Here is a 115,343-nt window from a genome sequence, read left to right as displayed (position 1 = left end):
TAGAAGACGCCTACGCTGTTCAGCGCGAATGGGTGAGCCTGAAAATTGCCGAGGGCCGCTTGCTGAAGGGCCATAAGATCGGTCTGACCTCCAAAGCGATGCAGGCCAGCTCGCAGATTAGCGAGCCGGACTACGGCGCGCTGCTGGACGATATGTTCTTCCACGATGGCAGCGACATCCCCGTCGATCGCTTTATCGTCCCGCGCATTGAAGTGGAGCTGGCCTTCGTGCTGGCAAAACCCCTGCGCGGCCCAAACTGCACGATCTTCGACGTCTACAACGCCACGGACTATGTGATCCCCGCCCTGGAACTGATCGACGCCCGCTGTCACAACGTTGATCCTGAAACCCAGCGCCCGCGCAAGGTATTCGACACCATCTCCGATAACGCCGCCAACGCGGGGGTGATCCTCGGCGGCCGCCCGATTAAGCCCGACGAACTGGATCTGCGCTGGATCTCCGCCCTGCTCTATCGCAACGGCGTCATCGAAGAGACCGGCGTCGCCGCGGGCGTGCTTAACCACCCGGCGAACGGGGTGGCGTGGCTGGCGAACAAGCTTGCGCCGTATGACGTTCAGCTTGAGCCCGGCCAGATCATCCTCGGCGGCTCCTTTACCCGCCCGGTTGCCGCCAGCCGGGGCGACACCTTCCACGTGGACTACGGCAACATGGGGTCCATCAGCTGCCGCTTTGTCTAGGAGACGACCATGCAAAACGCATTCAAAACGGCACTGAAAGCCGGAACACCGCAAATCGGTTTGTGGCTGGGACTGACCAGCAGCTACAGCGCGGAACTGCTGGCGGGCGCAGGCTTCGACTGGCTGCTGATCGACGGAGAGCACGCCCCGAACAGCGTGCAGACAGTCTTAACCCAGCTGCAGGCCATCGCCCCCTATGCCAGCCAGCCGGTGGTACGCCCGTCATGGAACGATCCGGTGCAGATCAAACAGCTGCTGGACGTGGGGGCACAAACGCTGCTGGTGCCGATGGTGCAGAACGCCGACGAAGCGCGTCTGGCGGTGAGCGCTACCCGCTATCCACCAGCGGGTATCCGTGGGGTCGGCAGCGCGCTGGCGCGGGCATCACGCTGGAACCGCATCCCGGATTACCTGCAACAGGCCAACGACGCCATGTGCGTGCTGGTGCAAATCGAAACTCGCGAGGCGCTGAAAAACCTGCCGCAGATCCTCGACGTGGAAGGCGTCGACGGCGTGTTTATTGGCCCGGCGGATCTCAGTGCCGATATGGGATTTGCCGGTAACCCACAACACCCCGAGGTGCAGGCCGCCATCGAACGGGCCATCACGCAAATCCGCGAGGCGGGGAAAGCCCCCGGCATTCTGATGGCGAACGAGGCGCTGGCAAAACGCTATCTCGAGCTCGGGGCGCTGTTCGTCGCGGTCGGGGTCGACACCACCCTACTCGCCCGCAGCGCCGAGGCGCTGGCCGCACGCTTTATCGATAAACCGGTTACGTCAGTAAATAACAATAAATCTGTCTACTAAAGGTAAGATCAGGAGCGCAGCATGACGACCTCTACCCTGCAAGATGAAAAAGCTGTTGAACATCGTGCCATTAACAAGCTGTTCCGTCGTTTGATCGTGTTTCTCTTTATTCTGTTTGTCTTTTCGTTCCTTGACCGCATCAACATCGGCTTTGCCGGGCTGACAATGGGCAAGGATCTGGGCCTGACCTCTACCATGTTTGGCCTGGCCGCCACGCTGTTTTACGTCACCTATGTCCTGTGCGGGATCCCGAGCAACATCATGCTGGCGAAGGTAGGTGCGCGCCGCTGGATCGCCAGCATCATGGTGGTGTGGGGCATCGCCTCCACCTGTACGATGTTCGCCACCAGCCCGGAAACGCTCTACGTTCTGCGCATGCTGGTGGGGATTGCCGAAGCCGGCTTCCTGCCGGGGATCCTGGTCTATCTCACCTGGTGGTTCCCGGCATACCATCGCGCCCGCGCCAACGCGCTGTTTATGATCGCCATGCCGGTCACCATGATGCTCGGCTCGATCCTCTCCGGCTATATTCTGGCGATGGACGGCTTGTGGAACCTGAAGGGCTGGCAGTGGCTGTTCCTGCTGGAGGGGCTGCCCTCCGTGGTGCTCGGGGTGGTGACCTGGTTTTATCTTAACGACACACCGGACCAGGCGAGCTGGCTGGACGAGGACGAAAAGCGGGCGCTGAAAACAATGATCGCCCGTGAGCAGGAGCTGGCCATTGCGCACCCTTCCACCCCGCGCTCGACGCTGCGCGAGGTGTTAACCCCGGCGGTGATGCTCTACACGCTGGCCTACTTCTGTCTGACCAACACCCTGAGCGCCATCAACATCTGGACGCCGCAGATCCTCCAGAGCTTCAACACTGGCAGCAGCAATATCGTGATCGGCCTGCTGGCGGCGATCCCCCAGTTCTGTACCATCCTCGGGATGATCTGGTGGAGCCGCCGCTCCGACAGGCTAAAAGAGCGAAAAAAGCACACCATCCTGCCGTACCTGTTCGCCGCGGCGGGCTGGATGCTGGCCTCCGCAACGGATCACGGCCTGATCCAGCTGCTTAGCATCATTATGGCCTCAACCGGATCCTTTACCGCTATGGCGATCTTCTGGACCACCCCGGATCGGGTCATTAGCCTGCAGTCCCGGGCGGTGGCGCTGGCGGTGATCAACGCCATCGGTAACGTCGGATCGGCCGTCAGTCCGCTGCTGATCGGCATTCTGCGCGACGCGACCGGCAGCTTTAGCTCAGGTTTGTGGTTTGTCGCCGGGCTGCTGGTGGTTGGCGCGCTGGTGCTGACCCGTATTCCGATGACGCAGCAGGATCAACAGAGGAACGACCATGTGCCAGAGCCCTATCGCCAACATTGATATCAGCAAAGAGTATGACGAAAGCCTGGGCACCGACGATGTGCACTATCAGTCGTTTTCTCGCATGGCGGCCTTCTTTGGCCGCGACATGCAGGCGCACCGGCACGACCAGTATTTTCAGATGCACTTTCTCGATACCGGACAGATTGAGCTGCAACTCGACGATCACCGCTACTCGGTGCAGGCCCCGCTGTTTGTCCTCACGCCGCCGTCGGTGCCACACGCGTTCATCACCGAATCGGACAGCGACGGCCACGTGCTGACGGTTCGCGAGGATCTGATCTGGCCGCTGCTGGAGGTGCTCTATCCCGGCACCCGGGAGGCGTTCGGCCTGCCGGGGATCTGCCTCTCGCTGGCCGATAAACCGGACGAGCTTTTGGCGCTAAAACACTACTGGCAGTTGATAAAGCGCGAATCCACCGCGCAGCTGCCCGGCCGCGAGCATACGCTGGTACTTTTAGCCCAGGCGGTCTTTACGTTGCTGCTGCGCAACGCGAAGCTCGACGACCATGCTTCAAGCGGCATGCGGGGCGAGCTAAAGCTGTTCCAGCGCTTTACCCAGCTGATTGACGCGCATTACCACCAGCACTGGACGGTGCCGGAATACGCCAGCGAGCTGCATCTCACCGAATCGCGCCTGACGGATATCTGCCGCCGCTTCGCCAACCGCCCGCCAAAACGGCTGATCTTTGACCGTCAGCTACGCGAGGCCAGACGGCTGCTGCTTTTTTCCGACAGCGCGGTGAACGAGGTGGCCTGGAAGCTCGGCTTTAAAGACCCGGCCTATTTTGCCCGCTTTTTCAACCGGTTAGTGGGGTGTTCACCGAGCGCGTATCGGGCGCAGAAAGTACCGGTGTCGCCTGTTCCCTCCGGTGGTTCTGGTACGGTACTTAAACCCTATTAATGCGTATTTACCAGGTTATCACACCCGGCTGCGGTTATCGCCATAACGCAGGCAACTTACGACTCAGCTAATTTAAAAAGGGCAAAACCTTTCCTTTAATCTGGCTATTTTATACTTTGCGAGCACTCTTCAAGAATGGCGAGGTTACAGGACGGGCGGCCTGTTCCCCTAAACCGCCCTCAATAAAATTGGGTTTTTATGCACCCTCAAACCTCATCCCAAATATCTACTCATAATTTGTAATTATATTCTGAAAAAACGAGCATCCATTTTAATTCTAAAAATGTGGGCATATAGTTCATATGCGACATGACTTTTTTACTTAAAAAACAGGAAAAATAAAGTGAATGAAAAATTAAATGAATCGGATATTAAAGAGGTCCGCTTATATGCTGTAACCGGTGCTAAAACCAAAAGCAATGGCTTTATTATTGGCACATCAAGCCTTACTAGTTACGGCAAAAATATCGTGCTTCAAAACGATATCGTTACTTATCCTGATGGTACTACAGCCTTCGTTATGTCAGACACTACTACGCGAATGACTACCGAAGTAAACGGAAAAATGCTGTTCGCTGCCGCTAGCGGTACGTTGATAAGCAATGGTGATGTCATCGCTGATGCTGGGCAAACTTCAATGGCCCTGGTCATCTTCGAAAATAATACAGCTATATGCTGCGTTATGGATGAAGGGAAATACGAAGCTGTAAAGGCTGAAGGAATTATTAGATGCGCGGTATGATAGCAAAACACACCATATGGACAGGTGATACCACCAGTCATGGTGGCACACTTCATGATGGTTGCGAGAACGACACCTATAACAATACTCACCGTGCTGTGCTGGTTGGCCATAAATTCTGGTGCCCACAATGTATGTGCTGGTCGAAATTCATTGAAGGTACCCCCCGCTACTCCATTCGCGGCAGGGCTCGAGTTCTGGAAGGCTATAGGGCCTCATGTGGTGCTTTCGCCATTCACCGCCTCGACATCCCTGTAACCTGCTACGATCTCCCCTCTAATGAGCATAGAGAGCATTTACTGTCCCAGAATGCAAAAAAATCTGCCCTGGCAAACCAGCAAATCAATGGCGAATACTCGCATCAATTCTCAATCCTCAATTCAGGACAAGAGCCGCTCAGATATGTCATTTTCAAACAGGATGGAATGCTTGAAATGGGTACGGCCATAAAGAATGATTACAGCGGCCCCGGTATTTATACAAAAGTGACGACTGGAAATAGTGAAAAAATTTTTGTGGCCATGCAAGCACCAAAGCCACTGCTGAAATAAAGGAATGATTTATGGCAATGCACATATCCGGTATTGAGAAGGATCTCTATTTTCTGATGGAGGATGCTAAAACCAGACCGAACGAAATGAACTCTCAAAGCGAGGTTGAATTACAGCCAATTCGTATAAGCGAGATTCCTAAGGTGATGCGAAAAATTGGCTGGAAAAAATCTGCTAAGATGATGGAACGTTGGCTTAATTCTCCAGGCTGGAAATGCCCTGACACCTGGAAGAAGGGAAGCGAATTACCACAGGGACTGTATATCCCCGATCAGCATTGTGACGACTCCATCATTACGATGACATGGTTAATGCAGTACCCGTCGGCGGTTAGCTCCATGCGTACGCTGATGGCAAAAGCATGCTCTCCGGCCGCAATGAAAATGACCGTACAGCGATTGAAAGCGCTTGGGTGGAATGGCTCTGGTACTTATACCTTTGGTCGACGGAATCTAATAGGCAGGCCATCAATGTCTGCACGAGAACTGGAACAAAAATATCAGAATAACTTTGAAGCTGTAGGCGGAAATTTCGTCACACATATGTTCGATACGCTGGACGACATATATGGCGCTCTCGGTACATATTCATTGAAGATTGCGGTTATCGGTACTGCATTCCAACATACCAATGGTAAGCATTATCTCGAAGCCGAGTGGGCAGGCATTTACGTCAAAGATTTTTATGATTTCAATAATAATGGAGCATGGGATCAGCCGTTAGGATACTGGACAAACGAAGGGATATTACGCCGGGCTGATTCGGCTGTTTCAACAATCGCCGGGCAAAAGATTTACATTAACAAACGGATACGCAAGGTATCAGTTGTCCATAATTCTGACTTCCTTAAATATCGTGAAGCCACTGGAAAAGGGGGCGACTTTGTGGTGTTTTCAGACGTAAATTGGGAAAAGATAAGCGGCACTTACGAAATTCCATGGGAAGCGTAATCACCCAATAATGGGGCCATTGATATCGTTGGCAATGTAAAACAGAAACGTAATACCCACCAGATAAAAGGCGATCAGGCAATAAATGAATCGCCTTTTGTTTGGCACATCCCTCAGAACAGTCCAGCAAAACGTACCGACATAAAAAATTATTGCAACTAAGGCCGCTACGGTTGTCGTGATATAACCCATTCCGCTCATTACTCCCGTGTATGGAAATACCACCAGACGTAAAACTGGCGGCATCAGCAGCCCAAAGGGAACGAATAACATTATCCGACCGGTAGCAAAACGTTTAAATCCGACTAACCTCTGCGCTAACTCGCAGATAATGATAGAGAGCAGACCACCAACCACCAGCGCAATCATATCTGGCAGTATTATTGTTATACGTTCCATCGTTATTCTCCTGCCATAATCCATAAAAAATAAGTGGTTAAAGTGCCGCCAGTTTATGCAAAACCCACCACGATCACAAATCTCACATCCACCCGAAAAGTACCCGCCGTTGTCCCAATCGTCCCTTCACGTACCCTCCCTCTCAGGCTTCAATTAAACAACAAAAACAAAACATAAATTTAACAATCATCTTCCGATACGAGGTCCCTATGAAGCCTGAAGATTTCCGCGCCGATGCCAAACGCCCGCTCACCGGCGAAGAGTATTTAAAAAGCCTGCAGGATGGCCGCGAGATTTATATCTACGGCGAACGCGTTAAAGACGTCACCACCCATCCGGCATTTCGTAACGCGGCGGCGTCCATCGCGCAGATGTACGACGCGCTGCACAAGCCAGAGATGCAGGACACCCTCTGCTGGGGCACCGATACTGGCAGCGGCGGTTACACCCACAAATTCTTCCGGGTGGCGAAAAGCGCCGATGACCTGCGCCAGCAGCGTGATGCTATCGCTGAGTGGTCCCGCCTGAGCTACGGCTGGATGGGCCGCACGCCTGACTACAAAGCGGCTTTCGGCTGCGCGCTGGGGGCTAACCCGGCGTTCTACGGCCAGTTCGAGCAGAACGCCCGTAACTGGTACACCCGCATTCAGGAGACCGGCCTGTACTTTAACCACGCCATCGTCAACCCGCCGATCGACCGCCATAAACCGGCGGACGAGGTCAAAGATGTCTACATCAAGCTGGAGAAAGAGACCGACGCGGGGATCATCGTTAGCGGCGCGAAAGTGGTGGCAACCAACTCGGCGCTGACCCACTACAACATGATCGGCTTTGGCTCCGCGCAGGTGATGGGCGAAAACCCGGACTTCGCGCTGATGTTCGTCGCGCCGATGGATGCCGAGGGCGTGAAGCTGATCTCCCGTGCCTCCTACGAGATGGTGGCCGGTGCCACCGGCTCACCGTATGACTATCCACTCTCCAGCCGCTTCGACGAGAACGATGCGATCCTGGTGATGGATCATGTGCTGATCCCGTGGGAGAACGTGCTGATCTACCGCGATTTCGATCGCTGCCGCCGCTGGACCATGGAGGGAGGATTTGCCCGCATGTACCCGCTGCAGGCCTGCGTACGTCTGGCGGTGAAGCTCGATTTCATCACCGCCCTGCTGAAAAAATCGCTGGAGTGTACCGGTACCCTGGAGTTTCGCGGCGTGCAGGCCGATCTTGGCGAAGTGGTGGCCTGGCGCAACATGTTCTGGGCATTGAGCGACTCCATGTGCTCGGAGGCGACCCCGTGGGTCAACGGTGCATACCTGCCGGACCACGCGGCGCTGCAGACCTACCGCGTGATGGCCCCAATGGCCTACGCCAAAATCAAAAATATTATTGAGCGCAACGTCACCAGCGGCCTGATCTACCTGCCGTCCAGCGCCCGGGATCTCAACAACCCGCAGATCGACCAGTATCTGGCCAAGTACGTGCGCGGCTCCAACGGTATGGATCATGTCGAGCGCATCAAGATCCTGAAACTGATGTGGGATGCCATCGGCAGCGAGTTCGGTGGCCGCCACGAGCTGTATGAGATCAACTACTCCGGCAGCCAGGATGAGATCCGCCTGCAGTGCCTGCGCCAGGCGCAAAGCTCCGGCAACATGGACAAAATGATGGCGATGGTCGACCGCTGCATGTCCGAGTACGACCAGCACGGCTGGACCGTGCCGCACCTGCACAACAACACCGATATCAACATGCTGGACAAGCTGCTGAAATAACGCAGCGGGAGGTTTCAATGCAATTAGATGAACAACGCCTGCGTTTTCGCGACGCGATGGCCAGCCTGTCGGCGGCGGTCAACATTGTCACCACTGAGGGTGAGGCGGGACGCTGTGGCATCACCGCGACGGCGGTCTGCTCGGTTACCGATACGCCACCGTCCGTGATGGTGTGCCTCAATGCCAACAGCGCCATGAACCCGGTCTTTCAGGGTAACGGCAAACTGTGCATTAACGTGCTAAACCATGAACAGGAGCTGATGGCCCGCCACTTCGCCGGGATGACTGGCATGGCGATGGAAGAGCGGTTCAGCCTCTCCTGCTGGCAGAAAGGGCTGCTGGGTCAGCCGCTACTAAAAGGGGCGCTGGCAAGCCTTGAAGGCGAAATCAGCCAGGTACAGACCATCGGTACCCATCTGGTCTATCTGGTGGCGATCAAAAATATTGTCCTGGCTGAAGAGGGCCACGGGCTCATCTACTTTAAACGCCGTTTCCACCCGGTCATGATGGCACTGGAAGCCGCGCTTTAACCCTCTCTGCGCTGGCATTCTTTGATGACCAGCGCAAAATTTCCTCTCTTTTCCTCTCCTGCACAAAAAGCATTAATGTTTATCGCAAATCACGCCGTTATATATATCCATAAGAGAAATTTTCATGTCATTGACACGGCTGACATATTTTGTCAGCAGCGTGGGCATAATTCACAGCAATGCTTTAGTTTACGGGAACTTTATTATGACAATTCCGAGCAGGAGTCGATCAGCGGAGAGGCTGGTCGATATTCTGATGGAGCTGCATTTACACGGTGTGGTTAGCCGACATGCCCTGATGCACAAATTTAATATTACCGAGCGGACAGTCTATCGGGACCTCAATGCGCTCTCCCCTATTGTTGAACATACCGGAGGCGGACAATACCGCTTAATCCACGCAGTACAGAACTCAGCCGGACAGGGGTTGCACCATACCATTGCTAACTTCCTGAATGCCGACAGCTTTTTCCCGGACAGAGGCACGGAGTTCTGGCAAAAACTGGAGTCACGCGTCGACGAGAGTTATATTCAAATCCTTAACAATGATGCCGAACATTCGGTCGAAAACGATATCCGTCGATATTTACCGTCGATTGAGAAATCGATTAAAAATCGTAATGTTTGCAAGATCGTTTATAAAGACAAAAATCGTACTGTTCATCCCTATAAACTGATTAACAAAAAGAACATCTGGTATTTGCAGGCGACTGAAAATGGCCGTTTGAAATCGTTTTCTTTAAGCCAGATTAAATGGCTCGATATTCAGAATGCCACTTTTACCCCTGAAGAACACGCGTTAGCGCTACTGGAAAAGAACCTTAGCCCGTGGGTATCAGAAGATACTTTCGAAGTGAAAATATTTATTAACAATACTATCTCGCACTACTTTCGCCGCCGCAATTTGCTGCCGCAGCAAGAGATTCTGGAAGATCACGCCCAGGGCACCACTATTCGCTGCATGGCGGCACACGAGAATCAGATCCTGCCGCTGATTTTCTACTGGCTGCCCAATATTCAGGTACTGGAGCCCGCGTGGCTTAAGCAAAAGATGGTCAAAACGCTGGAGAGCTACCTGACGCCCGAAACCTGACCCGCAGGCTGCGTGATCCTTATCACACTCTCTCCTTCTCACACGGCGAGCCTCAACCGCTCGCCCTCTTTTTTGACCGTTCATCGCCCCATTTAACCACTCACGCATTTACCGTCCTTTACGCGCGCGGGGATCTGGCACGATCGCCGTAGCATTACTCACTACATCTACAACATACCCTGACCCTTTTTTCAGCTAAAAAACCAGGTCTTATTATGGATACCAAAAAACTACTTAAGCACGTGCCCTGGGCGCTCCTCGGGATCCTCGGCGCTTTCTGTCTGGCAGTGGTTGCACTACGCCGGGGCGAGCACGTTAGCGCCCTGTGGATCGTGGTCGCCTCCGTCTCTGTCTATTTAGTGGCCTACCGCTACTACAGCTTATACATCGCGCAGAAGGTCATGAAGCTCGACCCTACGCGCGCTACCCCGGCGGTCATTAATAATGACGGCCTGAACTACGTGCCAACTAACCGCTACGTGCTGTTTGGCCACCACTTTGCCGCGATCGCCGGCGCGGGTCCGCTGGTCGGCCCGGTACTGGCCGCACAGATGGGGTACTTGCCGGGTACCCTCTGGCTGCTCGCCGGCGTAGTGCTGGCAGGCGCGGTGCAGGACTTTATGGTGCTGTTTATCTCCTCGCGCCGTAACGGCTCCTCGCTGGGTGAGATGATCAAAGAAGAGATGGGCCGCGTGCCGGGGACTATCGCCCTGTTCGGCTGCTTCCTGATTATGATCATCATCCTCGCGGTGCTGGCCCTGATCGTGGTGAAAGCGCTGGCTGAAAGTCCGTGGGGCGTCTTTACCGTCTGCTCTACCGTACCGATTGCGCTCTTTATGGGCATTTACATGCGCTTCCTGCGCCCTGGCCGCGTAGGCGAGGTGTCGGTGATTGGTATCGTGCTGCTGGTGGCCTCAATCTATTTTGGCGGCATCATCGCCCACGACCCTTACTGGGGCCCGGCACTGACCTTCAAAGACACCACCATCACCTTTGCGCTGATTGGCTATGCGTTCATCTCTGCTCTGCTACCGGTCTGGCTGATCCTGGCCCCGCGTGACTATCTGGCCACCTTCCTGAAAATCGGCGTTATCGTGGGCCTGGCGATCGGGATTGTGATCATCAACCCTGAGCTGAAAATGCCGGCGGTCACCCAGTACATCGATGGTACCGGTCCGCTGTGGAAGGGGGCGCTGTTCCCGTTCCTGTTTATCACCATCGCCTGTGGCGCCGTGTCTGGCTTCCACGCACTTATCGCTTCCGGCACCACGCCGAAGCTGATGGCTAACGAAACTGACGCGCGCTTTATCGGTTATGGCGCGATGCTGATGGAGTCCTTTGTGGCGATCATGGCGCTGGTTGCAGCCTCCATTATCGAACCGGGTCTCTACTTTGCGATGAACACCCCGCCAGCCGGTCTGGGCATCACCATGCCAAACCTGCATGAGATGGGCGGCGAAAATACCGCAATGATCATGGCGCAGCTGAGAGAGGCCAGCGCACATGCGGCGGCAACTGTCAGCTCCTGGGGCTTTGTGATCTCGCCTGAGCAGATCATGCAGACCGCGAAAGACATCGGCGAACCATCGGTACTGAACCGTGCAGGCGGCGCACCGACGCTGGCTGTGGGTATCGCCCACGTGTTCCACAAAGTGCTGCCGTGGGCGGACATGGGCTTCTGGTACCACTTCGGTATTCTGTTTGAAGCACTGTTTATCCTCACCGCGCTGGACGCGGGTACCCGTGCGGGCCGCTTTATGCTGCAGGATTTACTCGGTAACTTCGTGCCGTTCCTGAAGAAAACCGATTCCCTGGTGGCGGGCGTTCTGGGTACCGCGGGCTGCGTCGGTCTGTGGGGTTACCTGCTGTATCAGGGCGTGGTCGATCCGCTGGGCGGCGTGAAGAGCCTGTGGCCGCTGTTCGGTATCTCTAACCAGATGCTGGCGGCCGTGGCGCTGGTGCTTGGCACCGTGGTACTGGTGAAGATGAAGCGCACCAAATACATCTGGGTGACGGTAGTACCGGCCTGCTGGCTGTTGCTCTGCACGACCTGGGCGCTGGGCCTGAAGCTCTTCAGTTCCAACCCACAGCTGGAAGGCTTCTTCTTTATGGCTAACCAGTACAAAGAGAAGATTGCCGCTGGCGGCGCGGATCTGACCGCGCAGCAGATTGCCAACATGAACCATATCGTGGTGAACAACTACACCAACGCAGGGCTGAGTATTCTGTTCCTGGTGGTGGTGTATAGCATTATCTTCTACGGCATCAAAACCTGGATGAAAGTGCGTAATACCGACGGTCGTACGGATAAAGAGACCCCATACGTGCCGGTACCGGAAGGCGGCGTGAAGACCTCTTCACACCATTAAACCTTCCCCCTCACCCTAACCCTCTCCCTCAAGGGAGAGGGGACTGCCCGGCGCGCTCTTTTCTCCCTCGCCGGGCTTTTTTGTCTGGAAGGCATAATGTTTGGTAATTTAGGCGAAGCAAAAAAATACCTTGGTCAGGCGGCGAAAATGCTGATTGGCATTCCGGACTATGATAACTACGTTGAACATATGAAGACCAACCACCCGGATAAGCCGTACATGACCTACACCGAATTCTTCCGCGAGCGACAAGAAGCGCGCTACGGCGGAAGTGGAGAAGGCGGCGTTCGCTGCTGCTAAAGGAGAGACCATGACCCCGATTGCCGTTACCCTGCTCACCGGCTTTCTTGGCGCCGGTAAAACGACCCTGCTGCGCCACATCCTCAACGAACAGCACGGTTTCAAAATCGCCGTCATCGAAAACGAATTTGGTGAAGTGTCCGTTGACGATCAGCTGATTGGCGATCGCGCCACCCAGATCAAAACCCTCACCAACGGCTGCATCTGCTGCACCCGCTCTAACGAACTCGAAGACGCCCTGCTGGATCTACTCGATAGCCGCGACCGCGGGGAGATCGACTTCGACCGCCTGGTGATTGAGTGCACCGGCATGGCCGATCCCGGCCCGATTATCCAGACCTTCTTCTCGCATGAGATCCTCTGCCAGCGCTATCTGCTCGACGGGGTGATCGCTCTGGTGGATGCAGTGCATGCCAACGAGCAGATGAACCAGTTCACCATCGCCCAGTCGCAGGTAGGCTACGCGGACCGTATCCTGCTCACCAAAACCGACGTGGCAGGCGACAGCGAGAAACTGCGCGAGCGGTTGACGCGCATTAACTCACGCGCCCCGATTTACACCGTGACGCACGGCGATATTGACCTGGCACAACTGTTCAACACCAACGGCTTTATGCTGGAAGAGAACGTCACCTCAAAACCGCGCTTTCACTTTATGGGCGACAAGCAAAATGACGTCTCGTCGATTGTGGTAGAACTGGATTACCCGGTGGATATCAGCGAAGTCTCCCGGGTGATGGAGAACCTGCTGTTGTCGTTCGCGGACAAGCTGCTGCGCTATAAAGGCATGCTATGGATCGACGGGGAGCCGAACCGTCTGCTGTTCCAGGGCGTGCAGCGACTCTATAGCGCCGACTGGGACAGACCCTGGGGCGAAGAAGTGCCGCACAGCGTGATGGTATTTATTGGCATTGCGCTGCCGGAAGAGGAGATTCGGTCGGCATTTGCGGGGCTGCGTAAGTAAACACACTAGTGCCCTTCTCCCTTTGCAGAGGGGCACTAGCTTATACATTGAGCGTTCCACCTATCGCGATAGATAATATTGCCTTCCGTATACTTCCAGGTTATCGACTCATAACGTAATTCCAGCGTCTCCAGGTGCGTGCTGCTCAGACCATTAGGCGACAGGTACGGCGAAACCGTTATCAGCTTTACGTTATCCAGCGTGATAGTGAAATATTCAGCCTCAATGCCGGACTCCAGAATACGGTACATCCTGAAGATTGCTCTCTTCAACGTGCGCCCCTCACACACCGCGCGATAAAGGATCGGGGTTGTTTGGTCGAACTCTTTGACGACGATAATAGGGCTGTGAACCCGTGTACTGGTGAGCTTGCCCCAGTGGGGATCTACGGGAATGGTTACGCTGTGAGAGAATGACTTTAATTCAATGGAGCCTAAGCGCAGAGGCATTAAACAGCTACCGACAATAGGAGAGCCGTTTTCATCTTCTAGCCATAAGTGTGCGGGGGCAGACATATTATTTCCTTAGTAGAATTTTGAAGGTTAACGCTTTACCACTTTACATAACGTGCAAATATATAAATTATTAAAATCGCAAAGAGACCAATAGGCCAGAGTGGGCCCTCGCGAAAAAAATATATATATGACAATGCAAAGACGATCACACATAATTGTGGCGCATATAATGCAAACAGTTGTCGAGCTAACCAAAGTAGCATTCTTTTAATGTATATCATTGTCCTACCGAATCATCCTTACAATGATATCTGCAATTTCCTCGTCTGAAACCCAATGTGCTTTTAATGCGCCCGCACGCTGAAATAGAGGTTCAATCAAGAAATACATCATTTCTAACTCTTGCGTATATAATGTCGCGTAATAAGCAGGATAAGAGAATTCGAGTCTACGAGCGCTATCGGCGGCCTTTTGAACAATGCCATATAGACTCACCCCCACTGTAGCTATACCAGCTATACGTCCTACAAGGACACTCATTTCAAGTCGAAGACCCATGCCCACAGCGACGGAGGTTGCCGTAGCTAATGCGAACCCGACTCTGGAAAGAGAGCTAGCAGCAATATGAACATTCGCAGCCATCAACATCTTTTTGATTCTGTCTAATTGTTCAGCAGTTTTATTTTTAAATATTTCCTCAAAATATACTTTGAGCAATTCATAAACAACATCTTTTCGTTGCAAAAGATTAACTACTCCATATAAAAATCTCCGGTCTTCAGTTTGCTGTCTTTTACACACATCCTGATACTCATCCGTAAAGCATGAGGTGTAATATAATGCCCGCGTTGCACCGGCACCCATTGTTTCGATTTGATTCGTTACCGCCATCTTTACGCCTGCAACCGCATGATCAAGTTTCACTGCGAGAATCTTATTAGACTGCAAATAACTGATGACGTCGTTCCGGTAATACATGGACGCTCCTTGCCAATAATGACATCCTGCAAAAAGTGTATGTATTGCCTGTTTTCGAGTAAATGGATAAGGAGAGTTTCATTTGCGATCGCGATCAGAATTTAAAAAGACAATAAACCGGCTTATACAACCTAAGACTCACAAACGTTTTACACGCATTTTTTGGCCAAATGAAATCTGCGTCCAATATTCGCACTATCTATACGTAGAGATGACAAAATAGTGAGTTGATTTTAACCAAAGAAATGTAAACTTACGTTGTTATATATGACAAATGAAACACTTTATAGAAATTATTAGCGGCTTCATTAATACGTCCCGAATGACTATTCCTTCCCTGTTCAGGGTCCGTTTAGAAAAAAATTAAACCTGAACTAAACGGCGAAAGATTAACCATTGACGCCAGAACAAACCAACTTTTTACAAACATGAAAAGGTAAATCCATTAACAAAACCAGCATAAAACCTCGATCCCCATCACATTTGCAGTCATAAACATCGCTTGCTAAGGTGCCCTCAGATTAATTTGATGACGAGGAAAACCACATGAAAAAACTGAATATCTTTATTCTTGCCGCGATGACTGCGGTATCAGGTTCCGTACTGGCGATGGGCGGCAGCATTGAGCAGGGTAAAAACTACACCAACCTCAATCTGGAAATGGGTAAATCCTCGTCCGGCCTCTATGCCGAAAGCAACTGGCTGAAAAACACTGACGACGGCACCCAGACCGGCGGCGTAGGTGCAGGTTATAACCTGGAACTGGGTCCGGTCATGCTGAACGCAGGCGCAAAAGCGATCTACATCGGCCCGAAAAAAGGCGATAACGGCGTTGCGTTCCCGATTGGCGGTGGCGTAAACGTGGCGCTGACTGACAGCATCCACGTTTTCGGTGAAGGGTATGCCGCACCGGAAGGGCTGAACAACAGCGTGAAGAACTACGTTGAAGCCAACGGTGGCGTAAGCTGGACGCCAATCAAACCCGTTACGCTGAAAGTGGGCTATCGCCACGTGAGCGTTGACGGCAAAGATGGCCGCCCTGGCCACACCCTGATCGACGGTGCTTATGTCGGCGGCGGCGTGAGCTTCTAAAGCGCCCTAAAAACAAAAAAACCTGCCGGATGGCAGGTTTTTTTTGGCTGATGCCTTACCGGCGAATGACCACCAGCTTCTGGTTCACAAACTCTTTAATCCCCAGGTCCGACAGCTCGCGTCCGTAACCGGAACGCTTCACGCCACCAAACGGCAGCTCGGCTGCGGTATCGGTGAGCCAATTGATCCACACCATCCCGGTTTCGATACGCGAAGCCATCTTTTTAGCGCGCTCGGTGTCTTTGCTAAACACCGCTCCGCCCAGGCCGTAGTGGGAATCGTTGGCGAGGGCAACCGCCTCGTCGTCGTTTTTAACCACGTAAATCTGCGCCACCGGGCCGAAGAACTCTTCGAAGTACGCCGGGTTATCGCGGGTAATATTGGTCAGGATCGTCGGCTCGAAGAAACAGCCCTCGCGCGATACGGGCTTGCCGCCCAGATGCAGCGTCGCGCCATTTTTCACCGCCTCGTCCACCTGTTTGGTCAGGGTTTCCAGCGCGTCTTTGGACGACAGCGGCCCCAGAGTGGTGCTCTCGTCAAGCGGGTCGCCAACCTTCAGCTGTTTGAAAGCCTCGGTATATTTTTGCAGGAACTGCTCAGCGATGCCTTCGTGCAGGATAAAGCGTTTAGCAGCGGTACAGACCTGCCCGGCGTTAGCGATACGGGCGTTAACCCCGATTTTCACCGCCTTCTCCACATCCGCATCGTCCAGTACCACGAACACGTCATTACCGCCCAGTTCGAGGGTCGATTTTTTGATGTGCTTCGCCGCCTGAGCGGCCACCACGCTACCGGCCTTTTCCGAGCCCGTCAGCGCTGCGCCCTGCACGCGATCGTCGGCGATGATGTTCGCCACCTGATCTGAAGAGATAAAGAGGTTAGTCCATGCCCCTTCCGGCGCACCGGCTTCACGCACCAGGTGGGCAAAGGCTTCGGCACAGTGCGGCACTATGCTGGCATGTTTGGCAAGCACCGGGTTACCGGCCGCCAGGTTCGGCGCCAGCACGCGCATCAGCTGGTAGAACGGGAAATTCCACGGCTCCACGGCCATCACCACGCCAATCGGGTGATGCTCAACCCAGGCTTCGCCCATCTCGGAAGGGTATTTCACCGGTGCAAGAAATTGCTTCGCGTTATCAGCGTAGTAGCGGGCAATTTGCGCACAGAGCTTCACCTCGCCGCGACTCTGCTCAATGAGTTTACCCATCTCCGTACTGGCAATCTTCGCCAGCTCTTCGGTTCGCGCATCGATCAGATCCGCCAGTTTATGCAGCACCGGCAGACGTTTATCGATACTGCCTTTCGCCCACTCGGAGTGATAAAGCGCGTCCGCCGTCTTTAGCGCCGCTTCGATATCGGCATCGGTATGGGAGGGGTATTCCTTGATGAGCTTGTTGGTAGCAGGATTCACTGTTTGATAAGCCATTATTGCCTCCTTTTTTAACGCAGAGGCTTATAAGGGTAGTCAAAATGGCTGGGGTTGAAGGTAAAGTTCGGTATATTCGCAGCACTACATCGAGGTGGCGTGGGTTATTTTGGCCAGCATCGTGTCGCGTAAAACCGCGTTAAGCCGGGTGTGGTACCCTTTTCCGGGACGTTTTAACCACGCTCTGATCTGCGCATCGATACGCACCGAGGCCTGCGTGATTAACGGCCTCGCAAATCCCAAAGCGTGCTCGCAAAAATATCCGGCTGGCAACGCCAGAGAACAAGGGACAGCAGGACACCTCCCCCCTCCCATGCTATAACACCCCTCTACGCCCCCGCACAGGCACCCTTTATGACTCAGACTCGCCACGTCAATCAGACCTTCCTCCGCCGGCCCGGCGTTGAGCTGCGCAGCACCTGGCAGAGCACCCAGGCCTATAAAAGTCACATCCATGCGCAACTCTCCATTGGCGCCATCCTTGAAGGGCAGACCTGCTGCACGTGCGAGGGTGAAGCGTTGATCCTTCAGCCTGGCGATTTGATTGTCATCCCCGCCCATATGCCGCACAGTTGCAATCCGCTGGCGGGACAGCCTCGCAGCTACCACATGCTCTATCTTGATACCGACATCCAGCCGCGGCAGCAGGTGATCCGCAGCGACGCGCTGTTCAGCCTCTATCTCGAGATCGTCAATACGCTATCGCCCACGGCCATTACGCGCCTGCTAACAACCCTTGCCACACAGCCCACCGCCTGCGGATCCCTGCGCCCTACCAGCCTTGCGTTGCAAGACGCATTGCGCCACAGCCTGCACGCCCCGCCCTCGCTGGACGCCTTCGCCCGGCGCTTTTCGCTACGCAAAGAGACTTTAATCAGAACCTTTAAGCAGGATACCGGCCTGACGCCCGGCGCCTTTCTGAACGTTTCACGTATTGAGTTCGCCAAAGCGCGGCTGCGTGCCGGAGATGACATTGCCGACGTCAGCTACCAGAGCGGTTTTGCCGATCAGAGTCATTTCCATAAAACCTTTGTCCGCTATACCGCCGCCACGCCGCGCCAGTACGCGACGGGTCGATCAATATCTGACAATAATTAACTCGCGCCTCACTCCAGGATGACCTTAGTATTTATTGATGAGGTCATGATGGAACTGCTTAGCACACTTTTTCCCTCCGCGTTTCTCGCCCTGGCGCTGGCCCATTTCGTGGCGCTGTTAAGCCCGGGTCCTGATTTCTTTTTACTGATAGGGTTTGCCGCCCGCCACCGCCTGCGCGGTAGCGCCGGGTTATGCGTAGGCATCGCCGCAGGCAATGGGCTGTACATACTGCTGGTGATTTTGGGATCCCACGCGCTGCGTCAGTTCACGCTGCTCTTTACGCTGATTGAGCTACTGGGAGCGCTTTATCTGCTGTGGCTCGGCTGGCTGCTGGTGCGTAGCCCGGCGAGGCCACTCAGGTTATCCGGCACAGCGCAACGCTACCCCTCCTGGCGCAGGCAGCTCCTGCTGGGGCTGGGGTCGGCGTTGTTAAACCCGAAAAATGCCCTTTTCTATCTGGCACTCATGACCGCCCTGCTGGGGCCAGATGTCACCCTGGTGCAGCAGTCGGTGAGCGGTATCTGGATGGTCATGGTGGTGCTGACGTGGGATCTGGCCCTGGTCTCCTGTCTCGCCCTGCCTGCGGTACAAGCGCGTCTGTGCAACAACGTATGGAAAATCGAGCGTACGGCGGGCGCGATACTGCTGCTCTTCGGCGCCGGGATTATCGTCCGATTTTTGCATCTTCTTCCCGCTTCACTCTATCCTTAACCCTATGGAAAAATTAGCTGAACTCAAACGCGCCAAGCTGCTGGCGCTGTCGCTGCTGCTGATCGCCGCCGCGACCTTTATCGCCACCCTCTTTTTGCCGCAAACTTTCTGGGTGCGCGGCGTCAAAGCCATTGCTGAAGCGGCGATGGTGGGGGCGCTGGCAGACTGGTTTGCGGTCGTCGCCCTGTTTCGCCGGGTGCCCATTCCGTTTATTGCCCGCCATACGGCCATTATTCCGCGTAATAAGGACCGGATCGGCGACAATCTCGGGCAGTTCGTGCAGGAGAAGTTTCTCGATACCCAGTCGCTCATCACCCTCATTCGCCGTCACGAACCAGCCCTGTTGATTGGCAACTGGTTCAGCCAGCCGGATAACGCGCAGCGCGTGGGGCTGCATATCATGCAGGTGATGAGCGGTTTTCTGGAACTGACCGATGATGGGCGCATTCAGCGAATGCTCAAACGCGCCGTCCATAAGGCGCTCGATAAGGTCGATTTCAGCGAAACCAGCGCCGCCATGCTGGAGAGCATGACGAAGAATGGCCGCCACCAGGTGCTGCTGGATGCGGTGATCAACCGCCTGATCACCCTGTTACAGCGCGACAGCACGCGTGATTTTATCGCCGCGCAAATTGTCCACTGGCTGAAGACCGAACATCCGCGCAAAGCGATGGTTCTCCCTACCGAGTGGCTGGGAGATCAGAGCGCCGAAGTGGTCTCGAACGCGGTCAATGCCATTCTGGATGACGTTAGCCACGACCGCACCCACCAGATCCGCCAGGCCTTTGACCGGGCGGTGCTGAAGCTGGTTGAAAACCTGAAAAACGACCCGGAAACCGCCGCTAAAGCCGAGAACATCAAAACCTATCTTAAGAACGACGAGGCCTTTAACCGCTACCTGGGTGAGATGTGGGGCGACCTGCGTCAGTGGCTGAAGAGCGACATGCAGAGCGAGGACTCCCGGGTTAAACAGCGCATCGCCAACGCCGGACTGTGGTTTGGTGAGACCCTGGTTGCCGATAGCAACCTGCGCAACTCGCTCAATGAGCATCTGGAACAGGCCGCGCACCGCGTGGCGCCAGAGTTCGCCACCTTCCTTACCCGCCATATCAGCGACACGGTAAAAGGCTGGGATGCCAAAGACATGTCGCACCAGATTGAGTTAAACATCGGCAAAGATCTGCAGTTTATCCGCGTCAACGGCACCCTGGTGGGCGGGACCATTGGTCTTATCCTGTTCCTTCTCTCGCAAATACCGACGTTTATCCATTAAGCGCCCTGAGGATCAGCGCGTGCATACTGCTCACCGCGGCATTGGTGGATCGGTCGCACGTATGCAGCGCCATTCCCAGCTCTCCGGCGTCGGGCAGCAGGCCGCGGTCGGTCTGTAGCGCGTCATATCGTGGCGGGGAAACCGCGAAGTGAGGCGCAAAAAGCCGCCTTTTATCGCCGGCTGGCCTCAGAGCTGAGCCAGCAGATGGGCATTGCAGAAGCCGATGTGATGGTCGTGATACAGTTTACGGCCGCTGAAGACTGGAGCTTCAGCGGCGGCATATTGTATCAACCCTGAATCACATAGCGGGTGGGGGCGAAACAGTTCAGAACCCGGTGCACCAGAAAGACCAGCGTCAGGGTCACCACCAGCGCCACGGTCACCGAGACGATGCGGTAGAGGTCGCTGAAGACCAGATCGCTATCCGGGTGCATGTTCTGACCAAACATAATGCCGATGGTGGTGGTAATGGAGAAACCGACCCCCGCCCCCACCTTCTCCATCACGTGCAGCCGGGCGCCAAACGCCAGCCCGAGGGCAATCAGCGGCATCATCAACAGCATATGGCTGCTGTGATCGTACAGCACCAGCTGCACCACCAGAATGTACAGACACCCCATCACAACGCCGACCACGCGCCAGATGGAGCTCATCACCGCGCCGCGATAGTTCATCGGAAAGAGGATCAAGATACCCGCCATCAGCGCGGAGAGAGAGTCGCTAAGGTCACTGATCTGAAACACCACAAAAATCAGGGTCGCCACGGTGCCGGAAAGCAAAGACTCATGGCGCACTCGAGCGTCGTCTTTCTCGATCAACGGTGGCGGCTTGCGTGGCTCAACGTCCGGCAGCAGGTAGTTCATCAGCGCGCTCAGGCACACCGCCATCACGCTGGCCTCGATGTTGGAAAAGAGCAGCGTATGCCAGTCCGTGGTGGGATAGCTCATAAAGTTGAGCATCACGCTCTGGCACACCACGCCCATTGAGCCAAACAGGAACAGCGGCCCCTTACTCATAAAGCGAAATCGCATCACATACAGCGCAAAGACGACCGCAGTCATGATCAGCGGCCATTGTGATAGATAGCCAATAATCAGTACCATTTCGACGCAGTTTAGCGAGGCGCTGAAGATAAATTGTTTCGCAACGTGGCGATTAAAGACCGGCACCAGCGACAACAACATGATCGGGTAGACCACAAAAAAGACGCCATAGCTGGTGTTGTAAAAGCTCGACACGCTAAGGGCAATCACCCCCGCCAGCACGACGCGTAGCGTCTGGCGAAAATCATTGGCGGTGTAGACGATGTTGCCGTGCGGGGTAAAAACCCGCGCGAGGGTATTAATAGACATAGTGCAGCAAGCTTACCAGGTGAATCTGTACGCCAGAGAAGAAGCGCGCAAACGGCCCTTCGCTGTTATAAAGCTGTACGGTAGCACGCGCGCCGGTGGGCAGATGCTTTGGCAAGGCGTCGTCCAGCGCCACGTGAATACGCATACGTTGCGCGTCGCGTACCCAGCGGTTAGAGGTCTCCGGCGCGGAAAGCTCACCGTTAACTGCCTCCTGCCCCGCCAGAATACCGGCATCGCTGCTGGTTACGTGGGCGCGGAACACCTGCCCCGGAAAGGCATCGAACACCACTGCGGCATCGGTCCCCTGGTGGGTATGACGCAGGCTTTTCTCGCGAAAATCGGCCACGATATCGGTCTGGTTGTTGACCAGCGCCAGCGCCGCCGAGCCGGACGAGGCGTAATACCCCGGACTTAGCTGCAGGTTGCTGACGGTCCCGTCGTTTTCCGCGTAGACCTTCGTCCAGCCAAGGTTAAGCTCGGCCTCTTCCAGTGCGTTACGGTACTTTTGCAGCGTCACGTTGCGGGCCTCATCGCGTTCGCCGCGCTCAATGCGCAGCTGATGGAGGGTGGCTTCAAGATTGGCAACCGACTGCTCGCTGCTCTGCCAGGTGGTGCGCACTTTATCGAGATCCGACTGCGACACATTCTGCATGCTACTCAGCCGCTGATAACGATCGAAGGTCACCTTGTCGTTACGCGCAGTGAGCTGCGCCGTTTTCAGGCTGGCCTGGGCGGCGACAATTTGTGCATCCAGCTGCTGATTAGCAAGGCGGGCCTGCTCCAGCGCAATCTGCGCCGCTTCCACTTTATTGCGGAACGGCGTTGGGTCGAGTTCAAACAGCAGATCGCCTCTCTTCACCTGGCTGTTGTTGTGGACATGCACCGCCGCCACGTAGCCCGGGACGCGGGCAGAGACCGGCGTCACCACGCGCATCACGGTGGAGTCTGGCGTCAGCGGGATCCAGATATCCGCCACGATGAAATAGACAAACATCAGCAGGAAAGAGGCAATACTCACCCTTACCCAGCGGGCAAACTTTTGTTCAGGAGTCATTATTTTTCAGTCTTGTTATCTTCTTCGCGGATTGTCCGCAAATTGCAGGCGATTTGGTTCAGTGTGGCGCTGAAAATGTCGAGATGCTCTGGCGCAATGTTCTGTGACACGCGCGCCTGAAAGGTTTCGATCACCTGGCTGAGCGTGACCAGAACCGCTTTCCCCTCGGGTGTCAGCGTCAGTAGCCGGATGCGCTTGTCATAAGGCGATGTGACGCGCAGCAGATAACCCTGCTTCTCCAGCTGTGTGAGGGTGCGCATGAGCGGCGGCAGTTCAATGCCCTGTACCTCCGCCAGTTCGCTTACCGAGACGTTATCCCCCAGCTGTTTTAGCTGCATCATTACCGTCCAGCTTGACTGGGTTAACCCGGTCTCGAGAATGGCATCGTCAATCACTGCGCGCCATTGACGCACAATCATGGCCATGCGCATGCCCATAGGCCGACGGCAGAACAGATCTTCTTCACTCATGGGGGGAACCTCGCTTCACACCGCGCCACGATAATGGTTATCAGGGTAAGTATCAAGAAACGAGGTTGATAAGCGCAGGAATTGCGAACCGGTGATAGCGATTCAGGGAGTTACGGCGTCATAAGCCGTTGCCGGTGGTGTGCAATCTGTGCCGCAATAAAGTCGTAGGTTTGTGCGGCCTCATCGGGGGAGGCAAAAATGCGCTCAGGTATCACTACGCATTGATTACTTCTCAAATGGATGAAAATAAAGCCCCCTTTTCTATAGCTCTCCTTGATATTTTCCCAGTAGGTTTTGCCGCTCGCCACCCGGGTAATATGTTCGATGAAATAGCGGTTTAGCTTAACCTTATGCTGGGTTTCGTCATCTTCCTGCTCCTGCGGCTCACGGCTGGCCATGATTTTGTTAATGAGCAGTTCATAAATTTTCAGTAACAGGCCCCCGGTGCAGAAAAGGCCGAGAAGCACCATGCTGCTGTGTCTCATCCTTTCCATAAATGCTGTGTCTGGTGAGCGAGTTATACTGAGCGTGATAAGCAGAAGAAGCGTCAATAGCGCGGCGGCAGCCAGCAGCAGTATCGCCGCCCGCTTAATAAGAAAAATGCGGTCATAGGGCAAAATCAGTTCGTCTTTATGCGCGTTAATGAGCTGACTGGCGCGGGTCCGTTCTAAAACGGACAGCGAAAAAGAAAATGCCATTCTGCTTTTAATCATCTCTCCCCCTCTGCGTAATAACGATTTCCTACTGGCCTTAACTGCGCAAAGCCGGGGAGGATGATAGCACGCTGAAATGCAGGGGCGCGGGATAAACAGACGGGCATCTATCCTGCCCCTGGCGGGGGAAGCCCTTACCCCAAAATTGATTTCGGCTCCATATAGGCGCGTATTCCCCAGGTTCCCATCTCACGCCCTACGCCGGAGTGTTTAAACCCGCCGAAGGGGGCTTTGGGTTCATGGGTAAGGGTATTGACCAGCACCCGCCCCGCCTCTATCTGCTGCGCCACCGACCCGGCGCGTGCGCCGCCCAGCACCATCGCACTCAGGCCATAGTGCGTATCGTTGGCAATGGCGATCGCTTCAGCTTCATCGCGATAAGGAATAATGCAGAGCACCGGCCCGAAGATCTCCTCCTGGGCAATCGTCATCTGGTTATGAACGTCGCTAAACATCGTCGGACGCACAAACCAGCCCTCTTCTGTTCCTTCCGGGCGTCCTTCACCGCCCACCAGCACCCTTGCCCCCTCATCAATGCCTTTGCGGATATACCCCTGCACCCGCAGCCACTGCTTTTCGCTCACCATCGGGCCGATTTCGGTATCGGGATGGCGCGGATCGCCAGATTTTACCGCTGCGACCGCCTGCGCCAGCGCGCTTTCGATCTCCGCTTTACGCGACGCGGGCACCAGGATACGCGTACCCGCCACGCAGGCCTGCCCGCTGTTCATAAACCCGGCCTGCACCGCCAGGGGGATCGCCTGCGCCAGATCCGCATCCTCCAGAATCAACGTTGGCGATTTGCCTCCCAGCTCCAGCGTCACCCGTTTAAAGCTGTCGGCCGCATTACGCAGGATCGCTTTGCCGGTCTGCGTCGATCCGGTAAAGGAGATTTTTGCCACGTCCGGGTGGCGGCTTATCGTGTCACCTACCGTGTCGCCGCGTCCGGTGACGATATTAAATACCCCCGGCGGCAGGCCGGCCTCGTGCAGGGCTTCGGTGACAATCTGCGTTTGCCAGGCGCTCATCTCGCTCGGCTTGATCACCGCCGTACAGCCGGCGGCCAGCGCCGCCGCAAGCTTGCCGCAGATAAATCCGGCGTCGCTGTTCCAGGGGGTGATCAGCCCTGCCACGCCAAGCGGCATCAGCTGTACGGTGGCCGCCCCGGCGCGGGTGGTAAAATCAATCGACTCCAGCGCCTCGATGGCCTGGGCGATGACCTCCGCCGGGTAGCGCGCCATCCAGGCCGAGCGGGCGGCAGGGGCACCATACTCCTCGATCACCGCCTCCAGCAGCGCGTCCTGTCGGGCCGTCACAGCGGCGTGCATCCGCTGCAGAGCCGCAATCCGCGTCGCTTTAGGGGTGTTTGCCCACGCCGGAAACGCCGCTTTTGCCGCCGCAATGGCGCGTTCGGCATCCTGACGGTCCGCAAGCCGTACCTGCCCGAACACCCGGGCGGTGGCCGGGTTCCAGAGATCAAACCGTTCGCTGCCGTGCGGGGTCACAAACTCGCCGTTAATGTAGATCTGTTCGATGTTGCGCATAAAAACCTCCTCAGACGGTATAGAGCCAGTCTGGCACGACTACGTCGTTTCGATAATCCACGCTATGCTGCAAAGGTTATTTCGATTTTCAGGATAATGTATGCATCGTTCAGGACTGACAGAGCTGGAAGTGGTGATGGCGGTTGTCCGTCGCGGCAGTTTTCGCGCGGCGGCGCAAGAGCTGGGGATGTCCGCCACGGCGGTAAGCAATGCGGTGGCCGGGCTGGAGAGCCGCCTGCAGACCCGGCTCTTCAACCGCACGACCCGCAGCGTGGCGCTTACCGACGCCGGGCAGCGCTATGTGGCGCGCATTGGCCCGGCGTTACAGGAAATTCGCCAGGCCAGCGAGGAGATCCACAGCGATACCGGTGAACCCGCCGGTACGTTGCGCCTGAACGTGCCGAACAACGTGGGCGCGTTGTTTCTTGATGCCCTGCTGATTGACTATATGCAGCGCTACCCGAAAATGCGGGTCGAAACGGTAAGTGAAGCGCGAATGATCGACATCGTGGCCGAGGGTTACGATGCCGGCATCCGCCTGGCGGAGTCGGTTCCCCAGGACATGATCGCTATCCCCCTTACCGCCGATATTCGCCAGGTGGTGACCGCCACGCCGGACTATTTCGCCCGCCACGGCACCCCTGGGGTGCCGGACGATCTGCTGCGGCATCAGGGGATTGGTATGCGCATGGCCCACGGCGGGATCTATCGCTGGGAGTTGGCGCGGCGCGGAGAACAGCTCGCTCTCGCAGTGCCGGCACGCTTCGCCACCTCGGATCTGTTTGCCTCGATCCGGGCGGTAAAAGCAGGGCTGGGGGTGGGATTTTTACCGGAACTCTATATTCAGCAAGAGCTGAACCGCGGTGAGCTGATCACCGCGCTAAACGACTGGACGCAGCCTTTCGCCGGGCTGCGTCTCTACTATCCCGGTCATCGCCATATCCCGCCGGGATTGCGGGCGCTGGTGGCGATGATCCGCGAACGCGGGGTTACAGGTTAGCCTTTTTCAGGCCATAGGCCTCATCCAGCGCGCCGGGCACCATGCGGGAGGTGATGCCTAAGCGGTTCCAGGCATTGATGGCCACGATGGCGAAATTCAGTTCGGAAATCTCCACGTCAGAGAAGTGCTCCGCCACGCTGCGGTACAGCGCGTCGCTCACCCCGTGGGCGCTGATTTGGGTCAGCGCTTCGGTAAAGGCCAGCGCCGCTTTTTCGCGGGCGTTGAACAGCGGAGACTCACGCCAGGCGGCAAGGTGATAAAGGCGCAGCTCGCGCTCACCGGCGATTTTCGCCTCCTTCGAGTGCATATCCAGACAGAACGTACAGCCGTTCAGCTGTGAAACACGAATATCAATCAGATGCTTCAGGGCCGGGTCGAGCGAGGTTTTGCCCACCGCCATGCTCAGATCGGACAGGGCTTTACTGAGGGCAGGTGTGGCTGTGTGATGATTAACGCGAGTGCTCATTTTCTTTCCTCTTTTTGGGGCGGCATAGTCATTGCGATGAGGCAAATGTACGCCGTTTATGACATAGTCAAAAGATACAAAAACCGTTAAAAGAGGTAGGACATGAAGTCGGGATATCAGCAGATTTATACCCGCTACCGGGACAATATTACGCGCGGTATCCTGAAACCTGGCGATAAAGTTCCGGCTATCCGCGTACTGGCGGCAGAGCTGAAGGTGGCACGTAAAACCGTTGAAACCGCCTACGCCATTTTAGGCGGCGAAGGGTACCTGGTAAGCCAGGGGGCACGCGGTACGCGGGTGAATCCGGATCTGATCCTCCCCGCCAGCCCGTCCCCGTCGTCAGAGGCCGTAACCGGCACGCTGCCGGCCTCGCTTATTGCCCAGCGCGAACGGGCCGGTTTTTTACGCCCGGGTATCCCGTCGCTGGACAGCTTTCCCTATAAAAAGTGGTTGCTACTGGCAGGACAAGCGACCCGCGCCATGCGCCAGGAAGAGATGCTGAATCCGCCGGTGATGGGCTGGTATCCGCTGCGCCAGGCGATTGCCAGCTATCTGAATATCTCCCGGGGACTCTCCTGCAGCGCCGAACAGGTGCTGATCACCAGCGGCTACAGCGGCAGCCTGCGTCTGATCCTCGACACGCTTGCCAGCCGTAGCGATAAGGTGCTGTTTGAGGATCCGGGCTATTTTATGGGCCAACAGCTACTAAAGCGTATTGTGCCAAACCTGCATACCGTGCCGGTGGATCGCGCGGGCATAGATACCGATTATCTGCTGCGCCATCATGCGGATGCCCGCTTTGCTATCGTCACCCCCTCGCATCAGAGCCCGCTGGCGGTCACGCTGTCGCTGCCGCGCAAGCAGCAGTTACTCGACTGGGCGACCCGAAACGATGCCTGGATCATCGAAGATGACTACGACGGCGAGTTTCACTATACCCGCAAGGTGCTGCCCTCACTGAAGAGCCTTGATCGACACGATCGGGTGATCTTTATGGGCACGTTCAGCAAAACGGTGATGCCTTCGCTGCGTCTCGGTTACGTGGTGATGCCCACCAGTACGGTGCCTGCCTTTACCGACTGCGCGGATATTGTCGCCAGCGGTCAGCCGGTGCTGACGCAGAAGATCCTCACCGCATTTATTAATGATGGCCATTTCTTTCGCCATCTGAAAAAGATGCGCGCCCTGTATCAACAGCGGCGCGACTGGATGATCGCGGCGTTGCAGGAGGTGTATGGCGATCGCTTTTTCACCGAGCAAAACGACGGCGGGATGCACATCGTGGCGTTCCTCACCGCAGGCAATAACGACCGCGAGATCGCCCGCTGCTGGCAAGAGCAGCAGCTGCAGGTGAATGCGTTGTCGGAGTGGTATCGCGGCTCGGGCAAGCGCTACGGACTGGTCATGGGCTATAACAACGTGCGCTCCTGGGACGAGGCGGTGGCGTTAATTTCGCGGCCCAGGGCGCAAACACTCGAACTTTTAAAATAGCAACCCCCTGATTTCGCACCATTTTAAGGGGATATCAGGCCTGTACATCACGGCGAAGGACTTTATAATCAGCGCGCAAAATAAACATTATCAAGGATTAAAAATGAAACAACTTCTGGGATTTGACTACCTGCTCACACCGCGCGTACTGGTCTTCTTCTACTGGATCGTCATGCTGTTCATCCTGATCGGCGGGCTCTACTCCATGTTCACCGGCAGCCTGATTGCCGGCTTTTTCGGCATGCTGTTTAGCCTGATCGGCTGCCGCGTCACGTTTGAACTGATTATGGTCGCGTTCAAAAATAACGAATACCTGCGCCGCATTGCTGAAAATACCGGTAAACCTACCGCCGAGTAATGCTGTGACCCGCCGGATGAGATGTCACTTCATCCGGCCATCCTGCCCATAACGTCCCAAATCCGCCCGCGACAGACCAATATCCCGCAGATGTTCATCACTCAGCCGGTTCAGAATGCGCCGCGTCTGGTTAATGCGATACCAACGGACGAGCAACTTTCCCATCCAGATGAACAGGTAGAACGGTCTTTTGGCCCGATTTTCATAGAATTCCATATTGCGCTCCTCAGGTTGTCAGAGCCGTTATCATCACGGATTTCACACCCGGCAATACAGATTCAAAAATAACTTTTTTTTAACATACAGATCCGTTAAAACAGGATCTGAATGGCATTTTTTGCCCCGATCTGTACTGCTATTGAATTCTGTATGGTGATAACAAAGGATACAGCTATGACGCGCTATCAACACCTGGCCAACCTGCTGGCAGAACGCATTGAACAAGGGCTGTATCGCAGCGGCGAGCGCCTGCCCTCGGTGCGTGCGCTGAGCCAGGAGCATGGCGTCAGTATCAGCACCGTGCAGCAGGCCTACCAGATCCTGGAAAATCTGCAGTTGATTACCCCCCAGCCGCGCTCAGGCTATTTTGTTGCCCACCGTAAAGCGCAGCCCCCGGTTCCGGCCATGTCTCGTCCGGTGCAGCGCCCGGTAGAGGTGACCCACTGGGATGAGATACTGACCCTGATGGAGGGGCGCACCAAAACAGGTATCACGGCGTTTGGCGGCGGGCAGCCGGATCTGAGCCAGCCAACCCTCAAACCTCTGTGGAAAGAGCTCAGCCGGGTCGTTCAGCACAACGTCAACGAGATCCTCAGCTACGACGAGCTACCGGGGCGCCGGGAACTGCGCGAGCAGATCGCACGGCTGATGCTGGATGCCGGATCGGTCGTGACCGCCGACGATCTGATCATCACCAGCGGATGCCATAGCGCGCTCTCCCTGGCGCTGCTGACGATCTGCAAGCCTGGCGATATCGTGGCCCTTGAATCTCCCTCGTTCTACGGCACGATGCAGATGCTGCGGGGACTCGGTATCAAAGCCATCGAGATCCCCACCGATCCCGGGACCGGGATCAGCGTTGAAGCGCTGGAGCTGGCCCTGGAGCAGTGGCCGATCAAAGGGGTGATTGTGGTGCCCAACTGCAACAATCCGCTCGGTTTTATCATGCCGGAGGCCCGTAAACGCCAGCTGCTGGCGCTGGCCCAGCGCCACGATATTGTTATTTTTGAAGATGATATCTACGGCGAGCTGGCATACGAGTACCCGCGCCCCAGCTCGATTCACTCTCTCGACATTGATGGCCGGGTGCTGCTGTGCAACTCCTTTACCAAAACCGTGGCGCCAGGCTTGCGCGTGGGCTGGATTGCCCCCGGTCGCTATTACGATCGGGTGATGCACATGAAATATGCCGCGAGCGGCACCAATGTCCCCTCAAGCCAGCTGGCGCTGGCCGCCTTTATCCGCGAGGGGTACTACCATCGCCACGTGCGCCGGATGCGCCAGATTTATCAACAAAACATCGAGACCTACACCTGCTGGGTGCGGCAGTTTTTCCCGTGCGGGATCTGCGTCACCCGGCCGAAGGGGAGCTATATGCTGTGGGTAGAGCTGCCAGAACACGTGGATATGGTCTGCGTCGCCCGCGAGCTTAGCCGGTTTAATATTCAGATTGCGGCAGGGTCGCTCTTTTCGGCGTCGGGTAAGTACCGTAACTGCCTGCGCATCAATTGCGCCCTGCCGCCGAACGAGAAGCATCGCATGGCGGTCGAGCAGATGGGTGAGGCGGTGAATATGGCGATGGAGGAGTAAGCCCCATCCCTGGGGCTCAGATCGGTGCGTCAGGCGGTTAAAACTTCCAGGAGACGCTGCCCACAATGCTTCGCTCGGCGCCAAAGTAGCAATAAGAGAGCGAGTTACAGGCCGCCACGTAGTCTTCATCCGTCAGGTTATTGACGTTTAGCTGCGCGCTAAAGCCTTTTAACCCCAGCTTCGAGAAGTCGTAGCCCACCGCCATATCCACCAGCGTATACGAGGGTAAGGTATGGGTGTTCAGACGGTCGCTGGTGACGCCATTCACATAGCGCACGCCAGAGCCGAGGGTCAGGCCATCCAGCGGGCCGCTTTTCACGTCATAGCTCAGCCAGGTGCTGGCCATATTGCGTGGAGCGTAGACCGCGCGTTTGCCCTCCTCTTCCGGGCTGCTCTTCTTGTAGCGAATATCGGTGTAGGTATAAGCCGCCTGCAGGCGCAGGTTGTCGGTGATCTGCCCTACCGCTTCCAGTTCCACCCCTTCAGATTCGATCTCGCCGATGGAGCGGTACGGATCGGTTGGCTCCTCTTTGGTGGCGATATTTTTCTGATTGATGCGGAATACCGAGGCGCTGAACTGGCTGTTCATCCCCTCCGGCTCTACCTTCACACCCGCTTCCCACTGCTTGCCCTTCATCGGATCCAGCACGTTGCCGTTCTCGTCGGCAAAGCTGGTTGGGGTAAAGGCGGTGGAATAGCTAATGTACGGCGCAACACCGTTATCAAACAGGTACAGCAACGCCGCGCGGCTGCTGAAGTTGTTTTTATCCAGGTTGCTGCGGGTGTTGTTCAGCTTATCGATATTCGACACGCTCACCTGGTCGTAACGGCCCCCCAGGGTCAGGCGCCAGCGATCGAGGGAAATCTGATCCTGCAGGTAGTAGCCAGTCTGACGCAGCTTATGCTTCTCCTGGCTATACATGGAGATGTCAATCGGGCCCGCGCCATACATCGGATTAAAGGCGTCGATCGGCGGGAAGCTGCCATAGTAGCCGGTGGTATTGTTGCTGCGATCCTGATAGTCGAGACCAATCAATACGCGGTGGTTCAGCGCCCAGGTATCGAAGCTGCCGTCAACCTGGTTATCCAGGGTGATGGCGTTCATCTTCTCATCGGAGCCGGAGTAGCCGCGGTTCAGCTCGGTATCGTTCAGCCAGCCTGAGGCATAGACCTGATTCAGCTTCACTTTGGTGTGCAGATAACGCAGTTTCTGGCGCACTGTCCAGCCGTTATCAAACAGATGTTCAACGTTGTAGCCCACCATGTTCTCGCGGCGGTCGTACTTGTCGTAGTCGTCTTCACCCTCGAAGAAGGTGTTTGAGATGCGCTGGCCGGCGTGCGGCACCACGGTTCCGTCATAAGGCAGGCCGGAGTGGCTGCCCCCTTCCGGGTCGCGGTGCAGATAGGCCATCAGATCCAGGCGGGTATTATCGGTGATCCGCCAGGTCACGGACGGCATCAGCGCGTAACGCTCCTCTTTCAGCGGATCGAACTGGGAGTCGGCGTAGCGGGTCATTCCGCTCAGGCGCGCCGCCACGCGGTCGTTGTCGTCCAGGGGACCGGTGACGTCGAACATCGCCCCACGCTGGTTATTGTTCCCGGCGAAGAGTTTCACCTCCCCACCCGTATCGAAGGAGGGTTTGCGTGAAGTGAGGGCGACAATCCCGCCCGGCGATGAACGACCATACAGCACCGATGCCGGGCCGCGCACCACTTCGATATTTTCAAGGAACCAGGGATCGACCACCAGCGAGCTGTGGGAGTTGGTATCGCCCATCATCTTCAGCCCGTCAAGATAGACGTTATCCAGACTGCCGTCGGAGAAACCACGCAGCACGATGTAGTCGAAGCGGTTTGAGGCACCAATCTGGTTGCTGTACACCCCCGGCGTATAGCTCACCGCCTGACGGACGCTGGTGGCTCCCTGCTCTTCAAACTGTTCGCGGGTGACAATGGATACCGCCTGCGGGGTTTCGATATCCGGGGTCTCCAGTTTGGTAGCGCCGCTCTGCATTTGCGAGGTGACCACCACGGTATCGTTTTTCGGCGTCTCCTGAGCAAGTAAAGGGAAAGCAACGCTGCCGGTAACGCATCCCACCAGCAGGGCTAAGCGCGATATAGCGAACATGAAAATCTCCAAAGGCATTTCTAATTGTTAATAAGAATTATTACCTTTTTCATCTCGCAAACAGCTATGCGCGCTGCCAGGTTATGTATGCGCAATGACAAAACGCATGTAAAGCGTTTGCGATTGGGAGAAAAGCGGATTAACAGCCGCTGCGCACACTGCCGGGGCAGATGCCGTAACGACGGCGGAAAGCGGTGGCGAAATTGGTGGCGTGCTGATAGCCGGACATCCACGCCGCCTGCTGCACGCTATGCCCTTCCAGCAGATAGCGACGCGCCAGCGCCAGGCGGCAGTCGCGCAGGTAGTCGAAGACCGTGCAGCCATAGGTCTGGCGGAATTTGCTACGCAGGCTGCTGGGGCTCATTGCCGCCTGGTTAGCCAGGGCTGCGAGGGTATATTCCTGTTCGGGCGCCTGTTCAATGCGTCGGCGGACTTGCTCCAGTCGGGCCTGCTCCCCGTGCGTTGGGGCCTGGCCCACCCTTCCCTGCTGTTCCCGCAGGTGCAGGCCATGGCCCAGCAGTTGATACATCACCCCCTCCAGCAGCAGATGACGAGACAGGGAACTGCGTTCACGCTGCTGAGCATGCTGGATACCGGTCAGGACGAACTCGGGCACCTGCCAGACGAAGGCCGGTACGCTCAGCCGCGCCCACTGTTCCAGCAGCGAAGCCAGCAGGCTTTCGCGCAGGGCTTCATGGGGATAGACACCAAAAGAGAGCGTTTTGAGCGTAATATCAGCGTCGTGGCGGGCCGTCATCACCTGCTGTTCACTGAGCGTGGCGCTAAAGGCCATGCCGGGGCTCAGGCGAAAAATCTCATCGTTGAGACGCAGGGTCACGCACCCTTCCAGCACCACCAGGACATACAGCGGGCTGCTGTGGCGGGAGGTGGTTTCATAAGGTTGCAGTACGCGCACATCAGAGTGGGTAAGAGAGATACCGGACGGCAAGACCATCTCTTCCACGTTTCCATGCAGGACAGGGCTGGCGCTGGCGCTGACGTCGGTCAGAAGGGGGAAGTGGTAGTCAATGCCATAGCGCTCGCCAAAGACGTTAAAGTCGGCAACGGAAAATGTTTTTCCCCCTACCGGGCCTGGGCTCTTGAGCGTTGTTTTCGACATACCTGCGCCTGAAGGAAGATAATAAAGTAAAACAGTATCACTCCTTCAACGTAACGGCAATGCAGGCCGATTTTGACAGCTTATAAAATATATTAAGCCCCGGTAGTAAACCGGGGCTAAAATATCACACTGGCGTGCGAGGTATTAATTAAGCTTCTTGCCAGCCGGCAAAGACCGCTTTATGATCCTGGGTCAGGACGACTTTATTATCATCCACTTTTGCTACCCACTCCAGCGGAATGTAATGGTGTTTACCACCGGATTCCGGGTCGCTTTTTGCCAGTTTAATACGCTCGCCGTCGAGATGGTCCACTACGCCTACGTGGGTACCACAGCTGGCGACAACCTGTGCATGATCCTTGATTTCGCTCTTATTTACCATTCTGAATTCTCCTCATCATGTTTATGCGGGTTGTGTCACGCTAATAACTGTAGACCATAAAAACGGTATTAACAGCGCCATTAGCATCTCGAAACAATATTCCGCCTCAGCAAGATAAGAATTCCCTGATAAATATTTTAGGCAGGTGATTATGTCGCATAATTAATTACTCGCACACGACATGGAGACATATATGGTAATTGAGCAAAATCGTACCGAAATATCCCTGGCGCTTGGCGAAGCGGTAATCGATGTCGTACAAAAAAACCAGGAGATCTCCCGGGCTAACCTGGCGCGAGCCATGCGGAGAAAAGCGGAGCAGGAGAACGATGACGATCGCCTCCTGAGTTACTGGAAGGCGTGTCATATCCTTGTGTAACCTGAGCGGCGGCGCAATTTGCGCCGCCGGTGTTAAACGCCCGGTGGGGTTACTCGTCGAAGTACCAGTAACCCTGGTTAATCAACCCGGTCAGCTCGGCGATAAAGGCCGAGTTATGCAGCGCCTCTCCCAGCTCTTTTTTGCCGAACCCGGTATAGCGGCACAGGACATCAGCGGCTTTAGCATCGACGGTGTCCAGCTGTTCGCTGTTAATAAAGAAACGGCCGGCGATATTCAGTACGCGCAGCCCGCTGAGACGGGTGAGGGTCTCGCCCCCCTGCAGCGCATCCAGCACCTCTTCCGGGGTGTAAGGCGGCTCTGCGGCGGCAATGTCCAGCTCATGGCGTGGCGTGGAGATAAAGCTGCCAAACCACTGGGTAAAATCATCCGGCCGGCTAATCATCTCGATCATCATCTGGCGCAGGCGTTCCAGTTCATAGGCTTCAACCCGGCCCGGGTGCTCGCGGCAGGTCAGATCCGGATCGCTGTAGTGCTCCCCGCCCAGATCGTTCTCCAGGGCGTAATCGGCAAAGCTGCTGATCAGATCCCGACCGTTCGGCCCCCGGAAGCCTACCGAGTAGTTCAACGCCGTTTCATGGGTAAAACCGTCGTGCGGGAAGCCCGGCGGAATATAGAGGATATCGCCCGGGGCCAGATCTTCATCAATGATCGGCTCGAAGGGATCCACATGCAGCAGCGCCGGATGCGGACAGAACTGGCGCATCGGCAGTTTGTCGCCCACGCGCCAGCGGCGGCTGCCCATTCCCTGGATGATAAACACATCGTACTGATCGATATGCGGGCCCACGCCGCCGCCCGGCACCGAGAAGGAGATCATCAGGTCGTCCAGACGCCAGTCCGGCAATACGCGAAACGGTTGCACCAGCTCGGCGGCAGGCAGATGCCAGTGGTTAACCGCCTGCGCCAGCAGCGACCAGCCGGTTTCGCCTAAGCCATCAAAGTGTTCAAAAGGGCCATTACTGGCAGACCATTTTCCCTCTTTATGGCTCACCAGACGGCTGTCTACCTCCGGCTCCATGGCCAGCCCGGCCAGTTCATCCGGGGTAATCGGGTCGATAAAGTGGGGGAAAGCGTTCTTCAGAACGACGGGTTGTTTCTGCCAGTATTTTTCTAAAAATTCCGGCCAGTTCAGGTTGAGTTGGTAAGCCATGCGTCGCACCAGTGATAGACAAACGGGCCTGATTATAGGAAGAGGTGGCGGCTGGCTGCCTTGTCGTGGGTCAATGACGCACGAAACTCTGTGTCAGCCTTTTACATGACACATCCTGACAGCTTCACGCTTTATGGTTATCGCCCCCGTTTACCACGGCTTATATCGTTTAAAGATGCTTACGTTGTCAGGAGGTCTGAGATGAGTGATGTCACTGAAGTCGCCGTAACAGGTAGTGTGAAAACCACCATGCCAGTGTATGCCCGTCTGGGCACCCCCTCCGTCTATGCGCCGGTGGCCCTGGACCTCCCCGCTGGCAGCCGTATCGACGTGTGCGCTGCGGTCGTGGGCGATGCAGTTGAAGGGAACCCCCACTGGTACCGTATCGACGAGAATATCTTTGTCTGGACGGGCGCCTGTACGCGGCTCGATCCCTGTCCGGATTTCCCGGAAAGCACGAAAGTGAAGTGGATGGCGGTGGTGTTTGAGGTGCGCTAGTGCCTTATCATCCCGCTTTCGCCCCTTTGCTTAAAACGTCGTACACTTCCCGCATCTACCCGCTGCGTACCCGGATGACTTATTGCTATGGATAACACAATGAAAACAACACTGATTGCCCCTGCCCTGCTCGCCTGCCTGGTCACCGCCGCGCCCGCCAGCGCGCTGGAAATCTGGCACTCAAACACCGTCTGGGCAAATCAGGGGATGTGCAGCGCCACCTTTATGCTGGATAGCGGCATGGAGGAGACAGGCCCGCTGGAGATAGGCGTCGAGCTGGTCAATGCGAAGGGGGTGGTCATCGCGTCCGATACGCTGAATGTGGATGCCTTCGGCGATGCCGAAGCCACCCGCTATCAGACGACCTTTCTGGAAGGTGAAGCCGTGTGTGAAGATGACCTCACCGTACGCTTCACCTCCCTGGCGCGGGTTTCTGGCCAGCAGAAACAGCCGCTACCGCTGAGCGATCTGCAGATCCGCGATTTTAAGCCCTTTAGGCTTATCAATACGCAGGCGGATAAGCAGGGTTAATCCAGCTTCAGCTCATCAAAGTGGGTAATGATTTTACCCACTATGCCGTAATCGAGCGCTTCAGACGGCGACATCCAGAAGTTACGGTCGGTGTCCTTTTTCACCTTCTCCAGCGGCTGCCCGGTGGCATCGGCAATCAGCTTATTCACGCGCTCCAGCATGCGGATGATCTCCCGCGCTTCGATCTCGATATCCGTTGCCTGCCCACGTACTCCACCCAGCGGCTGGTGGATCATGAAGCGGGTATTGGGCAGGGTATAACGATGCTCTTTTTTAGCGGCGAGGAAGATGGTGATCCCTGCGCTGGCGACCCAGCCGGTGCCAATCACGTGCACTTCCGGGCGGATAAATTTAATGAAGTCGTGGATGGTATCTCCCGCCTCCACGTGGCCGCCCTGGCTGTTGATGTAGATCTTAATCGGATCGTTATTGATGCTTTGCAGCAGGATCAGCTGGCTCACCACTTTCTCGGCCAGCGCCTGGTTGATCTCCCCGGAGATCACGATCGAACGTGACGCCAACATCTTCTGCTGAATCAGCGCGCTGCTGCCGGTTTCGTTCTCTTTGGTCGTCTCATCATGATCTTTATTCTGTGCGTAATACATGGCTCTCTTCCTCGGCTTTTAGCGCTAAAAACTGAGTGTAGCCCGTTTCGTGTCGCATGGCATCAGGCGCTGACGATCCGCACCTCCTGCGCGGCAAACGCAGCGATGACGTCGCTATCCAGATCCGCCTCTACCACCAGCACGTCGATATCGCTGCACGTCGCCACCACAAAGCGCGCTACGCCCGGAACTTTATCGGTGGTGAGTGCCACCAGGGTCTGGTTGCTCTGGGCGATCACCGCTTTTTTAAACGCACAATCCGCAAAATCGAAGCCGGTCAGCCCCATCTCCGGATCCATGGCGCAGCCGCCGATAAAAGCCTGATCGAAGATCATGCCCTGGATTTGGCGCGTGGCGGTACTGTCCACCGTTCCGCCTGAGGCGCGCTGGATCTGCCCGCCGGTGATAATCACCTCGCACAGGGGGTGGCGCAGCAGTTCGGCGGCAATGGCCGGGGAGTTGGTCACCACGGTCAGGGCCAGATCGGCCGGAAGGGCTCTGGCCAGCGCCAGGTTGGTGGTGCCCGTATCCATAAAGAGGCAGCTTCCCGCCTTCACCAGCGTTGCCGCTTTCTGCGCGATCTGCTCTTTTTTGGCATGATTCTGCTGCTCGCGGCTGATAAACGTGCCTGCGTCGGCCAGCTGTAATACCGCGCCGCCGTAAACCTTTTTACAGATCCCCTCTTTGCTAAGCTCGTGTAAATCCCGGCGAATCGTGTGCTCAGAGACCTTCATTTGCTTCGCCAGCTCGGCGCATACCACCCTGCCCTGTTGTTGCAGGATCTGGCGGATCCGATCTTGTCGTTGTTCCGGAAAAGCTGCATAATCGAGCATAATTAGCCTTGTTAATTTTTTAAATCGAGCAATAGTGAGCATAATGTTGCATAGAGGCTCACCCTGTCAATCACTGGAGCGTCACCATGAAGCGCGATGATGATTACCGCCAACAAGTGCCCGCCACCAGGCCACACGATGGCTTCTTTTTTGAGCCTGCCGCCCCCGGTGCCCGCGCCGAAGAGCGTGTAGGGCGCGACGCGTCCGGCTCCCCCCTTTTACGTAGCGCCAGCCCGGCCCTCCCCCGACCCGATAAGGATGTTAAATGAGTTTGCAGACCACAGGCCCGGTTCACCGCCTCGCCACCCGGATCGTCTTTTTTATTGCCGGCTACGTCACCGCCACCTGGGCGGTGCTGGTGCCCTATGCCAAAGCCAATACCGGCGTTAACGAAGCCACCCTGGGTTCCCTGCTGCTCTGCCTGGGGATGGGGGCGCTGGTGGCGATGCCGCTTACCGGGATGCTCACCAGCCGTTACGGCTGCCGCAAGGTGATCGTGACCGCGCTGGCTATGGTGATTCTGACCACGCCGCTGCTGGCAATGATCACCAATCCGCCGCTGCTGGCCGCCGCGCTGCTGCTGTTTGGCGTGGGGGTGGGGGTAACCGACTGCGCGATGAACATTCAGGCCATTATCGTTGAGCGCGACGCGCCTGGCCCGGTGATGTCGGGCTTTCACGGGATGTACAGCGTGGGCGGTATCGCCGGCGCCGGTGCGATGACCCTGCTGCTGACGCTCGGGGCCAGCGCGCCGCTCGCCTGCCTGATCATTATTCTGAGCGTGGCGATTATGCTCGCTGCCAGCCTGAAAGGGTTATTACCCTGGGCTAACCCGGCCTCTGGCCCGGCCTTTGCGATACCGCGTGGCGTGGTGTTACTGATTGGCGTCGTCTGCTTCGCGGTCTTTCTCGCCGAGGGGACGGTGCTCGACTGGAGCGCGGTCTACCTGACGGAGGTGCGTCGTGTACCGGAGTCGCTGGGTGGGCTGGGCTTTACCTGCTTCGCGGTGGCGATGACCCTGCTGCGTTTAACCGGGGATAAGCTCATCGCCCGCATTGGCGCACCGCGTGCGGTGGTGGGCGGCGCCCTCGTCGCGGCCCTCGGCTTCGCGATAGTAACCCTCGTGCCGGTGTGGCAGCTGGCGCTGCTGGGCTACGTGCTGATTGGCGCAGGCTGCGCCAATATTGTGCCGGTGATGTTCTCGGCCGTGGGTCGCCAGAACCGGATGCCGCAGTCGGTGGCGGTGCCAGCCATTACCACCCTGGGTTATCTCGGCGTCCTGGCCGGGCCGGCGGTGATTGGCTATGTTGCCCACGCCACCTCGTTAACTCAGGCCTTTATGATCATTATGGCCCTGATGCTGGTCGTGGCAGGGCTTTCCCTGACGGTCACCTCAGGTCAACACGCGCAACGTGAGGGATAAGATGAAAATTGCACATGTCGCACTCTGGACCCGCAATCTGGAGGCCCAGGTCGCCTTCTGGCAGCAGGTATTTAACGGGCGCAGCAACGACCGCTATCTCAGTAAAAACCGGCCGGGATTTGCCTCGCACTTTATTACTCTGGCCGACGGCCCCACCGTTGAGCTGATGACGGTGCCGGATCTGCCGGAGGCTCCGCCGCATGCGGAGTTTATCGGCTGGGCGCATATTGCCCTGGACGTGGGCAGCAAAGCCGATGTGGATCGGATGGCGGCGCAGGCGCGTCTTAACGGGACCCTGCTCAGCCCTCCGCGAATGACCGGCGACGGATTTTATGAAGCGGTTATCGCCGACCCGGACGGCAACAGAATTGAGCTGGTGGGGGAGTAATTCCCCCCTTTTTTACACGCCAAAATTATCTCTTCCCCGACATTCATACGGTTATCATATTGTTAAATGATAATGATAATTAATGTGTTAAAATTAATGCGTTCATAAAACTGCCGCCTGACCAGCATCGATAAAGGCGCGGTTTTCACGCTGTACGAAATCCTCTCATCTTTATCAGGCTGAAACATTGGGGTTATTAATGGAACACATTGTCTACGTCGTCGATGATGATCATGCTGTCCGGCGGTCCGTGGTCGGGCTGCTGGAATCTGCCGGATTGAATGCGATTGCCTTCTCCTCGGCGGAATCTTTTCTGCAACACCCTTTCGAAGATCTCCCCTCCTGCGTGGTGCTGGATATGCAGATGCCCGCCATCAGCGGCTTTGAAGTGGCAGATGCCCTGAAGGCCAGCGGGCGCGAAATTCCGATTATTTATCTTACCGGCCATGGCACCATCCCGATGACCGTGAAGGCGATGAAAGGTGGGGCCTATGAGTTCCTCACCAAGCCGGTGGCATCGAACGACCTGCTGAATACGATTGGCGACGCGCTAAAGCTGGCGCAGGACAACGCGCTCCAACTGCGCGAGCAGTACTCCCTGAAGCAGCGCCATCTCTCCCTTACCCCGCGCGAGCAAGAGGTGCTGCAGCTGGCCATCAGCGGCTTGCTGAACAAGCAGATTGCCGCCGAGCTGGGGGTGAGCGAAATCACGGTCAAAGTCCACCGCCGCCGGGTGATGGATAAGATGCAGGCCCGCTCGCTGGCAGACCTGGTCAGGGCCGCAGAGCGCCTGACCATAAGCCTGCCGTCAGAGTAACGCCTCGCCGCTTGCCAAGGGCAGCGTAAAGGCAAACACGCTGCCGTGGGGATCGCGGTGACGGGCCGTCAGCTTGCCCCGGTGGCGTTCAATAATGCTGTAGCTGATGGTCAACCCCATCCCCATCCCCTGCGCTTTTGTAGACCAGAATGAGTCGAAAATGCGCTCCATCAGCGCCGGTTCAATACCGATCCCGCTGTCGGCAATTTCACATCTCACCAGCCCCTCCTCGGGGTTCGAGGTCGAGAGAACCAGAGTGCCCGGCCGCTCCGTGACGTCCGCCATCGCCTCCACGGCGTTCATCACCAGGTTCAATAACACCTGCTGGATCTGCACGCTATCGCCCATGATAAAGCTGTTTTCCGCCGCCAGTTCATAGCTGACGTTGATACGGCGCTGCTCCAGTTCGCTGCGCGACAGGGTGATGATATGGCGGATCGCATGGTGCAGATCGAGGCGGGCAAAGGTGGGATCTTGCCGGCGGGTAAGGGATTGCAGGCTGCGGATGATCTCCCCTGCCCGCTCCCCCTCGGAGATGATCTCCTCCAGCCCCATCCGCGCCTTATCCAGCCGGGCCGGATCGCGATTGAGCCAGCGCAGGCTCGCCCCGGCGTTAGAGACGATAGACATCAGCGGCTGGTTGATCTCATGCGCGATAGAGGAGGACAACTGACCGACGGTGGTGGCACGCGAGACGCGGGCTAAATCGGCCTGTGCCACGCGCATGGCGTCTTCGGCCATACGCTGGCTGGTGATATCGGTGATGATGCCGAAATATTCGTTCACCTCGCTCCCCACGCCCACCGGATCGCCAATCCCCAGAATGGTGCGGGTGGCGCCGTCGGCGCGAATAATTCGGAACTCGGCGCGCATGGTCAGGCCGTCGCGCACGCTCTCGGTGACCAGGGTACTGATGCGCGGATAGTCATCCTGATGAACAAAGGTCAGGAACTCCGCCATCGAGATCATCTTCTGCTTTTCAGGCAGGCCGAGGATGCGCGCATACTCTTCGGACATAAACATCAGATCCTGCTGCAGCTCCCAGCGCCAGCTTCCGGTGTGGCTAATCTGCTCGCCGAGCATGAGTGAGGTCTGGCTGGCGCGCAGCTCCTTCTCGACGCGGCGGCGCTGAATGTTCTCCTCCACCAGCTCGGCGTACAGGCGGGCGGTCTCCAGCGAGATAGCCGCATGCGCCCCCAGCAGGCTCACCACGCGGGAGTGTTCAACGGTAAAGACTTCCGGCATCAGGCGGTTTTCCAGGTACAACACCCCCACCAGCCGCGCCTGTTTAAACATCGGCACGCACATCACCGCCGCGCCAGAGGTGACCAGATAAGGATCCTGGCTAAAGGGGTGAAATGCTTCCGGCTTGCCGGTGTGGATCTCCTGGCCGGTGCGGATCACCGCCGCCAGCACCGTGAGTGGCATATCGGAGGCCGTCGGCACGTCTTTCATGATCCGCACCCGCACGCCGTCCGTCGAGGTGATAGCGCTGGCCTCGATCTCCGGAATGGTGTTCTCGCCCACGCGGATCAGCAAGCCGCGCTGGGCGCCAGCACGCTCCAGTAGAATGGTCATCAGGGTTTCGATCAGCCGTTCGAGGTTGATCTCCTCCGACAGCGCGCGCGACGCCTTGATCACGCTTTGCAGATCGCGGATCTCTTCATTGCGCGCAAAGGCCACCGTGTCCCAGGCGTTCGCCTGTCCGGAGGCGAGCAGATAGGGGAAATCCTGCTCCAGCTGACGCATTTTGGATTGCGCCCCGGCCCGACCCCAGGCCGTTAACGCGCCACGGAAGTGGGCGTCGGCGGCGGTAGGGTAACCGCAGGCGTGAGCAAATCGCCCTGCCAGCTCGTGGGCCATGGCGTTATACGGGCTGAAGCCCGCCTCGCGCGACAGGCGCACCGCCTTCTCATACTGCTCCAGGGCGATGCTGTTCATGCCATCAAGGCGTACGATCTCGGCGTAGATCAGCGCCTCTTTATCGGCAAAGGTGCCCGGATTGATGCGCGCCCAGAGGGCGATCTTGTCATAGTGAAGATGGATCTGGCGGCGAAGATCGGCCGAGAAGGTCTCCGGCGTCAGCTGCTGCGAGAGCGCCAGCGCGCTGTAGAGATGGTAATCCAGCAGGTGAATATGCCCCGGCGCAGACCAGGCAAACTGCCCGGCCTTTTCGAGGTTTTCCGCCGCCTGCGGGTATTCGCGACAGGCGAAATGGGCCATGCCCCGGTAGAGCCAGAACCAGAACAGCATGGTTGAGGTCTGTTCCGACGCCTGTCCCGGCGCGGCGGGCAGCAAAGATTCCGGCAAGACCTGCGCCGCGCTCCACTGCCCCTCCACCGGGGTGCGCAAATGTTCCACATAGTGGCGCTGAATCAGCAGGGTGGCCTCCACATCCTGGAAATGGGTTTTGCGCACGTAAGCGAGGCCACGCTCAATGCTGGTCAGCACGGCGTCGAGGTGATCGCCCCGGGTCAGGAAGTTGATCACCTGATGGCAGGCGGCAAAGCAGGCCATCGTCATGTCACCGTGGGTCACGGCAGAGGTAAAGCAGGCTTTGGCGCACTCAATGGTGTATGAGAGCGGCTGCGTCCAGACGCTGAGCTGGTCCAGCGCCAGCAGGGTTTTGGCTTCAAAGGCGTCGTAGCCGTGACGGTTGACCAGCTCCCGCGCCAGGGTGCCGTACTGGAACCCAAGGCGATACTCCGCATAACGTTGGCCAATCAGCACGCCAAACCAGGCCATCGCCGTGGTAGAGGCGCCGGTGATACCGCGATCCAGCGTGAGCGCCATCATCCGGCACAGTAAAAGAAAGTGCAGGCGCGGGTGGTTAAAGCTGGCGAACAGACTGGCGCTGTTGAGCAGGTTCATCACCGCGTCGGTTTCGTCGTCATCCCTGCGCGCCAGTCCGCGAAAATGGCGATCCGGATTGTCCCCCACGCGGCGGCACAGGCTATGCCAGGCCTCGTCGCACTCGGCGTCATCGGGATAGCGGCTAACGTGAATACCAAAGACCGCCAGCCAGCAGAGCGCCGCCTCCAGCGCCAGCCGGTTGTCGGACTGTCGCATATACACTTCCGCCAGCAGGTTGGCCGCCAGCGCTTTTTCCGTTAACCCGCCCGGGGCACCCAGAATGCGATCGCACAGCCTGCGGGTGATGTCGAGATTGCCCAGGGCAAACTCGCACCCGGCCTCTTCGAGATCCAGCGCCACATCACGCACGCTCCCGGCGTTGCCCAGCGCGCGGGCGGTCTGAATATAGCTCAGGGCCGATGGGTAATCGCCCGAGCGCCTGGCGCGGCGGGCAGCCAGCAGGCTCAGCTCACGGAACTTCTGCCGCTCGGGGGCGGGCTGAATGCAGTCCAGCGCCGCCGTGACGTGGTGGACGGCGCGGAACAGGATCTCGTTGCCTGCCGCCTGGCGTGCCGACTCCGCCAGCACGCAGGCGGTGGTCAGGTGCAGGCGGCTCTTCTCTTCGTTATCCAGCAGCGCAAACGCAGCCTCCTGGACCCGGTCGTGAATAAAGGCATAGTCCCCGTCGCTGAGGGCGATCAGCTGCGCGGTCACCGCCGGGTGCAGGGCATAGCGGATCTCCGCGACAGACATCCCCACTACGCGGCAGACCATCTCCAGCTCGCCGCTGCCGCCCAGGCAGGCGATACTCCCCAGCAGATGGCGGGTCTCTTCCGGCATCTCTTCCAACTGCTGTAACACCAGCGTGACCACGTTTTCGGTGTAGTGGCGGGCGCGGATGGCCTCAAGATCGTAGCACCACCGGTCCTGGTACTTATTGTGCGTCACCAGCCCGTCATCAACGATGCGGCGGAAAAACTCATGTACAAACAGCGGATTACCGCCAGTTTTTTCGTGAATCAGCCCCGCCAGATCGGCGGTACTGGCCGAGCGAGTATGGAAAATATCGGCCAGCCAGCGCGAGACCGCCTTCACCGACAGCGCCTCCGGGCGTAGCTCGACGGTGTTGCGCGATGCGCGCTGCAAATTGGCCAGCGACAGCTCATGCGCGCTGTCATCCCGATACGCCACCACCATCAGCATGGGGAGGGTGCTGCCGCTGGTCAGGAGGTCCTGCAGGATCTGCAGGCTGGCGGGATCTATCCAGTGGATATCATCCAGCAGCAGCACCAGTGGGCAGCCCTGGCTGGCAAAAGATTTCACCAGCGCCAGCACCATCTGGCTAAAGCGCGCCCGGGCATCGGTCGAGAAGGTATCGCTGGAGAAACGCGGTTTGTTATCCAGCAGCAGGCCCAGCTCCGGCACCAGGCCGACGGCTAAGGTTTCGTAGCCCTCCAGATCGCGCGACAGGCGAACTTTCCACTGGGCCACCTCCTCGGTGGACAAGCCCAGCAGATGCAGCGCCAGGGCGCGAAACGCCGAGGTGAGTGCCGCATAGGGTAGCGCGGGAGAAAACTGATCCACCTTGCCTACCGCCAGCAGCACGTTGCGGTGCTGAAGCGCCTTCAGCCCCGAGGCGATCAGCGACGATTTACCAATCCCCGACGGGCCGCTGATGGTCACCAGCCCGGCCAGGTTATCGCGGCACACCCGATCAAAGGCGTTAAGCAGCTCCGCCGCCTGGGGATGGGCATTGTAGAGGGTATCGGTCAGATAAAAGGCCGGGGAGCGATCCTGCAGGCCGGGGGTAAAGGCCGCGATATCCCCGTCGTCGCTCAGGGTCGCCTGGCAGCGGCGCAGATCGGCGATCAGCCCGTCCACGGTCTGATAGCGGTGCTCGGGTCTTTTCGCCAGCAACTTGAGGACGATAGCTGAGAGCATGGCCGGAATACCGGGCAAGACGGCCCCCGGCGCCCGGGGCTCAGAGGCGATGTGGTAGTGAGCCCACTTGCCCTGATCCTGGCCCCCCAGCTCAAAAGGCAGGCTGCCGGTCAGCAGTTCGTAAAGTACGACGCCGAGGCTATAGAGATCGCTGCGGCTATCCACCGCTCTGTGGGTGCGGGTGGTGTGCTCCGGTGACATATAGGCGGGGGTGCCGCCAGTCACCGACAGCCGCGTCTGGCTGAGATCGTCTGCGCCACCGGACGACAGGCCAAAGCCCCCCAGCCGACAGCGATGTTCGTCATCGATAAAAATATTGCCGGGCTTGATATCCCCGTGCACCAGGTTGCGCAGGTGCATCAGGCGCAGGGGGAGGCAGATGCGGATCGCCAGGTCGAGAAAGTGCTGCATACCGGCCATCGGCGTGCCGACCCTGCGGGTCAGCAGCACAAAGGCGAAGGGGGCGTAAACCAGGGCAAAGCGTCCGTGATATTGCGTGCTGGCCACCGGGCGCACGGCCCAGTCGTCGCTCAGGTACTCACGCAGGGCAAACTCATTGCGCAGCAGGCGCGTTGCGCTGGCCTCTTCCTCATCGCTGACGGCGGTCGCGATGATAAACGCGCCGCCGGAAGCAGGCAGGCGTGCGTTCAGCCAGCAGAGGCTACCCTCCTGTCCCAGCGGCGTAAAAATGACGTCTTCTTTAAGCACAAAAGCCTGCCCCTCAGAGAGATTCTCAGGGGCAGGCAGCGATGGGTTGTTCATCCACGTTCCTTATTTTTCTTCATTAATGGTTCTCGTGGGGGTGCGGTACAGGGTTTTCAGGTCTGCAGGGCGTGCGCGATGTGCGCCAGCAGAACATCAATGTTTATCGGTTTGGGCAGAAACGCCACGGCCCCTGAATGCATAGCGTAGCGCTGCATGTTGTCATCTGCATGACCAGAAATAAGAATGACAGGCGGCGGGACGGAGGCGATCAGCTGTAGCTTCTCTACCATTTCGATGCCGGTCATGCCCCGCAGCCGGATATCGGCAACCACCAGGGCGATCTCCGCCAGAATGGTAGGATGGCTGAGAAACCCCTCTGCGGAGTCAAAGGTCTCGGTGGCATACCCTTCAGACTGCAGCAGGTTGCTTAACCCACTGCGGACAGAGCGTTCATCATCAATGATAGCTATGCGCTGCGGCATGCTCGCTTTCCTCAAACTGGACGTGATTATCCCTCGCTACCGTCGCCGGGACGCGGAGGAGGCGCAGTGCCGCTAATTTTGGGTACACACTCATGACGAAACCACGTCAACGTCAACTGACGACTCAGCAGACGGCGGCCGATCGGGATCAGCTGTTCACCCACCAGCATGCCAAACAGCCCCATCAGCGCGACAACAGGGGGCGCCGGGGAGTGTACATCAATAGCGGCATAAATCACGCCTGCCAACATTCCACACAGCAGGGAAACAACCCAGGCTTTCATGACGAGGCTCCTGTTGAGAGGGTAACGGGCGCTTTTTGTGCCGTCTCATCGGCATGCAGAAAATGACGGGTCGCCTGCTCACCTGCCAGCATCCCCAGCAGGCCAATCAGCGCCAGCGCGGGCGGCGCGGGAGATCGCACTTTCAGCAGCGCGTAAAGCAGGCCGATAAGCACGCCTGCCGCGAGGGAAATTAACCCAGTACTCATGATGAACTCCAGAAAGGTCAGAAGCAGGCCGGATGAGGGCCCAGCCTGCCGCTGAAAACTTAGCGAACCGGAGCCGGTACTGGCGCCAGGGTTTCGTGCTCGCTCTTCTGGCGAGATGGCGCTTTGTGCACCATGGTGTAGGCGTAGTCCACACCCATGCCGTAGGCGCCGGAGTGCTCACGCACGATATCCATCACCGCGTTGTAGGTCTCTTTACGCGCCCAGTCACGCTGCCACTCCAGCATCACCTGCTGCCAGGTTACCGGGATCACGCCGGCCTGGATCATGCGCTGCATCGCGTAGTCGTGCGCCTCTTTAGAGGTGCCGCCAGACGCGTCCGCCACCATATAAATCTCGTAGTCACCTTCCAGCATGGCGCACAGAGCGAAGGTGTTGTTGCACACTTCGGTCCACAGACCGGATACCACCACCTTCTTCTTGCCGTTAGCTTTCAGGGCATCACGCACTTTCTGGTCATCCCAGGAGTTCATGGAGGTACGCTCAAGGATCTCTTTCCCCGGGAAGACGTCCAGCAGCTCCGGGAAGGTGTTACCCGAGAAGCTTTCGGTTTCAACGGTAGTGATGATGGTCGGGATGTTGAACACTTTAGCCGACTTAGCCAGCCCTACTACGTTGTTTTTCAGAACCTGACGATCAATAGACTGCACGCCAAACGCCATCTGCGGCTGCTGGTCGATGAAGATCATCTGGCAGTTATCCGGGGTTAACACTTCGAGTTTTGAGTTAGACATAATGGTATCCAGTGAGGTTTGCAGGTGAAATCCGTCGCGATGTGACGGGAAGCTGGCTGCATCCTATTCCTCCCTCTCGTCTGGCGTAATTATCTCTTGGTATAACTACCCTTTCGTATAGCTATACGCGGGTATAGTTATACTTTGGTATACCTATCCCATTGTATAACTGGTTTTTTTCAGTAACTGGTTCCAATAATCCTGATATTTCCTCTCTCAGTCAGGAGCCGTTATGACTTCCTCTGCTAAAGCAGATTTGATTCTGGTCAATGGTCAGTTTCATACCGTCGATCGTGAAAACCCCCTTGCCGAAGCGGTCGCTATCCGCGACGGTAAATTCCTTGAAGTGGGAACCGTTGCCGAGGTGATGCAGTACCACGACGACGCCACCAAAGTGGTCGATCTGAAGGGCCACACTGCTATTCCCGGCCTGAACGATTCTCACCTGCACCTGATTCGCGGTGGCCTGAACTATAACCTCGAGCTGCGCTGGGAGGGGGTACCCTCGCTGGCGGATGCCCTGCGAATGTTAAAAGAGCAGGCCCTGCGCACGCCGTCGCCTCAGTGGGTGCGCGTGGTGGGCGGCTGGAGCGAGTTCCAGTTTGCCGAGCGCCGGATGCCGACCCTGAACGAGATCAACGAGGCTGCGCCGGACACCCCGGTCTTTATCCTGCACCTGTACGACCGCGCCCTGCTCAACCGCGCGGCGCTGAAGGTGGTGGGCTACACCAAAGATACCCCGAATCCGCCGGGGGGTGAGATCCAGCGCGACGCCAACGGCAACCCGACCGGGATGCTGATTGCCCGTCCGAACGCCATGATTTTGTACGCCACGCTGGCCAAAGGGCCAAAGCTGCCGCTGGATCAGCAGGTGAACTCCACCCGCCAGTTTATGCGCGAGCTCAACCGTCTGGGGCTGACCAGCGCCATCGACGCGGGCGGCGGTTTCCAGAACTACCCGGAAGACTACGAGGTGATCGCCGAGCTGCACGAGAAAAAGCAGATGACGATCCGTATCGCCTACAACCTCTTTACCCAGCGTCCGGGCCACGAGCTGGAAGACTTTGAGAAATGGACCGATATGCTCAAGCCGGGCCAGGGCACCGACTTCTTCCGCCATAACGGCGCGGGGGAGATGCTGGTCTTCTCGGCGGCGGATTTCGAAGATTTCCTCGAACCGCGCCCGGATCTGGCCCCCGGCATGGAAGACGAGCTGGAGCGCGTGGTACGCCACCTGGTCGAACACCGCTGGCCGTTCCGCCTGCACGCCACCTACGACGAGTCTATCAGCCGCATGCTGGACGTCTTCGAGAAGGTGAACCGTGACATCCCGTTCGATGGCCTGCACTGGTTCTTTGACCACGCCGAGACGGTGACCCAGCGCAACATCGATCGTATCAAAGCGCTGGGCGGCGGCATCGCCGTGCAGCACCGTATGGCCTTCCAGGGTGAGTATTTTGCCGAGCGTTACGGCATGGAAGCGGTGCGCCACACCCCGCCGGTGACCCGCATGCTGGAGACCGGCGTACCGGTGGGCCTGGGCACCGACGCCACCCGCGTGGCGAGCTACAACCCGTGGACCGCGCTCTACTGGCTGGTCTCTGGCCGTACCGTTGGCGGCATGCAGATGTACGATCACAGCGCCCGCCTCGATCGCGACACCGCCCTGATGCTCTGGACCCAGGGCAGCGCATGGTTCTCGAACGAGCAGAACCAAAAAGGCCAGATCAAAGCAGGCCAGCTCGCCGACCTGGCAGTGCTGAGCAAAGACTTCTTCCGCGTCCCGGAAGAGGAGATCAAGGGCATTGAGTCGGTGCTGACGGTGGTGGATGGCAATATCGTCTATGCCGCAGGTAGCTTCGGCCCACTGGCTCCGCCGGCTATCCCGGTCTTGCCAGAGTGGTCACCGGTGGTGAAGGTGCCGGGTCACTACCGCTCCGCGCCGCCGCAGGCGGCCCGTGTAGGAATGAGCGCTGTGCACCACTGCAGCGGCCCGTGCGGCGTGCACAACCACGCCCATGATTTTGCCCGCACCGCAGAGATGCCGGTGGCCGACGATAACGCATTCTGGGGGGCGCTGGGCTGCAGCTGCTTCGCGTTTTAATCATGATCAATTCAAAAACTGACACCCTGCCCCGGTTAGACCTGGGGCTGTTCTTCTTGCGCATCACCGGCAGCCTGCTGTTGCTCTATGTTCACGGCCTGCCGAAAGTGTTGCACTTCAGCGAAGAGCTGACGCGTATTGAAGATCCCTTTGGCTTTGGGCCCTATTTCAGCCTGATCCCGGCGATCGCGGCAGAAGTGATCTGCCCGATCCTGATCCTGTTCGGCGTGGCGACGCGCCTGGCCTGCCTGCCGATTATCGCCGTGCTGCTGGTGGCGATGCTGGTGGTGCATCCGGGCTGGTCGATTGCCGAGGGGCAATTCGGCTGGCTGCTGCTGATCATCTTCACCACGCTGGCGATCACCGGCCCTGGCGGCTGGCGGCTCCGCCCGCGCGTGAGCGAGAGGTTCGCATGACGCAGGTGACCGACGCGCACATTGAGCATCCGCCTGCCCCGACGATCTCCACCTGGCAGCCGCTGCACCAGCGGGTCTTCCGCATGCTGTGGATCGCCACGGTGGTATCGAACGTCGGCTCATGGATGAGCGACGTGGGGGTCAACTGGAGCATGCTGACGCTGAGCGCCGATCCGCTGGATATCGCACTGGTGCAGGCGGCGAGTAGCCTGCCGATGTTCCTCTTCGCCCTCCCCTCCGGGGTGATGGCCGATATCGTCGACCGGCGTAAATACCTGCTCTTTTCGCAGCTGTGGGTGTTTATCGCGGCGGCGGGGCTGACGGTGCTGTCGTTTACCGGTCAGGTGACGCCGACCGTGCTGCTGGTGGCGGCGTTTCTGCTGAGCGTCGGCAGCGCCATGAGTTCACCGCCGTTCCAGGCGGTAGTACCGGATCTGGTGAGCAAGGCCGAGCTGGGCCCGGCCATTGCGCTTAACTCGCTGGGGGTGAACATCAGTCGTGCCATTGGTCCGGCGCTGGGGGGCTTTTTGCTCTCGCTGGCCGGGCCGTGGATGGTGTTTCTCCTCAACGCCCTGTCGGTGCTGGGGGTGGCCTGGGTACTGTGGCGCTGGAAGCCTGCCGCCAGCGTGCAGCGTCTGCCACCGGAGCACTTTTTCTCGGCGGTGCGCGCCGGGGTGCGCTATGTCCATGCCGCTCCGGTGCTGCGTAACGTACTGATCCGCACCGTGGCATTCTTCGTCTTTGCCAGCGCGGGCTGGGCGCTGCTGCCGCTGGTGGCACGCCGGGAGCTGGGCCTCGGCCCGGCGGGGTACGGCATTATGCTGGCCTGCATCGGGCTGGGGGCGATTGCCGGGGCGGTGCTGCTGCCGCGCCTGCGCCAGCGTCTGAACGCCGATCGGCTGATGGTGGCGGCAAGCCTGGTCTTCGCCCTCACCATGCTGGCGCTGGCCTTTGTACGCCACTTCTGGCTGCTGAACCTGTTTGAGTTTTTCACCGGCTTTGCGTGGATTGCGGTGCTCTCGACCCTGAACCTGGGGGCGCAGCGCAGCGCCGCCCGCTGGGTAAAAGCCCGGGCGCTGGCGGTCTATCTGACGGTGTTCTTCGGCTCGATGACCGCAGGCAGCGCCATCTGGGGACAGATTGCTTCGCACACCAACACCGCCACGTCACTCTGCGTGGCGACAATCGGCATGCTGCTGGCGAGCGCCACGGTACTGCGCTGGAAGCTGGAGAAAGATCCGAACCTGAACCTCGATACCAGCGGCCTGATTGCCGACGACGCGCGGGAGCGCATTCCCAACGAACGCGGCCCGGTGCTGGTCTCCTGTGAATACCAGATCGATCCTGAAGCGGTAAGCGATTTCCTGCAGGCGGTCCACGAGCTGCGCCGGGTGCGCCGCCGCGCGGGCGCCATGAGCTGGGCCGTGTATGAGGATATCGATCGACCGGGCCTCTATATCGAGACCTGGCTGCTGGGCTCCTGGGTTGAACACCTGCGCCTGCAGGAGCGCCACACCATGAACGACCACCTGCTGCAAAGCCGCGTACTGGCTTTCCATCAGGGCGATACCCCTCCGGCGACCCGCTACCTGGTGGCGCCGGTATAAAAAACACAACCACACGTGAGGATAAGACTATGGCGACGATTAAAGCGAAAGATGGCACGCAGATTTACTACAAGGACTGGGGCGCGGGTAAACCGATTCTGTTCAGCCACGGCTGGCCGCTGGATGCGGATATGTGGGACAGCCAGCTCAACTATCTGGCCGAGCGTGGCTATCGCGCCATCGCCTTCGACCGCCGCGGCTTTGGCCGTTCGGATCAGCCGTGGACAGGTTACGATTACGATACCTTTGCTTCGGATATCAACGACCTGATCACCGCGCTGGATCTGCGCGACGTGACGCTGGTGGGCTTCTCAATGGGCGGCGGCGACGTCAGCCGTTATATCGGCACTTACGGCACCGACCGCGTGGCCGGACTGGCGCTGCTGGGTGCCGTCACGCCGATCTTCGGTAAATCGGACTCTTACCCGCAGGGTGTGGATCAGTCAGTATTCGACGGTATTCGCGACGGACTGCGTAAAGATCGCGCCCAGTTTATCAGCGACTTCGCCACCCCGTTCTACGGCACTAACGCCGGGCAGACCGTCTCTCAGGGCGCCCTGACCCAGACGCTGAACATTGCGCTGCTGGCCTCCCTGAAAGGCACCATCGATTGCGTGACCGCTTTCGGCGAGACTGACTTCCGCGCCGATATGGCGAAGGTCGACGTGCCGACGCTGGTGATCCACGGCAGCAACGACCAGATCGTGCCGTTCGACACCACCGGTAAAGTGGCAGCAGAGCTGATTAGCAATGCCCAGCTGAAAGTGTACGACAACGCCCCGCACGGCTTTGCCCTGACCCATCAGGACCAGTTGAACGAAGATCTGCTGGCGTTTGTGCAGTCGCTGTAAGTGCTGACCGGGGGCTCAGGCTCCCCGGTTTCTTTTTTTTCCTGCCGCCCTCACACTTATCGCACCCGACGCCAGGTTTCCCGCCCCGCCCCCCTTACACTTAACGCTTTGAAAAGTTTCCCCGGAAGGTGACATGAACAGCACCGTCTTTGACGCATTCCGTTGTCTGAATCTGCTGGCGACGGGTAACCGTGCGTTTGGCATTCGCGAAATTGGCCGCGCGCTGGATCTGGATCCGGCAAAGATCTCCCGCCTGATGCAGACCCTGCTGGCGCTGGAGATGGTGCAGCAGGATGCCCGACGCAAGTACAGCCTGGGGATGGGCATCCACCGGCTTTCGGCGAATGCGATCCATAATTCTGCGTTTTACACCGCCGTGCTGGAGATGCTGGAGGAGACCGGCAGCCATTCGGTGTCGATTGTGGTGGGCGTGTTAAGCGGTAAAAACGTGGTCTATCTCATCCATACCCGCGGGGGAAAAAGCATTGCCCGCGCTATCGGAAACTATGAATCCTATCCGGTGCATGACTCGGTCATTGGCATCAAGCTGCTGTCGGCGATGAGTGATGAAGAGATTGTGGCGCGTCTTGGGGTGCATGACTATCAGCTGCTGAAACGCGACATCGAAGAGGCCCGGCGGCATCAGGTATTCGGTAAAACCTTCAATGAAACGGATTACCGGATGGCCTGCATTATTCCGGGTATGCAGGCCGCCATCGCCCTGTCCAACATTCAGGGCGATAAGCTGGATATCGACAAACTACGCCATTTTCTGATCTCCGCCGCGCGTAAAATCAGCGGCGCCTCACGGCCTGCTCTCTAGCCATCGCGCACAGCGCGCGGCCGTGGTGGTAACCGGCTGCCCCGGCCGGTAGAGCGCGCTGCCGATCCCCACGCTGTCGTAATAACGCAGGTAGGCGGCGGCATTGTCCATGTCCACGCCCCCTACCGCAGAAAAGCGCACCGGCAACGATAGCGGCCCCTTGATCATCTGCGGATAGTTTTCCGGCACGGCGCTGGCCGGGAAGATCTTCAGCACGTCGGCTCCCGCCTCGCAGGCGGTGAAGATCTCGCTGGGGGTCATCACCCCGGCGCATACAGCAAGTCCCTGGCGTTTGGCCGCACCAATCACCCGCAGATCGAGGTTCGGGGTGAGGATAAATTTCGCCCCGGCGGCGGCGCAGGTATTCACCTGCTCAGGGGTTAACACCGTGCCCGCCCCCACCGTGACCTCGTCGCCAAAGGCCTCGTCCAGCCGTTGCAGGCTGGTGACCCACTCCGGCGAATTGGTGGTGATTTCAATGGTGGAGATGCCGTGATCGCGCAGGCAGGCCACCTGCTCCACGCACTCCGCAGGGGTTATGCCGCGCAAAATGGCAATAATGCGCGCCTCAGCCATCATGACGGAATACCTCGTTCAGCCCGGCGATCAGCGTGGTTTCGGCCGCCAGCGTGGTACAGGGGAGCCCGGTCTGCTCACACGCCTGTTGGTAAAGGGACAGCAAAGCGGAACTCCCGATAAAGCAGACAGGCTCGGTGACCGGATGACCGCACAGGATCTCATGACCAATCAGCAGGCCGGAGAGCCAGCTGGCGGCGAAGGCCGGATCAAGCTCGCCCAGAATGTAACGCCCCCGGCAGCGGAATAGCTCGCTGGCCAGCTCCGCCTGCCCGGCCTCAATCGTCTGCGCCACGGCCACCCCCTCGCTGAAGGCGGTGGCGGAGGTTATCTGCGTCGGCAGCCCTTTGCCCACCACCGACTGGTTCAGGACCAGGTGATAGAGCTCGCCGGTCATCAGGGTACGCAGGCCCGTCACCTGCTGCTGCTGGCGGTTGAGGGTCATCCATTTGCTGTGGGTGCCCACGGCGGCAAAAGTGCTGGCATCCGTCAGGACAATGCCCCCGGCCAACTGCATCTCTTCGCCACGGCAGATTTCGTTCACCCGGGGATCGCTAATGCCGGGCCTCAGGGTGAGCGGATTGCTCAGGATGCCGGGTAACTCGCGCCCCTTGCCCAGCAGATCGCCAAAGCTGAGCGGCAACGTCATGTAGCCCGCATCGGCAATACCGATGTTACTGCCGATCATGCCGCACAGCAGCACCGGCAGATGCGGATCCCAGGCCTCCTCCAGCCGCTGTAATTGCTGGCGCAAAATCGCGGGCAGCGCGGCGCGCTCGCAGGTCGCCACGCCGCAGCTCGCCTGCACCGTGCGGATCACCTTGCCATCACGCACGCTGATGGCCCGAAAGTTGCTGGTACCCCAGTCGACGGCGATGTAGTTCATACCCGCGCTCCAAAGACGGCCAGCGGCAGCGCGTCGGTGAGATCCTGGAGCTCATCCCGGGTGACCGCATCCAGCCCTTTGGCCGGTTCACGTACCACGTCTGTGGCGAAGATCCCTGCCCGGTAGAGCACGGTTTTATGAATAGCCACGCCAATCCCCGGCTGCACGCCATAGCGCAGGAAAGGCAGATAGCGGTAGAAGAGCGACTGCGCTTCCCGTGGGTTGTGCTGCCAGGCCTGCAAAATCATATTGATGACCTCCGGGAATTCACAGGCGGGCATGGTGCCGATCACCCCGCGCCGCAGCTCTTCATAGAGAAAACCGGCGTTCAGGCCGCCGAACAGCCCGACGCTATCCCCCAGCGCCTGCTTCAGGGCGGTGATTTTCAGCGTGGTGGGCGGTTGCTCCACCTTGATGTACTTGATGGCGGCAAACGACTGGCAGAGCGTCACCAGCGTTGGCACCGGGATGTTCACCCCGGTCATCAGCGGCGCGTCCTGGATCATGATGTCGATGTCGCAGGCCTCACAAATATCCCGGTAGAAATGGACAATCTCCTCGGGACCGGGCTTGACGACGGCAGGCGGGTTAACCATTGCCACCTGCGCCCCCCAGCGCTGCACCCGCGTAATCTCTTCGATAGCGACCGCCGAAGCGGCGCCCCCGGCGGCGGCCACCAGCGGCAGATCGCCGGTGAGATTTTTCACGCAGGCGAACAGCGCCTCTTTTTCGTCCTGTGTCAGGGCGTAGCCCTCGGAGGCGTTGCCAAACAGCGCCAGCCCATCGATGCCCTGTTGCAGCAGGAATTTCACCAGCCGCTCCATCGAGGTGAAATCCACGTTGCCCTGCGCATCAAACGCGGTGGCCAGAATTGGTACGTTGCCTTTTAACATGTCGCCTCCCTGACGGCGGTTTCATTGATGTCGATACCCAGCCCCGGCCCCTGCGGTAGCTGATACGCCCCCTGCTGGCAGCGCAGCGGCGTGGTAAGCAGTTGGTTGGCAATCTCAAAGACGGGAGGTTGATACTCCAGCATGTAGAGATTGGGGATAGCGGCCGCGACGTGCAGCGAGGCGGCGATGCACGGCGCCAGGCCCACGCTGAGATGCGGGGCGACCTTCAGGTTCCAGGTCTCTGCCAGCGAGGCGATGTGCATCAGTTCGCTAATACCGGTGCGACCCACGTCCGGCTGGAGGATGTCGGCGGCGCGCTGCTCGATAAAGGGTTTGAACTGGTAGCGGGTACGCTCGGTTTCGCCCAGCGCAATCGCCACCGGGCTTTTGGCCCGCAGCTCCCGGTGTCCGGCTACGTCTTCCGGTAACAAGGGCGCCTCGAGAAAACCGACGCCCAATTCCCGCAGCGCCCCGGCCAGCTCGGCGGCCTCGGCCACGCTGTAGTTCCAGTGGGCATCGAGGAAGATCTGCGCCTCTGCACCCAGGGTTTCGCGGATCGCCCGCACATTGGCGATGTCTTCCCGCACGCCGTAGCCCAGCGCCAGCTTCACCGCGTTAAAGCCCTTCTCCTGCCAGCGTTTCGCCAGCGCGCAGCGCGCGGGCAGATCCGGCTCCGGCAGCCCCGACACGTAGCAGGGAATGGTGTCGCGGTACGCGCCGCCCAGCAGTTGCCAGACCGGCAGGCCGAGCAGCTTGCCTTTCAGATCCCAGAGCGCGATATCCACGGCGGCCAGGGCATCAATGTGGTAGCCGGTGATATGACCGCGATCGCGCATGGCATCGTACATGCGGGAGTTTAGGACCCCGCTTGCGAAGGGGGATTGCCCCTGCAGCAGCGGGGCAAAGAGCTGGGTGATCAGCTCGGCGATCACCTGCGGTACCACCGGCGCCAGCGCCTCGCCCCAGCCGACGCAGCCCTCTTCGGTGGTGATTTTGACCAGACAGGTCTCCATTTTGCGCGAGTAGACGCAGCGGTACTCCGGGCGATAGTAGTAATCGCTGGCGTGCCCCTCGGCGCTGCCCCCCAGATAGGCCTGCGCGGGGGTGATCTTCAGTGGAAAACATTCAACATTTTGGATCTTCATGACAACTCCGGGTGAGGTTAATCCAGCACTTTGCCGGCGGTCTCTTTCGCCAGCCACACGGCAATAAAGGAGATCAGCGCGGCGAACATCACATACCACGCGGGTGAGAGTGGATCGCCGGTTAACGAGATCAGGCTGGCAGAGGCCAGCGGCGTGACCCCGCCAAACACCGCCACGGTGAGGTTGTAGGCGATGGCGATGCTGCCGTAGCGAATGGCGGTGGGGAAGAGTTCGACCATTGCCGCGCCGCAGCCGCCGTTAAACATGGCGACAAAGACGCCCAGCATGCTCATGGCGGCAATGGAGGTGCCCACCGAGCCCTGGCTCATCACCAGCATCGCCGGCCAGGTGAGCAAAATAAAGCCGCCGCAGCCCAGTAACATCATCGGCCGCCGCCCCCAGAGATCCGACAGATAGCCAGTAATCGGCATACAGACCGCCACGCTAAGCAACCCCAGCGTGGTGATGAGGTAGGCGTCGGTTTTGCTGTAGTGCAAATGGGTGGAGAGATAGCCCGGCATGAAGGATTGCAGCACCCAGCTGCTGACCGCTTTCACCACCACGAAGCCGGTGCAGAAGAGCAAAGCGCGCGAGGAGGTCGAGAGCGATTTACGCAGGGGCGCTTTTTCCAGCTTGCCGGTGGCCTTGAGCTTATGAAACTCCGCCGAGTCGGCCATATTGCGGCGCATATAGAGCCCGCCTAACCCCAGCGGGGCGGCCAGCAGAAACGGAATGCGCCAGCCCCACTCGTTCATGGCCGTTTCGCCCAGGGTGTGGGTGAGGATCAGCACCAGCCCCGAGCCGCAGACAAAGGCCATAAAGCTGAAGTTTTCGCTCCAGCAGGTAAGCGTGGCGCGACGGTTGGGTTTGGCGCTCTCTGCCAGGTAGGTGATAACGCCGGAGCTTTCGCCCCCGGCGGCAAAGCCCTGCACCAGGCGGGTGAGCACCAGCAGCACCGGGGCGAGCATACCGACCTGATGCCAGGTGGGCAAAATCCCCATCACAAAGGTCGAGCATGAGGTAATGACGATCACCGTCACCAGCACCTTGCGCCGCCCGAGCCGGTCGCCCATCGAGCCAAAGAAGAGCCCGCCGAGCGGACGCATCAGAAAGCCGGAGCCAAAAACGGCGAAGGATTTCAGCAGAGCGATAACCGGATCGCCGCTGGCGAAGAAGTTGCTGGCGATAATCGCCGCCAGGGTGCCGTAAAGGCCGAAGTCGAACCACTCAATAAAATGCCCAATGCCCGCCGAGAGCATCATTTTGGTTCTGCTCTGGGCGGGTGCGTGCGGCCCGGCAGACGCGTAACCACCCGCGTATTCAGAATCGGTGTTAGCCATGTAACCTCCCGGTGTCAGGCAAGGTGTGTGTTGTGTTTGTTATGAATGGGCTGAGTGTAGAGAAAGCAGAGAGGCTGGCGAGCGGCGGGTGCGGGAGCGTGAAGAGCATCAAAGAAGGGGCGGAAAAAATGTTTCATATAGTGAAACAGGGAAAAAAGACGCCCGCAGGGCAGGCGTCGGGTGAGATCAGTTGGCCGGCGCTGGCGTCGCCAGTGGCCCCTTGTCGCTTAGGTTGCGGCGCTCCGCCAGCAGGCGGCAGATCTCCGCGTGCTTCTCTTCCGTAAAGGTGAAGCGCGACATGACCGCCAGGCGGATCAGCGAGCCGATGGCGGGCAGCAGACAGATGCCGAAGAACAGCCCGGTGAGCACGCTGTCGTTCTGGGCCTGCGCCTGCGGCACATAGCCGATGATGGTCAGGAACACGCCAATCAGCCCGCCCCCCACCGCTACCGACATCTTGCCGGTGAAGGTCTGCCCGGAAAAGGTGATGGCCGCGCAGCGCTTGTTGGTATGGTACTCGGCGTACTCGATGGTATCGGCAATCATCGACGAGGTGAGGATATTGCTCATCATCACAAACAGCGTGCTCAGGCCCAGCAGGATAAAGAGCAGCGCCGTGTGATGATAACCCGCAAACCACATCACTATGCGCACCGCGATATCCAGCCCGCAGAGGATCATAAACAGCTTCCGTTTCTGCATTTTGCGGGTCAGCATCGGGGCGACCAGGCACACCACCGCCGCCACGATCCCCATCACGCCTATCGCCATCTGCAGGCCGCCGTCGCCCATGTTGTAGATGAAGAAGTAGATGTAGATACCGTTGGCGACGTTATGAAACACGCAGAAGAAGAATGACAGCAGGATAATAAACAGCGGCTTATTCTGGCGCAGGTTATGGAAGGTGTCGCGCATCGTCACCTTTTCCGGGCTGGGCGGCACGCGCTCTTTAATCTGCATAAAGCCGTTCAGCATCAGCGGCAGCCCCACCAGCATCATCACCAGCGCCGCCATAAAGTAGCCTTTGTCATTGCTGTACTGGGCGAAGAAGGCCGTCAGCTTCGGGAAGAAGATATTGGCGCAGGCGATACCGGCGTTAACGCCCAGCATCGCCGCCGTGACCGCGCGGGTACGCTGACCGGAGTCGTTGGTCATCACCGACGACATCGACCAGAAGGGGATATCGGAGATGGCGTACAACGTTCCCCACAGGATGTAGGTCACCCCGGCGTAGAGGATTTTGGTGGTCATGTCCGCTTCGATTTTATAGAACGACAGCAGCGTGACGCCGGTGATCAACAGCGGGGCAAGGAGTAAAAAGTGACGAAACTTACCGAACCGGGTGTTAATGGTGTCCATGATGCTGGCAAACAGCGGATCGTGAACCGCATCCCACGCGCGGGCAATTAAGAAGATGGTACTGGCCGCCAGGGCCGAGATCCCCAGCACGTCGGTATAAAAGTAGTTAATAAATGAACCCACTAAACCAAAACTAAAACACTGACCTAAACCATAGCCAAAATAAGACCACAACTCGCGAGACGGTATTTTCATTGTCGTTGCCATAGTGCGTACCTTGCTGCCCGGCGCCGCAGCGCCGGGTCGTTATTTTTATGCCCGCGGCTGCGGGGCAATGTGACGGAGTTTTTGGATCAGGGCGATTTCCGTGCGGGAGAAGGGAATGCCGTTCTCTTCGAACACATCGTGGAACCACAGGCGGCAGTAGTCAGTGGAGCTGGTCATCACCACCGGCCACGGCAGCCAGGTCTGGGTCTTGCCGCGCACCAGCCCCCACTGATACGGGGCGACCTTCGCCATGTACATGAGCGGTAGCTGCTCTTCGATGGTGCCGCCCACGTGCCGGGCCAGCCATTCGGTGCAGAAGATCGGGCGACCCAGCGTCTGCAGCTGCTGGATAATGGCCGTCATGCGGGCGGTGTTCGTGTAGGCGTGATAGCTCACCACGTCTGACAGGGCCAGCGCGGTTTGATCCAGTGGGTGTTGATAGAAGGTCTCCCCCGCCTCTTCCGCCGGCAGACGCCAGGCACAGACGGTCAGCGGCTGGACGGGATCCTCTTCCCGCACCCACTGGAACGCCAGCTTCATCAACTCATGGGCGCAGGTTTCCAGTTTTTCGTCGTATAACACCTCTTCGGTGCCGGTGGCGAAGATGCCCCGGTTACCCGGCTCGTTGTAGAGATCCCACAGCAGCACGCGCTTATCGTCGCGGAACTGGCGAACAACATCACGGATATAGCGCTCAATCTGCGGCCAACAGTCGCGATCGCAGACTTTATCCCGGCCGGGGCTCGCCGCCGCCTGGCTGTTGTGCTTACCGGGCACCGGTGCTTTTTGCGGCCCCAGATAGGGTTCATCCCCCGAGAAGCCGCAGTCGTCCATTAGCGTGAGCATTGTACTAAAGCCACGACGATCCGCGATCGTCAGAAAACGGTCGATACGCGCCATCAGCCCGTCGCGATCGTGCTCCCAGACGATAAACGGCAGATTGATACGCAGCGTGTTATAGCCTGCCTCTCCTGCCCAGCCCAGCTCCCGGTCGATGGTCTCCGGGTCGAAGGTCTCTTCCTGCCAGATATCGGTCCAGTTCACCGCCGTAGAAGGGAGATAGTTAAACCCACACAGCCATCCCTGCTGCTGATACCACGCCTGCGCCTGTTCCTTGCTCCATTGCTGTTTCATCGCTGTTCCTCTTGCTGATAATATTTAGCTAATAAATATTAGTAGCAGCAAAAATGAGCAAATCGCGATGCGCAAAAAAGCGACGGCAATCACAAAGATCGTTGCGGCATCAGGAAGAAACGTGATCGACAGCGCTAAGGTGGGCAGGTAGGGTATGATGCGGTGTCGGGAGAGGGAGAGAACGGATGAAGCGGAAAAATAAAGTCACGATGAACGATATTGCGCGGGCGGCCGGGGTGTCGCAGGCGACGGTATCGCTGGTGCTTAACCAGTCTCGCAACATTAAGCTTAGCGACGAGACCCGCCAGCGGGTGATTGGCGTGGCGACCGAACTGGGTTACGACCGCCTGCCCGCCATCCATGCTCCGCGCAACCAGGAAGAGATTGCCCTGCTGGTTAGCTCCCTGCAGAGTTACGATCCCTTTATCGATGCCATCAGCCAGGCGCGGGAAGCGGCGTGGCGCAACGAAGCGCTGCTCACCGTGTATGACTACGGTGACGACGTGGAGCTGGCGCTGAACATTATCCGCCAGCTGGAGAAGCGCAACTGCGTGGGGGTGATCCTCGCCTCCCCGGTGACGACGCTGGTGGATATGGCGGCGTTTGAGGCGTGCTCGCGCATTCCGCTGGTGTTGCTGAACCAGCGCGACCCTGGCTCGCCGCTGCTGCCCTCGTTTATTCCGGATGACTATGCCAACGCTTTTCAGATCACCAAACACCTGATCGCCTGCGGCGCAACGCGCATTGCCCACATTACCGGTGAGAGCTGGATGGAGGCGTCGCGCCAGCGTCTGGCGGGGTATCAGGCAGCCTTACAGCAGGCCGGGTTAGCCTGTGATGAGCGCCTGGTGCGCCAGACCAACTGGCAGTTTAGCGAGTCGTTTACCGCTACCGCGTCGTTACTTGCGCAGGAAGAACGTCCGGACGCCATCTTCTGCGCCAGCGACTGGCTGGCGATTGGCTGTTATCAGGCCCTGGCTGGCGCCGGGGTGAAGATCCCGGACGATATCCTGCTGGCAGGCTACGACGATCAGAAGATTTCCGAGCAGATGTCCCCGCCCCTCACCAGCATCCAGCTGCCCTACAGCGAGCTGGGGCGACTGGCGGTGGAGTATTTGTGTAATCAGGAAGATGCCGCCACCCACGTGACGCTGGCAGGCAGGCTGAAGGTGCGTGCCTCCAGCTCGCGTTAGTTGTCGTCTGCGGTAAAGAACATGCCCGCATAGGGCTTCTCCCGACACGCCGCCAGCCGCGCGGCGAGATCGCCGACGTGCAGTTCCAGCTTGTGCCCGTCCGGGTCAAGAAAATAGAACGACGCCCCTTCGCTTTTGTTGTCTTTCCAGACGGTGACGTTGGCGGCGGTGAGCGTTTGTACCAGCGTGTCGAAGTGCTCTGGCGCTACGGAGAAGGCATAGTGGGTATAGTCGCTGTTCTGTGGCGGAACATACTGGCGCGCATCGTCGTAAGAGAGGCAGAGCCAGAGATCGCCGCAGGTGAGATACGCCCCGGTCTCCCATTCGGCATGCAGGCGCAGGCCGAGAAGATCGCGCCAGAAGGCGATGCTGGTGGGGAGATGGCTGACAGCGAGGGTGAGATGGTTTAGGGCGTGGAGCATGATTTTATTGGCCTGTGAGCGGTGAGAGAATATAAGAAATATATAACACATGGCACAGTGATTTATTAATTAAATATATAACCTCGTCAAAAAATAATTATTCTGAAAACTTTCTTAATGACGCTTATTACGTTTTATATTCAGGTGGATTTTATTTTTGTTACTGGGTAGATTTACAGGTGCTGTTATTTTCGCGATGCGGATATGCGCCAACATACCCGCACCGCTAATCACAATCACTATTAACAGGAATAGTAATCATGACTAAGCCAGATTGTATTGCAGATTGTTTTGATCCAGAAGTGTTTGATGCAGTGAGCCGCCATTTTACCGTGGGCTATGCGAGTCGTTACCCCGATCATCTTCACCTGCCGGCGCTGACGATAAAGGGCCATTGGCTTGAAGAGGCCGGGTTTGGTACCGGCACCAAAGTGGATGCGAAGGTAATGCAGGGCTGCATTGTACTGACGGCACGGGAAGAGATGTCGGAGTTCGAACTGGCGGTGCGCGAGGCGTGTAAGCTGTCGAAACGCAAGCAGAAGCAGGTGGTGGAGTTTATTGGGGTGATAGCGGGGAAAGGTCGCTGAGGCTCTGAATGCGGGTTGTGAATAAGGCGCTGATGGCGCCTTTTTTGTTTGTGAGATCTGGGTGGGTTGATTGAGAGCGGTTTTGCGAGCATCATCGCAATTATTTACTTTAATCCGTAACGCGATGGCTTCCAACAAAACACTTGAACAGGCAATTGCCGACATCATTATCTGGCGCAAGGGCGAACAGCGTGCGCCGCATAAACCCTTATTACTTCTCTATGTGTTGGCGCATTATCAGCAGGGACACGCACGATTATTTGATTACGGCACAGAAGTCCGCGACCAGCGGCATAATTTGTTAGAAGGTTTGGTTCGCAGCGTGAACAGTACCGCTCTGATATGCCGTTCTGGTGACACGAAGGCGATGGCTTTTGAGAACTGTGAAACGACTAGCTATGTTCAACGACCGGCAGTAAGCAACCGCCTGCGGGAGAGCTGTTCGATTTCAGCGTAGCTGGCGGCTTCGATGAAGAGCATTACGCGCTTTTGGCAAGTAATAAAAGGCTCATTGGCTCTCTTGCTCAAAGAATCCTTGAAGAACATTTTCCAGAAAATGTTCAGGAAGAGATAGCTGACGAGACGGGATTTGATATCCAGCAGACCCGTAAGGTTCGCGATCCCCTCTTTCGCCAGCAGGTACTACGCGCTTACGACTACCCATGTGCGGTTTCAAGCTTTAATCTAAGGCATGACAATCTGTCTGTAGGGCTTGAGGCGGCGCATATCAAATGGAGACAACATGGTGCGCCATGTGAAATTCCGAACGGGAAGATGTTATAAGCGACTCAACATAAGGCATTTGATATAGGTTCGATTGGGTTAAGTGAGGATATTCGGGTGCTCGTATCTGAGATAGTGTTTGGCGCAGATATTTTGAAAAGTTGTTATGTGATTTCTTAGGTAAGCCGATAATTCTGCCAAAAGTTCAAGGTAATTATTCGAAGGGAGGTCTAGTCTGATTGCCTAGACCAAGTCTGTAAATTAATGTTTTTGTACTCACGATTAACAATGCGTCATTATATTTTAATGCCCGGTGACAGCTAAAGGATAGCCTTAAAATTGGGCATTTAGAAAATTAGACAGGCCAGCCCGCATAATAAATCAGTTCGATAAATATTCTCATCAGCATGTTTTAGCCTTAAAAGTAGACTGTTATTTATACATCATACATAACAGTACTACTTATAACATGTAATACAAGCGCCGCCACCCTCTTCTAGATCATACATCGCGTCCATATCTAACGTGTCAATAATCATGCTTTCATCCACCATTGCGTGCTTACCTAATCGACGATTTCTCTCTCGCTGTTTTTTCTTCTCAAAACGAGCTTTTACCTTCTCGTGATTTTCTTTAATCTGCTTGACACGCTCCGGATCCTCCAGCGTTTCTAATGGTTCATTTGGTCCCATCCAGAAAAAAGTTTCGCCATTCGCACTTGTTTCCGCTCTTTTTTCATAAGACTTAGCTTCTTCAAAAGCCTCGGGATGCTCTTCACGTAGCCGTACCCATTCAATTTTCCTCTGGAAAAAGCAGAAGGTACAACCAGAACGAGAACGCCATTCGTAGTATTTCGGTAATCCAAGCCCAGCGCTATCTAGTATATCGAGTACACCCTGCTTTTTGATGCCGTCTTCAGCAAATGGCATTTTGATAGTGAGATATTTTTGATTCTCATTGGGGCGATAACCATCACGCCAAGGCTCATCAGCGCGAATTCCAACATAAGAAATAACTTCGTAGCCATCGTTGAGGAAAGGGCGAATCCACTTTTCAAATGGTTCAAGTTTCATACGGATGGTACACCACCGTTGCTGTCCTGCAGGGAGAAAATTATTGTGTTGTTCTAACCAATAATCAAACCCTTTTTTGTCGTTTATGTGCAGAATAGGTTTACCTAGAACGATTTCTAGTTGCTCTAAATACTCATAAACTTCAGGTAATTCTTTGCCCGTATCAGTAAAGAAATACTCAATGTCTAGCTCAGGATAGTTCCTAGCCATATACACCGAGAGAGCAGCACTATCCTTACCTCCTGATAGGCCAAGAACATGTTTCACCTTGCGTTCATCATTCATGAGTAATACCTATTTTATTTAACTTTTGCTTCAAGAGACTTTCTAAGCAATTGCTGTAAGACATTGATTTTAAGAAACTCATCAAGTTCAGAAAGGTGAGACTCGATAGTTTTCATTGTGTTTTGCAATTCATCCGTTTCAACAACTCGAATTTCTCGTTTGAATGAAGTCAGTTTACCATCATCACCTTCTAATACTAAGGACACTAATTTTGTCTTACCAGATCGAAATTTGGCTTTGTCATTATGCTGCGACTTTATAACACTCAAAAAATCTTGTGCATAGTCACTGATTTTGTTTGAAGCTGTTTGAAGAATTCCTTCGTTCCAGTTTTGTTTTCCGCGTCCAGTGACAATTTGAATCATACTCTCAAGCCACTCTAACAATCCTGTATCACTTTTAGCGAGCTCTCTAGCAAAAGCTTTCAAGCGCAAGTCACCTGAGTTTTGCTCTACGTAATGGCACATTTTCGCTAATTCTTCACCATGTTCCGGGAATATATTTTTTACCCTGGTTTTTATCGCAATTAACATTTGCTCATGCTTTTGTCTTAGAGTTTTAAAACAGTCTTCCAAGAGATCAATTTGGCTCATGAAGTCATGCGCACCAAAATTTATAAGTTCTTTTTGTAAATCTTTAACAAGTAAAGTATGTGGATCATTTGCTTGTAAAAAAAGATCTCGTACTCTCAAATACGTTTTATTACGTTTATCATTATCTGGCACAATATGGTGCGCATTTTTTACCCACTGCGGAAGATTATGTATTGTAGTTACTAATGGTGTCGCAACTGATAAAATGTCATTTGAAATATTACGGTTGGTTTCCGCTGCAGCGAATATAGCAAGTTTTTGCAACCACTCTTTTTCTTCAGGTGCTAATACAATATATTTCGCGGCAAGATCGCTTGGGTTCTTAATCAGTTTATGAACATAGTCACTATCCGGCTCTGCGATAAAGGCAAATTCTCCAGACATATCTTTTTCATAATATGCAATTTTTTCGCCCATCGATTTCAAAAAGGCGAGTATGAAGATCGGAATAACACCCTTAGTTAAACCAAAGGGTGCGCTACTCCATAATTCCGCGATTTCAGACAAACCGACTTCACAACCCTTGCGATCTTTCAATCGTTTTTCCGCTGCGGCAAACATGGCATTGAGATTTGTATCCAAATAATCTCTGAACCAATGCTGCCCTTTTTCATCTTCGGCCGAGTGAATGGATGTATTTTTTAAGCAGCTTATATACATGGATTTCTCAGGAGGAAACCCCTCAATACCTAAATCTTCACAGTCCTCTTTATCAAGCATGGCTTCGAGAAGTTTTTTTAAAGCAGAAACTGCGGTCCCCGACAATTTATTACGATTTACAAGCTCGTTCAGGATTTTAGGTGCTTGGAAAAATATGCTATCTGCGGCAAAGGTTGCTATTTCACTAATAGTCTCTTTGCCATAAGCAACTCCGTTGTGAAACCAAACTGCGTTGTTGAATGCATAAGTTAGAGCGGTTTCTAAAGCTGATTGAGCATTAAAAGTACGAGCACTATGTTCTTCACGAGCAACTTTGTCATGGGTAAGCGCCGCTCCAGTTATTTTATCACTCAAGATAAGATCTAAAGCATATTTTTCATTTGCAAGAGTAATAATTTCATTAGCATTTGGCGCACAAGCAAGCATTAGTGACTTGTTATTTCGCGTCACTTCCTTCAATCGCGATTCTGATTCTTCTTTTAGTAAAAGTAAGAAATTCGCGAATTCACCATTCTTTGACGTAAGTAGTGAATTGATGTCGATACTACTAAGTTGCATTGCTACCGATTGAGCGGCCCATCGTAAAGTACCATATTCGTGATAGTGGCCTTTAGCAATAACTTGGGAGCTGAAATTAATCCGGTCAATCGCTTCATGACTATTGTGAAGTTGGTCGAGTTTTTCTTCAACCAATCCAGCAATATCGAGATCAGACCCCTCAAATACAACCCAAGAGGATAGATATTTCCTATATACGATGCAGGAAGCTTCTTTTAATTGTTGCAGACACGCATTAAGTTGTTCTTGCTGTGTAATCTCAGTTGCGGTAAGCAATATCTTCTCAGCGCCGGTAAGGTTGGCTGATTTTCCAAATAGAGTAATCAAAGCTATGGTTTTAAGCAGCTTGATGCATTGCGGCGAGAAATCTTGTTTCAAGGCTTTTCTTATTGCATCAGCCGCTGTCGCCCAGCCATGACCATCTGGAGATCCCAAAATGGCATGTTCCATATTAGCTTCTAGATAATCCCAAAGATGACTAAGATCATATCGAGCGTTTTGGTCATTTGTGTGCTGTAAGAAGAGTTGAAAACTGAACTGTTCGTGAGAATTTAAAAAACTAAACGTACTGCGTTCGTTTTGACTAAATCTCCGCTTGGCAATAGGCCCTAGTAACAAAGCGGTTAATGGGTGAAGTGGAACACATTGCTCTAACCGGCTAAGTAACAGCTGTTTACGCTGTTGTTTATCTTCAAGTGCTGCAAGTACGCTTTTAACGAGCTCATCGCCATCGTTCTTCGGTAAAGTTGTTTTTATCGAACTACTAATTAATGCGACCGTTTCATCAGTTGATACATTATAAAGTATATCACTATAACGCCCTTGAATCTTACCCCATTCATCCTGTAACTTGGTGCCACGTTCTTTAGCATATTCACTGAATGCCTGATGTAACAATCCTAAAAAAATAACTGGCGTGTCAATCCTAGATAGCTCTTCTGCGATATCCTGAAATAAATGTAAATCACCACCATTTCGGTTAATGTACTCTAGGCTTTTGCCCATTTCATCTGCGATGATAAGTACACCATCAACGTATGGAGCAATGTCTTCAAACAGGCTTTTCCATAAGTTAAGGAGTTCACTGTCACTCTCGACGCTCACTTTGCTATATTTAACTAGGATGCTGGATTTGCATGTCTTTGGATGTTCTTCGAGTGCGTTAAGAGTTGCATGCCAAAAGGATTCTATTGGGCCTCTCACTCCACCTACGGAGCGTATTTGTAACCACCCTTTCTTGTAAGGTACACTTTCTTCTAATAGTAATTTTGACTCATCATTAATCGTATTGATGGCTTCATTACGAATATTAATATCAGCATGTAATAAACCTGCTAAAAGCAACGCAACCGTCGACTTACCCGAACCATAAGCACCAGTAAGTGTATAGGCGCTCTGTCCGGTTTGTTTGTATTGCCGGAAGAGCGTTTCTAGCGAAGCTTGTGCAGTTCCATGGTAAACCAAACCAGGAAAGAAATCGGCGCTCAAATCACTATCAATACGGGTAGAACGTTGATGACGTGTAGCGATAGAGTAAAATTTACTAAGAGTCACTCTTATTTTCCTTCTGGTTGATAGTAGTGCTTAAGGTACTGATTAGGTTCAATAATTTTTATATCTTCGAAACAGTGTTGTACTTGCCTTAAACCTTGGGTATCCGTCCAAGCAATTTTGCCGTCGGTTAATGTTTCAACTTGATCAAGCTTGTCACTAAGCCCAGCAGCAGATAAACGAAATACTCGACCAGGTGAACCTACGTCATTCAGTAATGCTTCAAAGGACAACGTATTTACCTTACTCCCTTGGTGTATTCTCTGCATGTAGTCAATGAGGGCATAGGTAAAGACCTCAACGGGCAGGGAAGGACGCCGAGAAAGTTCTGCTAGGTAACTCCTAGCATCTTCTTGCTTCAGCAAACCTAGCTCTGTGAAAGGTGAAGCAAAGCTATCCTCATTAATTTTTTTTGATTGCAATGACTTGTGTGCATACATCTGCAACAGACAGTCGATATCTTTATTTAGAGTTTCTTCAGTAAGCTCTTTTTCATGATTAATGAGTGCATCTTTTATCTCATTTGCTAAAAACTCTTTCTTTACTTTTATCCCATTGAAATAATTGAATAAAAATCGAGACGCATTCAATTCAGCATGTTTTGTATCAATGGATTGTAGTAGCCAATGTAATAGCCAAATCGTCCCGATCTTATCAAGGTATTCATCGTATGCTGCTTTACCGTTTTTATGAGTAAAAAGCTGTTCAGCAAGCGGTGTCAGTTGATAAATTTGTTCTTTATTATCGACGCATATCACTAAATTCAATGCACGAATCCAATGCCGGACAGAAAGTACCATGTTCTTTCCCATCCCCATTGATTGCATCTGTTTCTCTATATTCGATTTACTCGAAATGGACTCACCTTTTACAATTTCTTGAATTATTTTATAAATCCAGCCGTAACGGATAGGAAAAGTTTGATGTCCGGAGAATTTTAGTATCGTAGATTCGATGCTCAATGTAGTTACCTTGCTGCTGAATTGGAGATTTCATCCAAACGGAGACGACATTGTATCAGAAGGGCATTGCATCTAGAAGTTGATCGTACTCAGAAGTTTATCATACTACTTAAACAAACAAAACCAACATTAAGCACCAAAAAATCGGAGCATGGCAGCATATAACCTTAATAAAGCACGAGCTCAAATTATCAATGAAAAATTCATCAATGACCTGCCCAACTGCTGACAACATTAATCATAAGGTTGTTGTAACAGGCTTGATTCATGGGAAATGAGGACTATGCAAAGTGCAGAGCTTGATGTTGAATCCAGCGTGAAGGTAATCTCTAAAATGTCCTTGATTTCACGTGATTCGCCTAGCATATTGTAGCTTTCAAGATAATGTTCAGCTCATCGTACCACTTAACTAGCTGCCTTTTGTGACTGGAATCACGGCAGCCAGTGAAACACCAGGTTCACTAAACTTAAATGCCCGGACAAGATCATAGAATATCCGTAGATTTGATGATATAAATAGGGTATTTCGAAGCATATCAGTTACCTAGGAAAACATCGATGCAAAAGTCTCTCGATATTTTTAAAGCAGAACCTCAATCGGTCTTTGATGTCATCTGCAAACGTAAAACAACAGGCTTTTATATGCCTGCTTATCAGAGACCATATTCATGGGAAGAAAGTCATATTAGAGATTTGTTTTCTGATTGTGAAAACGTATTTAGAAATCTTCTTGACTCTCATGATGCAATTATTTTCCTCGGTTCTATACTCAGTGTAGATGATAGTATTGCCCAAACCATTTATCCTTTAGTAAAAAGAGATAAACCGGAAGAAATCAAACTTATCATCGATGGACAACAGCGCCTTTCGACTTTGATGTTGATCATACTCTGTATTAATGAAAGATTAAGAATACTTTTACCCAGTTTGAAAAAAGCAATTACTTCAGAACAAGATGAAGAAATAAAAGACGTACTTGATGAATTACGCCAAGTAGTTTCTCAGCTAGAGATCGACACTTCGAATACGGTTGTAGAGACAACTGCAGAACATGAAGTATACAAATATCTCCCTAAAATTATTCGTTCACAGGTCGATTGTTGGGGTAGAAGTGAGAAAAACGCTATATATGATAGTCCAATAGCTGAATTGTTGTATATCTATCAGCGTCACATTATGGATCAGCGTGATTATTCAGTGTTTAAGCCTCTAGACTTATCATTGATGAGCACTTCTGCAAAACGTGTAGTTAACAACATTAAAGAAATAAGAAAACAACTTGATTGTGTACAAAAAGGCTTTCAATTCCAATTTCCTGATAGCGAAACTGAAGAAAAAATTAACATCAGTGATTTAGTCGATGTTGAAACATTAGATATATGTTTAGATTTCCCTGTTGATAAAGATTTGGCATTGGTTTCTGAATCGTATCCTAAAGTTGCAGAAGTAATTTATATCGCCGTATTTGCGAAATTTTTGCTTCATCGTGTTTGCCTTACTTACGTTGAAGTTAACAATGAATCGTATGCATTCGATATGTTTGAAGCTTTGAATACTACGGGCGAACCACTCACAGCGATTGAAACATTTGTACCAAAAGCTATTGAATTTATAGGAAAACAGCGTAAAGAGGGGGTCCAGGAAGAAGAACTGGAAGCAGCAATGGATGTTCTCAAATCCATAACTGAGCGCTTCGAAAATATAATCGATAGTAAAGAAAAAAATCTTAAAACTAAAGCGTTAATACTGGCTTTTGTACGAGCTTTTGAAGGCAAAGTAAAAGTTACGAGCTTAAGAGATCAGCGAGATGCAATGCTTAAGAGTTATGAAAATTGTGACTTTGATCTCAAAGGTGTTTACTTAAGACAGCTAGCAACATCTGCCAACTTTTTATTCGACCATTGGCAAGCAGTAGTACCAAATGTAGGAAAATTAGTTGACTCTAACGTTTTAGATATTTCTAATTTATGTCTTCGATACCTTGTGGATATGAAGCATGATATTGTTCAAAGTCTATTGATACAATTTGTATTAATTGATGAGAAATTTGATGCAACAGGTACAGAATATTCTGACTTCGCAAAAGTACTTAAATCTGTAACAGCATTTAGTATACTTTGGCGAGCAATGAGTGGGGGAGCTGATGGTATTGATGCGGTTTACAAAAAATTACATGAACGTGGTGTGAGCTCTGATCAAAAAGGGCTCACATTAGGTCATTCTTCATTGACATCTGAGCAGTTTAATCCGGATATTATTAATCAATTTTTCAGAGCAGAACTTATAAATAAAATTATTACAAAAGGTTCTCCAAAAGATACAGTAGATGAAAAATGGCTTGATATCTGTTCAAAACAACAAATTCTAACCAAATCGAAGAGTATCAAAATGTTGCTCTTAGCTGGTTTGCATGGGGTTGAACTTAAAGGCGTTGATCATCAGATCTCAAATAAATTGAGTACTGACTTCCTAACAACCATGATGTGGGAATTAATTTCTGGGAAAAACGCTATCAAGAAGGTCTTCAATGGTGGTTCTACAGAAGGCTGGGGGGATGAGGAAATTGCAAACCCTGAAGTTTACAACAAGATTGGTAACGTATTAATTGATGTCAGAGACGGAGTTTCCAGCTCTAACCCACCATCTTGGTATAATCTAAAGCAACATTTACTTCAGGCCTTAGCTAACGATTCAATTAACGATATTGAAGATATCTTATCAACAGATTGTCATATTTCTGAGCATGCTAAACGTCATGCTTCAGTATTGATGCTAGAGAAAAAATTTGGTGATATAACGTTCGCCGATAAATGGGGTAAGCAGCAGATTGATGAACGCAGTTCATTACTCCTGAGCAACGCATGGCGCAATCTTACTAAATGGCTTGATTGGGAGTAACAATGCGGTTCTCAGACCTTAAACTCAAAGCTAAGTATGACTCAGATGAAGAAAGTATACTTGAATGTGTACATATCCCCTTGCTTGCTTGCGCAGATCGCTATGATAGGGCCGTGGGATACTTTTCGTCCGATGTATTAGTTTCTGCAGCGCAAGGTCTAGATAAGTTTATTCACTCAGAAGGTAAAATGCGCCTTATCATTGGAGATCCACTTTCTGATGATGAGTTTGAGGCGGTGATGGAGGGGGTATCAAACCCTGTTACAGCTCTATCACTCCAACTAGCAGATTTGTTGCTCGAAAGTACAGAACGAAACCTAAAACTGCTAACGTATTTAGTGGCTAAAGGACTACTTGAGATTAAATTCGCTTTCACGCATAAAGGTATGTTCCATAAAAAAATTGGGATCTTTTATCAACAAAATGAAACCGTTGTCTTCAGCGGCTCCGCGAATGAAACTATAGCTGGGTTATCAAAATATAATTCTGAGGAAGTTTCTCTATTTTTCAGCTGGCATGAAGCTTTTGCTGATTATGGACAAGTCGAAGTAGACAATTTCAATGCTCTTTGGAGTAACAACAAGAAGCGAGTCAAAGTTGTTGAAATTGATTCAGTTGCTTACCAAAGAGTCCGGGCTGGTGTTGATCTGGACGCTTTGAGTAAAGAATTATTTCCAGCATCCGCTGATCCCAAGACGAGCAAACCTTTCTTTTCGTACAGCTTCCCCAAATCAGAACAAGAGTTAACAAAACTAAATATAGAAGTGAAAACACCTCGCAAACCATTGATAGTGAAAAATAGAGCGTTTGAGTTATTTCCACATCAAGTCGAGGCGATAGAAAGCTGGCGAAAGGCAGATTATAATGGTCTATTTAAGTTAGCAACCGGTTCAGGTAAGACATTCACATCCATCTCTGCAATGGTTGAATTGTATGAAGAACGTAATAAGAATGATAATAAAACCTTTGTTATTATTAGTGTCCCTTACATAGAACTGGCTAATCAATGGGTAAAAGAGTTAGCTCCTTTTAACGTCGTCCCAATTCAATGTTACGAAAGCTCCAATAATTGGGCTGCTATATTGGATAAGAAAATATTACGCTTTCGAAGCGGAACTTTAGATTTTATCTGTGTTATTGCTGTTAACAAGACCTTATCAACGGAGTTATTTCAATCTAAGATAGCCAAAATACCATATGAGGATATGTTGTTAATCGGCGATGAATGTCACCACCTTGGTAGCCAAGGGTATTTCGATGCTTTACCCCCAGCTCGTTATCGAATAGGATTATCCGCCACGCCTTTTCGCACCGATGATGATGAGGTTGAAGGATCACCATTTCCGGATAAGATCAGACAGAATTTGCTTACATATTTTAAAGGCATCATAAGTGAGTACTCTTTGAGTGATGCTATTAAAGATGGAATACTCTCTCCTTATCGTTATGATATTGTTCCAGTTTATCTTGATATGGAAGAGCAAGAAGCGTATGAAGATTATTCAGCAAAGATTCAGAAGCTTATTCTAAAAGCCCAGTCAAAGAAATTAACAACTGATGAGCAGTCAATGTTGACGAATTTATGTGGTGGAAGATCAAGGTTACTAGCCACTTGCTCAGGTAAATTACCGGCATTACTCTATTATTTAAAAAATCATCCGACATTGTCGTTAACACATTCGTTAATCTATGTCGGAGAAGGTTATGCGCCAGGGGAAGGTACACCATATATTACTAAGGTCACTAATTGTCTACATGAACATGGCTGTAAAGTCTCAAAATTCACTTCCCAAGAGACATCGTCGGAGCGACGTATGATAATGGAAAGTTTTAAAGAGCAGCGCATTGATTCTTTAGTGGCCATGAAGGTATTAGATGAAGGGATCGATGTGCCGGTATGTCGAAGCGCTTTTATTTTGGCAAGCACGCGTAATCCTAGACAATATATCCAGAGGAGAGGTCGTGTTCTTCGGAAATCTCTGGATAAAAATGAAGCTTTAATTGTGGATTTTGTTGTTCTTCCATTACCGGGGGTAGTGAATCATATTAGTCAAAATCTACGCCGTGCGGAGTTGAACAGAATAGATGACTTCAAGTTAACAGCTATAAACCCCGAAGAGATTGATAAAAAAATCATCGAGTTAGGACTCTATTAATGAATCTTGATGCCTTTAAAGCTTTATTAAAGCAAGTTGATAAAGATACCCAGATCGCGCATCTGGATTACTCAAAGAAATCTGCTGTGCATAAAGCGGCATTGCAGGTTATGCAATTTGAGAAAGAGCTATACTATGGAGACTTAGTGCAAAACCGTCATCTTCAGAAGATCAAAGATATTATTGAAGCTAATGTGGAAGATATCATAAATGAAACTAATAAGACTTGAAATAAATAACTTTCGTCAATTTTATGGTAAGCAATCTATTGATTTTGCTGTGGATCCTGCACGCGGAGTTACGCTAATTCATGGTGAGAATAATGGTGGTAAAACAGCGTTACTTAACGCGCTTCGTTGGTGCCTTTATGAAGAAACCACAGAAAACTTACTTGACCCCAAAAATCTTCTCAATAAGCATGCAGAATCTCAAGGTAAGAATACGTTCGGTGTTTCTGTTCAGCTAGAACATGAAAATCGCTTACTTGACGTTAGAAGAATTCAAGATAAGAATAGTGCTAGCAGTAACCTACATGTTTATGAAATTATTGATGGTTGCTATGCAGAAAAAGCTGAAGAAAACCCGAATACGTTAATCAATACTTTTTTACCAAAAGAAATGTCTCAGTACTTTTTCTATCAAGGTGAAGGAACCGGTACTTTAAGTAGTCAAAATGATTTCTCTCACATCAAAGATGCTATCGAAAAAGTTTTAGGCCTAACGGTTGCTAAAACAACACTAAGACACTTGTCTGCCGTTAAGATAAGTTATCAAAAAGATCTCAAGCAATATGATACAAACAATGAAATTGATACCTTATTGACAAACAAAGATACTTTAGTTTCTAGTTTAGAACGTGACAAGATGCTACTGGAAAAAAAACAACGTGAGCTTGAGATTGCGGAGAAAGAATATGAAACTCAACTAGGTAAACTTGCTCGTTTCGATAAGACAACAATTGATGAACAACTTAAGCTTCGCAAACAGAAAACAGAGTTACTTAGTGACTACGCACGGCAGCATAAGCAGTTCCTGTCTGAAAAAATCTCAAAATCACCTGACTGGGCATTGAGGACATTTAGCCAAAAGCTTGCTTCGTTCGATGTTTCAGCAATTAATACTGAAGAGCTCAATAAGTCATTGCGTTATACCGTAGACAGGCAATTGTTACGTGAGATTGTACACAATAACGAATGTATTTGCGGCACTCATATTGAACAAGACAGCTCAGCGGCACGGCTTTTAGAGGAACTAGGTAAACATGCCGTTGACCCTGATCTTAAGCAACGTTGGGTGAGGGCGACCAAGCTACAACAAAGAATTAGCAGTCAGCAACTACCAAAAGCTAGTATGGAAAAATTATTAGCTGATATTGATGACTACGAAGTTGGTATGCAGGAACTCGAACACAGTATAAAAGAGTTAAGTTTTACCATAGTCGAGTCTGACATTGATGATATTAAGATTATCGAACGTGCCAAAGATTTGGCTAAATCTCAGTGTGACCAACTCAAAGGACAGATTCCTCAGTTAGAGCAGAATATCCGTAAAAAAGATATCGATATTAAAGAAATCGATCGCAGAGTGAGCAGTTTGTCATCAACTCAGCCCAAAGCCCAGAAAGTCCGCAACCTGATTCTAGCGACAGACAAGATAATCGAGTTATATGAGGAAGCAATGAATTCCTCGCAAAATGGAGTTGAGCAATTATTATTGAAAAAGATGCAATCATTGTTTAGTCAAGTTGCTTTTAATGGCTACACAGTTCAAAAGGACACCAACGGAAAATCAGGGAGCTTTACATGGGCAATTGTTGATAGTAAAGGCAAACGGGCAGCCGCTGGTAACGGATATCAAGCTATGCTTGCGATATCTTTTATCGTAGCACTGATTGAGTTCTCAAAAGTTCGTGCATATAACAAGCAGCATCTTCTTACCCCGGGCACTATTGCTCCATTTATTGCAGACTCTATTCTTGCCTTTATTGGTCCAGATAACGGTCGAGAGCTTGTTCGTTATATTGCGGAGAAAGTTGAGCAATCAATCTTTTTGTTTTCTCAAGCCCAGTGGACTGAAACGCATACTGACAAAGGAATAAGGCATAAAATAGGTAAGGAATATAATCTTGTTCAACATACAGTTCTTACAAAAGATGAATTTAAAGGCCAGTATCCGACACAACTTAAGGTGAACGGCGTTAATTATGAGGTTGTTCGTTTTGGTAGTGATTTTGACAAGGTAACTATCGAGGAGATTTCTACCCATGGCTGAAATTTTAGACTGGCGTAAGTTACAGGTTCACCGGGATTCTCGTTTCGAATCTTTAGAAGAGCGGTTTTGCTCGACAAAAGGAGCTAATAATGACTCCCGGATGTTTAGTACAGTTAAAGAACTAATGGTTTTTGCAGCGTTAGTGGGGTATCAACTGGATGAATATCAACCACTAAAGCCTAAAATCAAAACCACGCCAATCTTGCTGGATACTTATGCAACAACAGGACATGATGCTTATATCTATCTTCTTGCGTTAACCAAAACGTCGTCTCTAGACATTCTCAAAGATGAAAATTTAAGACAAGCAATTGATATTTTTGAAGGATATTGTAATAGTGGACTTAAAATCATTGATAACTGGATAATGAACAATATTGGTGAGCCACTAGTGACTAATATTATATTTAATCAAACATTAGAGTACTTAGTTGAAAATGAATAATTACTACGACTATGCTGCATCTACCCCAGTTTCTCAGCGAGTTCTAGAGGCGATGAGTCCTTGGGAGACAGAAAATTTCGCGAATGCTTCTTCTGCGCATCAAGCAGGAAGGCTGAGTTCTCAAGCAATCCAAAAAGCAAGAGAGCTAATTGCAGATAGTATAGGCTCACTTCCTAGTGAGATTATTTTTACCAGTGGCGCTAGTGAAGCTAACAACTTGGCTTTAAAAGGAGTAGCTTTCAAGCACCTTACTACCAAAGGCCACATTATTACCTCAGCTATAGAGCACAAATGTATTCTCAATACTTGTGCATTTCTGGAGTCGATCGGCTTTGAAGTAACTTATCTACACCCTGACAGTAGAGGCTACATATCGCCATCCTCCCTCGCTGCGGAGATAAGAAAAAATACTATTCTTATTTCAATCCATCATGTAAATAATGAACTAGGGACAATTCAGCCCATCAAGGACTTTGGTGCGATAGCTTTTGAGCACAACATTCCTTTTCACACTGATGCAGCACAGAGCTTCTGCAAATGCGATATTGATGTCGATGATATGGATATTGATATGCTTTCACTGTCTGGCCATAAAATTTATGGGCCTAAAGGGATCGGTGCACTTTATGTGCGTAATGCTAGAAATTCAGAACTTGTTCCCCTTATTCATGGGGGGGGACAAGAGTTTGGGCTACGTGGGGGCACATCGCCTACTCCCTTGATAGTTGGGCTTGCAGCTGCAGTGGAGTGCTACCCTACTCAAGCAAGTCCAATCGAAAAGCAGTTTCTAGATCTTATGGTGCATTATGATTTCTTAAGAAACGGTAGCGAGGCAGTTGTACCAACAATCTGGAGTGTAACATTTCCCTCCGACGAGGAGGTAAAACGTTTTACAAATGATTGTCCATGGTTCATATCTCAAGGTTCAGCGTGCAATGCTCTTTCTAATGTAGCTTCGCATGTATTAACCGCAATAGGGATGTCGGAACAAGTAGCGCGTCGCACTTACCGCATTAGTTTTCCGCCGTATAAGATTAGTGACGAATTAGCCTAAACCCAGTCACATGCTTTCCGGCAAGCGCTAACCGTTCCTCAAATATCTGTCTGCTCAAGATAACCTCGCCTGTGGCTTTTGTTCCCAAGAGCTTTGACAATCGCTTATCAAAGTTCTTCTGTTTTTCATACATTTCGTGGTTATTACTTAACAACAAATGCTTATTGAGCAGTGGTGGCCGGCGACTTTCATCAAGATAGTCAAAGAAGTCTATATTTTGATCAACCATTTTTATTTTGGTTCTCTCTACCAAATAAGGAACGGATTTGCTGAAATCATCGTAGCGTGTTAACGTGAGTTTACCAGAGTTAATATGTATTTTAACTAGCTCAACGGTTTCGTCTAATTCTCCATAAAGTTGCAATGCTGCACCGACATAAACACGTAATAAGAGTGGCAGCGCCTCAATGTAGTCCTTATGGAGAATTAACGAGTGCCCACTATTAAGAATACTTGCAGGCAATTGTTCGTGCGCCTTTATGCATTCTTTGCCAATCAACTGCGTATCTGCTATCGAAAAAAGTAATTCCTTCGCAAGATTATTCGCCGTTCGGTAATCATCAAATAAAGCGTTGATATCACGCTTTAGATTTTCAGGATGATGTGTATATGGTTTCCTTTTTTCAAATAACCCCATAGCAAAATATACTAGCAAATCTTCCTTGTGCGTTTTTTGTGCATTAGCAAATTCATTAGCACCATACATTTCCTGAAGCACGCCAAAGATTTTTTTGTGAGAACCAATCAAGTTTCTCACCTCTTCAGAACTCTTGAATTCATCGTTTGCCGGTATACGACCAAGCTCTAGACAAACATTCCAAAAATCATCAAAGACCTCCCTATTTTGTGTAATAACAAGTTTTGCTCGATCTTTACTCTCGATGGGTTGAGGAGAAGTGAGTTGTTGCCATTTAAAATGTCTTTGATACTTACTCTGAAGATAACGTTGTTCTTCTAACTTATCTTTAAACAAGTAAAAAATACCAGGCGCGACTGCAATAGCATCATCTTGCAATGAACGCTCTAAGTACTCTTTGAATTCTGATTGCGCATAATACTTTTGGAAGGTATTTCGAGAAGTAATTACGCCATCTTTATAAGGCCGAAACTGCTCGATATACGATTCGTTTGCTAACATGACTGATACGACAAGTATTTTTTCTGCTAGATCCCAAGCACTCAAGAGCGCTTCGAGGCGTTCATCTTGATCTTCGATAACATTAAGAACAAAACCTAAGTTCACAATATCAGACTTTACTTTGTCGTTATCAGGAGAAAATACAGGGTCCCAACCTAAAGCATCAAGACCATTTGCCTCAAGCTCCCTTAGGTCATCTCCTCTACCACACCCATAGTCAAAAATAGAAAATCGGCCATCTAGATAGCCTTGCTTAGCCAAAGTTTTCATCGGCCCTGATAGCTCATAGCGGACAATAGCCGTCTTGTAGCGATCGATGCCAAGTTCCGCAACGCCAGTTCTTGGAGGTGCACTATCTGCTTTTAGTAACCGCCCTTCCACTAACTGGTAACCTTTTTTCTGAATCAAATTTAGCCAAGAACGTTTGAATCCTATAGTGCGGGTGTTTTCGTACAAACCGGCCTTCTCCCCCTCTTCTGTCAATTTAGTGAAGTGTTCATAGTAGTCACTACCCGGCAAAATCATGGTTTCCTTTCGGTGCAAAATAGGTGGGTTATCAGAAGAACGATAGCAAGTTACTTTATGACTGAGTTTGCTCAGATCGATATTGAGACTTTGTTCCAAGGCAGGATACGAGTCGCTATAAAAATTTGGGTAGTTAAGTAATGATAAGCGAAATTCGTTCTTAAATAACTTGATTAGGTTCCATTGATCATCCGGTAAGTTCACTGCCCGGGCCACAGCTGGTATAAATTTTTGCAGTACAGATGGAAGCTCTTGCATGGCGTCTCTATGCAAATACACCGCATCAGGTAGGTGTTTTCCTATCTGAATCTTTTTGATAAGCTGCTTAAATGATTGATGATTCATCTTCAAGTGATATTTTCGGTATGCTGAGCTAGGTAAGTATTTATTTTAGCAGTATTGCTAAGTAGTTAAACAAAACCTGTCAAAAATTCCGTGTAACTACCCTCATTTCGTCAGTGGATTTCCAATCAGCTTGTTCCCCTATGTAATGACATCATCCCGGTGACCTTCCGACAGACATCGTCGTGATCTACAAAGTTTATCTACTAATGTTGGATGAGTCCAAATGACCCAGACGCAGAAGTTTTGAAATACATCCCTCTTATCAATAATCATGGCAAACCAATTAAGACTTTCTTCCTCTGGTATACCGAATCTTCATGATATGTACTCAACCTGCTCCCCGTGGATTACTACGCGATTTTGTGTTGGTTTACAGAGGAAGGAGGCTGGGCGTAATGGATATTTTTTATGCTGAAGGCCGACGTAAATACGTCCCGATGGATTCTGACAAGATTGCGGATGTTCGGGCATTGATGTTAGAAACGACCGAGTATGTACGTGAGGAGCTCCTAAAAATACATACTTATGCACTCACCCAAATGTACTATGCGCTACCGTATTTCAGGATCGATAAACTTTTTTGAACGAGGTATCGCTAAACTCGAGACGACATCAGTTTACTTCAAACAGTTAGTCGAGATAGGCATGCCCACAGATCAATACTCGTAGACTTTTCTAGCAGACGATTTGTTTACGCCCCTCCGACTTACGACCTGAACCTTAAGGTTCAGAGCGGCAAGCAGCTTAATGGGCTTACCTTGATGAGTCCCCACCGGATGGTTCTCAAACTCTAAAACCGTGGCTTGTTTCATGCACATACTATCTGTAGTTTCACGTTGGGTCAGCTTACATTGCTTGCGAACATTTCTCACTGCCTGAGCCAGAGTTTGGGATATGGTTACGTTCATTTTATCCCCACATGACACATATTTTCAGAATATACACTTTAGGAGATAACTATATGGTCATAAAAGGAGATATCATTCTAGGTCTTGCTAAACCCTATTTTCGTACCCATATATTTATGTATACACGAAAAAGACATTGTTAACGGCCCTGTTTAATATCATGATTAACTACCAAAATCGTAGTTAATAATAAAACAACTATATTTTCATCATCAATACTCAAGTAATCATTAATAAAAATATAAAAAAAATCTTATCAGTCTTCCATTTTCAGGCTTTGTTTAACTACTAAAATCATGCAACTTATCACTTCAACAATGAGATTCAGAGATAGCGATACGGCAAAAAGCTCTGCCGCTGTAAATAACTTATCCTTAGAAGGAATCAACTCATGATTGAGGTAATTTATAAGAGGTAAGTCATAATTTCGGAGGTACGGCAAAAAAATTGTTGCGCCTAAACAGATCACAAGTAATTTCAGATCAGCCTCTAAACATCCCAAGTAACTTGTAAAATCTGAGCGTTTTTGCCCCTTATTGATGACCGCCAGAATACCAAAAATTACAGAGATCCCTGCAGTAATCCCTCCAAGTATTGAGCCAATCACCCCTGCCGATGCCTGCTCAAGTAGGGTATAAACCTGCTTATCGGCTGACGATAACGCTAAGCATAATATGAATAGAGCTATAGCTTTAATCCAGACGCCTAGATTCTTCATTTTTGTATGTGTACCTATTTTGATGTAATGCTATGATTTCTTTAATATCACTCGGTGAGTAGCCATCTAACTGAATTTCTGAAATCTCGCCTTCGATAAGCAGTATCTTGGCCGTTTGATTACTGGATACAGTTGTAGGTTTTGATTTGAGTGTTTTTCGACCTTTAATTAACCAAGAACCACCACCATCTTTTACCCAATCAACAAAAACAGATGCCCAATGAGAACCTTTAAGCTTTAAATTACCATCTGTGTTTTCAAATGTTGTGGTTATAGCGTTTGCATTAGTATCTGCCTCAAGCTTTCGCAAATCGTCAGTTAAGGCCTGCTTGCTACTTCCGAAAATATTCGGAGTAACCAACGTAAAACTCACTTTATCAATAAACTGAAGTCTATGATATTCCGACCAAAAATCTTCCATTTCAAGGCAAAGTTCGATAAACACTCTTAGCCCTAATTGAGCCAAATAGTCGTTGTTGGCAAGATCTTCAAATGCCTTAGCAACTTGATGCGCATCCTTGAATACCGCTGTTTTCTTCTCGACCAATAACACTTGCTCTTCTCTATCCCAGATCCATACGATTGGTGGATAATTGTCTACATCGAACTCGCGAAAATCCTTATCATGTCCTTTAATTTTTTGCTGTTTTGATATGACCCCAGCCATGACGCCTTCAGAGGGTTTGATACTCAGCTTCAAGGTGTAGCTTGTTTTCTTATGCACAGAGGGTGTTGATGATGTCAGATTTAACTTTTGCGCGCTGGATACTATGGCATTTTCAAAATGTGCAATGTCTCTTTGAACAGATCCCTTTGAAAAAAGGTCAGGGTCGCGTGGTCTCATTAGCACACGTAAAGCGAAAAATTGCATAAGAAAACTCCTGTAAATTAATTGATTTTATTATTCCATAAAACCAACGACCTACAAGAGGTTAATTTTTTCCACAACTGTACAAATAAACAGTATCACTGACTGAGATAAAATTCAAACTTTGAATTTTATCTCAGTTTTTAGTATTGCCATCATAACGCAGGGCTGTCTAACGGAGCATTATCCCTCAATTAATCTCTACCTTATCCGCTACCTCCTCCCCCCACATCCATCTCATCCTACGTAGCCAGCGGTACCATCCCTGACTTTCAAATCGGCAAATCTCTTGGCTTCTCACCCCTCAACCTATGATTAGCCGAACCGAACCAGATAGCCAGCCCCACGAGATCTTACGTTCCTTGAATAATGAATTAATCAGCCTGACAACCTTTATAGGCCGCGCTTTCTCATCCAAAACATAGTCAGTACATAAATTTTCACCATCGACCTTCAGCGAGAAAGTCTTCCCGGCGGCTTCCCACCTTTGGGGTCTGCCTCATGGTCGTCAGAACGGAAACCTGCTTTTGTTGATAATTCCCATGCCGCCAGTCATTCCGAGTCATCTAGTATTCTAGCTTTCAGCTCCTCCCGTTGCCGATCATTGCGCTCCTGGAAGCCCATATGGTCGAGTATGCCTCCCGGCAACTTATCAAACTGTACGACACAACATGTTTGAACCGGTGTGTATCCAGATATTATCCGCCCACCACTGCATCATCTCCCTGCTCTCTTCCAAGTGGACGCCGCGAGCACACGCTTGCGCTCCTGATGGCTCATCTGGCGCTCTACAATGCCGTTTGACCACAGTCTCTTCTCTACTGCGCGCTATAGGCCATAGTGCGAAAACCGTGGCCGCAGACATCTTTCTGGGTGTCATAACCCATAACCCTTAGCGATTTGTTAATGGTGTTTTCACTCATTGGCTTGCGGTAGTTATGATCGCCGGGGAACACCAGTTTAGTTCCCGGTCGGCAGTGCTGCCTCACCTCGTGCAGCAGTTCGATGGCCTGATGTGATAGAGGGGCCAAGTGTGGAGATCGCATCTTCGTACCGCGCGCATAGTACTTAACGCCGGGGATCAGTTCGCGCTCGGCGGGAATGGTCCACACGGCGTTACGCAGGTCAATTTCATCCCGATGGGCAAAGCGCAGTTTGCATAAGCCGATAAATAGTAATAGCGCCGGGTGATGGCGAACTTTGGGCATGGCGACCTCGCCAGTTAAATCTGATGCGGGATTATGATCGATAATGCCGTTCTGGACGGCTTAGCGCATCACGCAGGCAGTGAGCTGCTGAAGCCGGGAAGCAACATCCAGTTTACCCGCTTTCTCCACCTCTTTGATGGGTACCAGCAGGTCTTTGACCTTCATTTTGGTGATGTCTCAGCTGCCGTTCGTGGGAAAGTCGTAAAGCTCGAAATAACGCAGCACCCGCCTTTGATCTTCCGCCGACCAGTTCACGTTACCGGTGACCTATTCGCGTGCCACAGACTCAAAGTATGTTCCGGCGTTTTAGCGAGGCGTTCAGCCTTTCGGTGTGCTCTCGGATCGATGCCGGTAATCAGCAGTAATTAGGCCTCTTCACGCATGCGTCTTGCCTGTGAAAGCGTCAAAAGCGAATAAGGGCCTAAAGCGAGCTTTTTCTCTTTGTTTACAGTGCCGTACTTGATGTACCAGCGTTTTGAACCGTTAAGGTTAAACAGCATTATACGGCTTGCCACAAGGCTTGGCGTGGCCTATAGCGCGATCTGTTAGTGCCATTCGGGGCCTCACTATTATCGAACTACGTTTAAGCCCCTAATTCGGCCCTAAATCGCGTGGATGTCAATGGATGAAAAATGACCAACAAGGAAAAACCATAAAATAAATATAGTTATTGCCAAAAAATGAATTATCTTTTATTTACAGACGGATATAGATGAACCTAGACGGAAATGGACACAAAAAAAGCCGCCCTTAAGCGACTTATCTTTGCATCTTTTGGTGCCGAAGGCCGGACTCGAACCGGCACGTATTTCTACGGTTGATTTTGAATCAACTGCGTCTACCGATTTCGCCACTTCGGCACTGAAGGGGATGCGGAAACGTTGTGGATTATACCTGTCACGCGCCGCCATGCAAGCGGCGGCGCGCTAAACCTGCGCTAAGTGTTGAAAAAACCAGCGTAACCGCTGTTAAAGGTCCGACACCGCATAGCGAATCAGCCCGGCGGCGTTCTTCTCTGGCAGCGTCAGCACGTTGTTCCACAGGTCCTGCACCAGCTCGCAGCTTACTTTCTCTTTGCCCACCGCCTTGTTCGGCGCCTGCAGCAGCTCGAAGTCCTGGCCGTATTTCTCTGCCAGCTTCTGCACAATCGGCACCACGTCGGTCTCGGCGCGTTTTACCTCTTCCGGGGTCACGGTGTGCTTGTTCGGGCCGAAGGCGGCACGCATCATGGTGGCATCCGCTTCCATGCGGCGCTGCATCAACTCTTTACTCAGCAGGCGCATCGGGTTCACGCCCCCTTTCACTTCCGGATAGAGGAAGCGGAAGCAGCTATCGTCGCTCACCTTCTGCATGGCGGCGGTCTGCTCCATATTGATCTTCATATACTCCACCACGTTGGCGTCCGGGGCGTTTTGCAGGCGCGCCATCTGCAGATGCAAAATCTGCGGCTGGATGGTGTCGATAATCTGCTGCTCGTTCTTGCCTGCTTTTTGCAGGGCAATCATCTCGTCCTGCACCTTTTTGCGGAACGCCGGGTCTTGCTCTTTAATCACCTGCCACACCGGCATGCTGCCCAGCGCGGTGTCGAGCTGCTGTTCCGTGGTGGGCTGCTGGTCGCGAAAGATCCAGCCCGCTACTACCATGCCCAGCACGACGGCTGCCGCAATACCTAACCCCTTTTTCATTATCCCTTGTCCTTATCAATTAAACCGGCACGCCGCTATGAAAGCGGAACTCGCTATCTGCAGACGTGATAAGCGTAGCCTCGACGTCGCCAAAGTGCTTAATGCGCGGGGTGATGTCTTCGTCACTCACCTGCTGCGCAAGGTGCAGATAGTCCTGATAATGGCGCGCCTCAGAGCGCAGCAAAGACAGGTAAAACTTCTGCAGGTCGTCGTCGAGGAAGGGGGCCAGCGCGGCGAAGCGCTCGCAGGAGCGCGCCTCGATATAGGCCCCACAGATCAATTTGTCGATCAACGTCAGCGGCTCGTGGGTGCGCACGGCTTTCAGCATCCCTTTGGCGTAGCGGCTGGCGGTGATTTTGACGTACGGGATGTTACGCGTGACCATCGCCTCGCGCACCTGCCAGAAATGGTGCAACTCTTCTTTAATTAACAACACCATGCTGTCGATAAGCGCCTGGCCCCAGGGGTCGTCGGTTTTGGGCATCACGCTTTTGCTTATCTGCTTATGCAGGGCGATAAAGTCGGGTTCCGGCCCGTCGCGAAAGGTGAAAGCTTCGTAGGGCTTAAGCCACGCCAGCAGCGCGTCGGCACCGCTTTCATCGGCGACGTATTTTCGCACTAATAACAGCGCGGTCTGGGCGGCCTTCAGTTCGCACACCATATGATCGGTAAGCAACAGCGGCAGGTTGGCCGGGTCGCGGGCTTTGTCTATCCACGCTTGCGGGGTGGGGCACGGGAGGAAGTCTAGAACGGGAGCAAGTATCTGCGGGTAATCCATGTTTGAACCTTGAAAGCGGCAGTGTGCACTGCCGCTAATACGCTATTAGTGACGCACGCCGTCGTCATCTTCGTCGACGTAGTCTTCGTCGTCGCCTTCTTCACCCTCTTCGCCGTTCGGATCTTCGAAGTAGGTGCCCCAGCCGTCGTACTCCACTTCAAAGCGCTCGGCCAGGTCCATCAGCTGTTCTACCTGCGCGTCGATCAGCTCAGCTTTCAGGGCGCCTTCGCTCAGGATATCGCAGCAGATGACGGTGTCGCCCTCTTCCACTTCCAGCTCTTCCGGCTCGGTCACTTCATAACCCAGACGGAACGCCTCCACCGCCAGCTTCTCCAGCGCTTCAAAATCATCCGCAGAGAAATGGTGCTCAATGGTGTACAGCGCATCCGGATCGCTGCCATCTTCCAGCAGCTCTTCAATAATCAGGCGCGTCTCTTCGCGTTGCTCTTCCAGTAGTTCCGGGTTTGCCATGGCTCAATCCTCTTTAAAGTGCGGCAGTACTTCTATTTTCACACACGGATGTGTTTGCCTCCACCTTTCGACGAAAGATTTGTGAAACAGGGTTGCAAATGAATATTCATATAGATAAATTGAATTTTAATTCAATAAGTGGCCTCTGCCATGTGAGGATAAAATGTCTGAACTGTTTAAAAAACACTTCCTGAAATTGCTCGACTTTACCCCTGCCCAGCTTACCGGGCTGCTCGCCCTGGCGGCGCAGCTGAAGTCCGACAAGAAAAAAGGGACTGAAGTACAAAAGCTTACTGGCAAAAACATCGCGCTCATCTTCGAAAAAGACTCAACCCGTACCCGATGCTCTTTCGAAGTTGCCGCTTTTGACCAGGGTGCTCGCGTCACTTATCTCGGCCCAAGCGGCAGCCAGATTGGGCATAAAGAGTCAATTAAAGATACCGCGCGGGTGCTGGGCCGCATGTACGACGGCATTCAGTATCGCGGTCATGGCCAGGAAGTGGTTGAAACCCTGGCGCAGTTTGCCGGCGTGCCGGTGTGGAATGGGCTGACCAATGAGTTCCATCCTACGCAGCTGCTGGCGGACCTGCTGACCATGCAGGAGCACCTGCCGGGCAAGGCGTTTAACGAGATGGTGCTGGTCTATACCGGCGATGCCCGTAATAACATGGGTAACTCGATGCTCGAAGCGGCAGCGCTTACCGGGCTGGATCTGCGCCTGGTCGCGCCACAAGCCTGCTGGCCGGAAGCAAGCCTGATAGCCGAGTGCAGCGCCCTGGCCGAGAAGAACGGCGGTAAGATCACCCTCACCGAAGATGTGGCAGCCGGTGTGAAAGGGGCCGACTTTATCTATACCGACGTCTGGGTGTCGATGGGCGAGCCGAAGGAGAAGTGGGCGGAGCGGATTGCCCTGCTGCGCGGTTATCAGGTGAATAGCCAGATGATGGCGCTGACCGGCAATCCGAACGTCAAGTTCCTGCACTGTCTGCCCGCTTTCCACGATGACCAGACCACCCTGGGCCAGCAGATGGCGAAGGAGTTTGATCTGCACGGCGGCATGGAAGTGACCGATGAGGTCTTTGAATCTCCGGCGAGCATCGTGTTTGACCAGGCGGAAAATCGCATGCACACCATTAAGGCGGTGATGGTCGCCACCCTCGGCAATTAATCTTTTTCGCGATAATAAAAAAAACGCCAGGATAATCCTGGCGTAATGCCTTTAGCCCACTCAACATCCTTATCTTTTTACAATCCGCGTTTTGCCATACGGGCAGGTAGTAAAAATACATTTCGCGGGGGCCACACAGGGCGCCTCCAGAGGCTCGCGATGGCCGGGACAGCTGGACATATTGTGCATGACTCGCCACAGGCTGTGCTGGTATTTGTCTATTTGCAGAATATTGATGTCGCATAACGCGTCATCGATAAACAGGCGGTTGGTTAATACTTTGACCTGATCGCCCGTTTTTATCAGCCGATCGCCACGATACCAGAGTATATATTTGTGATTATGTGGAGTGAGGATTTTGGCGAATAATGTTCCCGTGGCCGGGCTGGCGATCGAACCTAAACAAATCCATATCTTTGAAGACGTCATTAAAATACCTTTTAAACGAATCACGCAATTACACTGAAAAGCCCTACTGTAAGAAAGTGTAAAAGAAGAATGAAACGCTGAGTAATAGACGTTGCCTATCTATGCAATAAAACTGAATAAGTCCAAAGAATGACTTAAGTCAAATTTTTCAGCCTCTTTTTTTTCTCTTTCCGCGCATAACGCTCACACCCTTGCAAACCAGAGCATGAAAGCGCCATTAGATTGATTTTTCAGCGAAAAACAGGTACTTTTTTCGCCTGTTTCCAGCGCGAGTGATGCCTGATTATGCCTATTATTCAATCTGTTGAACGTGCCTTACAGATCCTCGACCTCTTTAACGAGCAGGCCACGGAGCTGAAGATCACTGACATCAGCAAACAGATGGGGCTGAGTAAAAGCACGCTTCACTCGCTGCTCAAAACCCTGCAACTGCATGGCTATATCGATCAGAACCCGGAGAACGGTAAATATCGCCCCGGCATGAAGCTGGTCGAGCGCGGTCATTTTGTAGTGAGCACCATCGACATCCGCCAGAAGGCGAAAAGCTGGCTGCAGGCGTTGTCCGATCGCACCGGGCAGACCACCCACCTGGGGATTCTGGACGGGTGCGAAGGGGTCTATATCGAGAAGATTGAAGGCAAACTCGCGGCCATCGCCTATTCGCGTATTGGCCGTCGCCTGCCGGTGCATGCCACCGCCATCGGGAAAGTGTTGATTGCCTGGCTCGGCGAGGCGGAGCTGAATGCCCTGCTGGAGGGGTACGACTACGCAACCTTTACCCCGGCGACCCTTGCCAGCCGCGAGGCGCTACTGGCGGCGCTGGCCGAAACCCGTGCGCAGGGTTACGCCCTGGACAGCGAAGAGAATGAACAGGGGGTGCGCTGCGTGTCGGTGCCGGTGCGCAACCATGAATCGCGAGTGATTGCCGCGCTAAGCCTCTCAACCCTCACCTCCAGGGTGGACGACGCGGAGCTGGCCCGCTTCCGCGAGCAACTGCAGGAGGCCGGGCAGCAGCTGTCACGTGCCCTCGGCTGCCCGGCCTGAGGCGTTACGCCTCTTCTGGCGTGTAGCTAAAATAGTCGAAATCAGCGTGGCAACCGTCACCGCTGATATCCTCGCAGTGCAGCCCGACAAAGGCCCCGGTAAAGAAGCCGCGCCCGCCAATATAGTCATCTGACAACTTCCACGCCTCGAAAGTGATGGGCACGCTGTGCCAGGTTTCACCGTCGAAGGAGTAGCTGTAGTGATACTCAAGACGATCAACCTCCACCCGCAGCCAGATGCTTTGTGCGTCGTCCGGCACCGGGATGGGCTGCTCATGCAGCGGCCAGAGCGGCTGGTTCTGATCGAGCTGAATGACTTTCAGGGTGCGCCCCTGCCCCTCCTCATAATCGACAAAGCAGTAGCTCCAGTTTTTGCTGTTGTAGTAGCAGGTGAGCCCGGCGCTCTGCTGGAAGTGGCGCGGCGAAAATTCCATGCGCGTCTCGGCCGTAAAGGTGAAATGCTGCCAGCGGCGTGCGACGGTAGATTGCACAAAGGTCGAGTTCAGGGAGTCGTTGCCGTACAGACGCAGCCAGCCCGCGCGGGCGCTCAGGGAGCCGAGCGAGGCATCGAACGGGATGCGCAGGGTCTGCAGTTCCGGGTCGAGGGTCGCGTGGTCAAAGTCATCCCGCCAGGTAGCGGACGCGGCCACGTTGCTCTCTGCCATCTGCGGCCCCGGCACGCTGAGCTGCGCGTGTTTCCCCCCTTCCACGTATGGCCAGCCGTCGCGCCATGCGATGCGGGCGATGCCCGTCTCGCGCCCCAGCGAGCAGTAGCCGCGCCCGCCGCTTGCCAGCAGCGGGATGCCCGGCCTGCGCTGCGGGCGACTGGTGAGATAGGCCATAAACCACTCTCCGGTGTGGGTCTGGAGCAGCGAGCCGTGGCCGCTCTTTTGCAGCGGATTCTCCGGCAGGTGCCAGCTGGTCATCATCGAGACCTCCGGGTGCAGTTCGTAGGGCCCCTCCAGCGTGCGGGAACGCAGCACCACCACCGCGTGCTCGTAGCTGGTGCCCCCCTCCGCCACCAGCAGATAGTACCAGCCCTCTTTACGATAAAGGTGCGCCCCCTCGGTGTAGCCCAGCGGCGTGCCGGTGAAGAGCGTTTTACGCTCCGGCGACAGGGTGTGGGTCTCGGGGAAGTACTCCTGCATCACGATGGTGTTATGCGGATTACTGTGGTGGCGCGGCCCCCAGGGGCGATAGAGGTAATATTTGCGTCCATCGTCGTCATGGAACAGGGACGGATCAAAGCCGCCGTTGCCCATCGGGATCGGCTCGCTCCACGGCCCCTCGACGGAGGGGGCGGTGACGAGGAAGTTGCGCCCGTTTTTCCAGGGTGAATCGACAATTTTAACGTCGGTGTAGAGCAGCCAGAACTGCCCGTCGGCGTAGCTCAGGCACGGCGCCCAGATCCCGCCGGAGTCCGGGTTACCTTTCATGTCCAGCAGCGACACGCGGTCCAGTGGGGTGCTCGCCAGCCGCCAGTTTTTCAAATCCCGGGAGTGGTAGATGCGCACGCCAGGGAACCACTCGAAGGTAGAGGTGGCGATGTAGTAATCCTCGCCCTGCCGGCAGAGCGACGGATCCGGGTTAAAGCCGGTAAGAATCGGGTTGGTAATGGTGTACATGGTGCCTCCTGCTTAATGCGATGCTGCGGTGGTGGCCGCCGGAAGATCGTCGCCTCTGGCCGCCCGGTGCTTGATCAGCTGCTGGCTGATATCCTCCACGCGCGCGTCCGTGAGCTTGTAAAAAGAGAGCATGATGAACATGCCCACGTAGAGAATGACCGGCACCACGCAGAACAGGATTTTGATGGTGGAGAGCACTTCCACCGGCTGCACGCTGCTGCTGGCGGAGTAGTTCACCCAGGCCAGTATCCAGCCTACCAGCGCGCCGCCAATGGCCAGGCCAATCTTCAGGGCGAAGAGATAGGTCGAGAACACCAGCCCATCCAGACGGCGGCCGCTGCGGCTCTCTTCGTAATCCACCACGTCAGAGGCCATCAGCCACTGCAGCGGCGTGGTGGTGTTAAAGACAAACAGGAACAGGATATTCAGGGCGAAGATCAGCGCGATATGCTCGGCTGGCGTGAAGAAAATCAGCAGGCTAATCAGGGAGTAGGCCACGATGATCCATTTGAAGGCTTTAACGCGATCGAAGCGGCCCAGCAGCCGGGATGAGCAGAGCGAGCCAAACATAGTGGCGATGCTGCCGTACAGCAGAAACTGGGTCGCCATCTCCGGATGGTCCATCACGTATTTCACGAAGTAGAGCGTGGCCCCGCCGCGCACCACGTTGGAACAGGTCGCCATCATTTTAAAGGCACACATAATGCGCCACTGGCTGTTGCCCAGCAGCAACTTAAGATCTTTCGAGACCGACGCCCCCGGCTGCACCTCAAAGGTGTAACGCTCTTTAGTGGTAAAGAAGCAGACGTAGAGCAGCACCACGCCGCAGAGCCCCAGCACGCACATGGCGCCGAAGTAGCCGAGCTGTTCGTCACCGCGGCCGATGATCCCCACCAGCGGCAGCGCGATACCGCTGATCGCCAGCGATCCCGCCGCCGCCAGGAAGAAGCGCCACGACTGCAGGGCATGGCGCTCTTTCGGATCGGCGGTAATCACCCCCGGCATGGCGCAATAGGGCACGTTAACGAAGGTGTAGACCAGCGTCAGCAGGATGTAGGTAACGCAGGCGTAGATGATTTTGCCATTGGCCGAAAACTCGGGCGTGTAGAAGGTGAGCATGCAGACCAGGCCAAAGGGGATCGCCCCCCACAGCAGAAACGGGCGGAACTGGCCGTGGCGCGTGCGGGTGCGGTCCACCAGCAGCCCCATCAGCGGGTCGGTCACGGCATCCAGCACGCGAGAGACTAAAAACAGCGTGCCCATTATTCCCGCCGAGAGGCCAAACACGTCGGTATAGAAATAGGCCAGCAGGAACATGGTGGCCTGCCAGACGAAACCACAGGCGGTGTCACCCAGCCCGTAGCCAATTTTATCTTTCATGGTTAACTGCATCTTTACCCCCAACGCAAAGTGGAACGGTACCGACGTCAGGGACCTGAGCCAGGGAAAAAGCGCCCCGGCGCATCGACAGGAATACACCCTTTGGTCATCTGATTAATTACAAACTCGTGTTAATAAAGTGTAATAAGGGGCTTATTTTTCCGGCAATGGTCATTTCTGGTTTATGAATTATGATATTTTGCTTTTGTGATTCCGGTCGTTATCAGCGCACCAGGTAGAATATTTTTATCTTATATTTTAGTAAGTTATTAAATTCTTCTTGCGTTAATCTAAATATATTTCAGACAGCAAAAAGCCGTCCGCGAATTTCTCTTCGCAGACAGCGTTTTTTATTTCAGAACCTAAAGTCCGAGCGCTTTTTTACCGGCGTTAATAACCTCGATAATTTTATCTGTGTCGTAAATACACCCTTTCCAGGTGCCACCGCTCACCGACTGCAGTGCCGCCCACAGGCGGGTATCGTCCGGCAGAAAATCGTGGGCGTGCAGTTCCGGATGCGGCGCGCGCAGGGCCAGCACCGCCGCCCCCTGCGCCGGGGTAAGGGGTTCGTCCAGCGTGCCGATAAAGTTCACGCTTCCGGTCAGGCGAAGGCGATCGACCTCGATGGCGATGATGTCGTTATCGCGCAGCTTGCCAATCGGCCCGCCCGCCAGCGCCTCGGGGGCCACGTGGCCGAAACAGGCCCCGGTTGAAACGCCCGAGAAGCGGGCATCGGTGATCAGCGAGACCGTCTTACCCCAGGAGACATGCTTCAGCGCCGAGGTGAGCTGGTAGGTCTCTTCCATCCCGGTCCCGGAAGGGCCGCCGCCTATCACCACCATGATGTCGCCCTCGGCAATCTCGCCGTTTTTAATCGCTTTAATGGCCCGCGCTTCCGAGACAAACACCCGCGCCCGTCCGGTATGGCGATAAACACCGTCTTCCCCGACCACAGAGGGATCGATGGCCGTGGCTTTGATTACCGAGCCATCCGGGGCGATGTTGCCCACCGGGAAAGCCACCGTAGAGGTGAGGCCGCGCGCTTTGGCACGCGCCGGGGGCAGGATCACGTCATCCGGATCCACGCCGTCTTCCTCACGCAGGCACTGGCGGAAGCGCGCCCGGCGCTCGGAGGCCTGCCACCAGTCAAGGTTTTCACCCACCGTCTGGCCGGTGACCGTCATCGCATCTTCATGCAGCAGGCCCAGCGCGCGCAGGTGGAGCATCACCTCCGGTACGCCCCCGGCAAGAAACGCTCGCACCGTGGGGTGATAATCGGGGCCGTTCGGCAGCACGCTCACCAGCCGCGGGACGTTACGGTTGATGCGCGTCCAGTGTTCCACATCCGGAATGGTGCAGCCCGCCGCGTGGGCGATAGCCGGAATGTGCAGCAGCAGGTTGGTGGAGCCGCCAAAGGCCGCGTGGATCACCATCGCGTTCTCGATAGCTTTATCCGTCAAAATGTCGCGGGTGGTGATGCCGCGGGTATCCAGCTCGCTCACCGCCCTGGCAGACTGGCGCGATATCTCCAGCCAGACGGCCTGGCCAGAGGGGGACAGCGCCGAATGGGGCAGCGCCAGCCCTAAGGCCTCGGCCACCACCTGCGAGGTGCCTGCGGTGCCAAGAAACTGACACCCGCCCCCCGGTGACGCGCATGCGCGGCAGCCCAGCTCGGCGGCCTCCTGCAGCGACAGCTCGTGGTTGGCATAGCGCGCGCCGATGGTCTGAACCTTACCGGCATCTTCCCCGTGCGTCGGCGGCAGCGTGGCCCCGCCCGGCACCAGAATGGTGGGCAGATCGTGCATAGAGGCCAGCGCAATCATGGTGGCGGGCAGCCCTTTATCACAGGTGGCGACGCCAATCACCGCCCGGCGCGTGGGCAGCGAGCGGATAAGTCGCCGAAAGACGATAGCGGCATCGTTACGGTATGGCAGGGAGTCGAACATGCCGTGGGTGCCCTGCGAGCGGCCATCGCAGGGGTCGCTGACAAAGGCGGCAAACGGAATGCCACCGTTACGGGTGATCTCTTTCGCCGCCGCCTGCATTTGCAGGCCGATCTCCCAGTGGCCGGTGTGGTAGCCCAGCGCCACCGGACGTCCGTCGCCCGCGCGGATCCCCCCCTGGGTGCCGATGATCAGCACCTCTTTGCCGGTCAGCTTGTTGGCATCCCACCCCATCCCGGCGTTTTGCGTCATGCCGAACAGGTTACCGCTGGGTGATTCCATCAGCATTTGCGGGGTAAGCGGTAGCGCCCCCTGCGGCCCGGCGGCGTGGGTTTTCACCGAGTAGAAGGCGTGATCCTGCGGCGTAAAAATCGTTTCAATCGACATCGTGACCGTCCGGCTCAGCAGAGTTTGAGCTGTTGTAGCAGCGATTTCAGCTGCGCTTTGCTCGCCTCATCCAGCGGCCCGGCAGGCGGCAGCACGTAAGTTGATACCGGGCGACCACAGAGGGAGATGGCCTCTTTGATCACGTTCACGAACGGCGTATCCAACTGATACATCTGCGGGATTTGCAGCATGGTCTGGTGGTACTGCGCCGCCCGGGCCAGATCGCCGTCGCGGAAGGCCTGCAGCAGGTTGACCGACACCTGCGGGGCAAAGTTACCGCTGGCCGAAATGGCGCCATCGCCCCCGAGCAGCAGGGTATTGAACAGATGGTCATCGTAGCCGCAGAGCACCACAAAGTGCGGATGGGCCGCCTTCACGGTAAGGATCATGCTGCGCAGATGGGCCACGGAGTCGATAGTGTCTTTGATCCCCACGATATTGCTGCGCGAGTCCACCAGGGTTTTCACCAGCGCCGGGGTGAGATCCTGCCCGGTCAGGGCCGGGAAGTTGTAGAGTATCACCGGCAGGGTGACGCTGTCCGCCACCTGCTGGAAGTAGCGAATCAGGTTGGCTTCTGACACTTTCCAGTAATAGGGATTGATGACCACAATCCCGTCCGCCCCTGCCTGCTGGGCATGCTGACTCAGCTCAAGGGTTTCGCGGGCGTTGGTGCCTCCGGTGCCAATCAGTACCGGTACGCGGCCGTTCACATGCGCAATGGCAAACTCGGCGATCGCTTTGCGCTCGTTGGTATTGAGCTGGGTAAACTCCCCGCCGCTGCCGAGGAAAAACAGGCCATCCACCCCGGCGTTGATCATGTCGTCGACCAGCGCGGCGGTGCCCGCTTTATCGAGCATGCCGTCCGGGGTGAAAAGGGTGGAGACAGGCGGAATAATTCCCGAAAACTGCGCGGTCTGCTGCATGGGATCTCCTTGCTTAATCGTTTTGTTCTACATTATAGAACAGCGTTCGTTTATTTAACGATCATACTATGACGCAGAAAAAGCGCAGGACAATGGGAGGAGATGAGGGAGTGCGGGAAATTTAAGCTGGATCACATTCTACAGGGTGCGGTCTGGTGCCCTCACCCTAACCCTCTCCCACAGGGAGAGGGAACTTTTACACCTTCTGCTTCGGGGTGAGGGAACTTTTAAACCCTCTCCCCAAAAGGGCGAGGAAGAAAAGGCGGCCCGGTACAATCCCCTCTCCCCTCTGGGGAGAGGGTTAGGGTGAGGGGTAAGAGAATTACCCCACCAGCATCTTCACAACCACCTTACGCACCTGCCCCGGCGCGCCCACCGCGCAAAGCGGCTTGTGCACTTCACCAGGGTAGAAGACCACAAAATCCCCTTCGTTCAGGACTACCGTCTTCTCTTGCTCCCCTTCCGGCAGGAAAGCGATATCTTTGTCCGCCAGCCAGTCGGTATCCGGCGTGCCGTTTGGCAGGGTGCTGAAGGTCATCCCCTCCTGGCCTTTCAGGACAATCTGGATATCCAGATAACGGGCATGATACTCCGCGCGGCGCTCAGCAAAGGGCTGGGTCATATCTTCCGAGACCAGGAAGAACAGACGGTTGCCGTCGATATCATGTTTACCGGTCGGGGTCGCCTCGGTAACGTGCGTTTTTACGTGCTCAATCGCCTGACGCAGTTCCGCAGGCAGCCAGCTCTGGAGGTTATGAATATTGCCAACGATCATGGTTGAATCCTCAATATAAAACACCGTTTCATTTTAAACTTTTATACGAGAAATTTGGCTGCCATACCACTACTTTTTGGCCGGGATTTGCCGCAGCGCATAACCATGCAATGCAAACCGTTTGCTTTGCTTAAAGCGTGAATTTATCGCTTGATCCCACCTTCAGGCTGCGTATAATGCCCCACAATTTGCCGGGAGGAAGCATGGTTCAGTGTGTACGACATAATGTCTTACCGCGTCTCAAAACAGACGCTGGCCTGCCGTTTTTCTTCCCGCAGCTATCCCTATTCCCAGAGCCCCTCATTTGAGGGGCTTTTTTTTGCCCGGCGTCAGGAGATAAACATGAATCCGCTTTATCAAAAACACATCATTTCCATAAACGACCTTAACCGCGAAGAGCTGGAGCTGGTGCTGGAAACCGCGGCAAAACTGAAAGCCAACCCGCAGCCGGAGCTGTTAAAGCACAAGGTCATCGCCAGCTGCTTCTTCGAGGCCTCCACCCGTACGCGCCTGTCGTTCGAGACCTCAATCCACCGCCTGGGTGCCAGCGTAGTGGGCTTCTCCGACAGCAGTAATACTTCGCTGGGCAAAAAGGGCGAAACCCTCGCCGATACCATCTCGGTCATTAGCACCTACGTGGACGCCATCGTTATGCGCCACCCGCAGGAGGGGGCCGCGCGCCTGGCAACCGAGTTTTCTGGCGGTATTCCGGTGCTGAACGCCGGTGACGGGGCTAACCAGCACCCCACCCAGACCCTGCTGGATCTCTTCACCATCCAGGAGACCCAGGGGCGGCTGGAAAATCTGAACATCGCCATGGTCGGCGACCTGAAGTATGGCCGCACCGTCCACTCTCTCACCCAGGCGCTGGCGAAGTTTACCGGCAACCGCTTCTACTTTATCGCCCCGGACGCGCTGGCGATGCCGCAGTACATTCTGGATATGCTCGACGAGAAAGGCATTAAGTGGAGCCTGCACGCCAGCATCGAAGAGGTAATGGGCGAAGTGGATATTCTCTATATGACCCGCGTGCAGAAAGAGCGCCTGGATCCCTCCGAATACGCCAACGTGAAAGCGCAATTCGTTCTGCGCGCCAGCGACCTGGAGGGCGCACGCGCCAACATGAAAGTGCTGCACCCGCTGCCGCGCATTGATGAGATCACCACCGACGTCGATAAAACGCCGCACGCCTGGTACTTCCAGCAGGCCGGCAACGGCATCTTTGCCCGCCAGGCGTTACTGGCACTGGTTCTGAATCGCGATTTAGCTCTGTAAGGGGAGACGACCATGACACACGATAACAAACTCCAGGTTGAAGCCATCAAGCGTGGCACCGTGATTGACCACATCCCCGCGCAGGTGGGCTTTAAGCTGCTGACCCTGTTCAAGCTGACCGAAACCGACCAGCGCATCACCATCGGTTTGAACCTGCCGTCCGGTGAGATGGGGCGTAAAGATTTGATTAAAATCGAGAACACCTTCCTCACCGACGAGCAGGTTAACCAGCTCTCGCTGTATGCGCCAGACGCCACAGTGAACCGTATCGACGACTACGAAGTGGTGGGCAAATCTCGTCCGAGCCTGCCAGAGCGTATCGAGAGCGTACTGGTCTGCCCGAACAGCAACTGCATTAGCCACGCGGAGCCGGTTAACTCCAGCTTTGCGGTAAAAAAACGCGCCAACGATATCGCGCTGAAGTGCAAATATTGCGAAAAAGAGTTTTCCCATACGGTGGTGCTGGCCGGTTAATCCGCAATGACGTGTATAATGGCCGGGAATCCGTTTTTATCACGCTGTTATTCAGGAGAAAACATGACCAAAGTACTCGCGACGGAAAATGCACCAGCCGCTATCGGCCCGTATGTTCAGGGCGTTGATCTGGGCAGCATGATCATCACCTCAGGCCAGATCCCGGTGAACCCGAAAAATGGCGAAGTGCCGGAAGACGTGGCCGCGCAGGCGCGCCAGTCGCTGGAAAACGTGAAAGCGATTGTTGAATCCGCAGGCCTGAAAGTGGGCGATATCGTGAAAACGACCGTTTTCGTTAAAGATCTCAACGATTTCGCTACCGTTAACGCCACCTATGAAGCCTTCTTCACCGAACACAATGCGACCTTCCCGGCGCGCTCTTGTGTAGAAGTGGCCCGTCTGCCGAAAGACGTGAAGATCGAGATCGAAGCGATCGCCGTACGCCGCTAACGCTTGTTTTTTAATATTAAGGCAGCCCAGGCTGCCTTTTTTTATTTCCCCGATACACAGCCGAAAATAGCCTTCAAGTTTTTTCACTATTATTTTTCGTCCCGCCATTCCATGACTTCATTTTTATTCCGCGCAACACTAACTGCGCCCAAAAGCATTACTCTCTTTTAATGGAATAATAAATGAAACTGTCTAAAATTGCGTTGGCACTTGCCACACTCACGGTTGCTTCATCGGCTTTAGCTCACGGTTATGTCCAGTCTCCGGCCAGTCGTGCTTATATGTGCAAACTGGGTCAGAACGTTGACTGTGGCACCGTACAATATGAACCGCAGAGCGTGGAACGCACCTCCGGCTTCCCGAACGGCGCCCTGCCGCCTGATGGTCAGCTCGCCAGTGCGGGCATCTCCCAGTACTCTCAGCTGGATCGCCAGAGCCTGAACGCCTGGACCAAAACCCCAATGACCGCCGGCGCGCATACCTTTACCTGGTATCACACCGCCCCGCATAAAACCACCAACTGGCGTTATTACATCACCAAACAAAACTGGGATCCAAATAAGCCACTGACCCGCGCGCAATTTGAATCCACGCCATTCTGTACCGTTAATGGAAATGGCCAGGCGCCAGCCGTTACCCAGAATATGAATTGTAATGTTCCGGAACGTACGGGTTACCAGGTTATTTACGCGGTATGGGAAATTGCCGATACCACAAATAGCTTCTATCAGGCTATCGACGTTGATTTCGGTAATGGCGGCAGCCAGACGCCGGACGAAACCCCGGCGGTCGTGTCTGAATGGGCAAAAATCCTCAACGGCCAAATTTCCGGTAATAACCTGAACGCTGGCGATAAAGTGATTGCCCGCTTCTTCGATGCCAACGGTGAAGTGGTCTCCATGCGCACCGAAATGACCATCTCCTCTGACGCTCAGGGCGATGCTAACCAGTGGTCTTACGACCTGGCGCAGAAAATCAACGCCGAGCAGAACGATGTCCGCGTGGGGATGAAAGATGAAGGCGGCGATGTGAACCCGGTTCACGGCGCAAACAGCGTGTACGTGAGAGAGGGCAGCGCCCTGCGATCCGTAGCCATCTCTTATGAAGAGCAGCAGGCTCAGGTGGACGAAAACATTGCCGTGAGCAATGTCCAGTACAGCAAAATCGTTAACGGCAACGCGACCGTCTCCTTCCACGTTAACACCCAGGGTGATGTGAATCTGGAAGCGCACGTGATGAACCATCAGGGCGCGGAGAAAGGCTATCTGAAGCAGGATATGAACAACGCCAATCAGGATGTCACCATGAACCTGACTAACGTGACGGCTGGCCACCACATGCTGAAATACTACGCGACCAATAAAGACGGCACCCTGTTTGCGCAGGACGTTGTCAACATGATGCTGGAAGAGGATTCAGCCAGCACCGATACCGGTACTGCGGGCCAGTATGACTACCGCTTCCCGGAAAACCTGAGCAGCTACACTGCGGGCACCGTTGTTCTGCAGCCGAAAAACGGCAAAACCTACCAGTGCAAACCGTTCCCATATAGCGGCTACTGCGTACAGTACAAGAAAGCGGCTAACCAGTATGAACCGGGTGTCGGTTCACACTGGCAGCAGGCCTGGGTGCTGAAAAAATAACACCCCTTCCCTCTCCCACCCGGGAGAGGGATTTTTTTACTGATTGCGCGTCGCGCGCAGCAGTTTTTCCAGCGGATAGACTACCGCGATCACCACCTCATCCTGAATCTGTGCCGCACCATCCAGTTCGCGCTGAATTGAGGCAATCTCGGCATCATCCAGCGTCCCTTGTCGCGCCACCAGATCGGTGAGCCGCAGGCCAATAGACGACAACTTATCCACCTCCTGAATCACCGGCTTCAGCGCTTTTAACTGATAGTTGCTTTCGCTGAGCGCCAGCGCATCGCTGGTGTTGTTCTGCCAGCGGGTAAAGACATGCCGCAGCGCGTCGGCGCTTTCGTTGTCTTCGGCATCGCTCACCAGACGTTCCGCCCACTTGTTCATCTGACGCACGGTATGACTTTCCGCACTCAGGGCATCCGCGTAGCGGTTCAGCGGCTCGAACTGATGGTAGTTGCCTGCCTGGAACTTCAGGTGCTGGCGCGTGTAATACTGCGCGGGCTCCAGCGCCTGGGCGAGAATTTGCAGCGCCACGGTATCGGTGTTATTTGCCAGGCGGATAAACTGCGTCTGCTGCTGGCTATGCTGCTGCAGGCCTGCAGAGACGGTGCTCCAGGTGTCCATCGCCTGCAGGCGGGTGTACATGTTGTCGATGTCCGTCACCTCTTTCGCCGACCATAGCCGCTCCGCCACCGCAAACGCCCGCGGCCAGAGCTTGATATCCAGCACCGGCGCGGCCACGTTCTCGGCCCACAACGCCACTTCGCCCCCCAGCAGGTTCGCCTGTTGCGCGGTATCCGGAACGGCGGGCATGATCCCCTTTGGCACCGCATCCAGGCGGGCACCGGTCACCGGATAGCGTACATTGCCCACGAGGAAGTAGCCGCTGAGTTTATCATCCGTGACGGTGATGACCGGGCGGGTTTCCCCCATCCAGGTATCTACCGTGAAGCTCACCTGATTGTCGGCGCGCCACTCAATGTCGTTTACCGCCCGACGAGATTTACCGTTGAAATCGATAAATCCGCGCCAGCCTTTCTCGCCGGTCACCAGCGTAAAGCTGCCCTCTACCGGCTTGCCTTTCAGACGCGGCATGCTAAATGACCAGCTCTGGGCGCTGTCGTTGTCGGTAATCACATCCACATTATTGAGCCCCTCGGGCACCACTTCGTTGCGGTAGTGATAAGCGGTGCTTTGTGGCTGATCGAGATAAAAACCGGTGGAGAGGATGCCCTTATACCCCTGCTTCGCCACTTCCCCCAGTGCGTCCTGCCCCTGCCAGGACTGGATCAGGATGCTTTTTGGCAGATCCGGGTGGAAGATTTCGTCCCAGCCCACCATCTGGCGCTGATTTTTCTCGAGTATGGTCTCCAGCTTGCGGTTGAAATATGCCTGCAGCGCGTGGCTGTCGGCCAGCTTGTTGTCGCGCATAAACTGCTGGATCCTGGCATTGGCTTTCCACTGGCTGTCGTCCACCTCATCCCCGCCGATGTGCAGATAAGGATCGGGGAAGATCGCCGCCAGTTCGCTGACCATCGCCGCCGCGAAGGTATAAGTCGCCTCATTGGTCGGATCGAGTACCGGCTTCAGCACGCCCCAGTGGCGCTCCATCTCATACGGGCCGGGGGCGCTCATCAGCTCAGGATAGGCCACCGCAATCGCCGAGGCGTGGCCTGGCATGTCTATTTCAGGCACCACGCGGATCCCCCGCGCCGCGGCGTACCTGACCACCTCACGCATCTGCTCCGGGGTATAGAACAGCCCGTCGCTGGCGAGCTGGGTCAGCTTTGGATAACGCTTCGAAGTAAAGCGCCAGCCCTGATCGTCGGTGAGGTGCCAGTGCAGCACGTTAAGTTTCGCCGCCGCCATGCCGTCAATCTGGCGTTTGATCGCCTCCAGCGGAATAAAGTGACGGGCAGAGTCGAGCAGCAGGCCACGCCAGGGGAAGCGCGGCGCATCTTTAATCGAGACCCACGGCAGCGCGGTGTTTTCCGGGCCGTTCTGAATCAGCTGCAACAGGGTTTCCATCGCCCGCAGCGCGCCGAAGCGGGTATTCGCGGTGATAGCCACGCCATTCGCGTTAACGGTCAGTTTGTAACTCTCATCGCTGTCCGGCTTTGGCAGCGCGTCCACCTTGCGGGCAACGGTAATGGTGATGGTCGGCTTATCCGGGTTGGCGGGCTGCGGCTGTAACGTCCAGCCGGTTTGCAGGGCAATGCGATCGCGCAGACGAGTCACGGCATCGCTGAGATCGTCCCCGCTGACCTTGACCGCGACCTGATTGGTCAGCACCAGCGCGCCCTGCGTAGCGGGATGCTCTACCTTTGCCGGCCAGGGCATCAGGGGAAGATCGCCCACCGGGGAGGCAAACGCAGACGCGCCGAGCATAAGCCCGGCGGTTAAGAGGCTGTACCGTAACATGAAAGTTCCTTATTTGACGGGCCAAAAAAAGTAAAACATTTTGTTAACATGCCCATTATTAGGGGTCAAGCTAACAGGATGACGTAGATCACAGCCTGTCTAATTTAGGAAAAAATAGGGGTCTGTTTGAGGAGTGCTTACCGCAATGCGCTGCGTGGAGAGAGTAAAATGGCAACCGGAGTTGCCATTTATTGTTAAAACGCTTACTGCCAGCCATAACGGCGGCTGTAGAACCCTTTCACCATCTGGGTCAACACCATGTACCCGGCCAGGATCGCCACCAGCCACGGGAAGTAGCTCAGCGGCAGCGCCTGTAGCTGCAGGTAACTCGCCAGCGGCGAGAACGGCAGCGCAATGCCCAGCAGCATCACCAGCCCGGTCATCAGGATCAGCGGCCAGGCCGCCCGGCTCTGGATAAACGGGATGCGCCGGGTACGGATCATATGCACAATCAGCGTCTGCGACAGCAGCCCGACCACAAACCAGCCGGACTGGAACAGCGTCTGCGCTTCCGGCACGTTGGCATGGAACACAAACCACATCAGGCAGAAGGTCAGGATGTCGAAGATGGAACTGATCGGGCCAAAGAAGAGCATAAAGCGTCCCAAATCCGCCGGATTCCAGCGCTGAGGTTTGCGGATCTGCTCTTCATCGACGTTATCGAACGGGATCGCGACCTGCGACACGTCATACATCAGGTTCTGAATCAGCAGGTGCAGCGGCAGCATCGGTAAAAACGGCAGGAAGGCGCTGGCAACCAGCACGCTAAAGACGTTACCGAAGTTGGAGCTTGCGGTCATCTTGATGTATTTCAGCATGTTGGCAAAGGTGCGGCGCCCCTCGATGACCCCCTCTTCCAGCACCATCAGGCTTTTTTCCAGCAGGATAATATCAGCCGCTTCCCGCGCGATATCGACCGCGCCGTCCACGGAGATACCGATGTCGGCCGCCCGTAGCGCCGGGGCGTCGTTAATACCATCCCCCATAAAGCCCACCACGTGCCCTTCGCGCTTCAGCAGGGTAACGATGCGCTCTTTGTGCATAGGCGTCAGGCGCGCAAACAGGGTGGTACGTTTGGCCAGCGCGGCCAGTTCATCATCTGAAAGCCGTTCGATATCGCTGCCTGTCACCACGTCGCCCGCGTCCAGCCCCACGTCGCGGCACACTTTGGCGGCCACCAGCTCGCTGTCGCCGGTGAGGATTTTTACCGTGATGCCGGAGGCTTTTAGCGCCTTCAGCGCCGGGGCGGTGGTCTCTTTCGGCGGATCGAGGAAGGCGATATAGCCTTCGAGGATCAGATCCGATTCATCGATACGCTGGTAATCCCCCTCGCGCGCAGGCAGCCGTTTTGTCGCCACCGCCACCACCCGCAGCCCCTGACGGTTCAGGGTATCGGTCACCCGGGCGATGCGGCGCAGCATGCTCTCATCCAGCGGCACTACGTTGCCGTTATGACGCACGTGGGTCGAGACCGCGAGGACCTCCTGCAACGCCCCTTTGCAGATAAGCGTATGCACATCCTCCTGCTCGCTGACCACCACCGACATACGGCGGCGTTCAAAGTCGAAGGGGATCTCGTCCACTTTTTGCCAGCGGGCAGAGAGCGTCCGCGCGGCGGTTTCGTCCACCCCTTCCAGCACCGCCACGTCGAGCAGGTTTTTCAGCCCGGTCTGGTAGTGGCTGTTCAGCCAGGCGCTGTGCAGCACGCGCTCGCTGCTTTTGCCGGAGATATCCGTGTGGTTCTCCAGCACGATTTTATCCTGCGTCAGGGTGCCGGTTTTGTCGGTGCAGAGGATATCCATGGCGCCAAAGTTCTGAATGGCGTCGAGGTGTTTAACAATCACTTTTTGCTTTGAAAGCTTCACCGCCCCGCGCGCCAGCGTGGAGGTGACAATCATCGGCAGCATCTCCGGGGTTAAGCCCACGGCCACTGACAGAGCAAACAGCGCCGCCTCCCACCAGTCGCCTTTGGTGTAGCCGTTGATCACCAGCACGATGGGGGTCATCACCAGCATAAAGCGGATCAGCAGCATGCTGACGCGGCCAATCCCCTGCTGGAAGGCATTGGGTTCACTCTGCTGCTCGCTGACGCGCCCGGCAAGCTGGCCGAACCAGGTATTGCCGCCGGTGGCGATCACCATCGCTTGCGCTGTACCGCTCACTACCGTGGTGCCCATAAAGCAGAGGGTATCGCACTCCAGCGGATGGGTTTGCTGCGGGTTGCGGCTGCGGGCAACCTTCTCTACCGGCAGCGATTCCCCGGTGAGCGAAGCCTGGGCCACGAACAGATCCCTTGCCTGCAACAGGCGTAAATCCGCCGGGATCATATCCCCGGCGGCCAGCTTCACAATATCCCCGGCCACCAGTTGATCGACGGGCAACTCACGCCACGCGTGTTCGCCTTTATCATTAATGACGCGCAACACCGTGGCGGTATTGCTGACCATCGCTTTCAGGGCATCGGCGGCTTTGGTCGAGCGCGCCTCCTGCACAAAGTTCAACAGCGTGGCGATGGCCACCATCAGGGCGATCACCCCGGCGGCAAAGAGATCTTCCGTGGCGTAGGAGATGACCCCCAGCAGCGTGAGCAGCAGATTGAACGGATTGCGGTAGCAGGACCAGAGGTGCCGCCACCAGGGGGCCGGCTGTTGCGCCGGAATTTGGTTGTCGCCATGGGCTTCGCGCACGGCGGCCACCTCGGCAGGATTCAGCCCTTCCGGATGGCTGCCAAAGGTGTGCCACAGCGTCTCTTCGTCCATCGCCGCCACGCGCAGGCAGTGGGCAGAAAGGCTATCTGGCAGGGTGGCATCGGCCAGCTGTTTGCCAGTCATCATCGGGTCGCGCTGTACCAGACGACGCGGCAGGTGGCGGCTCAGTTGGCTGAGCAGCAGTTGGGTTAAATTTTTGAACATAGTCAGTCCCCCGCACCCGCAACAGCGGGTGCAGAATATCCTTCAGACGTGACAAGGCCGCGCCTGAGAGGCGATCTGTTTTATGCAGGGACGTTTTTGGACGTCACTGCCTTACGCATCCGGTAAGGCAGTGAAAACAGGCTTACCGGCGTGAAGGGGCTCTCCGTCGGGGGAGAGGGGTGGGATCGGGATCCATAAAGCCTCCGGTAAGAAAAAAAGTAAGCCGACGCGCAGTATAGGGTTTTAACCATACCGTGAGTGACATTTCGGGCGGTATGATAATCGCCGGGGACTAAACCAAACGTAAACCAGACTTTGCCCATTGCGGATCCCCCTGCCCGAATTAGAACCTATTCCACAGGGCCGACTTATTACGGCCAGTCTGGAGACGCACAACGCGGCCCGGACCCAAACAGGCCATTAAACGAGCCCAATGGGGTAGACTGTTAGGCTTATTGATCACTTCATTGTCGTATTACAGGGAACAGAGCATGCAGAACCGCCTGACCATCAAAGACATCGCGCGCTTAAGCGGCGTGGGCAAATCGACCGTTTCACGCGTGCTGAATAACGAAAGCGGTGTCAGCCAGCGTACCCGTGAACGCGTCGAGGCGGTGATGGAACAGCATGGCTTCTCCCCTTCCCGTTCCGCGCGCGCCATGCGCGGACAGAGCGATAAAGTGGTGGCGATCATCGTCACGCGTCTCGACTCTCTCTCGGAAAACCTGGCGGTGCAGACCATGCTGCCGGCCTTTTATGAGCAGGGTTACGACCCCATCATGATGGAGAGTAAGTTTTCGCCACAGATGGTGGAAGAGCACCTCGGCATGCTGCAGCGCCGCAATATCGACGGCGTGGTGCTGTTTGGTTTTTCCGGCATAGAAGAGCAGATGCTCGCGCCGTGGCAATCCTCGCTGGTGCTGATGGCGCGCGATGCCGCCGGGTTTGCCTCGGTCTGCTATGACGACGAAGGGGCGATCCTGACGCTAATGCAGCGCCTGTATGAGGGCGGCCATCGCCACATTAGCTATCTGGGGGTGCCGCACAGCGATATCACCACCGGCCAGCGCCGGTATGACGCTTATCTCTCCTTCTGTAAAAAACGGGCGTTGCCTGCCGTGGCCTCGCTGCCGGGGCTGAGTATGAAGCAGGGCTATGACCAGGTGGCCGCCGTGCTTACGCCGCAAACCACCGCCCTGGTCTGCGCCACCGATACCCTGGCGCTGGGGGCGAGTAAGTACTTACAAGAGCAGCGCATCGATAACCTGCAGCTGGCCAGCGTGGGTAATACCCCCTTGATGAAGTTCCTGCACCCGGAGATCATCACCGTCGATCCCGGCTACGCCGAATCGGGTCGTCAGGCTGCTTTACAGCTGATCGAGCAGATCACCGGCCGCAGCGAAGCCCGACGAATTACCATTCCCGCCACCCTCTCCTGATCCCTTCCGTTACGGTTTATTGTGATCTTCGCCGGGTTTCGGGAACGTTCCCGTTTTCGTGCGTCTGCTTAAAGAGTAGCCTTGCGTCCAGTTCCTTCCCTACACCTGTGTCATGAGGCTTCATGATGAGTAAAGTAAAACAAGACGATATTGATCAGCTGATCGTACTGGTTGGTGGACGTGAAAACATCGCCACCGTCAGCCACTGTATTACCCGCCTGCGCTTCGTGCTGAACGATCCGGCCAAAGCCAACCCCAAGGCCATTGAAGAGTTGTCGATGGTGAAAGGGTGCTTCACCAATGCCGGGCAGTTCCAGGTCGTGATTGGTACCGAGGTGGGGGATTACTACAAAGCCCTGCTCGCCACGACCGGCCATGCGTCAGCGGATAAAGAGCAGGCCAAAAAAGCGGCGCGACAGAATATGAAGTGGCATGAACAGCTCATTTCACATTTCGCCGAAATCTTCTTCCCGCTGCTGCCTGCGTTAATCAGCGGCGGCTTGATTCTGGGCTTCCGCAACGTGATTGGCGATGTGCCGATGAGCGACGGCAAGACCCTGGTCCAGCTCTACCCGACGCTGCAAAGCATCAATGACTTCCTGTGGCTGATCGGCGAAGCCATCTTCTTCTATCTGCCGGTGGGCATCTGCTGGTCGGCGGTGCGCAAGATGGGGGGGACGCCCATTCTGGGGATCGTGCTGGGCATCACGCTGGTCTCTCCGCAGTTAATGAACGCTTACTTACTGGGTCAGCAGGTGCCGGAAGTCTGGAACTTCGGCCTGTTCACCATCGCTAAAGTGGGCTATCAGGCGCAGGTGATCCCGGCGCTGCTGGCTGGTCTGGCGCTGGGCATGATTGAAGCCCGTTTAAAACGCATGGTGCCCGATTACCTCTATCTGGTGGTGGTGCCGGTCACGTCGTTGATTCTGGCGGTCTTCCTCGCGCATGCCTTTATCGGCCCGTTTGGCCGGATGATCGGCGACGGCGTCGCCTGGGCGATGCGTCACCTGATGATCGGCAGCTTCGCCCCGGTGGGCGCCGCGCTGTTTGGCTTCTTGTATGCGCCGCTGGTTATTACCGGCGTGCACCAGACCACCCTCGCTATCGATATGCAGATGATTCAAAGCATGGGCGGTACCCCGATGTGGCCGCTGATTGCCCTGTCGAACATCGCACAGGCTTCGGCAGTGACCGGCATTATTCTGGTGAGCCGCAAACATAACGAACGCGAAATCTCGGTTCCGGCGGCCATCTCTGCCTATCTGGGAGTCACTGAACCGGCGATGTACGGCATCAACCTCAAGTACCGCTTCCCAATGCTGTGCGCCATGATCGGGTCAGGTCTGGCGGCGCTGCTGTGCGGCCTGAACGGCGTGATGGCGAACGGCATCGGCGTGGGCGGGCTGCCGGGTATCCTCTCCATTCAGCCAGACTTCTGGCAGGTGTTCGCGCTGGCGATGGCGGTGGCTATTATCGTGCCCATGGCGTTAACCACCGTGATGTATCAGCGCAAGTTCCGTCAAGGCACGCTGCAGATTATTTAACTCTTTTCGGGGCGCCCTTGCGCCCCTTCGCATTTGCAGGAACGTATTATGACTACCCTTCCCCACTGGTGGCAAAACGGCGTTATCTACCAGATCTATCCAAAAAGCTTCCAGGACACCACCGGCTCCGGCACCGGCGACCTGCGCGGGGTGACGCAGCGTCTCGACTATCTGCAAACGCTGGGCGTTGATGCCATCTGGCTCACCCCGTTTTATATCTCCCCGCAGGTGGATAACGGCTACGACGTGGCGAACTATACCGCCATCGACCCGACTTACGGCACGCTGGATGATTTTGATGAGCTGGTCGCCGGCGCCCACGCCCGCGGCATTCGCATCGTGCTGGATATGGTCTTCAATCACACCTCCACGCAGCACGCCTGGTTTCGCGAGTCGCTCAACAAAGCGAGTCCGTACCGACAGTTTTATATCTGGCGCGACGGCACCCCGGATCAGCTCCCCAATAACTGGCGCTCTAAATTTGGCGGCAATGCCTGGCGCTGGCATACGGAGAGCGAGCAGTACTACCTGCACCTGTTTGCCCCTGAGCAGGCCGATCTCAACTGGGAAAATCCGGCGGTGCGTAACGAGCTAAAAAAAGTCTGCGCGTTCTGGGCCGATCGCGGCGTGGACGGGCTGCGCCTCGACGTCATTAACCTGGTGTCGAAGGACCAGGCCTTCCCGGACGACGAGGTGGGCGATGGGCGTCGTTTCTATACCGACGGGCCGCGCATTCATGATTACTTGCAGGAGATGAGCCGCGACGTCTTTACGCCGCGTAACCTGATGACGGTGGGTGAGATGTCCTCCACCACGCTGGAGCACTGCCAGCAGTATGCCGCGCTGGACGGGCGCGAGCTGTCCATGACCTTTAATTTCCACCACCTGAAGGTGGATTATCCCAACGGCGAGAAGTGGACCCTGGCACAACCCGATTACGTGGCGCTCAAAGCTCTTTTCCGTCACTGGCAGCAGGGGATGCACAACCGGGCGTGGAATGCGCTGTTCTGGTGTAACCACGATCAGCCGCGCATCGTCTCCCGCTTTGGCGACGAGGGCGAGTATCGCGTCCCGGCGGCGAAGATGCTGGCGATGGTGCTGCACGGCATGCAGGGCACGCCATACATCTACCAGGGTGAAGAGATTGGGATGACCAACCCGCACTTTACCCGCATTACCGACTATCGCGACGTAGAGAGCCACAATATGTTTGCCGGGCTGCGCACCGCCGGACACGATGCGGACGCGCTGCTGGCGATTCTGGCGAGCAAATCCCGCGACAATAGCCGTACCCCGATGCAGTGGGATGCCAGCCTCAATGGGGGCTTTACCGGGGGCGAACCCTGGATTGCCCTGTGCGATAACACCCACGACATCAACGTGCAGGCGGCGCTTAACGATCCCGATTCGGTGTTTTATACCTACCAGCGGCTTATCGCCCTGCGCAAAGCGATGCCGGTGTTGACCTGGGGCGATTATCAGGACCTGCTGCCCGAGCATCCCTCCCTCTGGTGTTATCGCCGTCAGTGGCAGGGGCAAACATTGATGGTGGTCGCCAACCTGAGCCGGACATGCCAGTCCTGGCAGCCCGAGGCCGCAGAGGGGGAGTGGCAGACGGTGATAAGCAACTATAGCGAAACGGCCAGCCATCCTGCTGCCATGACGCTGCGCCCGTTTGAAGCAGTATGGTGGCTGCAGTCATAAACCAGAAGGCCGGGTGTAATAATTACCCCGGCTTATTATGCTGTTTTTGTTGAATATTTAATCAGCTTTATTCTCTGCATATTTACAATCGTCCTAACGCCCGCCATTTGTACGCTCGTCTTTTTGCTTTGTCCTGAATCAAATAAATCGCAAACATGTTTGATGCAAATCACTATATGTAGCACTTAAAATGCACGCCAACCCCACATCTTGTATTAAGCATCTATGCTTTCAACAACAAGATGACAAGAAATTGTGGATAACAACTGTGGGTAACGCGGGAAGTCGCTGGGCCCTGTGCCATTGCGCCCAGTGCATACTTCTCCACCTCTGTGGATAACCGGTAGTTATAAATAGATAAAATGGAGTGATCATGACACCGCATGTGATGAAACGTGATGGCTGTAAAGTGCCGTTCAAATCAGAGCGCATTCAGGAAGCTATTCTGCGTGCAGCTAAAGCAGCGGGAGTCGATGACGCAGATTATTGCGCCACCGTCGCAGACGTCGTTTGTAACCAGATGAACGGCCGCAGCCAGGTCGATATCAATGAGATTCAGACGGCGGTGGAAAACCAGCTGATGTCCGGCCCCTATAAGCAGCTGGCGCGCGCTTACATTGAGTATCGCCATGACCGTGATATCCAGCGCGAGAAGCGTGGCCGCCTGAACCAGGAGATCCGTGGCCTGGTGGAGCAGACCAACCCGGCCCTGCTGAACGAAAACGCCAACAAAGACAGCAAAGTGATCCCCACTCAGCGCGATCTGCTGGCCGGGATCGTGGCCAAACACTATGCCCGTCAGCACCTGCTGCCGCGTGACGTGGTGCAGGCGCATGAGCGCGGCGAGATCCACTATCACGATCTCGATTACTCTCCCTTCTTCCCGATGTTCAACTGCATGTTGATCGATCTGAAAGGGATGCTGACCCAGGGCTTCAAGATGGGCAATGCCGAGATTGAGCCGCCAAAATCCATCTCTACCGCCACCGCCGTCACCGCACAAATCATTGCCCAGGTGGCCAGCCATATTTACGGCGGTACCACCATCAACCGCATCGACGAAGTGCTGGCCCCGTTCGTAACGGCAAGCTTTGAGAAGCACCGCAAAGTCGCCCAGGAGTGGCAGATCCCGGATGCAGAGGGTTACGCGCACTCCCGCACCGAGAAAGAGTGCTACGACGCTTTCCAGTCGCTGGAATATGAGGTGAACACCCTGCACACCGCTAACGGTCAGACGCCGTTTGTCACCTTCGGATTTGGTCTCGGCACCAGCTGGGAGTCGCGCCTGATCCAGCAGTCGATTCTGCGCAACCGCATCTCGGGCCTTGGCAAGAACCGCAAAACGGCGGTGTTTCCGAAGCTGGTCTTCGCCATTCGCGACGGCCTGAACCATAAGTTTGGCGATCCCAACTACGATATCAAACAGCTGGCGCTGGAGTGCGCGAGTAAGCGCATGTACCCGGACATCCTCAACTACGACCAGGTCGTTAAGGTTACCGGCTCGTTCAAAACGCCAATGGGCTGCCGCAGCTTCCTTGGCGTGTACGAAGATGAAAACGGCGAGCAGATCCACGACGGGCGTAACAACCTGGGCGTGATTAGCCTTAATCTGCCGCGCATCGCGCTGGAGGCGAAGGGTAATGAAGCGACGTTCTGGTCGTTGCTGGAGAGCCGTTTGACCCTGGCGCGTAAGGCCCTGATGACCCGTATCGCCCGTCTGGAAGGGGTAAAAGCCCGCGTCGCCCCCATTCTCTATATGGAAGGGGCATGCGGCGTGCGCCTGAAAGCGGATGACGACGTCGCGGAGATCTTCAAAAACGGCCGTGCCTCTATTTCGCTGGGCTATATCGGCATTCACGAAACCATTAACGCGCTGTTTGGCGACAAGCACATGTATGACAGCGCGGCCCTGCGCGCCAAGGGGGTCGCGATTGTGCAGCGTCTGCGCGACGCGGTTGACCAGTGGAAAGACGAAACCGGCTACGGCTTTAGCCTCTACAGCACCCCAAGCGAAAACCTCTGCGATCGCTTCTGCCGCCTGGATACCGCGGAGTTTGGCGTGGTCGACGGCGTAACTGATAAAGGTTATTACACCAACAGCTTCCACCTTGACGTGGAGAAGAAGGTGAACCCGTACGACAAGATCGACTTCGAAGCGGCCTACCCGCCCATCGCCAACGGCGGCTTCATCTGCTACGGCGAGTACCCGAACATTCAGCACAACCTGAAGGCGCTGGAAGACGTGTGGGATTACAGCTATCAGCATGTGCCCTATTACGGCACTAACACGCCAATCGACGAGTGCTATGAGTGCGGCTTTACCGGTGAGTTTGAGTGCACCAGCAAAGGCTTCACCTGCCCGAAATGCGGTAACCACGATGCCGCCCGGGTGTCCGTCACCCGCCGTGTGTGTGGCTATCTTGGCAGCCCGGATGCGCGTCCGTTCAACGCCGGGAAGCAGGAAGAGGTGAAGCGCCGCGTGAAGCATTTGGGGAATGGGCAGCTCGGTTGAGTTTTTACCGGGTTCTCCCCCTCACCCTACCCCTCTCCCTCAAGGGAGAGGGAACCGATCGAGCACGTTGTTATGCCTGTCGCCGGTTTTCTCCCTCTCCCTGTGGGAGAGGGCCGGGGTGAGGGCATCAGGTTAAACCTATGAATTATCATCAGTACTACCCCGTCGACATCGTCAACGGCCCCGGCACCCGCTGCACGCTCTTTGTGGCAGGCTGCGTTCACGAATGCCCCGGCTGTTACAACAAAAGCACCTGGCGTCTGAACTCAGGCATGCCGTTTACGGCAGAGATGGAAGATCAGATCATCAAGGATCTGAACGACAAGCGCATTCACCGCCAGGGGATCTCCCTCTCCGGCGGTGACCCCCTTCACCCGCAGAATGTGCCGGAGATCCTGAAGCTGGTGAAGCGAATCCACCGCGATTGCAGCGGCAAAGACATCTGGGTCTGGACGGGCTATAAGCTGGATGAGCTGAACGACGCCCAGCGGGAAGTGGTGGATCTAATTAACGTGCTGGTGGACGGCAAATTTGTGCAGGATTTAAAAGACCCGGCGCTGATCTGGCGCGGCAGCAGCAATCAGGTCGTTCATAATCTGCGTTAAAAGCGGCTCAGGCACTCCACCGCCACCGTTTTAAATGCCGCAAAATCACCGCAGCCGCACAGCCGCGCCATCGCCCGCTCGCGTAAAAAGGTGACGAAAATATCGTAGATCGCCATCGCCTCTTCGTACTCGCTTTTGCTAATGGCCAGCAGGAAGATAACGTGCGCGGTTTCATCCCCCCACTGGATCCCCTGCGGGGCCAGCACCGTATAGACCACGGTCTTTTGCGCCAGCAGACCCAGCGAGTGCGGCAGCGCTATGCCATCGCCCAGCATGGTGCTGACGATGGCTTCACGTTCAATCACCGAGTCGAGAAATTCGCTGTTAACAAAGCCTTCTGACTGAAGCTGTTCACACAGCTGGCGGAACAGCGTCTGCTGGTCGATGGGCTGGTCAATAATGCGGAAATGAGCGGCGTCGAAATACTTCTCCAGCATCCACGGGCGGGTGCGGTCCACGAGCACCAGCTTGCCAATCTGCTCCAGTTGATAATCGGTCGGAAAGGGGGCGATCTGCACCACCGGCTTGGCTTTTTCGCTGATACGCGCGGTAGAGATAACAAAGTCTTCGGCGATGGCCTCACTCTGCTCGTACTCGCGCAGCGTCACGGTGCGGGTTACCTCCACCTGCGGGTATTTGCGCTGCAGCACCGCTTCGATCATTCGCACCATCGCGTTACCGGCATCGCATACCAGCAGCACCCGCGGCTGGCGCTGGTAGCCGATATTGTAGTGACGCTCCAGCCCCACGCCGATATGCAGCACCAGAAAACCAATTTCGTTTTCGCTGATGACATAGGGGGTATATTTGCCCCAGCTCGACACGGCGGCCAGAGTCATATCCCAGGCCATCGGGTAGTGCTGTTTGATGTTATCCAGCAGCGGGTTGGGGATCATGATCTGATAACGCACCCGGGTGATCATGGTCTTGATGTGCGTGAGCAGATCCGCATGCAGCTGGGCATCGCTGAGCAGGTTGTAGTTATAGTGGGTGTTGATATAACCCAGAATATAGTTAACCAGCGCTTCGTCGTCGTC

Annotated in this window: 105 protein-coding genes, 1 tRNA gene and 3 pseudogenes (2 of these 109 cut by a window edge); 56 read left to right on the top strand and 53 right to left on the bottom strand. The window is 54.5% G+C overall.

Features of this window, described 5'->3' with window-relative positions:
- The 7 genes from hpaH to B3B59_RS06515 all read left to right on the top strand — a co-directional run.
- Window positions 1-698: the 3' portion of a 2-oxo-hept-4-ene-1,7-dioate hydratase gene (hpaH, locus tag B3B59_RS06545; protein WP_286808459.1), read on the top strand. It extends 106 nt beyond the left edge of the window; the window shows 698 of its 804 coding nt (coding positions 107-804); its start codon lies off the left edge, out of view; the stop codon is at window positions 696-698.
- A 9-nt stretch (window positions 699-707) separates the two neighbouring features.
- The gene (gene hpaI / locus B3B59_RS06540) at window positions 708-1,505 is read left to right on the top strand and encodes a 4-hydroxy-2-oxoheptanedioate aldolase (RefSeq protein WP_286783766.1); all 798 of its coding nucleotides are present in this window, start codon (window positions 708-710) and stop codon (window positions 1,503-1,505) included.
- Window positions 1,506-1,526: 21 nt separating this feature from the next.
- The gene (hpaX, locus tag B3B59_RS06535; RefSeq protein WP_286808458.1) at window positions 1,527-2,873 is read left to right on the top strand and encodes a 4-hydroxyphenylacetate permease; all 1,347 of its coding nucleotides are present in this window, start codon (window positions 1,527-1,529) and stop codon (window positions 2,871-2,873) included.
- Complete coding sequence (gene hpaA, locus B3B59_RS06530) at window positions 2,845-3,777, top strand: 4-hydroxyphenylacetate catabolism regulatory protein HpaA (protein WP_286808456.1); 933 nt, start codon at window positions 2,845-2,847, stop codon at window positions 3,775-3,777. Before hpaX ends, hpaA begins: the two co-directional genes overlap by 29 nt.
- Window positions 3,778-4,120: 343 nt before the next feature.
- Entirely contained in the window at window positions 4,121-4,519 is a 399-nt protein-coding gene (locus tag B3B59_RS06525) for a hypothetical protein (protein ID WP_286808454.1), read from the top strand.
- Complete coding sequence (locus B3B59_RS06520; RefSeq protein WP_286808452.1) at window positions 4,507-5,070, top strand: PAAR domain-containing protein; 564 nt, start codon at window positions 4,507-4,509, stop codon at window positions 5,068-5,070. Before B3B59_RS06525 ends, B3B59_RS06520 begins: the two co-directional genes overlap by 13 nt.
- 11 nt (window positions 5,071-5,081) lie before the next feature.
- Window positions 5,082-6,020: a DUF6402 family protein gene (locus B3B59_RS06515; protein ID WP_286808450.1), complete on the top strand. Its 939-nt coding sequence runs from the start codon at window positions 5,082-5,084 to the stop codon at window positions 6,018-6,020.
- On the opposite strand, the gene B3B59_RS06510 is transcribed toward B3B59_RS06515, so the two are convergent.
- The gene (locus tag B3B59_RS06510; protein ID WP_286808448.1) at window positions 6,021-6,419 is read right to left on the bottom strand and encodes a hypothetical protein; all 399 of its coding nucleotides are present in this window, start codon (window positions 6,417-6,419) and stop codon (window positions 6,021-6,023) included.
- Window positions 6,420-6,628: 209 nt separating this feature from the next.
- Here B3B59_RS06510 and hpaB point away from each other — a divergent pair, with 209 nt between their 5' ends.
- From hpaB to yjiA, 6 genes are all read left to right on the top strand, one after another.
- A complete protein-coding gene (gene hpaB / locus B3B59_RS06505; RefSeq protein WP_212478255.1) occupies window positions 6,629-8,191 on the top strand; it encodes a 4-hydroxyphenylacetate 3-monooxygenase, oxygenase component in 1,563 nt (520 codons plus the stop codon).
- 17 nt (window positions 8,192-8,208) lie between these two features.
- Window positions 8,209-8,721 carry a 4-hydroxyphenylacetate 3-monooxygenase reductase subunit gene (locus B3B59_RS06500; RefSeq protein WP_040077316.1) on the top strand — a complete coding sequence of 171 codons (513 nt, stop codon included), beginning with the start codon at window positions 8,209-8,211 and terminating at the stop codon, window positions 8,719-8,721.
- Window positions 8,722-8,926: 205 nt separating this feature from the next.
- The gene (locus B3B59_RS06495) at window positions 8,927-9,814 is read left to right on the top strand and encodes a helix-turn-helix transcriptional regulator (RefSeq protein WP_286808445.1); all 888 of its coding nucleotides are present in this window, start codon (window positions 8,927-8,929) and stop codon (window positions 9,812-9,814) included.
- Window positions 9,815-10,029: 215 nt separating this feature from the next.
- Complete coding sequence (locus tag B3B59_RS06490; protein WP_207292930.1) at window positions 10,030-12,183, top strand: carbon starvation CstA family protein; 2,154 nt, start codon at window positions 10,030-10,032, stop codon at window positions 12,181-12,183.
- Between the two features lie 96 nt (window positions 12,184-12,279).
- Window positions 12,280-12,483 (top strand): YbdD/YjiX family protein, encoded by a 204-nt coding sequence (locus B3B59_RS06485; RefSeq protein WP_003856610.1) that lies wholly within the window; start codon window positions 12,280-12,282, stop codon window positions 12,481-12,483.
- A 10-nt stretch (window positions 12,484-12,493) separates the two neighbouring features.
- A complete protein-coding gene (gene yjiA, locus B3B59_RS06480; RefSeq protein WP_286808442.1) occupies window positions 12,494-13,447 on the top strand; it encodes a GTPase in 954 nt (317 codons plus the stop codon).
- A gap of 35 nt (window positions 13,448-13,482) precedes the next feature.
- Here the strand turns inward: yjiA and B3B59_RS06475 are convergent, their stop codons facing one another.
- On the bottom strand, window positions 13,483-13,962 hold the full coding sequence (locus B3B59_RS06475) for an Hcp family type VI secretion system effector (RefSeq protein ID WP_263617326.1): 480 nt from the start codon (window positions 13,960-13,962) through the stop codon (window positions 13,483-13,485).
- Between the two features lie 225 nt (window positions 13,963-14,187).
- Window positions 14,188-14,880 (bottom strand): hypothetical protein, encoded by a 693-nt coding sequence (locus B3B59_RS06470; RefSeq protein ID WP_286783771.1) that lies wholly within the window; start codon window positions 14,878-14,880, stop codon window positions 14,188-14,190.
- Window positions 14,881-15,426: 546 nt separating this feature from the next.
- Here B3B59_RS06470 and B3B59_RS06465 point away from each other — a divergent pair.
- Window positions 15,427-15,972 (top strand): YfaZ family outer membrane protein, encoded by a 546-nt coding sequence (locus B3B59_RS06465; RefSeq protein WP_286808440.1) that lies wholly within the window; start codon window positions 15,427-15,429, stop codon window positions 15,970-15,972.
- Between the two features lie 55 nt (window positions 15,973-16,027).
- On the opposite strand, the gene B3B59_RS06460 is transcribed toward B3B59_RS06465, so the two are convergent.
- Window positions 16,028-17,398 carry an NAD-dependent succinate-semialdehyde dehydrogenase gene (locus B3B59_RS06460; protein ID WP_040077323.1) on the bottom strand — a complete coding sequence of 457 codons (1,371 nt, stop codon included), beginning with the start codon at window positions 17,396-17,398 and terminating at the stop codon, window positions 16,028-16,030.
- 84 nt (window positions 17,399-17,482) lie between these two features.
- Window positions 17,483-17,635 (bottom strand): annotated as a pseudogene (locus B3B59_RS06455) (BrnA antitoxin family protein); the annotation flags it as partial.
- Window positions 17,636-17,752: 117 nt separating this feature from the next.
- Here B3B59_RS06455 and B3B59_RS06450 point away from each other — a divergent pair.
- From B3B59_RS06450 to B3B59_RS06435, 4 genes are all read left to right on the top strand, one after another.
- Window positions 17,753-18,496: a helix-turn-helix transcriptional regulator gene (locus B3B59_RS06450; protein WP_286808439.1), complete on the top strand. Its 744-nt coding sequence runs from the start codon at window positions 17,753-17,755 to the stop codon at window positions 18,494-18,496.
- Window positions 18,497-18,541: 45 nt separating this feature from the next.
- Window positions 18,542-19,207, top strand: coding sequence for a LysE family translocator (locus tag B3B59_RS06445; protein ID WP_233801860.1), 666 nt, complete (start codon window positions 18,542-18,544; stop codon window positions 19,205-19,207).
- A gap of 4 nt (window positions 19,208-19,211) precedes the next feature.
- Window positions 19,212-20,480 (top strand): DUF445 domain-containing protein, encoded by a 1,269-nt coding sequence (locus B3B59_RS06440; protein WP_040077327.1) that lies wholly within the window; start codon window positions 19,212-19,214, stop codon window positions 20,478-20,480.
- 129 nt (window positions 20,481-20,609) lie between these two features.
- A complete protein-coding gene (locus tag B3B59_RS06435) occupies window positions 20,610-20,777 on the top strand; it encodes a tautomerase family protein (protein ID WP_242637298.1) in 168 nt (55 codons plus the stop codon).
- On the opposite strand, the gene B3B59_RS06430 is transcribed toward B3B59_RS06435, so the two are convergent.
- From B3B59_RS06430 to B3B59_RS06410, 5 genes are all read right to left on the bottom strand, one after another.
- A complete protein-coding gene (locus tag B3B59_RS06430) occupies window positions 20,768-21,832 on the bottom strand; it encodes a DUF2955 domain-containing protein (RefSeq protein WP_040077328.1) in 1,065 nt (354 codons plus the stop codon). The two genes, B3B59_RS06435 and B3B59_RS06430, sit on opposite strands and share 10 nt — an antisense overlap.
- Complete coding sequence (locus B3B59_RS06425) at window positions 21,822-22,889, bottom strand: HlyD family secretion protein (RefSeq protein ID WP_154298918.1); 1,068 nt, start codon at window positions 22,887-22,889, stop codon at window positions 21,822-21,824. Before B3B59_RS06425 ends, B3B59_RS06430 begins: the two co-directional genes overlap by 11 nt.
- Window positions 22,886-23,356 (bottom strand): MarR family winged helix-turn-helix transcriptional regulator, encoded by a 471-nt coding sequence (locus tag B3B59_RS06420; RefSeq protein WP_040077330.1) that lies wholly within the window; start codon window positions 23,354-23,356, stop codon window positions 22,886-22,888. Before B3B59_RS06420 ends, B3B59_RS06425 begins: the two co-directional genes overlap by 4 nt.
- Before the next feature lie 110 nt (window positions 23,357-23,466).
- A complete protein-coding gene (locus tag B3B59_RS06415; protein WP_286808438.1) occupies window positions 23,467-24,069 on the bottom strand; it encodes a YcxB family protein in 603 nt (200 codons plus the stop codon).
- 134 nt (window positions 24,070-24,203) lie between these two features.
- Window positions 24,204-25,613: an aldehyde dehydrogenase family protein gene (locus tag B3B59_RS06410; RefSeq protein ID WP_286808437.1), complete on the bottom strand. Its 1,410-nt coding sequence runs from the start codon at window positions 25,611-25,613 to the stop codon at window positions 24,204-24,206.
- A 100-nt stretch (window positions 25,614-25,713) separates the two neighbouring features.
- Between B3B59_RS06410 and B3B59_RS06405 the strand changes: the two genes are divergently transcribed.
- Complete coding sequence (locus B3B59_RS06405; protein ID WP_286783779.1) at window positions 25,714-26,613, top strand: LysR family transcriptional regulator; 900 nt, start codon at window positions 25,714-25,716, stop codon at window positions 26,611-26,613.
- Here B3B59_RS06405 and B3B59_RS06400 read toward each other — a convergent pair.
- A complete protein-coding gene (locus B3B59_RS06400; protein ID WP_286808436.1) occupies window positions 26,603-27,079 on the bottom strand; it encodes a carboxymuconolactone decarboxylase family protein in 477 nt (158 codons plus the stop codon). The genes B3B59_RS06405 and B3B59_RS06400 overlap by 11 nt on opposite strands.
- Before the next feature lie 102 nt (window positions 27,080-27,181).
- Here B3B59_RS06400 and B3B59_RS06395 point away from each other — a divergent pair, with 102 nt between their 5' ends.
- Together B3B59_RS06395 and B3B59_RS06390 are read left to right on the top strand one after the other, a co-directional pair.
- Window positions 27,182-28,573, top strand: a complete 1,392-nt coding sequence (locus B3B59_RS06395) for a PLP-dependent aminotransferase family protein (RefSeq protein ID WP_286808435.1) — start codon at window positions 27,182-27,184, stop codon at window positions 28,571-28,573.
- A 103-nt stretch (window positions 28,574-28,676) separates the two neighbouring features.
- The gene (locus tag B3B59_RS06390) at window positions 28,677-28,931 is read left to right on the top strand and encodes a DUF4282 domain-containing protein (RefSeq protein WP_040078604.1); all 255 of its coding nucleotides are present in this window, start codon (window positions 28,677-28,679) and stop codon (window positions 28,929-28,931) included.
- Window positions 28,932-28,955: 24 nt separating this feature from the next.
- Here the strand turns inward: B3B59_RS06390 and B3B59_RS06385 are convergent, their stop codons facing one another.
- A complete protein-coding gene (locus B3B59_RS06385; protein WP_040077337.1) occupies window positions 28,956-29,147 on the bottom strand; it encodes a DUF1127 domain-containing protein in 192 nt (63 codons plus the stop codon).
- Window positions 29,148-29,324: 177 nt separating this feature from the next.
- On the opposite strand from B3B59_RS06385, the gene B3B59_RS06380 reads away from it, so the two are divergent.
- Window positions 29,325-30,740, top strand: a complete 1,416-nt coding sequence (locus tag B3B59_RS06380) for a PLP-dependent aminotransferase family protein (RefSeq protein ID WP_040077338.1) — start codon at window positions 29,325-29,327, stop codon at window positions 30,738-30,740.
- Between the two features lie 37 nt (window positions 30,741-30,777).
- Here the strand turns inward: B3B59_RS06380 and foxA are convergent, their stop codons facing one another.
- From foxA to B3B59_RS06365, 3 genes are all read right to left on the bottom strand, one after another.
- Window positions 30,778-32,886 carry a ferrioxamine B receptor FoxA gene (foxA, locus tag B3B59_RS06375; protein WP_286808434.1) on the bottom strand — a complete coding sequence of 703 codons (2,109 nt, stop codon included), beginning with the start codon at window positions 32,884-32,886 and terminating at the stop codon, window positions 30,778-30,780.
- Between the two features lie 121 nt (window positions 32,887-33,007).
- Window positions 33,008-33,988, bottom strand: a complete 981-nt coding sequence (locus B3B59_RS06370) for an AraC family transcriptional regulator (protein WP_046886480.1) — start codon at window positions 33,986-33,988, stop codon at window positions 33,008-33,010.
- A gap of 148 nt (window positions 33,989-34,136) precedes the next feature.
- Window positions 34,137-34,370 (bottom strand): DUF2171 domain-containing protein, encoded by a 234-nt coding sequence (locus B3B59_RS06365; protein ID WP_040077340.1) that lies wholly within the window; start codon window positions 34,368-34,370, stop codon window positions 34,137-34,139.
- 193 nt (window positions 34,371-34,563) lie between these two features.
- On the opposite strand from B3B59_RS06365, the gene B3B59_RS06360 reads away from it, so the two are divergent.
- Window positions 34,564-34,749: a 6,7-dimethyl-8-ribityllumazine synthase subunit gene (locus B3B59_RS06360; RefSeq protein WP_040077342.1), complete on the top strand. Its 186-nt coding sequence runs from the start codon at window positions 34,564-34,566 to the stop codon at window positions 34,747-34,749.
- Between the two features lie 49 nt (window positions 34,750-34,798).
- Here the strand turns inward: B3B59_RS06360 and B3B59_RS06355 are convergent, their stop codons facing one another.
- Window positions 34,799-35,920 carry a cupin domain-containing protein gene (locus B3B59_RS06355; RefSeq protein ID WP_286808433.1) on the bottom strand — a complete coding sequence of 374 codons (1,122 nt, stop codon included), beginning with the start codon at window positions 35,918-35,920 and terminating at the stop codon, window positions 34,799-34,801.
- Between the two features lie 201 nt (window positions 35,921-36,121).
- Here B3B59_RS06355 and B3B59_RS06350 point away from each other — a divergent pair, with 201 nt between their 5' ends.
- Window positions 36,122-36,418, top strand: coding sequence for an SH3 domain-containing protein (locus tag B3B59_RS06350; protein ID WP_212478274.1), 297 nt, complete (start codon window positions 36,122-36,124; stop codon window positions 36,416-36,418).
- Window positions 36,419-36,517: 99 nt separating this feature from the next.
- Window positions 36,518-36,949 (top strand): IrmA family protein, encoded by a 432-nt coding sequence (locus B3B59_RS06345; RefSeq protein WP_233801828.1) that lies wholly within the window; start codon window positions 36,518-36,520, stop codon window positions 36,947-36,949.
- Here B3B59_RS06345 and B3B59_RS06340 read toward each other — a convergent pair.
- Both B3B59_RS06340 and B3B59_RS06335 read right to left on the bottom strand, forming a co-directional pair.
- Window positions 36,946-37,554, bottom strand: a complete 609-nt coding sequence (locus tag B3B59_RS06340) for an ATP-dependent Clp protease proteolytic subunit (protein ID WP_040077345.1) — start codon at window positions 37,552-37,554, stop codon at window positions 36,946-36,948. The two genes, B3B59_RS06345 and B3B59_RS06340, sit on opposite strands and share 4 nt — an antisense overlap.
- Before the next feature lie 62 nt (window positions 37,555-37,616).
- A complete protein-coding gene (locus tag B3B59_RS06335; RefSeq protein ID WP_286808432.1) occupies window positions 37,617-38,387 on the bottom strand; it encodes a DeoR/GlpR family DNA-binding transcription regulator in 771 nt (256 codons plus the stop codon).
- Window positions 38,388-38,473: 86 nt separating this feature from the next.
- Here B3B59_RS06335 and B3B59_RS06330 point away from each other — a divergent pair, with 86 nt between their 5' ends.
- From B3B59_RS06330 to B3B59_RS06315, 4 genes are all read left to right on the top strand, one after another.
- On the top strand, window positions 38,474-38,656 hold the full coding sequence (locus B3B59_RS06330) for a hypothetical protein (RefSeq protein WP_286808431.1): 183 nt from the start codon (window positions 38,474-38,476) through the stop codon (window positions 38,654-38,656).
- On the top strand, window positions 38,653-39,810 hold the full coding sequence (locus tag B3B59_RS06325; protein WP_286808429.1) for an MFS transporter: 1,158 nt from the start codon (window positions 38,653-38,655) through the stop codon (window positions 39,808-39,810). The genes B3B59_RS06330 and B3B59_RS06325 overlap by 4 nt, the downstream gene beginning before the upstream one ends.
- 1 nt (window position 39,811) lies before the next feature.
- Window positions 39,812-40,198, top strand: a complete 387-nt coding sequence (locus B3B59_RS06320; RefSeq protein WP_286808428.1) for a VOC family protein — start codon at window positions 39,812-39,814, stop codon at window positions 40,196-40,198.
- 199 nt (window positions 40,199-40,397) lie between these two features.
- Window positions 40,398-41,015 (top strand): response regulator transcription factor, encoded by a 618-nt coding sequence (locus B3B59_RS06315; RefSeq protein WP_207292901.1) that lies wholly within the window; start codon window positions 40,398-40,400, stop codon window positions 41,013-41,015.
- Here the strand turns inward: B3B59_RS06315 and B3B59_RS06310 are convergent.
- Genes B3B59_RS06310 through B3B59_RS06290 form a run of 5 tightly spaced genes read right to left on the bottom strand, consistent with a single transcriptional unit; the run spans window position 41,007 to window position 48,238 of the window.
- Complete coding sequence (locus B3B59_RS06310) at window positions 41,007-46,571, bottom strand: trifunctional serine/threonine-protein kinase/ATP-binding protein/sensor histidine kinase (RefSeq protein ID WP_286808426.1); 5,565 nt, start codon at window positions 46,569-46,571, stop codon at window positions 41,007-41,009. The two genes, B3B59_RS06315 and B3B59_RS06310, sit on opposite strands and share 9 nt — an antisense overlap.
- Before the next feature lie 56 nt (window positions 46,572-46,627).
- Window positions 46,628-46,996 (bottom strand): response regulator transcription factor, encoded by a 369-nt coding sequence (locus B3B59_RS06305; RefSeq protein ID WP_046886471.1) that lies wholly within the window; start codon window positions 46,994-46,996, stop codon window positions 46,628-46,630.
- Window positions 46,997-47,022: 26 nt separating this feature from the next.
- A complete protein-coding gene (locus B3B59_RS06300) occupies window positions 47,023-47,280 on the bottom strand; it encodes a DUF1427 family protein (RefSeq protein WP_046886470.1) in 258 nt (85 codons plus the stop codon).
- A complete protein-coding gene (locus tag B3B59_RS06295) occupies window positions 47,277-47,486 on the bottom strand; it encodes a DUF1427 family protein (protein WP_046886469.1) in 210 nt (69 codons plus the stop codon). The genes B3B59_RS06300 and B3B59_RS06295 overlap by 4 nt, the downstream gene beginning before the upstream one ends.
- Window positions 47,487-47,545: 59 nt before the next feature.
- Window positions 47,546-48,238 (bottom strand): hydrolase, encoded by a 693-nt coding sequence (locus tag B3B59_RS06290; RefSeq protein WP_046886468.1) that lies wholly within the window; start codon window positions 48,236-48,238, stop codon window positions 47,546-47,548.
- A 232-nt stretch (window positions 48,239-48,470) separates the two neighbouring features.
- Between B3B59_RS06290 and B3B59_RS06285 the strand changes: the two genes are divergently transcribed.
- The 5 genes from B3B59_RS06285 (at window position 48,471) to B3B59_RS06265 (ending at window position 54,039) form a co-directional block, all read left to right on the top strand.
- The gene (locus tag B3B59_RS06285) at window positions 48,471-50,342 is read left to right on the top strand and encodes an amidohydrolase (RefSeq protein ID WP_286808423.1); all 1,872 of its coding nucleotides are present in this window, start codon (window positions 48,471-48,473) and stop codon (window positions 50,340-50,342) included.
- 2 nt (window positions 50,343-50,344) lie between these two features.
- Complete coding sequence (locus tag B3B59_RS06280; RefSeq protein ID WP_286808422.1) at window positions 50,345-50,758, top strand: DoxX family protein; 414 nt, start codon at window positions 50,345-50,347, stop codon at window positions 50,756-50,758.
- Window positions 50,755-52,365 carry an MFS transporter gene (locus B3B59_RS06275; protein ID WP_046886466.1) on the top strand — a complete coding sequence of 537 codons (1,611 nt, stop codon included), beginning with the start codon at window positions 50,755-50,757 and terminating at the stop codon, window positions 52,363-52,365. Before B3B59_RS06280 ends, B3B59_RS06275 begins: the two co-directional genes overlap by 4 nt.
- 29 nt (window positions 52,366-52,394) lie before the next feature.
- Window positions 52,395-53,216, top strand: coding sequence for an alpha/beta fold hydrolase (locus tag B3B59_RS06270; protein ID WP_040077361.1), 822 nt, complete (start codon window positions 52,395-52,397; stop codon window positions 53,214-53,216).
- A gap of 133 nt (window positions 53,217-53,349) precedes the next feature.
- Window positions 53,350-54,039: a helix-turn-helix domain-containing protein gene (locus tag B3B59_RS06265; protein WP_212478291.1), complete on the top strand. Its 690-nt coding sequence runs from the start codon at window positions 53,350-53,352 to the stop codon at window positions 54,037-54,039.
- Here the strand turns inward: B3B59_RS06265 and B3B59_RS06260 are convergent.
- The 7 genes from B3B59_RS06260 to B3B59_RS06230 all read right to left on the bottom strand — a co-directional run bounded on the left by B3B59_RS06260 (window position 54,022) and on the right by B3B59_RS06230 (window position 61,579).
- Entirely contained in the window at window positions 54,022-54,618 is a 597-nt protein-coding gene (locus B3B59_RS06260; RefSeq protein ID WP_286808421.1) for a 2-dehydro-3-deoxyphosphogluconate aldolase, read from the bottom strand. The genes B3B59_RS06265 and B3B59_RS06260 overlap by 18 nt on opposite strands.
- Window positions 54,608-55,501: a 2-dehydro-3-deoxygalactonokinase gene (locus B3B59_RS06255; protein WP_286808419.1), complete on the bottom strand. Its 894-nt coding sequence runs from the start codon at window positions 55,499-55,501 to the stop codon at window positions 54,608-54,610. Before B3B59_RS06255 ends, B3B59_RS06260 begins: the two co-directional genes overlap by 11 nt.
- Window positions 55,498-56,394 (bottom strand): dihydrodipicolinate synthase family protein, encoded by an 897-nt coding sequence (locus B3B59_RS06250; RefSeq protein WP_286808417.1) that lies wholly within the window; start codon window positions 56,392-56,394, stop codon window positions 55,498-55,500. Before B3B59_RS06250 ends, B3B59_RS06255 begins: the two co-directional genes overlap by 4 nt.
- Entirely contained in the window at window positions 56,388-57,539 is a 1,152-nt protein-coding gene (locus B3B59_RS06245; RefSeq protein ID WP_046886459.1) for a mandelate racemase/muconate lactonizing enzyme family protein, read from the bottom strand. Before B3B59_RS06245 ends, B3B59_RS06250 begins: the two co-directional genes overlap by 7 nt.
- Window positions 57,540-57,556: 17 nt before the next feature.
- Window positions 57,557-58,798, bottom strand: coding sequence for an MFS transporter (locus B3B59_RS06240; protein WP_040078607.1), 1,242 nt, complete (start codon window positions 58,796-58,798; stop codon window positions 57,557-57,559).
- 267 nt (window positions 58,799-59,065) lie between these two features.
- The gene (locus tag B3B59_RS06235) at window positions 59,066-60,445 is read right to left on the bottom strand and encodes an MFS transporter (RefSeq protein WP_286808415.1); all 1,380 of its coding nucleotides are present in this window, start codon (window positions 60,443-60,445) and stop codon (window positions 59,066-59,068) included.
- Between the two features lie 45 nt (window positions 60,446-60,490).
- Window positions 60,491-61,579 carry a cellulase family glycosylhydrolase gene (locus tag B3B59_RS06230; RefSeq protein ID WP_286808413.1) on the bottom strand — a complete coding sequence of 363 codons (1,089 nt, stop codon included), beginning with the start codon at window positions 61,577-61,579 and terminating at the stop codon, window positions 60,491-60,493.
- Between the two features lie 185 nt (window positions 61,580-61,764).
- On the opposite strand from B3B59_RS06230, the gene B3B59_RS06225 reads away from it, so the two are divergent.
- Window positions 61,765-62,772 carry a LacI family DNA-binding transcriptional regulator gene (locus B3B59_RS06225; protein WP_040077371.1) on the top strand — a complete coding sequence of 336 codons (1,008 nt, stop codon included), beginning with the start codon at window positions 61,765-61,767 and terminating at the stop codon, window positions 62,770-62,772.
- On the opposite strand, the gene B3B59_RS06220 is transcribed toward B3B59_RS06225, so the two are convergent.
- Complete coding sequence (locus tag B3B59_RS06220) at window positions 62,769-63,194, bottom strand: FosA family fosfomycin resistance glutathione transferase (RefSeq protein ID WP_286808410.1); 426 nt, start codon at window positions 63,192-63,194, stop codon at window positions 62,769-62,771. The genes B3B59_RS06225 and B3B59_RS06220 overlap by 4 nt on opposite strands.
- Before the next feature lie 260 nt (window positions 63,195-63,454).
- Between B3B59_RS06220 and symE the strand changes: the two genes are divergently transcribed.
- Entirely contained in the window at window positions 63,455-63,781 is a 327-nt protein-coding gene (gene symE, locus B3B59_RS06215; RefSeq protein WP_286808408.1) for an endoribonuclease SymE, read from the top strand.
- Between the two features lie 124 nt (window positions 63,782-63,905).
- Window positions 63,906-64,743, top strand: a pseudogene (locus B3B59_RS06210) (phosphorothioated DNA-binding restriction endonuclease).
- Between the two features lie 219 nt (window positions 64,744-64,962).
- Here B3B59_RS06210 and B3B59_RS06205 read toward each other — a convergent pair.
- Genes B3B59_RS06205 through B3B59_RS06195 form a run of 3 tightly spaced genes read right to left on the bottom strand, consistent with a single transcriptional unit; the run spans window position 64,963 to window position 70,186 of the window.
- A complete protein-coding gene (locus B3B59_RS06205) occupies window positions 64,963-65,862 on the bottom strand; it encodes a phosphoadenosine phosphosulfate reductase family protein (RefSeq protein WP_286808406.1) in 900 nt (299 codons plus the stop codon).
- A gap of 14 nt (window positions 65,863-65,876) precedes the next feature.
- The gene (locus B3B59_RS06200; protein ID WP_286808404.1) at window positions 65,877-69,227 is read right to left on the bottom strand and encodes a hypothetical protein; all 3,351 of its coding nucleotides are present in this window, start codon (window positions 69,225-69,227) and stop codon (window positions 65,877-65,879) included.
- Window positions 69,228-69,229: 2 nt separating this feature from the next.
- Window positions 69,230-70,186, bottom strand: a complete 957-nt coding sequence (locus tag B3B59_RS06195; protein ID WP_286808402.1) for a DUF4007 family protein — start codon at window positions 70,184-70,186, stop codon at window positions 69,230-69,232.
- 558 nt (window positions 70,187-70,744) lie between these two features.
- On the opposite strand from B3B59_RS06195, the gene B3B59_RS06190 reads away from it, so the two are divergent.
- From B3B59_RS06190 to B3B59_RS06165, 6 genes are read left to right on the top strand one after another with little or no spacing between them, the layout of a single operon-like run.
- Entirely contained in the window at window positions 70,745-73,084 is a 2,340-nt protein-coding gene (locus B3B59_RS06190) for a DUF262 domain-containing protein (RefSeq protein ID WP_286808401.1), read from the top strand.
- 2 nt (window positions 73,085-73,086) lie between these two features.
- Window positions 73,087-75,240, top strand: coding sequence for a DEAD/DEAH box helicase family protein (locus tag B3B59_RS06185; protein WP_286808400.1), 2,154 nt, complete (start codon window positions 73,087-73,089; stop codon window positions 75,238-75,240).
- The gene (locus B3B59_RS06180; RefSeq protein WP_286808399.1) at window positions 75,240-75,470 is read left to right on the top strand and encodes a CxC ATPase DNA modification system associated small protein; all 231 of its coding nucleotides are present in this window, start codon (window positions 75,240-75,242) and stop codon (window positions 75,468-75,470) included. Before B3B59_RS06185 ends, B3B59_RS06180 begins: the two co-directional genes overlap by 1 nt.
- Window positions 75,451-77,511 (top strand): AAA family ATPase, encoded by a 2,061-nt coding sequence (locus B3B59_RS06175; protein ID WP_286808397.1) that lies wholly within the window; start codon window positions 75,451-75,453, stop codon window positions 77,509-77,511. Before B3B59_RS06180 ends, B3B59_RS06175 begins: the two co-directional genes overlap by 20 nt.
- Complete coding sequence (locus tag B3B59_RS06170; RefSeq protein WP_286808395.1) at window positions 77,504-77,956, top strand: hypothetical protein; 453 nt, start codon at window positions 77,504-77,506, stop codon at window positions 77,954-77,956. Before B3B59_RS06175 ends, B3B59_RS06170 begins: the two co-directional genes overlap by 8 nt.
- Complete coding sequence (locus tag B3B59_RS06165; protein WP_286808393.1) at window positions 77,949-79,010, top strand: cysteine desulfurase family protein; 1,062 nt, start codon at window positions 77,949-77,951, stop codon at window positions 79,008-79,010. Before B3B59_RS06170 ends, B3B59_RS06165 begins: the two co-directional genes overlap by 8 nt.
- Here the strand turns inward: B3B59_RS06165 and B3B59_RS06160 are convergent.
- From B3B59_RS06160 to rraB, 9 genes are all read right to left on the bottom strand, one after another.
- A complete protein-coding gene (locus B3B59_RS06160; protein WP_286808576.1) occupies window positions 78,991-81,018 on the bottom strand; it encodes a DNA phosphorothioation-associated putative methyltransferase in 2,028 nt (675 codons plus the stop codon). The two genes, B3B59_RS06165 and B3B59_RS06160, sit on opposite strands and share 20 nt — an antisense overlap.
- Before the next feature lie 1,164 nt (window positions 81,019-82,182).
- Complete coding sequence (locus tag B3B59_RS06155; RefSeq protein WP_286808391.1) at window positions 82,183-82,644, bottom strand: hypothetical protein; 462 nt, start codon at window positions 82,642-82,644, stop codon at window positions 82,183-82,185.
- Window positions 82,619-83,515, bottom strand: coding sequence for a hypothetical protein (locus B3B59_RS06150; protein ID WP_286808390.1), 897 nt, complete (start codon window positions 83,513-83,515; stop codon window positions 82,619-82,621). Before B3B59_RS06150 ends, B3B59_RS06155 begins: the two co-directional genes overlap by 26 nt.
- Before the next feature lie 815 nt (window positions 83,516-84,330).
- Window positions 84,331-84,720 (bottom strand): tyrosine-type recombinase/integrase, encoded by a 390-nt coding sequence (locus tag B3B59_RS20425; protein WP_349676941.1) that lies wholly within the window; start codon window positions 84,718-84,720, stop codon window positions 84,331-84,333.
- Window positions 84,721-85,085: 365 nt separating this feature from the next.
- Window positions 85,086-85,220 (bottom strand): Arm DNA-binding domain-containing protein, encoded by a 135-nt coding sequence (locus B3B59_RS20420; RefSeq protein ID WP_349676944.1) that lies wholly within the window; start codon window positions 85,218-85,220, stop codon window positions 85,086-85,088.
- Between the two features lie 275 nt (window positions 85,221-85,495).
- Window positions 85,496-85,580 (bottom strand) — tRNA-Leu (locus B3B59_RS06140).
- A 108-nt stretch (window positions 85,581-85,688) separates the two neighbouring features.
- Window positions 85,689-86,405, bottom strand: coding sequence for a hypothetical protein (locus tag B3B59_RS06135; RefSeq protein WP_046886439.1), 717 nt, complete (start codon window positions 86,403-86,405; stop codon window positions 85,689-85,691).
- A 19-nt stretch (window positions 86,406-86,424) separates the two neighbouring features.
- A complete protein-coding gene (gene miaE, locus B3B59_RS06130) occupies window positions 86,425-87,183 on the bottom strand; it encodes a tRNA isopentenyl-2-thiomethyl-A-37 hydroxylase MiaE (RefSeq protein WP_286808389.1) in 759 nt (252 codons plus the stop codon).
- A 45-nt stretch (window positions 87,184-87,228) separates the two neighbouring features.
- Window positions 87,229-87,654 carry a ribonuclease E inhibitor RraB gene (gene rraB, locus B3B59_RS06125; RefSeq protein WP_040077411.1) on the bottom strand — a complete coding sequence of 142 codons (426 nt, stop codon included), beginning with the start codon at window positions 87,652-87,654 and terminating at the stop codon, window positions 87,229-87,231.
- 98 nt (window positions 87,655-87,752) lie between these two features.
- On the opposite strand from rraB, the gene argL reads away from it, so the two are divergent.
- Both argL and argF read left to right on the top strand, forming a co-directional pair.
- On the top strand, window positions 87,753-87,848 hold the full coding sequence (gene argL, locus B3B59_RS20475; RefSeq protein ID WP_233803539.1) for a putative translational regulatory protein ArgL: 96 nt from the start codon (window positions 87,753-87,755) through the stop codon (window positions 87,846-87,848).
- The gene (argF, locus tag B3B59_RS06120; RefSeq protein WP_286808388.1) at window positions 87,818-88,822 is read left to right on the top strand and encodes an ornithine carbamoyltransferase; all 1,005 of its coding nucleotides are present in this window, start codon (window positions 87,818-87,820) and stop codon (window positions 88,820-88,822) included. The genes argL and argF overlap by 31 nt, the downstream gene beginning before the upstream one ends.
- A 69-nt stretch (window positions 88,823-88,891) precedes the next feature.
- Here the strand turns inward: argF and B3B59_RS06115 are convergent, their stop codons facing one another.
- On the bottom strand, window positions 88,892-89,251 hold the full coding sequence (locus B3B59_RS06115; RefSeq protein WP_040077413.1) for a hypothetical protein: 360 nt from the start codon (window positions 89,249-89,251) through the stop codon (window positions 88,892-88,894).
- A gap of 285 nt (window positions 89,252-89,536) precedes the next feature.
- Here B3B59_RS06115 and B3B59_RS06110 point away from each other — a divergent pair, with 285 nt between their 5' ends.
- Complete coding sequence (locus tag B3B59_RS06110; protein WP_286808387.1) at window positions 89,537-90,295, top strand: IclR family transcriptional regulator; 759 nt, start codon at window positions 89,537-89,539, stop codon at window positions 90,293-90,295.
- Between the two features lie 4 nt (window positions 90,296-90,299).
- On the opposite strand, the gene B3B59_RS06105 is transcribed toward B3B59_RS06110, so the two are convergent.
- The 6 genes and pseudogenes from B3B59_RS06105 to B3B59_RS06080 form a co-directional block, all read right to left on the bottom strand.
- Window positions 90,300-91,919 carry a glycoside hydrolase family 43 protein gene (locus tag B3B59_RS06105; RefSeq protein ID WP_286808386.1) on the bottom strand — a complete coding sequence of 540 codons (1,620 nt, stop codon included), beginning with the start codon at window positions 91,917-91,919 and terminating at the stop codon, window positions 90,300-90,302.
- Between the two features lie 12 nt (window positions 91,920-91,931).
- Entirely contained in the window at window positions 91,932-93,311 is a 1,380-nt protein-coding gene (locus tag B3B59_RS06100; RefSeq protein WP_286808385.1) for an MFS transporter, read from the bottom strand.
- Between the two features lie 350 nt (window positions 93,312-93,661).
- A complete protein-coding gene (locus tag B3B59_RS06095) occupies window positions 93,662-95,629 on the bottom strand; it encodes a YjhG/YagF family D-xylonate dehydratase (protein ID WP_286808383.1) in 1,968 nt (655 codons plus the stop codon).
- Between the two features lie 14 nt (window positions 95,630-95,643).
- The gene (locus B3B59_RS06090; protein ID WP_286808382.1) at window positions 95,644-96,552 is read right to left on the bottom strand and encodes a dihydrodipicolinate synthase family protein; all 909 of its coding nucleotides are present in this window, start codon (window positions 96,550-96,552) and stop codon (window positions 95,644-95,646) included.
- 322 nt (window positions 96,553-96,874) lie between these two features.
- Complete coding sequence (locus B3B59_RS06085) at window positions 96,875-97,327, bottom strand: YhcH/YjgK/YiaL family protein (protein WP_040077420.1); 453 nt, start codon at window positions 97,325-97,327, stop codon at window positions 96,875-96,877.
- 146 nt (window positions 97,328-97,473) lie between these two features.
- Window positions 97,474-97,551: pseudogene (locus B3B59_RS06080) on the bottom strand (hypothetical protein); the annotation flags it as partial.
- Here B3B59_RS06080 and pyrL point away from each other — a divergent pair.
- The 5 genes from pyrL to gbpA all read left to right on the top strand — a co-directional run bounded on the left by pyrL (window position 97,531) and on the right by gbpA (window position 101,169).
- Window positions 97,531-97,635 (top strand): pyr operon leader peptide, encoded by a 105-nt coding sequence (gene pyrL / locus B3B59_RS06075; RefSeq protein WP_072039576.1) that lies wholly within the window; start codon window positions 97,531-97,533, stop codon window positions 97,633-97,635. The pseudogene B3B59_RS06080 and the gene pyrL overlap by 21 nt on opposite strands.
- A gap of 34 nt (window positions 97,636-97,669) precedes the next feature.
- Complete coding sequence (gene pyrB / locus B3B59_RS06070) at window positions 97,670-98,602, top strand: aspartate carbamoyltransferase (RefSeq protein WP_046886522.1); 933 nt, start codon at window positions 97,670-97,672, stop codon at window positions 98,600-98,602.
- A 12-nt stretch (window positions 98,603-98,614) separates the two neighbouring features.
- Complete coding sequence (gene pyrI, locus B3B59_RS06065) at window positions 98,615-99,076, top strand: aspartate carbamoyltransferase regulatory subunit (protein WP_040077423.1); 462 nt, start codon at window positions 98,615-98,617, stop codon at window positions 99,074-99,076.
- Between the two features lie 63 nt (window positions 99,077-99,139).
- Window positions 99,140-99,526: a 2-iminobutanoate/2-iminopropanoate deaminase gene (gene ridA / locus B3B59_RS06060; RefSeq protein WP_040077424.1), complete on the top strand. Its 387-nt coding sequence runs from the start codon at window positions 99,140-99,142 to the stop codon at window positions 99,524-99,526.
- A 182-nt stretch (window positions 99,527-99,708) separates the two neighbouring features.
- The gene (gbpA, locus tag B3B59_RS06055) at window positions 99,709-101,169 is read left to right on the top strand and encodes an N-acetylglucosamine-binding protein GbpA (protein WP_286808381.1); all 1,461 of its coding nucleotides are present in this window, start codon (window positions 99,709-99,711) and stop codon (window positions 101,167-101,169) included.
- Between the two features lie 36 nt (window positions 101,170-101,205).
- On the opposite strand, the gene B3B59_RS06050 is transcribed toward gbpA, so the two are convergent.
- Window positions 101,206-103,590: a beta-N-acetylhexosaminidase gene (locus B3B59_RS06050; protein WP_286808380.1), complete on the bottom strand. Its 2,385-nt coding sequence runs from the start codon at window positions 103,588-103,590 to the stop codon at window positions 101,206-101,208.
- Between the two features lie 203 nt (window positions 103,591-103,793).
- The gene (mgtA, locus tag B3B59_RS06045) at window positions 103,794-106,502 is read right to left on the bottom strand and encodes a magnesium-translocating P-type ATPase (RefSeq protein ID WP_286808378.1); all 2,709 of its coding nucleotides are present in this window, start codon (window positions 106,500-106,502) and stop codon (window positions 103,794-103,796) included.
- A gap of 491 nt (window positions 106,503-106,993) precedes the next feature.
- On the opposite strand from mgtA, the gene treR reads away from it, so the two are divergent.
- From treR to nrdG, 5 genes are all read left to right on the top strand, one after another.
- Window positions 106,994-107,941, top strand: coding sequence for a trehalose operon repressor TreR (gene treR / locus B3B59_RS06040; RefSeq protein WP_286808376.1), 948 nt, complete (start codon window positions 106,994-106,996; stop codon window positions 107,939-107,941).
- A gap of 125 nt (window positions 107,942-108,066) precedes the next feature.
- Entirely contained in the window at window positions 108,067-109,485 is a 1,419-nt protein-coding gene (treB, locus tag B3B59_RS06035) for a PTS trehalose transporter subunit IIBC (protein WP_046886521.1), read from the top strand.
- Window positions 109,486-109,533: 48 nt separating this feature from the next.
- Entirely contained in the window at window positions 109,534-111,189 is a 1,656-nt protein-coding gene (gene treC / locus B3B59_RS06030; RefSeq protein WP_286808375.1) for an alpha,alpha-phosphotrehalase, read from the top strand.
- 373 nt (window positions 111,190-111,562) lie between these two features.
- Window positions 111,563-113,701 carry an anaerobic ribonucleoside-triphosphate reductase gene (nrdD, locus tag B3B59_RS06025; protein WP_286808374.1) on the top strand — a complete coding sequence of 713 codons (2,139 nt, stop codon included), beginning with the start codon at window positions 111,563-111,565 and terminating at the stop codon, window positions 113,699-113,701.
- A 140-nt stretch (window positions 113,702-113,841) separates the two neighbouring features.
- The gene (gene nrdG / locus B3B59_RS06020) at window positions 113,842-114,306 is read left to right on the top strand and encodes an anaerobic ribonucleoside-triphosphate reductase-activating protein (protein ID WP_286808372.1); all 465 of its coding nucleotides are present in this window, start codon (window positions 113,842-113,844) and stop codon (window positions 114,304-114,306) included.
- Here nrdG and B3B59_RS06015 read toward each other — a convergent pair.
- Window positions 114,303-115,343, bottom strand: the 3' portion of a protein-coding gene (locus B3B59_RS06015) for a BglG family transcription antiterminator (protein ID WP_040077433.1). It continues 870 nt past the right edge of the window; the window shows 1,041 of its 1,911 coding nt (coding positions 871-1,911); its start codon lies beyond the right edge, outside the window; it ends in the stop codon at window positions 114,303-114,305. The two genes, nrdG and B3B59_RS06015, sit on opposite strands and share 4 nt — an antisense overlap.

Origin of the sequence: Leclercia sp. UBA2479, from assembly GCF_002341985.1 — a bacterium.
Taxonomy (GTDB): Bacteria; Pseudomonadota; Gammaproteobacteria; order Enterobacterales; family Enterobacteriaceae; genus Enterobacter; species Enterobacter pneumoniae.
Note: the sequence above shows the minus strand (reverse complement) of the source record. Positions and strands in the feature narration are given on the sequence as shown.

Coding starts and splice junctions, on each gene's coding strand:
- nrdG (WP_286808372.1), top strand. CDS start 113,842: ATGAATTATCATCAGTACTACCCCGTCGACATCGTCAACGGCCCCGGC.
- B3B59_RS06150 (WP_286808390.1), bottom strand. CDS start 83,515: ATGCAATTTTTCGCTTTACGTGTGCTAATGAGACCACGCGACCCTGAC.
- hpaB (WP_212478255.1), top strand. CDS start 6,629: ATGAAGCCTGAAGATTTCCGCGCCGATGCCAAACGCCCGCTCACCGGC.
- B3B59_RS06490 (WP_207292930.1), top strand. CDS start 10,030: ATGGATACCAAAAAACTACTTAAGCACGTGCCCTGGGCGCTCCTCGGG.
- B3B59_RS06400 (WP_286808436.1), bottom strand. CDS start 27,079: ATGAGCACTCGCGTTAATCATCACACAGCCACACCTGCCCTCAGTAAA.
- nrdD (WP_286808374.1), top strand. CDS start 111,563: ATGACACCGCATGTGATGAAACGTGATGGCTGTAAAGTGCCGTTCAAA.
- B3B59_RS06170 (WP_286808395.1), top strand. CDS start 77,504: ATGGCTGAAATTTTAGACTGGCGTAAGTTACAGGTTCACCGGGATTCT.
- foxA (WP_286808434.1), bottom strand. CDS start 32,886: ATGCCTTTGGAGATTTTCATGTTCGCTATATCGCGCTTAGCCCTGCTG.
- B3B59_RS06290 (WP_046886468.1), bottom strand. CDS start 48,238: ATGTCTAACTCAAAACTCGAAGTGTTAACCCCGGATAACTGCCAGATG.
- B3B59_RS06395 (WP_286808435.1), top strand. CDS start 27,182: ATGAAGTCGGGATATCAGCAGATTTATACCCGCTACCGGGACAATATT.
- B3B59_RS06475 (WP_263617326.1), bottom strand. CDS start 13,962: ATGTCTGCCCCCGCACACTTATGGCTAGAAGATGAAAACGGCTCTCCT.
- B3B59_RS06260 (WP_286808421.1), bottom strand. CDS start 54,618: ATGATGGCTGAGGCGCGCATTATTGCCATTTTGCGCGGCATAACCCCT.
- B3B59_RS06270 (WP_040077361.1), top strand. CDS start 52,395: ATGGCGACGATTAAAGCGAAAGATGGCACGCAGATTTACTACAAGGAC.
- argL (WP_233803539.1), top strand. CDS start 87,753: ATGAATATTCATATAGATAAATTGAATTTTAATTCAATAAGTGGCCTC.
- B3B59_RS06335 (WP_286808432.1), bottom strand. CDS start 38,387: ATGCTCGATTATGCAGCTTTTCCGGAACAACGACAAGATCGGATCCGC.
- B3B59_RS06420 (WP_040077330.1), bottom strand. CDS start 23,356: ATGAGTGAAGAAGATCTGTTCTGCCGTCGGCCTATGGGCATGCGCATG.
- argF (WP_286808388.1), top strand. CDS start 87,818: ATGTCTGAACTGTTTAAAAAACACTTCCTGAAATTGCTCGACTTTACC.
- B3B59_RS06165 (WP_286808393.1), top strand. CDS start 77,949: ATGAATAATTACTACGACTATGCTGCATCTACCCCAGTTTCTCAGCGA.
- B3B59_RS06415 (WP_286808438.1), bottom strand. CDS start 24,069: ATGATTAAAAGCAGAATGGCATTTTCTTTTTCGCTGTCCGTTTTAGAA.
- rraB (WP_040077411.1), bottom strand. CDS start 87,654: ATGGCAAACCCGGAACTACTGGAAGAGCAACGCGAAGAGACGCGCCTG.
- B3B59_RS20425 (WP_349676941.1), bottom strand. CDS start 84,720: ATGCCCAAAGTTCGCCATCACCCGGCGCTATTACTATTTATCGGCTTA.
- hpaX (WP_286808458.1), top strand. CDS start 1,527: ATGACGACCTCTACCCTGCAAGATGAAAAAGCTGTTGAACATCGTGCC.
- B3B59_RS06460 (WP_040077323.1), bottom strand. CDS start 17,398: ATGGCTTATCAAACAGTGAATCCTGCTACCAACAAGCTCATCAAGGAA.
- B3B59_RS06350 (WP_212478274.1), top strand. CDS start 36,122: ATGAGTGATGTCACTGAAGTCGCCGTAACAGGTAGTGTGAAAACCACC.
- treB (WP_046886521.1), top strand. CDS start 108,067: ATGAGTAAAGTAAAACAAGACGATATTGATCAGCTGATCGTACTGGTT.
- B3B59_RS06235 (WP_286808415.1), bottom strand. CDS start 60,445: ATGGCAACGACAATGAAAATACCGTCTCGCGAGTTGTGGTCTTATTTT.
- ridA (WP_040077424.1), top strand. CDS start 99,140: ATGACCAAAGTACTCGCGACGGAAAATGCACCAGCCGCTATCGGCCCG.
- B3B59_RS06095 (WP_286808383.1), bottom strand. CDS start 95,629: ATGTCGATTGAAACGATTTTTACGCCGCAGGATCACGCCTTCTACTCG.
- B3B59_RS06190 (WP_286808401.1), top strand. CDS start 70,745: ATGCAAAAGTCTCTCGATATTTTTAAAGCAGAACCTCAATCGGTCTTT.
- B3B59_RS06115 (WP_040077413.1), bottom strand. CDS start 89,251: ATGACGTCTTCAAAGATATGGATTTGTTTAGGTTCGATCGCCAGCCCG.
- B3B59_RS06300 (WP_046886470.1), bottom strand. CDS start 47,280: ATGAAAGCCTGGGTTGTTTCCCTGCTGTGTGGAATGTTGGCAGGCGTG.
- B3B59_RS06220 (WP_286808410.1), bottom strand. CDS start 63,194: ATGCTCCACGCCCTAAACCATCTCACCCTCGCTGTCAGCCATCTCCCC.
- B3B59_RS06310 (WP_286808426.1), bottom strand. CDS start 46,571: ATGAACAACCCATCGCTGCCTGCCCCTGAGAATCTCTCTGAGGGGCAG.
- B3B59_RS06180 (WP_286808399.1), top strand. CDS start 75,240: ATGAATCTTGATGCCTTTAAAGCTTTATTAAAGCAAGTTGATAAAGAT.
- B3B59_RS06135 (WP_046886439.1), bottom strand. CDS start 86,405: ATGAAAAAGGGGTTAGGTATTGCGGCAGCCGTCGTGCTGGGCATGGTA.
- mgtA (WP_286808378.1), bottom strand. CDS start 106,502: ATGTTCAAAAATTTAACCCAACTGCTGCTCAGCCAACTGAGCCGCCAC.
- yjiA (WP_286808442.1), top strand. CDS start 12,494: ATGACCCCGATTGCCGTTACCCTGCTCACCGGCTTTCTTGGCGCCGGT.
- B3B59_RS06385 (WP_040077337.1), bottom strand. CDS start 29,147: ATGGAATTCTATGAAAATCGGGCCAAAAGACCGTTCTACCTGTTCATC.
- B3B59_RS06380 (WP_040077338.1), top strand. CDS start 29,325: ATGACGCGCTATCAACACCTGGCCAACCTGCTGGCAGAACGCATTGAA.
- B3B59_RS06510 (WP_286808448.1), bottom strand. CDS start 6,419: ATGGAACGTATAACAATAATACTGCCAGATATGATTGCGCTGGTGGTT.
- B3B59_RS06430 (WP_040077328.1), bottom strand. CDS start 21,832: ATGTCTATTAATACCCTCGCGCGGGTTTTTACCCCGCACGGCAACATC.
- B3B59_RS06345 (WP_233801828.1), top strand. CDS start 36,518: ATGAAAACAACACTGATTGCCCCTGCCCTGCTCGCCTGCCTGGTCACC.
- B3B59_RS06265 (WP_212478291.1), top strand. CDS start 53,350: ATGAACAGCACCGTCTTTGACGCATTCCGTTGTCTGAATCTGCTGGCG.
- B3B59_RS06405 (WP_286783779.1), top strand. CDS start 25,714: ATGCATCGTTCAGGACTGACAGAGCTGGAAGTGGTGATGGCGGTTGTC.
- B3B59_RS06450 (WP_286808439.1), top strand. CDS start 17,753: ATGACTCAGACTCGCCACGTCAATCAGACCTTCCTCCGCCGGCCCGGC.
- B3B59_RS06250 (WP_286808417.1), bottom strand. CDS start 56,394: ATGTTAAAAGGCAACGTACCAATTCTGGCCACCGCGTTTGATGCGCAG.
- B3B59_RS06370 (WP_046886480.1), bottom strand. CDS start 33,988: ATGTCGAAAACAACGCTCAAGAGCCCAGGCCCGGTAGGGGGAAAAACA.
- B3B59_RS06500 (WP_040077316.1), top strand. CDS start 8,209: ATGCAATTAGATGAACAACGCCTGCGTTTTCGCGACGCGATGGCCAGC.
- B3B59_RS06175 (WP_286808397.1), top strand. CDS start 75,451: ATGAAACTAATAAGACTTGAAATAAATAACTTTCGTCAATTTTATGGT.
- pyrL (WP_072039576.1), top strand. CDS start 97,531: ATGGTTCAGTGTGTACGACATAATGTCTTACCGCGTCTCAAAACAGAC.
- hpaA (WP_286808456.1), top strand. CDS start 2,845: ATGTGCCAGAGCCCTATCGCCAACATTGATATCAGCAAAGAGTATGAC.
- B3B59_RS06330 (WP_286808431.1), top strand. CDS start 38,474: ATGAAGCGCGATGATGATTACCGCCAACAAGTGCCCGCCACCAGGCCA.
- B3B59_RS06090 (WP_286808382.1), bottom strand. CDS start 96,552: ATGCAGCAGACCGCGCAGTTTTCGGGAATTATTCCGCCTGTCTCCACC.
- B3B59_RS06230 (WP_286808413.1), bottom strand. CDS start 61,579: ATGAAACAGCAATGGAGCAAGGAACAGGCGCAGGCGTGGTATCAGCAG.
- pyrB (WP_046886522.1), top strand. CDS start 97,670: ATGAATCCGCTTTATCAAAAACACATCATTTCCATAAACGACCTTAAC.
- B3B59_RS06275 (WP_046886466.1), top strand. CDS start 50,755: ATGACGCAGGTGACCGACGCGCACATTGAGCATCCGCCTGCCCCGACG.
- B3B59_RS06155 (WP_286808391.1), bottom strand. CDS start 82,644: ATGAAGAATCTAGGCGTCTGGATTAAAGCTATAGCTCTATTCATATTA.
- B3B59_RS06365 (WP_040077340.1), bottom strand. CDS start 34,370: ATGGTAAATAAGAGCGAAATCAAGGATCATGCACAGGTTGTCGCCAGC.
- B3B59_RS06205 (WP_286808406.1), bottom strand. CDS start 65,862: ATGAATGATGAACGCAAGGTGAAACATGTTCTTGGCCTATCAGGAGGT.
- B3B59_RS06465 (WP_286808440.1), top strand. CDS start 15,427: ATGAAAAAACTGAATATCTTTATTCTTGCCGCGATGACTGCGGTATCA.
- treC (WP_286808375.1), top strand. CDS start 109,534: ATGACTACCCTTCCCCACTGGTGGCAAAACGGCGTTATCTACCAGATC.
- B3B59_RS06485 (WP_003856610.1), top strand. CDS start 12,280: ATGTTTGGTAATTTAGGCGAAGCAAAAAAATACCTTGGTCAGGCGGCG.
- B3B59_RS06390 (WP_040078604.1), top strand. CDS start 28,677: ATGAAACAACTTCTGGGATTTGACTACCTGCTCACACCGCGCGTACTG.
- B3B59_RS06100 (WP_286808385.1), bottom strand. CDS start 93,311: ATGCAGTTAACCATGAAAGATAAAATTGGCTACGGGCTGGGTGACACC.
- B3B59_RS06085 (WP_040077420.1), bottom strand. CDS start 97,327: ATGATCGTTGGCAATATTCATAACCTCCAGAGCTGGCTGCCTGCGGAA.
- B3B59_RS06360 (WP_040077342.1), top strand. CDS start 34,564: ATGGTAATTGAGCAAAATCGTACCGAAATATCCCTGGCGCTTGGCGAA.
- gbpA (WP_286808381.1), top strand. CDS start 99,709: ATGAAACTGTCTAAAATTGCGTTGGCACTTGCCACACTCACGGTTGCT.
- B3B59_RS06410 (WP_286808437.1), bottom strand. CDS start 25,613: ATGCGCAACATCGAACAGATCTACATTAACGGCGAGTTTGTGACCCCG.
- B3B59_RS06185 (WP_286808400.1), top strand. CDS start 73,087: ATGCGGTTCTCAGACCTTAAACTCAAAGCTAAGTATGACTCAGATGAA.
- pyrI (WP_040077423.1), top strand. CDS start 98,615: ATGACACACGATAACAAACTCCAGGTTGAAGCCATCAAGCGTGGCACC.
- B3B59_RS06160 (WP_286808576.1), bottom strand. CDS start 81,018: ATGAATCATCAATCATTTAAGCAGCTTATCAAAAAGATTCAGATAGGA.
- treR (WP_286808376.1), top strand. CDS start 106,994: ATGCAGAACCGCCTGACCATCAAAGACATCGCGCGCTTAAGCGGCGTG.
- B3B59_RS06105 (WP_286808386.1), bottom strand. CDS start 91,919: ATGTACACCATTACCAACCCGATTCTTACCGGCTTTAACCCGGATCCG.
- hpaI (WP_286783766.1), top strand. CDS start 708: ATGCAAAACGCATTCAAAACGGCACTGAAAGCCGGAACACCGCAAATC.
- B3B59_RS06240 (WP_040078607.1), bottom strand. CDS start 58,798: ATGCTCTCGGCGGGCATTGGGCATTTTATTGAGTGGTTCGACTTCGGC.
- B3B59_RS06515 (WP_286808450.1), top strand. CDS start 5,082: ATGGCAATGCACATATCCGGTATTGAGAAGGATCTCTATTTTCTGATG.
- symE (WP_286808408.1), top strand. CDS start 63,455: ATGACTAAGCCAGATTGTATTGCAGATTGTTTTGATCCAGAAGTGTTT.
- B3B59_RS06520 (WP_286808452.1), top strand. CDS start 4,507: ATGCGCGGTATGATAGCAAAACACACCATATGGACAGGTGATACCACC.
- B3B59_RS06285 (WP_286808423.1), top strand. CDS start 48,471: ATGACTTCCTCTGCTAAAGCAGATTTGATTCTGGTCAATGGTCAGTTT.
- B3B59_RS06495 (WP_286808445.1), top strand. CDS start 8,927: ATGACAATTCCGAGCAGGAGTCGATCAGCGGAGAGGCTGGTCGATATT.
- B3B59_RS06305 (WP_046886471.1), bottom strand. CDS start 46,996: ATGCCGCAGCGCATAGCTATCATTGATGATGAACGCTCTGTCCGCAGT.
- B3B59_RS06440 (WP_040077327.1), top strand. CDS start 19,212: ATGGAAAAATTAGCTGAACTCAAACGCGCCAAGCTGCTGGCGCTGTCG.
- B3B59_RS06445 (WP_233801860.1), top strand. CDS start 18,542: ATGATGGAACTGCTTAGCACACTTTTTCCCTCCGCGTTTCTCGCCCTG.
- B3B59_RS06225 (WP_040077371.1), top strand. CDS start 61,765: ATGAAGCGGAAAAATAAAGTCACGATGAACGATATTGCGCGGGCGGCC.
- B3B59_RS06325 (WP_286808429.1), top strand. CDS start 38,653: ATGAGTTTGCAGACCACAGGCCCGGTTCACCGCCTCGCCACCCGGATC.
- B3B59_RS06315 (WP_207292901.1), top strand. CDS start 40,398: ATGGAACACATTGTCTACGTCGTCGATGATGATCATGCTGTCCGGCGG.
- miaE (WP_286808389.1), bottom strand. CDS start 87,183: ATGGATTACCCGCAGATACTTGCTCCCGTTCTAGACTTCCTCCCGTGC.
- B3B59_RS06320 (WP_286808428.1), top strand. CDS start 39,812: ATGAAAATTGCACATGTCGCACTCTGGACCCGCAATCTGGAGGCCCAG.
- B3B59_RS06245 (WP_046886459.1), bottom strand. CDS start 57,539: ATGAAGATCCAAAATGTTGAATGTTTTCCACTGAAGATCACCCCCGCG.
- B3B59_RS06050 (WP_286808380.1), bottom strand. CDS start 103,590: ATGTTACGGTACAGCCTCTTAACCGCCGGGCTTATGCTCGGCGCGTCT.
- B3B59_RS06255 (WP_286808419.1), bottom strand. CDS start 55,501: ATGAACTACATCGCCGTCGACTGGGGTACCAGCAACTTTCGGGCCATC.
- B3B59_RS06340 (WP_040077345.1), bottom strand. CDS start 37,554: ATGTATTACGCACAGAATAAAGATCATGATGAGACGACCAAAGAGAAC.
- B3B59_RS06295 (WP_046886469.1), bottom strand. CDS start 47,486: ATGAGTACTGGGTTAATTTCCCTCGCGGCAGGCGTGCTTATCGGCCTG.
- B3B59_RS06355 (WP_286808433.1), bottom strand. CDS start 35,920: ATGGCTTACCAACTCAACCTGAACTGGCCGGAATTTTTAGAAAAATAC.
- B3B59_RS06470 (WP_286783771.1), bottom strand. CDS start 14,880: ATGTATTACCGGAACGACGTCATCAGTTATTTGCAGTCTAATAAGATT.
- B3B59_RS20420 (WP_349676944.1), bottom strand. CDS start 85,220: ATGCTGTTTAACCTTAACGGTTCAAAACGCTGGTACATCAAGTACGGC.
- B3B59_RS06110 (WP_286808387.1), top strand. CDS start 89,537: ATGCCTATTATTCAATCTGTTGAACGTGCCTTACAGATCCTCGACCTC.
- B3B59_RS06280 (WP_286808422.1), top strand. CDS start 50,345: ATGATCAATTCAAAAACTGACACCCTGCCCCGGTTAGACCTGGGGCTG.